Annotated in this window: 106 protein-coding genes, 1 tRNA gene and 2 pseudogenes (2 of these 109 cut by a window edge); 54 read left to right on the forward strand and 55 right to left on the reverse strand. The window is 63.1% G+C overall.

The annotated features are described in order from the left end of the window. From BLR35_RS08240 to BLR35_RS08270, 6 genes are all read right to left on the reverse strand, one after another. Positions 1–1164 carry the 5' portion of a tripartite tricarboxylate transporter permease gene (locus BLR35_RS08240; protein ID WP_090380262.1) on the reverse strand. The gene continues 78 nt to the left of window position 1, outside the view, so 1164 of the gene's 1242 nt are visible here — the first part of the coding sequence; it begins with the start codon at positions 1162–1164; its stop codon lies beyond the left edge, outside the window. 48 nt (positions 1165–1212) lie between these two features. Further along, the gene (locus BLR35_RS08245; protein WP_090382866.1) at positions 1213–2232 is read right to left on the reverse strand and encodes a Brp/Blh family beta-carotene 15,15'-dioxygenase; all 1020 of its coding nucleotides are present in this window, start codon (positions 2230–2232) and stop codon (positions 1213–1215) included. Positions 2233–2265: 33 nt separating this feature from the next. Continuing rightward, complete coding sequence (locus BLR35_RS08250; RefSeq protein WP_090380265.1) at positions 2266–3027, reverse strand: lycopene cyclase domain-containing protein; 762 nt, start codon at positions 3025–3027, stop codon at positions 2266–2268. A gap of 233 nt (positions 3028–3260) precedes the next feature. Then, a complete protein-coding gene (rpl12p, locus tag BLR35_RS08260; protein WP_090380271.1) occupies positions 3261–3605 on the reverse strand; it encodes a 50S ribosomal protein P1 in 345 nt (114 codons plus the stop codon). Positions 3606–3623: 18 nt separating this feature from the next. Continuing rightward, a complete protein-coding gene (locus tag BLR35_RS08265) occupies positions 3624–4664 on the reverse strand; it encodes a 50S ribosomal protein L10 (RefSeq protein ID WP_090380274.1) in 1041 nt (346 codons plus the stop codon). Position 4665: 1 nt separating this feature from the next. Further along, positions 4666–5298, reverse strand: coding sequence for a 50S ribosomal protein L1 (locus tag BLR35_RS08270; RefSeq protein WP_090380277.1), 633 nt, complete (start codon positions 5296–5298; stop codon positions 4666–4668). Between the two features lie 271 nt (positions 5299–5569). Between BLR35_RS08270 and BLR35_RS08275 the strand changes: the two genes are divergently transcribed. From BLR35_RS08275 to BLR35_RS08295, 6 genes are all read left to right on the forward strand, one after another. Continuing rightward, the gene (locus BLR35_RS08275; protein WP_090380280.1) at positions 5570–6175 is read left to right on the forward strand and encodes a hypothetical protein; all 606 of its coding nucleotides are present in this window, start codon (positions 5570–5572) and stop codon (positions 6173–6175) included. Between the two features lie 64 nt (positions 6176–6239). Then, complete coding sequence (locus BLR35_RS08280; protein ID WP_090380283.1) at positions 6240–6626, forward strand: DUF7475 family protein; 387 nt, start codon at positions 6240–6242, stop codon at positions 6624–6626. Between the two features lie 3 nt (positions 6627–6629). Continuing rightward, a complete protein-coding gene (locus tag BLR35_RS08285; protein ID WP_090380285.1) occupies positions 6630–7403 on the forward strand; it encodes a CDP-alcohol phosphatidyltransferase family protein in 774 nt (257 codons plus the stop codon). 85 nt (positions 7404–7488) lie between these two features. After that, the gene (locus tag BLR35_RS08290; RefSeq protein ID WP_090380288.1) at positions 7489–8499 is read left to right on the forward strand and encodes a zinc-dependent alcohol dehydrogenase; all 1011 of its coding nucleotides are present in this window, start codon (positions 7489–7491) and stop codon (positions 8497–8499) included. A 79-nt stretch (positions 8500–8578) separates the two neighbouring features. Beyond that, positions 8579–8755, forward strand: coding sequence for a hypothetical protein (locus BLR35_RS20630; protein WP_170830995.1), 177 nt, complete (start codon positions 8579–8581; stop codon positions 8753–8755). A gap of 86 nt (positions 8756–8841) precedes the next feature. After that, a complete protein-coding gene (locus BLR35_RS08295; RefSeq protein ID WP_090380291.1) occupies positions 8842–9255 on the forward strand; it encodes a hypothetical protein in 414 nt (137 codons plus the stop codon). Positions 9256–9379: 124 nt separating this feature from the next. Here BLR35_RS08295 and BLR35_RS08300 read toward each other — a convergent pair whose 3' ends face one another. Together BLR35_RS08300 and cutA are read right to left on the reverse strand one after the other, a co-directional pair. Beyond that, on the reverse strand, positions 9380–9859 hold the full coding sequence (locus tag BLR35_RS08300) for a 50S ribosomal protein L11 (RefSeq protein WP_090380294.1): 480 nt from the start codon (positions 9857–9859) through the stop codon (positions 9380–9382). Positions 9860–9941: 82 nt separating this feature from the next. Beyond that, positions 9942–10250 (reverse strand): divalent-cation tolerance protein CutA, encoded by a 309-nt coding sequence (cutA, locus tag BLR35_RS08305; RefSeq protein ID WP_090380297.1) that lies wholly within the window; start codon positions 10248–10250, stop codon positions 9942–9944. 221 nt (positions 10251–10471) lie between these two features. On the opposite strand from cutA, the gene BLR35_RS08310 reads away from it, so the two are divergent. Continuing rightward, positions 10472–10819, forward strand: a complete 348-nt coding sequence (locus BLR35_RS08310; RefSeq protein WP_090380300.1) for a hypothetical protein — start codon at positions 10472–10474, stop codon at positions 10817–10819. A gap of 12 nt (positions 10820–10831) precedes the next feature. Here the strand turns inward: BLR35_RS08310 and BLR35_RS08315 are convergent, their stop codons facing one another. Continuing rightward, entirely contained in the window at positions 10832–11020 is a 189-nt protein-coding gene (locus tag BLR35_RS08315) for an HEWD family protein (RefSeq protein WP_090380303.1), read from the reverse strand. Positions 11021–11364: 344 nt separating this feature from the next. After that, on the reverse strand, positions 11365–12882 hold the full coding sequence (locus BLR35_RS08320) for a phosphoenolpyruvate carboxykinase (ATP) (protein WP_090380305.1): 1518 nt from the start codon (positions 12880–12882) through the stop codon (positions 11365–11367). Between the two features lie 347 nt (positions 12883–13229). Between BLR35_RS08320 and BLR35_RS08325 the strand changes: the two genes are divergently transcribed. Then, positions 13230–16127 (forward strand): disk-shape morphogenesis protein volactin, encoded by a 2898-nt coding sequence (locus BLR35_RS08325; protein ID WP_090380308.1) that lies wholly within the window; start codon positions 13230–13232, stop codon positions 16125–16127. An 82-nt stretch (positions 16128–16209) separates the two neighbouring features. Next, positions 16210–16599 carry a nuclear transport factor 2 family protein gene (locus BLR35_RS08330; protein WP_090380311.1) on the forward strand — a complete coding sequence of 130 codons (390 nt, stop codon included), beginning with the start codon at positions 16210–16212 and terminating at the stop codon, positions 16597–16599. Between the two features lie 345 nt (positions 16600–16944). Here the strand turns inward: BLR35_RS08330 and BLR35_RS08335 are convergent, their stop codons facing one another. The 4 genes from BLR35_RS08335 to BLR35_RS08350 form a co-directional block, all read right to left on the reverse strand. Further along, complete coding sequence (locus tag BLR35_RS08335) at positions 16945–17451, reverse strand: OsmC family protein (RefSeq protein WP_090380314.1); 507 nt, start codon at positions 17449–17451, stop codon at positions 16945–16947. An 83-nt stretch (positions 17452–17534) separates the two neighbouring features. Then, positions 17535–18062 carry a hypothetical protein gene (locus BLR35_RS08340; RefSeq protein WP_090380317.1) on the reverse strand — a complete coding sequence of 176 codons (528 nt, stop codon included), beginning with the start codon at positions 18060–18062 and terminating at the stop codon, positions 17535–17537. Positions 18063–18311: 249 nt separating this feature from the next. Beyond that, positions 18312–18395: transfer RNA gene (locus tag BLR35_RS08345), tRNA-Ser, on the reverse strand. 41 nt (positions 18396–18436) lie between these two features. Beyond that, positions 18437–19195, reverse strand: coding sequence for a DUF2064 domain-containing protein (locus tag BLR35_RS08350; protein ID WP_090380320.1), 759 nt, complete (start codon positions 19193–19195; stop codon positions 18437–18439). Positions 19196–19300: 105 nt separating this feature from the next. On the opposite strand from BLR35_RS08350, the gene BLR35_RS08355 reads away from it, so the two are divergent. Further along, positions 19301–19525 carry a hypothetical protein gene (locus BLR35_RS08355; RefSeq protein WP_090380323.1) on the forward strand — a complete coding sequence of 75 codons (225 nt, stop codon included), beginning with the start codon at positions 19301–19303 and terminating at the stop codon, positions 19523–19525. A gap of 235 nt (positions 19526–19760) precedes the next feature. Here BLR35_RS08355 and BLR35_RS08360 read toward each other — a convergent pair whose 3' ends face one another. From BLR35_RS08360 to BLR35_RS08380, 5 genes are all read right to left on the reverse strand, one after another. Then, entirely contained in the window at positions 19761–20363 is a 603-nt protein-coding gene (locus BLR35_RS08360; protein WP_090380326.1) for a uracil-DNA glycosylase, read from the reverse strand. Between the two features lie 84 nt (positions 20364–20447). After that, positions 20448–20711, reverse strand: coding sequence for a DUF7976 family protein (locus tag BLR35_RS08365; RefSeq protein ID WP_090380329.1), 264 nt, complete (start codon positions 20709–20711; stop codon positions 20448–20450). A gap of 2 nt (positions 20712–20713) precedes the next feature. Then, positions 20714–21787: an Mrp/NBP35 family ATP-binding protein gene (locus BLR35_RS08370; RefSeq protein ID WP_090380332.1), complete on the reverse strand. Its 1074-nt coding sequence runs from the start codon at positions 21785–21787 to the stop codon at positions 20714–20716. A 72-nt stretch (positions 21788–21859) separates the two neighbouring features. Beyond that, a complete protein-coding gene (locus BLR35_RS08375) occupies positions 21860–22591 on the reverse strand; it encodes a DUF7117 family protein (protein WP_090380335.1) in 732 nt (243 codons plus the stop codon). A gap of 66 nt (positions 22592–22657) precedes the next feature. Beyond that, complete coding sequence (locus BLR35_RS08380) at positions 22658–23674, reverse strand: lysylphosphatidylglycerol synthase transmembrane domain-containing protein (RefSeq protein ID WP_090380338.1); 1017 nt, start codon at positions 23672–23674, stop codon at positions 22658–22660. Between the two features lie 213 nt (positions 23675–23887). On the opposite strand from BLR35_RS08380, the gene BLR35_RS08385 reads away from it, so the two are divergent. The 7 genes from BLR35_RS08385 to BLR35_RS08410 all read left to right on the forward strand — a co-directional run bounded on the left by BLR35_RS08385 (position 23888) and on the right by BLR35_RS08410 (position 30854). Beyond that, entirely contained in the window at positions 23888–24595 is a 708-nt protein-coding gene (locus BLR35_RS08385; RefSeq protein WP_090380341.1) for a hypothetical protein, read from the forward strand. 119 nt (positions 24596–24714) lie between these two features. After that, positions 24715–24861, forward strand: coding sequence for a hypothetical protein (locus BLR35_RS20635; RefSeq protein ID WP_170830996.1), 147 nt, complete (start codon positions 24715–24717; stop codon positions 24859–24861). A gap of 455 nt (positions 24862–25316) precedes the next feature. Further along, the gene (locus tag BLR35_RS08390; RefSeq protein ID WP_090380343.1) at positions 25317–25592 is read left to right on the forward strand and encodes a PadR family transcriptional regulator; all 276 of its coding nucleotides are present in this window, start codon (positions 25317–25319) and stop codon (positions 25590–25592) included. A 298-nt stretch (positions 25593–25890) separates the two neighbouring features. After that, positions 25891–27186, forward strand: coding sequence for an MgtC/SapB family protein (locus BLR35_RS08395; RefSeq protein WP_090380347.1), 1296 nt, complete (start codon positions 25891–25893; stop codon positions 27184–27186). A 47-nt stretch (positions 27187–27233) separates the two neighbouring features. Continuing rightward, entirely contained in the window at positions 27234–28577 is a 1344-nt protein-coding gene (locus BLR35_RS08400) for an aminotransferase class III-fold pyridoxal phosphate-dependent enzyme (RefSeq protein WP_090380350.1), read from the forward strand. A 354-nt stretch (positions 28578–28931) separates the two neighbouring features. Continuing rightward, positions 28932–30452, forward strand: a complete 1521-nt coding sequence (locus BLR35_RS08405) for a globin-coupled sensor protein (RefSeq protein ID WP_090380353.1) — start codon at positions 28932–28934, stop codon at positions 30450–30452. A gap of 60 nt (positions 30453–30512) precedes the next feature. Beyond that, positions 30513–30854 carry a hypothetical protein gene (locus BLR35_RS08410; RefSeq protein ID WP_090380356.1) on the forward strand — a complete coding sequence of 114 codons (342 nt, stop codon included), beginning with the start codon at positions 30513–30515 and terminating at the stop codon, positions 30852–30854. Here the strand turns inward: BLR35_RS08410 and purD are convergent, their stop codons facing one another. Continuing rightward, entirely contained in the window at positions 30855–32147 is a 1293-nt protein-coding gene (gene purD / locus BLR35_RS08415; RefSeq protein WP_090380359.1) for a phosphoribosylamine--glycine ligase, read from the reverse strand. It lies immediately after the preceding gene. Positions 32148–32278: 131 nt separating this feature from the next. Between purD and BLR35_RS08420 the strand changes: the two genes are divergently transcribed. From BLR35_RS08420 to acnA, 5 genes are all read left to right on the forward strand, one after another. Continuing rightward, complete coding sequence (locus tag BLR35_RS08420) at positions 32279–33103, forward strand: hypothetical protein (RefSeq protein WP_090380363.1); 825 nt, start codon at positions 32279–32281, stop codon at positions 33101–33103. Between the two features lie 76 nt (positions 33104–33179). Further along, complete coding sequence (locus tag BLR35_RS08425; RefSeq protein ID WP_090380367.1) at positions 33180–35213, forward strand: prolyl oligopeptidase family serine peptidase; 2034 nt, start codon at positions 33180–33182, stop codon at positions 35211–35213. Positions 35214–35259: 46 nt separating this feature from the next. Next, positions 35260–36288, forward strand: coding sequence for a thymidylate synthase (thyA, locus tag BLR35_RS08430; protein WP_090382869.1), 1029 nt, complete (start codon positions 35260–35262; stop codon positions 36286–36288). After that, positions 36285–36812: a dihydrofolate reductase gene (locus BLR35_RS08435; RefSeq protein ID WP_090380370.1), complete on the forward strand. Its 528-nt coding sequence runs from the start codon at positions 36285–36287 to the stop codon at positions 36810–36812. Before thyA ends, BLR35_RS08435 begins: the two co-directional genes overlap by 4 nt. A gap of 259 nt (positions 36813–37071) precedes the next feature. After that, positions 37072–39837, forward strand: coding sequence for an aconitate hydratase AcnA (gene acnA, locus BLR35_RS08440; protein WP_090380373.1), 2766 nt, complete (start codon positions 37072–37074; stop codon positions 39835–39837). Positions 39838–39846: 9 nt separating this feature from the next. Here the strand turns inward: acnA and BLR35_RS08445 are convergent, their stop codons facing one another. Further along, positions 39847–41613: a sensor histidine kinase gene (locus BLR35_RS08445; RefSeq protein WP_090382873.1), complete on the reverse strand. Its 1767-nt coding sequence runs from the start codon at positions 41611–41613 to the stop codon at positions 39847–39849. Between the two features lie 426 nt (positions 41614–42039). On the opposite strand from BLR35_RS08445, the gene BLR35_RS08450 reads away from it, so the two are divergent. Continuing rightward, a complete protein-coding gene (locus BLR35_RS08450) occupies positions 42040–42537 on the forward strand; it encodes a small multi-drug export protein (protein ID WP_090380377.1) in 498 nt (165 codons plus the stop codon). Between the two features lie 62 nt (positions 42538–42599). Continuing rightward, on the forward strand, positions 42600–44819 hold the full coding sequence (locus BLR35_RS08455) for a thioredoxin domain-containing protein (protein ID WP_090380381.1): 2220 nt from the start codon (positions 42600–42602) through the stop codon (positions 44817–44819). A gap of 1 nt (position 44820) precedes the next feature. Here BLR35_RS08455 and BLR35_RS08460 read toward each other — a convergent pair whose 3' ends face one another. Beyond that, on the reverse strand, positions 44821–45192 hold the full coding sequence (locus BLR35_RS08460; protein ID WP_090380384.1) for a TlpA family protein disulfide reductase: 372 nt from the start codon (positions 45190–45192) through the stop codon (positions 44821–44823). A 210-nt stretch (positions 45193–45402) separates the two neighbouring features. Beyond that, positions 45403–45732: a glyoxalase gene (locus BLR35_RS08465; RefSeq protein WP_090380389.1), complete on the reverse strand. Its 330-nt coding sequence runs from the start codon at positions 45730–45732 to the stop codon at positions 45403–45405. A gap of 128 nt (positions 45733–45860) precedes the next feature. Between BLR35_RS08465 and BLR35_RS08470 the strand changes: the two genes are divergently transcribed. From BLR35_RS08470 to BLR35_RS08480, 3 genes are all read left to right on the forward strand, one after another. Further along, positions 45861–46922, forward strand: coding sequence for a Leu/Phe/Val dehydrogenase (locus tag BLR35_RS08470; protein ID WP_090380392.1), 1062 nt, complete (start codon positions 45861–45863; stop codon positions 46920–46922). A gap of 71 nt (positions 46923–46993) precedes the next feature. Continuing rightward, entirely contained in the window at positions 46994–47974 is a 981-nt protein-coding gene (locus BLR35_RS08475) for a PLP-dependent cysteine synthase family protein (protein WP_090380394.1), read from the forward strand. A gap of 165 nt (positions 47975–48139) precedes the next feature. After that, complete coding sequence (locus tag BLR35_RS08480) at positions 48140–48808, forward strand: hypothetical protein (protein ID WP_090380397.1); 669 nt, start codon at positions 48140–48142, stop codon at positions 48806–48808. A 91-nt stretch (positions 48809–48899) separates the two neighbouring features. Here BLR35_RS08480 and BLR35_RS08485 read toward each other — a convergent pair whose 3' ends face one another. Further along, complete coding sequence (locus BLR35_RS08485; protein ID WP_090380400.1) at positions 48900–49436, reverse strand: DUF5804 family protein; 537 nt, start codon at positions 49434–49436, stop codon at positions 48900–48902. A 181-nt stretch (positions 49437–49617) separates the two neighbouring features. On the opposite strand from BLR35_RS08485, the gene BLR35_RS08490 reads away from it, so the two are divergent. Beyond that, positions 49618–49953 carry a hypothetical protein gene (locus BLR35_RS08490; RefSeq protein WP_394328358.1) on the forward strand — a complete coding sequence of 112 codons (336 nt, stop codon included), beginning with the start codon at positions 49618–49620 and terminating at the stop codon, positions 49951–49953. Between the two features lie 100 nt (positions 49954–50053). Here BLR35_RS08490 and BLR35_RS08495 read toward each other — a convergent pair whose 3' ends face one another. From BLR35_RS08495 to BLR35_RS20640, 4 genes are all read right to left on the reverse strand, one after another. Further along, positions 50054–50407, reverse strand: a complete 354-nt coding sequence (locus BLR35_RS08495; protein ID WP_090380403.1) for a winged helix-turn-helix domain-containing protein — start codon at positions 50405–50407, stop codon at positions 50054–50056. Positions 50408–50646: 239 nt separating this feature from the next. Next, entirely contained in the window at positions 50647–51537 is an 891-nt protein-coding gene (gene otsB, locus BLR35_RS08500; protein ID WP_090380406.1) for a trehalose-phosphatase, read from the reverse strand. 1 nt (position 51538) lies between these two features. Next, the gene (locus BLR35_RS08505) at positions 51539–53158 is read right to left on the reverse strand and encodes an alpha,alpha-trehalose-phosphate synthase (UDP-forming) (protein WP_090380408.1); all 1620 of its coding nucleotides are present in this window, start codon (positions 53156–53158) and stop codon (positions 51539–51541) included. Positions 53159–53335: 177 nt separating this feature from the next. After that, on the reverse strand, positions 53336–53509 hold the full coding sequence (locus BLR35_RS20640) for a hypothetical protein (RefSeq protein ID WP_170830988.1): 174 nt from the start codon (positions 53507–53509) through the stop codon (positions 53336–53338). Between the two features lie 208 nt (positions 53510–53717). Between BLR35_RS20640 and BLR35_RS08510 the strand changes: the two genes are divergently transcribed. From BLR35_RS08510 to BLR35_RS08535, 6 genes are all read left to right on the forward strand, one after another. Beyond that, positions 53718–54527, forward strand: a complete 810-nt coding sequence (locus tag BLR35_RS08510) for an SCO family protein (protein WP_090380411.1) — start codon at positions 53718–53720, stop codon at positions 54525–54527. A gap of 2 nt (positions 54528–54529) precedes the next feature. Further along, positions 54530–55087, forward strand: a complete 558-nt coding sequence (locus BLR35_RS08515; RefSeq protein ID WP_090380414.1) for a TlpA family protein disulfide reductase — start codon at positions 54530–54532, stop codon at positions 55085–55087. Continuing rightward, positions 55087–55761 (forward strand): cytochrome c biogenesis protein CcdA, encoded by a 675-nt coding sequence (locus BLR35_RS08520; protein ID WP_090380417.1) that lies wholly within the window; start codon positions 55087–55089, stop codon positions 55759–55761. Before BLR35_RS08515 ends, BLR35_RS08520 begins: the two co-directional genes overlap by 1 nt. Before the next feature lie 81 nt (positions 55762–55842). Beyond that, positions 55843–56265 carry a universal stress protein gene (locus tag BLR35_RS08525; RefSeq protein ID WP_090380418.1) on the forward strand — a complete coding sequence of 141 codons (423 nt, stop codon included), beginning with the start codon at positions 55843–55845 and terminating at the stop codon, positions 56263–56265. Positions 56266–56398: 133 nt separating this feature from the next. Next, the gene (locus BLR35_RS08530) at positions 56399–59557 is read left to right on the forward strand and encodes a bacterio-opsin activator domain-containing protein (RefSeq protein WP_090380422.1); all 3159 of its coding nucleotides are present in this window, start codon (positions 56399–56401) and stop codon (positions 59555–59557) included. A 238-nt stretch (positions 59558–59795) separates the two neighbouring features. Further along, complete coding sequence (locus BLR35_RS08535) at positions 59796–60548, forward strand: helix-turn-helix domain-containing protein (RefSeq protein WP_090380425.1); 753 nt, start codon at positions 59796–59798, stop codon at positions 60546–60548. Positions 60549–60585: 37 nt separating this feature from the next. Here the strand turns inward: BLR35_RS08535 and BLR35_RS08540 are convergent, their stop codons facing one another. Both BLR35_RS08540 and BLR35_RS08545 read right to left on the reverse strand, forming a co-directional pair. After that, positions 60586–60774 (reverse strand): DUF5786 family protein, encoded by a 189-nt coding sequence (locus tag BLR35_RS08540; protein ID WP_090380428.1) that lies wholly within the window; start codon positions 60772–60774, stop codon positions 60586–60588. A gap of 75 nt (positions 60775–60849) precedes the next feature. Further along, positions 60850–62910, reverse strand: a complete 2061-nt coding sequence (locus tag BLR35_RS08545; RefSeq protein WP_090380431.1) for a cation:proton antiporter — start codon at positions 62908–62910, stop codon at positions 60850–60852. Positions 62911–63389: 479 nt separating this feature from the next. Between BLR35_RS08545 and BLR35_RS21105 the strand changes: the two genes are divergently transcribed. Together BLR35_RS21105 and glmS are read left to right on the forward strand one after the other, a co-directional pair. After that, positions 63390–63515, forward strand: coding sequence for a hypothetical protein (locus BLR35_RS21105; protein ID WP_280139360.1), 126 nt, complete (start codon positions 63390–63392; stop codon positions 63513–63515). A gap of 5 nt (positions 63516–63520) precedes the next feature. Then, the gene (gene glmS, locus BLR35_RS08550) at positions 63521–65335 is read left to right on the forward strand and encodes a glutamine--fructose-6-phosphate transaminase (isomerizing) (protein WP_090380434.1); all 1815 of its coding nucleotides are present in this window, start codon (positions 63521–63523) and stop codon (positions 65333–65335) included. 267 nt (positions 65336–65602) lie between these two features. On the opposite strand, the gene glmU is transcribed toward glmS, so the two are convergent. Continuing rightward, positions 65603–66784, reverse strand: a complete 1182-nt coding sequence (gene glmU / locus BLR35_RS08555) for a bifunctional sugar-1-phosphate nucleotidylyltransferase/acetyltransferase (RefSeq protein ID WP_090380439.1) — start codon at positions 66782–66784, stop codon at positions 65603–65605. 360 nt (positions 66785–67144) lie between these two features. On the opposite strand from glmU, the gene BLR35_RS20955 reads away from it, so the two are divergent. Beyond that, complete coding sequence (locus BLR35_RS20955; protein WP_090380442.1) at positions 67145–67354, forward strand: DUF7563 family protein; 210 nt, start codon at positions 67145–67147, stop codon at positions 67352–67354. A 47-nt stretch (positions 67355–67401) separates the two neighbouring features. Here BLR35_RS20955 and glmM read toward each other — a convergent pair whose 3' ends face one another. Then, entirely contained in the window at positions 67402–68748 is a 1347-nt protein-coding gene (gene glmM / locus BLR35_RS08565) for a phosphoglucosamine mutase (RefSeq protein WP_090380444.1), read from the reverse strand. Positions 68749–68967: 219 nt separating this feature from the next. On the opposite strand from glmM, the gene BLR35_RS08570 reads away from it, so the two are divergent. Then, positions 68968–69249: a MarR family transcriptional regulator gene (locus tag BLR35_RS08570; protein WP_090380447.1), complete on the forward strand. Its 282-nt coding sequence runs from the start codon at positions 68968–68970 to the stop codon at positions 69247–69249. Positions 69250–69253: 4 nt separating this feature from the next. Here BLR35_RS08570 and BLR35_RS08575 read toward each other — a convergent pair whose 3' ends face one another. The 3 genes from BLR35_RS08575 to BLR35_RS08585 all read right to left on the reverse strand — a co-directional run bounded on the left by BLR35_RS08575 (position 69254) and on the right by BLR35_RS08585 (position 73744). Continuing rightward, positions 69254–70264: a lipid II:glycine glycyltransferase FemX gene (locus BLR35_RS08575; protein WP_090380450.1), complete on the reverse strand. Its 1011-nt coding sequence runs from the start codon at positions 70262–70264 to the stop codon at positions 69254–69256. After that, positions 70261–71889 carry an alkaline phosphatase family protein gene (locus BLR35_RS08580; protein WP_090380451.1) on the reverse strand — a complete coding sequence of 543 codons (1629 nt, stop codon included), beginning with the start codon at positions 71887–71889 and terminating at the stop codon, positions 70261–70263. Before BLR35_RS08580 ends, BLR35_RS08575 begins: the two co-directional genes overlap by 4 nt. A gap of 172 nt (positions 71890–72061) precedes the next feature. After that, positions 72062–73744, reverse strand: coding sequence for an ATP-binding protein (locus tag BLR35_RS08585; RefSeq protein WP_090380454.1), 1683 nt, complete (start codon positions 73742–73744; stop codon positions 72062–72064). Between the two features lie 185 nt (positions 73745–73929). On the opposite strand from BLR35_RS08585, the gene BLR35_RS08590 reads away from it, so the two are divergent. After that, positions 73930–74463: a GNAT family N-acetyltransferase gene (locus tag BLR35_RS08590; RefSeq protein WP_090380457.1), complete on the forward strand. Its 534-nt coding sequence runs from the start codon at positions 73930–73932 to the stop codon at positions 74461–74463. Positions 74464–74561: 98 nt separating this feature from the next. Then, on the forward strand, positions 74562–75956 hold the full coding sequence (locus BLR35_RS08595; RefSeq protein WP_090380460.1) for an ATP-binding protein: 1395 nt from the start codon (positions 74562–74564) through the stop codon (positions 75954–75956). 42 nt (positions 75957–75998) lie between these two features. Here the strand turns inward: BLR35_RS08595 and BLR35_RS08600 are convergent, their stop codons facing one another. Then, complete coding sequence (locus tag BLR35_RS08600) at positions 75999–77948, reverse strand: DEAD/DEAH box helicase (protein WP_090380463.1); 1950 nt, start codon at positions 77946–77948, stop codon at positions 75999–76001. 192 nt (positions 77949–78140) lie between these two features. On the opposite strand from BLR35_RS08600, the gene BLR35_RS08605 reads away from it, so the two are divergent. Next, positions 78141–79871 carry a methyl-accepting chemotaxis protein gene (locus tag BLR35_RS08605; RefSeq protein WP_090380467.1) on the forward strand — a complete coding sequence of 577 codons (1731 nt, stop codon included), beginning with the start codon at positions 78141–78143 and terminating at the stop codon, positions 79869–79871. Between the two features lie 78 nt (positions 79872–79949). After that, positions 79950–80126: a hypothetical protein gene (locus BLR35_RS20645; protein ID WP_170830997.1), complete on the forward strand. Its 177-nt coding sequence runs from the start codon at positions 79950–79952 to the stop codon at positions 80124–80126. Here the strand turns inward: BLR35_RS20645 and BLR35_RS08610 are convergent. Continuing rightward, positions 80119–81090 (reverse strand): transcription initiation factor IIB, encoded by a 972-nt coding sequence (locus BLR35_RS08610; RefSeq protein WP_090380469.1) that lies wholly within the window; start codon positions 81088–81090, stop codon positions 80119–80121. The genes BLR35_RS20645 and BLR35_RS08610 overlap by 8 nt on opposite strands. A gap of 725 nt (positions 81091–81815) precedes the next feature. Here BLR35_RS08610 and BLR35_RS08615 point away from each other — a divergent pair. Further along, the gene (locus tag BLR35_RS08615; protein ID WP_090380472.1) at positions 81816–82415 is read left to right on the forward strand and encodes a DUF7344 domain-containing protein; all 600 of its coding nucleotides are present in this window, start codon (positions 81816–81818) and stop codon (positions 82413–82415) included. 241 nt (positions 82416–82656) lie between these two features. On the opposite strand, the gene BLR35_RS08620 is transcribed toward BLR35_RS08615, so the two are convergent. From BLR35_RS08620 to BLR35_RS08635, 5 genes are all read right to left on the reverse strand, one after another. Continuing rightward, entirely contained in the window at positions 82657–84432 is a 1776-nt protein-coding gene (locus tag BLR35_RS08620) for a hypothetical protein (protein ID WP_090380475.1), read from the reverse strand. Between the two features lie 542 nt (positions 84433–84974). Further along, positions 84975–85919, reverse strand: a complete 945-nt coding sequence (locus tag BLR35_RS08625; RefSeq protein ID WP_090380478.1) for a hypothetical protein — start codon at positions 85917–85919, stop codon at positions 84975–84977. 339 nt (positions 85920–86258) lie between these two features. Continuing rightward, positions 86259–88052, reverse strand: coding sequence for a hypothetical protein (locus tag BLR35_RS08630; protein ID WP_090380480.1), 1794 nt, complete (start codon positions 88050–88052; stop codon positions 86259–86261). 276 nt (positions 88053–88328) lie between these two features. Next, positions 88329–88478: a hypothetical protein gene (locus BLR35_RS20960; protein WP_244510208.1), complete on the reverse strand. Its 150-nt coding sequence runs from the start codon at positions 88476–88478 to the stop codon at positions 88329–88331. A gap of 48 nt (positions 88479–88526) precedes the next feature. After that, entirely contained in the window at positions 88527–88880 is a 354-nt protein-coding gene (locus BLR35_RS08635) for a transposase (protein WP_244510209.1), read from the reverse strand. A gap of 542 nt (positions 88881–89422) precedes the next feature. On the opposite strand from BLR35_RS08635, the gene BLR35_RS20965 reads away from it, so the two are divergent. Further along, positions 89423–89626, forward strand: coding sequence for a helix-turn-helix domain-containing protein (locus tag BLR35_RS20965; RefSeq protein WP_244510244.1), 204 nt, complete (start codon positions 89423–89425; stop codon positions 89624–89626). Further along, the gene (locus BLR35_RS08640; RefSeq protein WP_244510210.1) at positions 89580–90176 is read left to right on the forward strand and encodes a transcriptional regulator FilR1 domain-containing protein; all 597 of its coding nucleotides are present in this window, start codon (positions 89580–89582) and stop codon (positions 90174–90176) included. The genes BLR35_RS20965 and BLR35_RS08640 overlap by 47 nt, the downstream gene beginning before the upstream one ends. Positions 90177–90326: 150 nt before the next feature. Here the strand turns inward: BLR35_RS08640 and BLR35_RS08645 are convergent. From BLR35_RS08645 to BLR35_RS20255, 3 genes and pseudogenes are all read right to left on the reverse strand, one after another. After that, positions 90327–90643 (reverse strand): annotated as a pseudogene (locus BLR35_RS08645) (IS5/IS1182 family transposase); the annotation flags it as partial. Between the two features lie 163 nt (positions 90644–90806). Continuing rightward, a pseudogene (locus BLR35_RS08650) lies at positions 90807–91423 on the reverse strand (IS5/IS1182 family transposase); the annotation flags it as partial. 150 nt (positions 91424–91573) lie between these two features. Further along, on the reverse strand, positions 91574–92170 hold the full coding sequence (locus BLR35_RS20255; RefSeq protein WP_139169261.1) for a hypothetical protein: 597 nt from the start codon (positions 92168–92170) through the stop codon (positions 91574–91576). Between the two features lie 218 nt (positions 92171–92388). On the opposite strand from BLR35_RS20255, the gene BLR35_RS20260 reads away from it, so the two are divergent. Both BLR35_RS20260 and BLR35_RS08660 read left to right on the forward strand, forming a co-directional pair. Then, the gene (locus tag BLR35_RS20260; RefSeq protein ID WP_139169262.1) at positions 92389–93606 is read left to right on the forward strand and encodes a chymotrypsin family serine protease; all 1218 of its coding nucleotides are present in this window, start codon (positions 92389–92391) and stop codon (positions 93604–93606) included. Positions 93607–94460: 854 nt separating this feature from the next. Next, complete coding sequence (locus BLR35_RS08660; RefSeq protein ID WP_090380484.1) at positions 94461–95765, forward strand: hypothetical protein; 1305 nt, start codon at positions 94461–94463, stop codon at positions 95763–95765. 3 nt (positions 95766–95768) lie between these two features. On the opposite strand, the gene BLR35_RS08665 is transcribed toward BLR35_RS08660, so the two are convergent. Then, complete coding sequence (locus tag BLR35_RS08665) at positions 95769–96152, reverse strand: hypothetical protein (protein ID WP_090380487.1); 384 nt, start codon at positions 96150–96152, stop codon at positions 95769–95771. A gap of 221 nt (positions 96153–96373) precedes the next feature. On the opposite strand from BLR35_RS08665, the gene BLR35_RS08670 reads away from it, so the two are divergent. Then, positions 96374–97342: a CPBP family intramembrane glutamic endopeptidase gene (locus BLR35_RS08670; protein ID WP_090380490.1), complete on the forward strand. Its 969-nt coding sequence runs from the start codon at positions 96374–96376 to the stop codon at positions 97340–97342. 3 nt (positions 97343–97345) lie between these two features. On the opposite strand, the gene BLR35_RS08675 is transcribed toward BLR35_RS08670, so the two are convergent. After that, positions 97346–98938, reverse strand: a complete 1593-nt coding sequence (locus tag BLR35_RS08675) for an alkaline phosphatase family protein (RefSeq protein ID WP_090380493.1) — start codon at positions 98936–98938, stop codon at positions 97346–97348. Positions 98939–99322: 384 nt separating this feature from the next. Here BLR35_RS08675 and BLR35_RS08680 point away from each other — a divergent pair, with 384 nt between their 5' ends. The 5 genes from BLR35_RS08680 to BLR35_RS08700 all read left to right on the forward strand — a co-directional run bounded on the left by BLR35_RS08680 (position 99323) and on the right by BLR35_RS08700 (position 104663). Next, the gene (locus BLR35_RS08680; protein WP_170830998.1) at positions 99323–100261 is read left to right on the forward strand and encodes a polysaccharide deacetylase family protein; all 939 of its coding nucleotides are present in this window, start codon (positions 99323–99325) and stop codon (positions 100259–100261) included. Positions 100262–100478: 217 nt separating this feature from the next. Continuing rightward, the gene (locus BLR35_RS08685; protein ID WP_090380499.1) at positions 100479–101579 is read left to right on the forward strand and encodes a Gfo/Idh/MocA family protein; all 1101 of its coding nucleotides are present in this window, start codon (positions 100479–100481) and stop codon (positions 101577–101579) included. After that, a complete protein-coding gene (locus BLR35_RS08690) occupies positions 101576–102514 on the forward strand; it encodes a DUF362 domain-containing protein (RefSeq protein WP_090380502.1) in 939 nt (312 codons plus the stop codon). Before BLR35_RS08685 ends, BLR35_RS08690 begins: the two co-directional genes overlap by 4 nt. After that, on the forward strand, positions 102514–103494 hold the full coding sequence (locus BLR35_RS08695; RefSeq protein WP_090380505.1) for an NAD-dependent epimerase/dehydratase family protein: 981 nt from the start codon (positions 102514–102516) through the stop codon (positions 103492–103494). The genes BLR35_RS08690 and BLR35_RS08695 overlap by 1 nt, the downstream gene beginning before the upstream one ends. Positions 103495–103568: 74 nt before the next feature. Continuing rightward, positions 103569–104663: a DUF354 domain-containing protein gene (locus BLR35_RS08700; RefSeq protein WP_090380508.1), complete on the forward strand. Its 1095-nt coding sequence runs from the start codon at positions 103569–103571 to the stop codon at positions 104661–104663. A 92-nt stretch (positions 104664–104755) separates the two neighbouring features. Here the strand turns inward: BLR35_RS08700 and BLR35_RS08705 are convergent, their stop codons facing one another. From BLR35_RS08705 to BLR35_RS08725, 5 genes are read right to left on the reverse strand one after another with little or no spacing between them, the layout of a single operon-like run. Beyond that, a complete protein-coding gene (locus BLR35_RS08705) occupies positions 104756–105847 on the reverse strand; it encodes a glycosyltransferase family 2 protein (RefSeq protein ID WP_090380511.1) in 1092 nt (363 codons plus the stop codon). Further along, on the reverse strand, positions 105834–107318 hold the full coding sequence (locus BLR35_RS08710; RefSeq protein ID WP_090380514.1) for a nucleotide sugar dehydrogenase: 1485 nt from the start codon (positions 107316–107318) through the stop codon (positions 105834–105836). The genes BLR35_RS08705 and BLR35_RS08710 overlap by 14 nt, the downstream gene beginning before the upstream one ends. After that, complete coding sequence (locus BLR35_RS08715; protein ID WP_090380517.1) at positions 107318–108331, reverse strand: Gfo/Idh/MocA family protein; 1014 nt, start codon at positions 108329–108331, stop codon at positions 107318–107320. Before BLR35_RS08715 ends, BLR35_RS08710 begins: the two co-directional genes overlap by 1 nt. Next, complete coding sequence (locus BLR35_RS08720; protein WP_090380520.1) at positions 108328–109491, reverse strand: DegT/DnrJ/EryC1/StrS family aminotransferase; 1164 nt, start codon at positions 109489–109491, stop codon at positions 108328–108330. The genes BLR35_RS08715 and BLR35_RS08720 overlap by 4 nt, the downstream gene beginning before the upstream one ends. Next, positions 109488–110075, reverse strand: coding sequence for an acyltransferase (locus BLR35_RS08725; protein WP_090380524.1), 588 nt, complete (start codon positions 110073–110075; stop codon positions 109488–109490). The genes BLR35_RS08720 and BLR35_RS08725 overlap by 4 nt, the downstream gene beginning before the upstream one ends. A gap of 453 nt (positions 110076–110528) precedes the next feature. On the opposite strand from BLR35_RS08725, the gene BLR35_RS08730 reads away from it, so the two are divergent. Next, complete coding sequence (locus tag BLR35_RS08730) at positions 110529–111059, forward strand: DUF7344 domain-containing protein (protein WP_090380529.1); 531 nt, start codon at positions 110529–110531, stop codon at positions 111057–111059. A gap of 99 nt (positions 111060–111158) precedes the next feature. On the opposite strand, the gene BLR35_RS08735 is transcribed toward BLR35_RS08730, so the two are convergent. From BLR35_RS08735 to BLR35_RS08745, 3 genes are all read right to left on the reverse strand, one after another. After that, complete coding sequence (locus BLR35_RS08735) at positions 111159–112157, reverse strand: DUF1616 domain-containing protein (RefSeq protein ID WP_090380532.1); 999 nt, start codon at positions 112155–112157, stop codon at positions 111159–111161. Positions 112158–112287: 130 nt separating this feature from the next. Continuing rightward, the gene (locus BLR35_RS08740; RefSeq protein ID WP_090380535.1) at positions 112288–112563 is read right to left on the reverse strand and encodes a PadR family transcriptional regulator; all 276 of its coding nucleotides are present in this window, start codon (positions 112561–112563) and stop codon (positions 112288–112290) included. A 229-nt stretch (positions 112564–112792) separates the two neighbouring features. Then, positions 112793–113038, reverse strand: partial view of a winged helix-turn-helix domain-containing protein gene (locus tag BLR35_RS08745; protein WP_090380538.1) — the 3' portion only. The gene runs 87 nt beyond the window's last position; the window shows 246 of its 333 coding nt (coding positions 88–333); its start codon lies off the right edge, out of view; its stop codon occupies positions 112793–112795.

The following is a 113038-nucleotide window of genomic DNA, read 5'->3' on the forward strand; positions in this document are numbered from 1 at the left end:
CCCGATCGCCGCCGCAACGACGAAGATCGCGATTCCGAGAACGCCCGTGAACAGAAAGGAGAGGGCCAGCAGGAGCGCGAGGACGGCCGCCGATATCTTCCAGTAGGTCGTTCGCCCGACGAACTCGAGGTAGGCGTCTCCGAGGACGATCACGAGAACGAACCCGATCAGGCCGGCGACGACGACGCCCGCGACCAGGATCGGTAACTCGAGTGGTGCATCTGTGCTCTCGAAGGCGACCATCACGCCGGTCCGAGGCTGGCCGATCGCGACGAGTGCAAACAGCGCGAAGATGGTATTCGCCGTGTCGACGCCGCTGGTCGCGACGATGTACCCCCGGTCGCCGGCACCGCCGGGAACGAGCACCAGCACTGCGACGGCGGCGATCGCGGCCGAGATGCCCGGAATATAGCCGACGACGGCACCCGCGAGCGCGCCCGCCACTGCCGTCGCCCCGAGTAGCGGACGCGACAGTGCGATCGCGTCGTCGTCCTGTGGCGGAATTCCGCTCCCGAAGATCGCGTCGATCAACACCGGCGCACCGAACAGTCCGGCGAAAAGCGGTGCGAGAGTGCCGCCGGCCTCGAGGGGCGCGTCCGGGGAGAGATCGAGCGTCAGCGCGCCGAGTCCGGCGGCGAGCGCGAACGAGAGCAACCCAGCGCCGCGGCCGCGCCACGTGCGTTCGGAGGCGACGAGCGCGACGACGACCATCGCGAGCACGAGTGGGAGGTTCGCCATGAGAGTCGGATAGATGGCTGTGACGGCCTGCGTGACGGGAACGGCGAGTGGTACTGCGGCGAGTACCGCGAGAACGCTCCCCAGCGCGGAGAGTCGGATGGCCTCGTACCCCCTGCCCTCGAGGACCATCCGGTGGCCCGGCAGCGAGGTGACGGCCATCTCTGCGTCGGGAACGCCGAGGGCCATCGCGGGGACGGCGTTGAGGAAGGTGTGAACGACGCCGGCCGAAAGCATCGCACAGCCGACGAAAAGCGGCGGTCCGGGAACCGACGGTGCGAAGCCAGCGAGCAGGAGGGCGAAGTTGTTCGCGTGCAGTCCGGGAACGAGACCGCTGAGCGTGCCGAGAGCGGCCCCGGCGAGCAGCCACGCGAGCAACTGGATCGTCAGGGCGGGATCGACGACGACCTCGACCGGACCAACAACCATCGCCGCACCTGGCCGCTCGTTCGTACTTAAACCCGCGTCGAGCAGCGATTACGGCTGCGACCAGACGCCCTGCTCGAGGTCGAGCAGCGTGACCACGACGACGTGTGGAACAGTCAGTACGGCGATACAGACGAGATACAGCGCCACGGCGTCGGGGACGGTCGCGGGCGTCTGGGGAACGAGAAGCGCCAGTCCGCCCAGAATCACGAGCGCGCCGGCCGTCAGGGGTGTGGCGTCGCGAGCGAACCGCGCCGTCGCGGTTCCGTAGGCTCCGTCAGCGAGCGCCTCGAGTGCGCCGTCGTCGACGAGTAGCGTCCGGAGAATGTGCCGGACCGAGTGCCACAGTGCGAAGTAGAGCCCGATCGCGAGTATCGGCGGGACGAGCGCGAAGAAGGCGACGAGTCCGAGCGTTTCGCCCGCATCGATCAGCCACGGCTCGAGCGCGTCCGCCCTGTGGTAGCCGAATGCGAGCGACAGAGCGATCAGCGCACCGAAGCCGGTGCCGACAGTCATCCGGACCGCCGGTTCGAACGCTGGCTCGAGCGCGGCCGCCGCGTTCGGATCGAACAGTCCCACCAGTGACTCCGCGACGAACGCGTACTGGTCGGGAAAGGCGACCAGCGGGACGAGCATCGGGAGTCCGCCACGAACGACGAGAGCGAGTATGCGAGCGGTTCGCGTCTCGAGGTGCGACGCGTCCACGAACTCGAGCAGGGCGTAGACGTCGCCCTGTCCCCAGTGCAGTAGCGTCACGAGGATGAAGAGAGCGAACGCGGTCGCGGGAGTGACGAACCAGACGACGGCGTAGCTCGCACCGACGACGAGGTAGAGCAGTCCGACGAACGCCATCGACCGAGGCGTAACAGGATCGCGCCGTGCACGCGGAAGCACGAGGTGGTCGACGGCACCGTGTGGAAGTCCGAAGAGGAGGACGGTCGCCACGAGCGGGAGGTACTGGTAGACGAGTGGCAGGGAGTCGACGGCGGCGACGGTTGCGAGCCCGGAGACGACTGTGAGGACGCCGAACCCGAGACTGAGACGTCTCGCTCGCCGCTTCGGGTCGGTCATCGACTCGAACGCGGCGTCAGCTCCCACGGTCAGTCACCTCCGAACCTGGTGGAGTCGCTCGAGTGACGGCAGTTCGTGGGCGCGGTCGATCAGCCAGACGTAGAGCACGATCCCCTGGACGACGAAGACGTTCGTCAGGAGGAAAAAGAGCGCCTCCTCGATCGGAAGCCCCGCGAGCGCGTAGCCGGTGGTGTGGGTCTCGGAGATAACCCAAATCCCCCACTCGATGGCGATTCGGTCGGCGAGCCACAGGTACAGCGTCGGGAGGGAAACGGCGAGCGCGACGGGGCGGCGAACGTGCCACAGGTACGTGAGTCCGAACGCCCACTGGATCGCGAGGATCGGTCCTGCCCAGAACAGCAGCGATCCGAGGTAGTACGTCGTCCCCTCGAGCAGCGTCCAGCCGGCGGCACAGATAACGAACCCTCCGAGGGCGCCGACGAGTCGATGGCTCGCGGGAATCCGGAGCGAGAGATCAGTCTTCGTGGGAAACTGAAAGAGGACGAGCGCAGTCAGGATCGGCTGCAGGACGAAAAAGAGGTACTCCTCGATAGGTGTATGCCAGAGTCGACCCAGCACTACGTCCTCGCCGTACCACCAGACACCGACTGGGATCATGTGGTTAGTCCAGGGCGTCGTGTACGTCACTGCGAGAACGAGAATGATCGCGAGCCCCGTAACACCCTCGCGGGTCAGCCACGCATCGGATCGCCGGGCGGCGAGCCACCCGAGGACGAGAATCGGCGGGAGAACGAACACGGCGTGAAAGCCGAGATACGAGAGCGGTGGCGTCATCGGCTCGTCACTCGAGTGGACGTCTCGGTCGACCGGAAAGCGACGGCCGGAGCAGGCTCGATTCTCATTCGTCTACCGAACGGTCCCGTCCGAGCCCACGTAAAGAAACGGGCCACACTGTTCGGTTCGTCGGGTAGTCTCGGGGAGAAGGCACGAACTCACGAGAGCGTTACCACTGGTCGGCGAAGCGTCGCGCAAAAAATATCGATCGTTTCCAGGTCGTCGAAAACGACTTAGCCGAAGAGTTCGCCGAGACCTTCGCCGTCGGCCTCCTCGTCTTCGTCGTCGTCCTCGTCCGTCGTGTCCGGAACGTCGGATTCCTCTTCTTCTCCACCTTCGTCGCCACCGTCGTCGGCGGCAGCGCCACCAGCAGCGGCACCACCGGCGGCTGCGGCGGGTGCAGCGGCGGCTTCCTCGACGGCCTCGTCGATGTCGACGTCCTCGAGCGCGGCGACGAGCGCCTTGACGCGGGACTCTTCGACGTCGACGCCAGCGGCGTCGAGCACGTCGGTGAGGTTGTCTTCGTTGATCTCTTCGCCCGATTCGTTCAGGATGAGTGCAGCGTAAACGTATTCCATTGTTAGATCCTCCGTTGATTATCCGAACATCTCGCCGAGACCTTCTGCACCGTCACCGTCGTCTTCGTCGTCATCGTCGGTGTCGGCGTCGTCGGCCTCGGTCTCGTCTTGGTCGTCTGCCGATTCGTCTTCCTCGCCCTCGTCAGCGGCCGCCGGCGCTGCAGGCGCTTCGACGTCCTGCAGTTCGTCCGGCAGCGCTTCCTCGTCGTCGATCTGGGCAGCCAGCGCACGCAGCTGTGCGTCGGCCTTGGAGACGAGGTCGGGCATGAGTTCTTCGTCCTCGATGGCGGCCTGCAGGCCGAGGCTCTTGGCCTCGCCCGTGGCCTTGGCGACGAGCGTCGGGACCGTCGACGCGGTCGGGTACTCCGCATTGACTGCGAGGTTCCGTGCGCGAGCGGCGGCCGTTGCCACGTCGCTCTCGTAGGCCTCGACGTCGATGTCGAGGTCTTCGGGGTCGAAGAGCACGCCTTCGGCGACCACGGCACGCAGGTCGAGCCCGACTTCCTTGGGCTCGATGCCGAGTTCGTTGAGGACGTTCGCCAGGTCCGCAGAGACTTCCCCGCCGGCCTCGAGGACCGTCGAGTCCTCCATGACCTGAATCGAACCGTCCTCGATGCGTGCGTTCGCGCCGATGCCCTGGAGTTCGCCGACGAACGGCCCCGGGTCGACGCCCGTGTCCCCTTCGGGGATCACGATGTCGTTCGGGGCGACCTCGCCCTCGTTGATCGGAGCGGGCGTCTTCGACGCCTCGAGCTCCTTGTAGAGGGTGAAGGGGTTGTCGTTGGTCGCGACGAGACCAACGTGGCCCTCGACGTGTTCGACGAGATCTTCGTAACCTGCATCCTCGAGCGCGCGGACCTGCAGAGTGTTACGGCTAACCCGCACTTCCGCGGTGCCGTACAGGTCGCGGCGCATGTCCTGAAGCTGCTTCGAGGGGATGCCGGTGAGACCGACGATTCCGACGCTCTCGTAGTCCTCGAGGAGATCCGCGAGCTCCTCGACTTCTTCTTTCTTCCACTGGGGAAGGTTCTCGGTTTTGCGTTCAGCTTCAGCGCTCATGTTAGGCCACCTCCACGGATGGGCCCATGGTCGTCTTCACGTAGACGCCATCGATGTTCTGGGGGCCCTTCTCGAGGTCGGCGTGCAGACGTCGCAGGACGACGTCGATGTTGTCGGCGACGTCTTCGGCGTCCATATCTTCGGACCCGACGAGCGTGTGGAACGTTCGTCGGTCGCCGGAGCGAAGCTGCACGGTGTTCTTGAGCCGGTTGACGGTCTCGACGACGTCGTCGTCGGGCGCGAGCGGATCCGGCATCTTCCCCCGGGGACCGAGAATGGTACCCAGGTGCCGGGCGATGTCTTGCATCATCGCTTCTTCGGCGATGAAGAAGTCCGTCTCGTCGGCCATATCCTTGGCTTCGTCGTCGTCAAGGTCGGCCACGTCGTCCTCCGAGAGGACCTCGTCCGCGACCTCTTCGGCGCGGACTGCGGTCTCGCCCTCGGCAATGACGGCGATTCGTGTCTCCTGTCCGGTTCCGGACGGGAGCACGATGGACTCGTCAACACGGTTCGACGGTTCGTTCAGGTCAAGGTCGCGCAAATTGATCGCGAGGTCTACCGTCTCGGTGAAGTTCCGATCGGGCGACTCCTCGAGTGCGCGAGCCACTGCGGTTTCAATATCCGAATCTGCCATCGTTCACCTCCGTAGTACGCAGGGTGTGCTCCTACGGGTCAGTGAAACAGGCAATGCCTGTCTCTGTTGAAGGGAGTGTCATGGAAAACTTAAACCCGTCGAACTGGAGCGGGGAATCGACCGCTTGGGCAGGGGCACGGCCCGCGTGAACGGAACTCACGGACGATCGTCCCCGAGCCGTCTTCCGATCGGCTATCTTCCCGCTCTCGTCGCTCGTACCCGTGATTTCGGACCAAAAGGGTTATCTGGAGAGACCATCTATCATTCGGTTATGTGGCCAGTAAATTTATATTCTGTTGGTGGTGCGTCCGAAACCACTACAGCCGGGGAGGTTGCCGTCGGCGGGATACTCGAGGTGTTCACGGCAGCCGACCCGCTCGTCCGTGCGGGCGCGGGGGTCCTCGGCACGGTGGTCGTCGCGATGATCGTTCTCGGACTTCTGCAGGGGTACGGTCCCCGATCCGTAGCGAAGGCACGCCGGAGTCCGGTTATTTCGGGCTGTATCGGTCTGCCCGGCGCGCTCGTGATCGGCGGCCTCGCGTCGACCGGGCTGTTGATCGCCGATACGAGCCTCGGTATCTTCTTCGGCATCCCGCTCGTCGCGTTCGGCGCACTGGTCCTCCCGGTCCTGACGACGCTCGGATTCGTCGCGATCGGAACGTCGATCGCGGCACGGTTCGGACAGGACCGACTCGGTCCTGGCGTCCTCGTGGGGGGTCTCGTCGCTGGCCTCGCCTCCCTCTCGGTCGTCTCCGCCATCCTGCTGGTCGGTCTCGCCGCCTCTCTCGGCGTCGGAGCCGGATTCCGCGTCCTGATCGACGCTCGAGGCACGACACGGCCCGACGAGCGCACCGTTCCACCCGCGAACAAGATCTGATTCAGCCACCTCGAATCCTGTCGGCGCCACAAGTAGTTTTTTGCTCGCCGTCGACTCCGTATGCATGGCCGGAGACGTCCAGGTCGATCCGTCGCTATCGTCACTTCACTGGCTCGGGATCGGCCTGGCCGTCGTCACCGCAGTCGTCCACCTGGTGCTCGGACTCGGCTTTCTCCCACACTGGATGGGGATCGCCTTCCTCGTCGCGACCGCCGGGTTCCTCTTCGGGATCACCCTGGTGGTGGTCGGCTACCGTCGTCGACTGGTCTATCTCGTCGGCATCCCGTTTACCGCCGGACAGGTCGTGCTCTGGTACGTCGTCAACGAGCCGACGGCCCTCGGCGACATCTCGAGCGTGGAGGCCGTCGACAAGGTTGCACAGCTACTGTTGATCGCCGTGCTCGTCGTCCTCTATCTCCGTGACGCCGATATCACTGCGGCCACGAGGTGACGGATGAGCGACGGCCTCCGCTACCGACCCGACGTCGCGACGCTCTCCCAGTGGGGTCGTGGAACGGCCGGACTCGTCTTCCTCGTCGCAGCCACGCTGTTCGTCCTCGAGTTCCTGTGGATCGACGGTCCACCCGTCGCCTTCCTTTTCGCGGTCGGTGTCGCCGTCGGTTTCGAGGGCGTCGTCTTTCTCCAGACCGTCGCTCGAGCCAGACGTACTGCCGGAAAACAACCGTTTACACTCGCGACGTGGGTGACCGTAACACGGGGCGTTCCGGTCGCGATACTCGCCGGATTCGTTCTCGTACCGCCGCCGTCGACTGGTGGAGCGATCGCCTGGCTGCCAGTGGCGCTGTTCGCTCTCGCGGCGGGGCTAGACGCGGTCGACGGACTGGTCGCACGCGCAACGGGCGCGGTGACGGAACTTGGGTCTCGACTCGACGTCGAGATGGACGGTCTGGTCGTTCTCGTCGGGACGCTGGTCGGACTCAGTAGCGGGTCGCTGCCGCTTGCCTTCCTCGCCGTCGCTCTCGCACGCTACCTGTTCGTCGCCGGAATCTGGTGGCGAAAGCGACGAGGGCGGCGCGTGCTCGAACTCCCGCCGAATCGGTTTCGACGTCCGCTCGGCGCACTGGCCATGCTCACGGTCGCGATTGCACTGCTTCCGGTCGTCGATCCGTGGCTCTCCCGGATCGTCGCGCTCGTCGTTGTCCTGCCGTTCGTACTCAACTTCTGGTGGGACTGGCTCGCCGTAACCGGCCGCGTGAGTTCGCAGTAACCGGCCGGTATCAGAATCGGTAGTTCGGACAAACGACCAAGTGTTCGCTCGCCGAACGTACTCACATCGTGACCGCTCTCCTGCTATGACCGCACGGACGCTATACTTCACCGCGCCGCGAACTGTCGAGGTTCGGGAACGCGAGAGCCCCGACCCCGATTCCGACGAACTGCGCGTCCGAACGATCACGTCCGCGATCAGCGCCGGTACCGAGTGTCTGATCTACCGCGGCGACGCGCCGACGGACCTCCCAGCGGACGAGGAACTCGAGGCGCTCGACGGCGACCTCTCCTTTCCGCTCTCCTACGGCTACGCGGCCGTCGGCGAGGTGACAGCCGTCGGCTCGAGCGTCGATGACGACTGGCTCGGCCGGCAGGTGTTCGCGTACAACCAGCACGAGAGTCAGTTCCTCGCCCGACCCGACGACGTTCTGCCGGTACCCAACGACGTCTCTCCCCGCGAGGCCGCGCTGTTCGCGAACCTCGAGACGGCCGTCACCTTCCTGCTCGACGGCGAACCGTTGCTCGGCGAGCGAGTCGCCGTCCTCGGTCAGGGTGTCGTCGGGTTACTGACGACCGCGTTGCTCGCACAGACGCCGCTCGAGTCCCTGATCACGTTCGATTCCTACGAACGACGCCGCGAGCGATCGGAAGCGTTCGGTGCCGATCGATCGCTCGATCCGAGCCGGGCGGTTCCGGACGCGTTCCGAGACGTCGCTGGTGACCGTGCCGACCTCACGTACGAACTCTCCGGCGACCCCGACGCGCTCGACGACGCGATCGCGACCACCGGGTTCGACGGCCGCGTGATCGTCGGCTCGTGGTACGGCACTCGACCCGCCACCGTCGAACTCGGCGGGCGATTCCACCGCGACCGACTCGAGATACGAAGCAGTCAGGTGAGCACGATCGATCCCCGCCTCTCCGGACGCTGGTCGCGAGAGCGTCGCCACGACCTCACCTGGAAATGGCTACAGCGACTCGACGTCGCGTCGCTTCTCACCCACGAGTTCCCGCTCACAGAAGCCGACGACGCGTACGAACTACTCGAGGATCGCCCGTCGGAAGCGATCCAGGTACTGTTTACCTATGAGTGACTGGCGGCTCGAGTGCCGTCGCTGGCAACGACTGGTTGTTCCCCTGACTATTTTCTCACTGGAGCGCAATGCTGTCCGTATGCTCCGCTCTGTTATCAGTCGCCTCCGGCAGTGGTGGTCCGTCGAGGACCCAGAAGAGCGCATCGAGGGCTCCGGCGAACCGATCGTCTCCCCGAAACATCGACGCGGACCCGAAGCACGGCAAGCGCTCGATCCCGAATCCCACCAGCGAAACGAGGACGATCCGGAGCCGTAACTCGCGGGCGAACGACAGCGTTCTGCAAACCGGTTCGGCCGACGACAAACGCGAACAATTTTGTAAATTAAACAACATCATCGGGTATGCGTCGCTCGCTTCGGTACGCACTCGCAACGATCGTCGCCGGTAGCATCACGTTCGGCGTCAGTCTCGTCCACGACTCGCCTCTCCTCCTCGTCGGAACGTTCGTTACCTACGCGATGACCGCCACACTCTGGCTCCGGTATCCAGCCCTCCTGCAACTGCGACCGGACCGACGTGACGGGTTCGACGCTGTCGGGGCAGTCATTGCAGGTGGAACGACGTTCGGGATCATGTCGTTCGCACAGAGCCTCGCCGACCCCATCCATCTGGGCGCTGCCGTCATGGGACTAGGCCTCGTCTTTCTGGGCACGGGGTACGGTATCTTGCTCGTCGAAGCCGGCGACGTACCACTCGAGTCACTGGATGTACCTGCCTCGAACACGGACGGGAACGCCACTCGACGCAGCGAGTAACCCGCTCGACCCATCCACTCGGACGTCTTCGACCGAGTTCTGCTCGAATGAATATCGAAGGAGACGACGACTCGCCGTGTAGCTGTCGCTCTCGAGGAAAAATACGAAGAAACGAGACCAGCGATTACGCTTCGACGAGAACGTCGTCGAACTCGCCGTCGTCGACTTTCGCCTTGAACTCGCGGGCGTCCTCGCCTTCGATGGTGACGCCCATCGAGGCGCAGGTGCCGACGACTTCCTTCGCGGCGTTTTTCGTGTCGTAAGCCAGCAGGTCGGGCTTTTTCTGCTCGGCGATCTGCTGGACCTGTTCGATCGAGAGGTCAGCGACGAAGTCCTCCTGGGGTTCGCCGCTGCCGGTGTCGAAGCCGGCCTCGTCTTTGATCAGTTCGGCCGTCGGCGGGACGCCGACTTCGATCTCGAAGGAGCCGTCGTCCTCGTACTCGACGGTGACGGGGACTTCGGTTCCGTCGAAGGCCTCGGTCTGATCGTTGATGTCCTGTACGACTGCCTGCACGTCGACGGGCGTCGGTCCGAGCTCGGGACCGAGCGGCGGGCCAGGGTTGGCCTGCCCACCCGGAACGAGCACTTCGATGGTTCCAGCCATATCCGTCACAACCCGTGCGCGAGTTTTAAGGGTTGCTTTTTCGGGCAGTCACCGTCTGTGACCGACTGACGCACTCGCGGGTTCACTCCGGCGAGACGCTCTCCGTTCGCCACTCCGCGAACGACCCGAGGATTCCCGCCTCGTCGAACCGCTCGATACACGGAACGTCGTAGGGGTGGATCTCCTCGAGGCGCTCGACGAGGTCGTCGTAGGCGTCGTCGGTGGTCTTTGCCAGCAGTGCGATCTCCTCGTCGTGGTGTACCTCGCCGTCCCAGCGGTACGTCGACGTAATCGGGAACCGGTTGACACAGGCGGCGAGTCGCTCCTCGACCAGTCGTTCGGCGATCGCATCGGCCTCGTCGGTCGGGGCCGTGATGTAGACGGTCGGCATCGCCGTGGAGTAGTGCCGGCGGAGACAAAAAGTTCCGGACACGCGATCGATGCCGCCGAATTCGCGGACAGAAAACATTTGCAGGAATAGCGCCGACCGAGACCATGAACCGCCGGGACGTACTCCGAGTGGCCGCCATCCCCGCCATCGTCGCAGTATCCGGGTGCAGTGAATACGTTCATCGAGCGAGAGGTGTCGATACGCCTGTCTCCCTGATCGTCGTGAATACCATCGACGAGCCGGTACGCGTCACAGTTCGGGTCGAACGCGACGGGACGACCGTGTTCGATGGAACGACAGAATTCGACGACGACGGGACTGTAGAACGGATCGAGGGCGACGATTTCAGAGCCGCCGAATTTTCCGAGGCTGGAACGTATACGCTTGCCGTCGAAGCGAACGGAGCGCAAGAACAGTCGTCGACCGACGTTTCCTGGCGCTATCTGACCGATTGCAATTACAACACGCTGGAGGTCCTCGTCCGCGAGGACGGAATCGACGCTGGTCTCATCCGGACGGACGCAGGCTGCTCGTTCCCCGATACCCTCGGCAAAGAGCGACGTCAGTAGAAAACCGACGGATCAGGCGTCGTCGACGACCGGATTGAACGAGCCGTTGATGTCCCACTCGTGGAGGCAGTGGGGATTTCCGACCTGCCTCTCGCCGTCCTTGCGCTCGAGTTGCCACGCCTCGAGGTTCTCGTCCCATTGTTCGGCCCGATCGCAGCGTTCGCAGACGCGTGCGGTCGGCGTTCGTACCTGTGCAGTCATTGCCGGATGTGTGCACTGGATCCATATAACGATACCTCCTCCCGAAATTCGTGATTTTCGCTGGTATAGGTGCTCGAAGCCGAATTTCGTTATGGGACGAGACTCCAGCTTGGGGCGAACAGCGACGACTGTACAGTCGTCGTCGATATCGTTCGAAAAACCGGAGGTGAGCCGTCAGATCTGTCACCCGGACCGGGATTGGAAATCGCGACGTAACCGCGACCTGTCCCGCGATTGTACCCAGATCGTCCGGTCGACCGTTTCATACGGTTTACTGTAGTCCCTTACCGCCGATCGCCGACCCCGTCCTGGCGATCGGCGGTAAATAGTTACAGCAATCCGTATCAGTAGACCGCGTCTTTGATCTCCTCGCGGAGGTCGTCGAACTCCTCGAGGTAGTCGCGACGCTCCGCGCGCAGTTCCGCGAGGGCTTCGTCGTAGTCGTCGACGTGGTCCGGGACGTAGTAATCGCCGATCTCGAGGCCGGGGACGGTTTTGGGGATCGTTAGCCCGGTCCGGTCGTCGTCGGTCCACTCGATGCGGCCGCGGGCGGTTTCGGTGAGGATCGTCACCGACTCCTCGACGCCGACGTCGACGGCCTTCTCGCCGAGATAGCCCGTGTTGATCACGTAACAGTCGGCATCGAGCGACGAGACGAGGTCGTGGAAGACGTTCCCTTCTTCGCCCTCGGAGCCGACGATGAAGGGGTTGGTGCCGACGACGCGGATCGATTCGCCCGCGCGCGATGGATCTCCGGCGCTGGTCTCGATCGACTCACCGAGCATGAACGCGACAGCGGCCTGCTCGTCGGTGAGTTTCGCGACCGGCGGCATCAGCGGGTTGCGCGTGATGAAAAAGACCTGGTCCATCCGCTCTAAGTCGATATCCTCGCCCGCGCTCTCGAGTTGTTCGCGCTGGATGATCGCCCGCGAGTTCGCGGTGTAGTGGTCGTCGTCGAAGTCGACGGTGCCGTCGTCGTCGACGGTGACGTTCTCCAGGATTGCAGACTCGTGGGTCGCGGCCTCGTAGAGTTCTGGCTGCTCGTCGGCGTCGAGGCCGATGGTCTTGATGAACAGTCCCTCACCCTCGCTGCCGGCGACGGAGCCGTCGGGGAGGAGGCCACAGACGTCGTCCTGCAACATCGTGGCGTCTTCGGGGTCCTCGAGCCAGCAGCCGTGGGAGGTAAGCGTCGACTTCCCGGTGGCGGACAGTCCCATGAACACCTGCCCGACCGTGCGCAGGTCGCCGTCGTCGTCACGGACGCGGACGCGCTTGCTGCCCGCGTGAAGGCCGAGGCCACCCTGTTCTTTGATTCGGTACATGAACAGCCGGAGGAACGACTTCTTGGCCTCGCCGGTGTAGTCGCTTCCGAGGACGGCGGTGAACCCTTCGTCGGGGAGGACGCGAATCTCGGTCTCGTCGTGGTCGGGCAACTGGACGGTGTAGAGATCCGGTTTGCGACCGTCCGTGGGCTCGAACAGGTTCGCCCAGGCGAGCGCGATCCGGGCGTGTTCCGCCGGGACGAACAGTCGGCAACAGAAGGTCGCGTCGGAATGACGGCCCATCAACCGGTCGACACAGACCAGTTCACGGTCGTCGTCGCCCGCTGCCGAGATTGCCTCGTCGACCAGGTCGTGATCGCGGGTATTGAACTCGTGATCGACGGCGTTTTTCGTCCGATCGGCGCTCCGCGACCGGAACTCGCTGACGTAGGAGGGTGAACCGAACTCGGTGGTCGTCTCTTCGTGTTCGGCGAGTTCGCGAAGTTCCTCGAGCGACGGGTTGTACCGGACGTGTGACGCAGTATCTGGGTCGGGAAGATCCCGGACGAGTGGACGTGGCTCCGTCCCGGTTTCGGACATACACGTAAACACCCATCTTCCTGATGTATAAAGCCGGAGGATTTTGATCGGTGTATGTCACAACCTACCCCACGACTTACTCGCATATGGATTGTAATGCTTGTTTTAGGCCTCTAGTAGTCGTTTCTTTCTCTCGAATATAATGATCAGATCCAATATGCTTGTGGTCTTGTACTCATATAAGAATAATTTTTCTCGTGGCCGTCGCCACCCCCTTCGAACGCGTTCGAAGGGGCCGGCCGTCGTAATTACTCATCGAACTCGACCGATGACCTCGAGTGGGGCCGATTTTCAGTTCTGGTATTCGGAGCCAAACTACCAATAGGGGGGACTGTCTCTTCGAGCGCATGGTATACGGCCTCGATATTTCGCCGAGTGCGGTACGGTCAGCGGTCGACCGGTCCGGCATGCCGACGGTCGAGTCGGAACTTCCCGCGATCGTTCCGCTCGAGGAGTCGGCTGCGGACCTGCTTACTGCCGACCGAACGGACGGGACGTACGTGATCGGATCGGACGCACGGACCGTCGACGACGACCCACGGGTCCCCTTCGAGCGCGGCGTCTTCGACGACACCGACGCGGCCGAGACCGTCCTCGAGACCGTCGTCGACCGGCTGCTCGAGGGAGGCGATTCCGACCGGGTCCGGTACGCGACGCCCGAACCGCTGGTCGCCGAGAACACCACGAGCGTCGACCACCGCGAGACCGTCGAGTCGGTCCTCACCGGAAAAGGGTACGAGCCGACCCCGATCGGCAAGGGTTTTGCCGTCGTCTACGACCAGCTCGAGGAGAACAACTACACCGGCGTCGGGATCTGTCTCGAGCGCCAGAGTACGAGCCTCTCGCTTGCCTACTACGGTGTGCCCTCTCTTTCGTTTTCGATCGCACGCGGGAGCGCGTGGATCGTCGACCGCGTCGCGACCGAGACTGGTCGCTCTCCGCCGGAGGTGCGCGAGGTCCTCGAGACGTTCGAACTCGATCCCGAGACGACGGGCGAACTCGAGGGAGCGATCGCGGACGCCTACGACGCACTCGTCGGCGAACTCGTCGACGTGCTCGAGCAGTACGCCGACGACGGCTCGCTCCAGGACGGTGTCGCCGTCCCGATCGCGATCGGGGGCGACGGCGTGATCGAGGGTCTCGAGTATCTCGTCGGTGGCCGAATCGACGCTGCGGGACTCCCGCTGTCTATCCGTGGCGTTCGACTGGCCGACGAGCCGGGCGAAAGCGCCGTTCGCGGTGCGCTCGCGGCATCTCGAGACGACATCGACGCCGGCAGTAGCGCCTGGCCCGCCGAGACCGACGTCGACGCCGCCAGCCGGCCCGTCGAGACGAGCGGCTCCGCCGAGAGCGAGACGGAACGGGCCGTCAACGGGAACGGCGGTTCCGACGGTGAGACGGTTTCGTTCGACGACGCGACCGTGGTCAACGGCGGCAGTTCCGGCGGCCGAAACCGGGCCAACGACGCGCTCGACTCGCTGCTCGACCAGCTCTCGACTCACGAGCAGCGACTCGAGGAAGTCGACGAGGACGCCGACGCGATCCGTGACGACCTCGAGGAACTGGCGGACCGGACGGCCTCGAGCGAGCGGGTGGCGGAAGTCGACGAACGGCTGGTGTCGGTCGTCGACGACCTCGCCGCACTCGAGGAGGAGACGATCGCGGACGTGACCGCAGAGATCGAATCGCTGGAGGGCGATATCGAGTCGTTAGAGGGTGACTTCGACGGGCTGTCGGAGACCGTTTCGGATCTCGAGTCACTGGAGGGCGACGTCGAGTCGCTCGATACCGACCTCGAGGGGCTGTCGGAACGACTCGCGGAGGTCGCCGACGACGCGGAGACGCTTGAAGACGTCACCGAGGAACTCGAGGAATCCGTTTCCGAACACGGGGAACGGTTCGAGGACCACGACGAGCGGATCGACGAGGTATCCGAAGGACTCTCCGGCCTCTCGGAAACGCTCGAGGACGTCTCCGGCCGACTCGAGGGGGTCGTCTCGGACGCGGAGGCGCTCGAGAGTGACGTCGCGGATCTCGAGGAGTCGCTTTCCGAGCACGACGAGCGACTCACACAGCAGGACGACCAGGTCGAGACGCTGTCTGACCAGCAGGCAGACTTCTCGGAGACCGTCGACGACGTCTCGGAGCAACTCGAATCGGTCGTCGACGACACTGACTCCCTCGAAAGCGACGTCACGGGCCTCGAACAGCAGTTCTCCGACCTCGACGAACGAGTTGCGGAGCAGGACGGGTCGATCGACGACGTCTCGGATCGACTGGCAGACCTCGGGGAAACCGTCGACGAACTGGCCTCGCTCGAGGAGACTGTCGACGAACTCGCATCACTCGAAGCGACCGTCGACGAGGTATCGGAATCGATCGCCGACCTCGAGGCACTCGAAGGCACCGTCGAGTCGCACGAGGACGACCTCGCGGAACTATCGGAATCGATCTCGGAACTCGAATCGCTCGAGACCGATCTCGGGGACCTTTCGGAGACCGTCGACAAACTGGAAGGGGTCTCGGAGACCGTCGCTGAATTAACGGCACTCGAGGACGACCTCGAGGATCTCTCGGCGTCGGTCACCGACCTCGAGTCGTCGCTGACCGCCGACGTCGACGAGGTAACGGATCGACTCGAGTCGGTGGACGACGAGGTGGCGTCGCTCGGCGACGAGGTCGGAGACCTCGAGACGCAGGTCGCCGCGTTTGACGAGCGATTCGAGAGCCAGAGCACGAAGATCGACGGCGTCTCGGGTCGACTCTCGGAACTGTCGGAACGAACGGACGCCCTCGAGTCGTCGCTGGCGGCCGATATTGACGACGTCTCGGAGCGCCTCGCGACGCTCGCAGACGAGACGGGAGCGGTAGAGAACGACGTCGAGGGACTCGAGGCACGCGTCTCGGAGTTCGACGGGCGATTCGAGGATCAGGACGACCGGATCGAGGAACTGACGGATCGACTCGCGGATCTCTCGGCGGAGAGCGACGACGCTGATTCGCTCGAGACCGACCTCGAAGAACTATCGGAGACCGTCGCTGCACTCGAGGCTGGCGACGACGATACGACGGCCAGTGACGACTCGAGTTCGAGTGGTGTCGCGGTCCCGACGCTCGCCGGCGGTGGCGGTGCGGGAGTCGTCTCGGGTGGCGCTGTCGCGCTCACCAGCGATCCGACGATCGGGGCGGGTGCGGCCGCTCTCGGCGTCGCACTCGTTCTCGTGGCAGTCTTCCTCGGCCGATAGACACGTGATCTCCGTTCGGTTTTGTGGGTGTCACGACACAGTCGGGCGAGATTGTTTGGGGTTCGATCACGTAGGAGGCAGTATGACCGACTCCGATAGCGGTCGCGATCCCGAAACGATAGTCCGGGAGTACTACGATCTCGTCGATGCAGACGAGTACGGAGACCTCGTCGACCTGTTCACCGACGACGTCCGATACGAACGCCCCGGCCAGGGAACGATCGAAAGTCGGGGGGCACTGCGGACGTTTTACGAGGAGGAACGCCCGCTCGAGGAGGGGAGCCACGAGGTTCACGACGTCGTCGTCGACGAGGACAGCGAGGGACGCGTTACGGTCGCCGTTCGCGGTTCCTTCTCGGGCCGCCAGAACGAGGAACCGGTCGAACTCGGCTTCGCTGACTTCCACGAACTGAACGACGCCGGAGACGCGATCGCTCGCCGCTACACGTTCACGGATCGCGACAAACTATGACCTGATTGAACGGGCTGGACGCTCGAGAACTTGCACTGTGTATAGAATCGTGTCAGGTTCACGTCCCTCTGTCTCGGTTTCCGCTGAGAGACGACTCGTATCGAGACACCCGGTAACACTCACTGAGAGTTCCCACCAGCGGCGGCGAGCACCGTTCGGCGGTTCCGAACGTGAGACAGTACTCGGTACCAGCCTTTTCCCCTTCTTGAACGACGACATGGCTGCCTGCTCGAGTGCACGTCTCGATAGCTCGATTCTGCAGCCACTCGTCTGGACGGCCCACCGACGAAATACGGCCATTGAACAGGGTCTTGGCCGTACAGAATGTCGAATATACGACAGCCGCTACTCGAACGACCAGTCGGTCTCGACACCCGGCGGATTCTCGAGCGTCTGGTAGACGACGCAGTAGCGTTCGGTGTACGTTTGGATTGCTGCCCGCGTCTCCTCGTCGATATCGCCGTCGATGTTGAACTCGAGGCGGACGTCCTCGAACCCGACTGGAACGTCATCGTCGACGCCCATCGTCCCACGCAGGTCGAGGTCGCCGCTGGCTTCGACGGAGACCTCGACGTCGCTGCCGAAGTTCTCCGCGACGGCCTGTGCGGTCAACTGCGAACAGGCCGCGAGCGCACCGAGCAGGAGGTCGCCGGAACACGCGCCGCTTCCGGGACCGCCGGCGCCCTCGTGGAGTTCGGCCTCGTAGATCGCACGGCCGATGTCGACGTTACACGAACGGGCGTCGTCCTGCTCTTCTCCCGTCGCGGTGAGCGTTATCTGTGCGGCCTCGGGATTCGATTCGTACTCGTCTTTGAGCGGCTTCTGCTCTTCGCGCAAGTCAGTGTCTCCCATGGTGTCTGGGACGTGTCGCCTCGAGAAAAGAACCTCGGGTAGTGGCAGGTACCGAACGTATCTATGACGGAGCCGGCTTCCCGTCAACGCGGCTTTTCGACGGACAGTTCGATACTCGCAACCGACCGTTCGCCCGATCGTAGTTCGATCCGAACCTCGTCCTGATCCGGATAGATCCAGCTTCGCAGCAGCTCTATCGTCGCCGCCGATCCCGACTCGAGTGTGGTCGCCGAGATCGGTACGTTCACATCCGGCTCTTCGTCGTCGAACTGGAGTGTCGCCCGATCGATCGTCAGCTCCTCGGAGACGCGGCTTTCGACCGTCACCTCGAACTGTTCGACGGCGAACTTGGTTCCCTCGGCCTCGAGTTCGAGCGCCACGTCGGTAATTTCGGCCCGATCGGTGACGTTCGCGGTGGTTTGCACGGTGGTGCCCTGTTTTCCGTCGTCGGATGACGTACCCCGATTGCGTTCGATTACTCTATCGGGAACCTCCTCGAGGGAGAGTTCGACCCAGCGCATGTCGACGGTGTCGTACTGCCTGACCATGCCCGCTGGGGCGTTTTCTTCGTCCCAGCCGGAGTACCGTCGCTCGTGGTGGCGGTTCCCCATGCGTGAACCGTTCGACCAACCGACCAGTAAGTGTTGGGCTCGAATCGGATTCTCGAGGTAATCGGGCGCGATATGTTCCGGTAGGTCCCGGCAAGAACTGGTGGGGATGGGATTTGAACTACGCGAAGACGGTCCTGCTCGCTCACTTCGTTCGCTCCGCGGGCTGCGACTTCCCTAGTTCAAATCCCACCGTTTCGTTTTCCGCTCGAGAGACTCCTCACTCCGTTCGTCGTATTCTCTCGCGGAAAACGGTGGGGATGGGATTTGAACCCATGAGGCTTGACAGCCACCTGCTCTCAAGGCAGGCGCGTTAGGCCGCTCTGCCACCCCACCTCACTTCCACGTACCCCGTCCGCTCAAAAATGGTTATCGGTCTATCGCCGCTCGAGGTCGCCACCGTCTCCCACACACAACCCGATATCGTCGACGACTGCCGCGGTTGCAGTCGCTCCCAGGCGTCCGGCGACTCGTTGTGCCTCGAGCGTCGCTATCGTCGACGTGAGACCGGACGGCGTCGCAACGGTCGGAACGGCCGGCGCGAATCCGAGGCCGAGTCCCGCGTCCCCGACTCGAGTGGCGAGCGTCGCGAGTTCGGGCGGTGTGTACGCGGCTTCGAAATCGATCGGTTCGGTGAACGCGGCCAGATACGTCCGCCCGTCCGAGGAGGGGCCGAGCACGACGTCGTGTCGCCGGAGCGCCATTGCCGCGCCGTCGACGTCCGACCGACCGACCGTCGGAGCCGTCGGCTCGAGGACGCCCACACTGTCGGGTCCCTCGCGCTCCAGCAGGTGCGTCACCGTGTTCCCGACCCGTGCAGACTTGCTCGAGCCGACCTGTCGTTCGAATCGGACGTCGTCGATAGCGGTGTCCGTTCCCTCGAGAGCATCGGCGACGAGGGAGCGAACCTCCGATTCGGCGTCACCGCCCTCGTCGGCGGCTTTCTCGGGCAGTGTCTCCTCGTCCCGATAGTTGACCAGCAGGTTGCCGCCGCTGTCGACGGCCGTCCGGACGACGTCGATGACGGCAGCCTCGTACAATCGGACTGCCTCTGTCTCCGAAAGCAGCGTCGATTCGACGAGTTCCGACAGAACGAGTCCTTCCCGTGGTGGGTCGACCGGAACGACGACGATCATACGACTACTCCGCTACGACGATCCTTGAACGCGGCGTTTCCGTCGTTCGATAACTCGACCCAATATACCACATAAATTATAACTGCGGACCTCGTTGTCTCGGGTATGAACGACCGGACCGTCACCATCACCGGATTGCTCGGAACACTGGTCATTGCCGCTCTCGCCGTACTGGGCGTCTACGGCTTCGTCACGGGCTATCTGCTCGAGAGCCCCGGCGACCTCCTCGCCCCCTCACTCGGCGTGCTCGCAGTTACGATCGTCTTCGTCGGTGCGTTGATCGTCCTCGGCGCCCGATCGCGCCGGTGGAGACAGAACCCGTACTGGTAGGAACGATCGCGGTTTCGACCGGTGAACGGCGACCGAAAACGATCACCGATCTGCCGGGCCGCCGTCGCGATCGTTCTCTCGGAAACAGTCGGTGAAAAGCAGACTAATTCTATCGTGGTATCGAACGTCACCGTCCGTCTACGTTACAGTCAGCGCCCTGGCTTCCCGACGCTCGCTCGGTTCGACTCGAGTGAACCGGGACGGTAGACGGGATCAACCGCGACGTTCGCGTTCGTTACCGCTCGCGTCGCCCTTTCGTCTGGCGGTAATCCGACGCCATCAGTTGGGCGAAGTGCTCGAGCCACGCCTGGGTCTGATCGTCGGTCTGCTCTCGAGGCTCGACCATGGGGACGAGCGCGAACCCGCGGCCCCGAATCGTCGTCGCGTGGGCCTCGGGGAGCGTGAGTTCGTCGACGGGCGTCGTCGTGTACTCGGTGCCGAGTTCCGCGAGCGCTCGCTCACCGACCGGAACGAGTACCTCGGGGTTTATCGACCTGATATCGGCGTTGAGATACGGTTCGCAGTTGCCGATCTCCTCGTCGGTCGGCCGCCGGTCGGGGTCGCGACACCGCGTGAGGTTCGTAAGATAGGCGTTCTCGAGTGCCGGACGGTCGTCCGGCGAGGTCGAATCACAGAGTGCGAGTCGCTCAAGGATGCGCCGGAGGCTCGTCCCGGAGTCGTCGTCTTCGTCGGTCAGGAACGGGACGCCGACCTCGTCGGCCTTCGCGGTCGGTCGCTCGCCGACGAACAGGAAGTCGGCGCCGACGTCGCCATAGCCGTGGACGACCTGGGTTCGCGTCTCACAGAGTGCCGGACAGTTCCGGCACTCCTCGTCCATTCCGTACGGGTTCGATCGGGTGCGCTGATTTGCGTCCACGTTGTGTCGACTCTCGCGTTCGGCGTTCAAAAGGGGTGTGGCTGCTTATCGACCGAGGCCGCCGCGTTCGTTGACTTCGAGGATGAACTTGACGTTGCGGACGATCTCCTCGGGCGTCGTCTCCTCGTCCTCGTCGTAGAGGTCGCTGGTCCGGTAGAGAACGTTCGCGAGCTGTTTGCTCTCGCTGGTCTCGCCGCGGATCTCGTCGGCGGTCTCCCGGAGCAGTTCGACGCGTTCGGGATCCGGTTCGAACTCGGCCGATCCGTCGACTCCGTTCTCGGCGTCCGTCTCTGTGGATTCACTCGTCATGGTTATCGATCGAGCGACGCGGCTTCGCCCGCGCGCGTCTGTGAGATCCCTCGCCGGTGGACGATCCCGACGTTGTTCGCGACGTTTTCCGTGAGAGTCCGGAAGGCGTCGGCCACTTCGCCATCGGCGAGAACGGTCGGCTCCCCGCCGTCACCGCCCTCGCGAACCGCCGGATCGAGCGGAATCGATCCCAGGAACGGCATCTCGTGTTGGTCGGCGAACTCCTCGCCGCCACCGGAGTCGAAGATGTCGTGTTCGCTCCCGCAGTCGGGACAGGCGAACGTCGACATGTTCTCGGCGATTCCCAGGACGATCGTCTCGTGTTTGGCGAACATCTCGAGGCCCTTGCGGGCGTCGTCCAGGGCGACGTCCTGTGGCGTCGTGACGATTACCGCGCCCGTGACGGGCATCGTCTGGAGCATCGTCAACTGGGTGTCGCCGGTGCCCGGCGGGAGGTCGACGACGAGGTAGTCGAGGTGACCCCACTCGACGTCCTCCGTAAGCTGGGTGATCACCTTGTGGACCATCGGACCGCGCCAGATGACGGGGTCGTCCTCACCGGTGAGGAAGGCCATGCTCATCAGCTTCACACCGTACTTCTCGGGCGGGACGAGCGTCTCGTCCTCGGTCGCCATCGGCGGCTCGTCGGCGTCGACCATCCGCGGGACGTTCGGGCCGTAGACGTCGGCGTCGAACAGGCCGACGCGGGCACCCAGTTGCGAGAGGCCGGCCGCGAGGTTGACCGCGACGGTCGACTTGCCGACGCCACCTTTCCCGGAGGCGACGGCGATGACGTTCTTGACGTTCGGGAGCACCTGTTCGTCGCCACCGACGTCGTCGCGATCCGGAATGCTCGCAGAGAGATCGGGCTCGAGTCCCTCCTCAATTAGCAATTCCCGGATCTCGGCGGCGATGTCGGACTCCGCCGGCGAGTACGGTGCGCCGAGTGCGAGATCGATTTCGACCTCGTCGCCGTCGACAGTGACGTCGTTGACGAGTCCGAGCGAAACGATGTCGTCCTCGAGTTTCGGATCGTCGACCGTCCGCAGACGGTCGAGAACCGCGTCTTCGTCCATATCGGAAGGTACGCCCGACGGTCGAAAAGGGTTGTGTTCGCCGGGGTTCGGCGGGACAGCCGCGTGTGCGTTCTACTCCGCAAACTCGAGGTTGTCGAGGCCGTCCTGTGCGCGGGTAAACGCCACTTCGTCGCCACGGAGTCCGTTTACCAGTTCGCGTGTCGTCTCGACTAACCGTTCTGCCGTCCGCGGATCGACGTCGCCGTCGAGCATCCGGATTCGTTTGACGTGCTCGCCGAGCGTCTCGAGTGCGCCGCGTTCGCTCGTCGTGAGGGCGGCGTCGCGTTCCTCGGCCCAGGTACGAACGTCTCGACGGTACTCCTGGACGGCGTTCGCGTAGGCGAGTCCGCGGGCGGACTCCAGCGTCGGCGGCACCTCCTCGGTCGGCGGCCGCTCGCCGACGTCCGCGTCACGGAGCAGCGAGAGGAAGTACAGTTCCTGCCGGTCCTCGAGTTCGAGGTCGATCGCGCGGGCGACGACGTCGGCGACGTGGAGCAGTTCCGTGGCGGCGAGATAGGTGTCGTCGAGGTCGCGGAGGTCGCCGGCGTTGACGAACCCGCGACGGCGGACGTACTCGCGACAGCGGTCCCGCGCTCGCTCCGCGAGTTCGCCGGTCGAGACCTCGTCGATGTCGTTGCGGACGGGCGTGAGGTCGAACGACACCTGCAGGTCGGTGTGTTCGGTCCGTTCGTCGACGCCGACGCTGCGGAGGCTGCCACAGCCCGGACAGTCGATACTCGCGGTCTCGTAGTACGACCAGCGGGTCCTACACTCCTTGCACTCGCGTTCGCCCCGGATCTTCATAGACGAGGGTACGGGAACCAGCGCAAAAGACTCCACGGAACGACCGTCGACGTTGCGAGTACGACTTCACGTCGTCGGCTCACTCGCGAACAGGCCGGCAGCGGAGAGCCCACCGATTCCGATCGTGAGCCAGTAGGTACAGGCCCGGTAGATGAGCGCGATCGTCAACGCGGCAGCCGGTTCGATTCCGGCGAGCGCCGTGAGTCCGGCGGTAACGATCGCCTCGACGCCACCGGTGCCGCCGGGTGCGGGGACCACGGAGCCGAGTTTCCCGAGTGCAACCACGAGCACGACGACTGGAATCGCGAGCTGGTAGCCAAGCGCCATCCCGCCGATATACACCGGTAACATTAGAAAGACCATCCCGAGGTGGGCCGAGACGACTGCGACGATCAGCACCGATTTGTCGGCGGCGATCGTCTCGATCGTCGTGTAGAATCCCTCGAGACGGGAGTGGACGGTGTCCGGAGCGAGCGGGTCGTCGAACCGATCCGTGAATCGACCGACGAAACCGCGGATCGTGCCGGTCACGGTGAGGACGACGCTGTAGACGATCCCAGGCCGGCGAACGACGACGAAGACGACCGACACGAGCACCAGGAAAAGGCCGGCGAACGCCACGAGCTGGTTGAACATTCCGCTCCCGAGCGTCCCGCCAGCTGCGATCATCCCGACCGCCAGGAAGCCGAACGTGTAATAGGGAACGTAGTTCAGCAGATCGGCCGAGAGGATGCTCGCGAGCCCGTCCTCGAACGCCATCTCGCCACCCTGCGAGACGAGATAGGCGACGAACGGCTCGCTTGCGAGCTGGCCGTACGGCGTAACGTACTTGACGAACATCGCCGTCAGGAAGACGGTCGCGATTCGCTGACGTGGCATCACGTCGTCGATCAACGAGATGAACTGCTGCCACACCACGCCTCGAAACGTCAGCGAGAGAACCCCGGAGAGTACACCGAGAGCGAGGACCTGTCTGTCGATCGTGGACACGGCCTCGAGAAACTGCCGGCCACCGACGACGTGAACGAGGATGGCGAGCAAAGCGACGGCGACCGCGAATCCGAAGGCGATTCGTCCTTTCACGTACTGACAGTCGAACTGACCCTACAATTATCTTGCCGACTTTCACTATCGACCGATCAACTTTCCTGCAGCATCAGTATCGCTGGTAGTCCTTCGAACCGAACGGTTAGTCGGAATTGACGGTCACAGCACCCAGAACGCCGTTCAATAGGTCATTAACGTACGGCAGTTGCAGGCCACACCGAAACCAAGAGAAACGTTCTATCGAGGAATATGTCCCATCAAAGACTCAACCGTCGAAAGTTCGTCGCTGCCGCAGGTACCGCGAGTGCACTTGTTCTGGCTGGCTGTGCTGACGAGGATCCCGAAGACGACCCCGTGGACGACGAGGAAGATCCGGTCGACGACGAGGAAGATCCGGCGGACGACGAGGAAGATCCAGCGGATGACGAGGAAGAAGAGGAAGAAGAGGAAGAAGAGGAAGACGAGGACGAAACCTACACCCTGACCGTTACCGTCGAAGACGGAGAGGGTGAACCTGCCGAAGGTGCTGCAGTCGGCATCCAGCCGGCCGACGAAGACGAGGACGACCCTGCAGCCGATGAAGACGACGAGATGGACGAAGACGAGGACGAGGACGAGGATGACCCCGGGGCGGACGAAGACGACGAGATGGACGAAGACGAAGACGAGGATGAAGACGACCCCGCAGCCGACGAAGACGAACCGGACTTCCCGATGGAAGACGAGACGGACGAAGACGGAGAGGTCGAGTTCGAGGACCTCCCAGACGACGATTACACGGTCCGAGCCGAACACGAGGGCGAAGAGGCCGAGGACGAAGTCACGATCGACGGCGCCGACGAAGAGCTCACGCTCACGCTCGGCGAGGAACCCGAAGACGACGAAGAAGACGACGAGATGGACGACGAAGACAACGGAATGGACGACGAGGACGAAGAGGACGACGACGGGGCCTAATCCGCCCACCTCCGTTTCGTAGTCACGAGCGATTGACACACCCTTTTTCGAGTCGACCGTCGACGACGTAGCTGTCGGCGTGTGACCACATTTTTGCCGCTTGCCACCTAGCTACGAGTATGCGTGACGAAGAAGAAATCCGCGAGCAGTACGAGTTCCTCGAGGAACAACTCGAGAGCGACGAGATGAATCACGACGGCGTCGAACGAATGTTCACCTACTACAAGCGCGCGATCGGCTGGGTGCTCGAGGAAGAACATATCTGAATCCGGAACCGACACGGATCGAGACCAGTCCCGTTACATTTAAGTAGACCCAGCGAAATCTTTCAGGTGACGCTTCGCTTGGAGGGCCGAAGCGTCAGCGGGGACCAATTCAGGGCGGCAAGCAATCGCGTGACATTTTTGGTCACGCGATCTGCTTTCCTGTTTCCTACGAAACCGATCACACGTAGCGTTGCCTGAATCGACGTCGACTCGATCAATCGTCAAATCGCTCTACTGCGTCGACCCGATTCCGGAATATAAATATACAGAAACGTATCTCGCGTACCCTAAACATGAACACCTCGTTATGTGTGTGGCCACTACGATCCGTCATGGCCGTTATCATTCCGATGGATCCAGTACGGCCCGCTGTTGATGGCGATATTCGGCCTCCAGTAGAGCTGTCCCGATAGCCTTATTAAAATTCGACAGTAAGTACGAGTGGTACTTTCCCAATGTACGACCTGACAGGATTCCAGCGTGACCTCCTCTACGTCATCGCTGGCGAGGAGGAACCCCATGGACTGGCGATCAAAGAAGAGCTAGAGGAGTACTACGAGAAGGAGATTCACCACGGCCGTCTGTACCCGAACCTCGATACCCTCGTCGACAAAGGACTCGTCGAGAAGGGACGCCGCGACCGACGAACGAACTTCTACACCCTCACTCGACGTGGCCAGCGCGAACTCGAGGCACGTCGCGAGTGGGAGTCGCAGTACGTCGAACTGTAGTGTCACCCTGACGTAATCGTCGGGTTTCACACGTCGAACCGGTGTGGTTTGCGGTCACCCCTTTCTCTCGGCGTGTCTGGCTCCTGCGGTATCGACCGGAGGCCGTTTGACGTCGTGTCGACCGTTCCTGTATCCTCGCTCGTGTTCGTAGTGTCGGTCGTCACAGTCGTCCGACCGACCGCGTCCTGCCGTCGCCACGACTGCGGCGACAGACACCAAACTCGGGCCGTGAACTGTCCGTTCTCCGTGTGTCGAATCCAGCACGGCGCTTATGTGCGATCACGGTGAATAGTCGGCAGTGAACGAGGTCGCGCTGCAGATCGTCGACGCCCCCCTCGAGGAGACGGTCGTCCGGATCGCACTCGCGGGCGCGCTCGGGATGTTTCTCGGCCTCGAGCGCGAGTGGTCCCAGAAGTCCGCCGGGATCCGAACCTTTTCGCTCATCAGTCTGCTCGCAGCAGTTTTCACGATCCTCGTCCTCGAGACGGCGGTCGGCGAGAGTCTGTTGATACTGGGTGGATTGCTCGTAATCGTCCAGGGTGTGTTACTGGCCGTCCAGGGACTGCTGAGCGACGACGAGTCGACCGGCCTCTCGTTGACGACGTCGGTCTCGATGCTCGTCGCTTACGGCGTCGGCGCGCTCGTCGCGGCGGGATTCATCATCGAGGGCGTGACCGTCGCCGTCCTCTCGTCACTGTTGCTCGTCCTCAAGCGTGAACTCCACGAGTTCGCGTGGGGGCTCTCCCGCCAGGAGATGCGTTCGACGACCGAGTTCGCCATCCTCGCGTTCGTCGTCTATCCCCTGTTGCCACCCAACTACGACCTCGAGATCGGGACGGTCACGCTCGAACTCGAGCCACAGGTCATCTGGCTCATGGTCGTCGCCGTCGCCGGGATCGGGATCGTCAACTACGCGATCGTCTCGACCTACGGCGGCCGAGGGATCGCTGTCACTGGATTTTTCGGTGGTCTCGCGTCCTCGACGGCCGTCGTCGGTACGATGCTCGACCACGTCAACCAGCGCCCGGAGGCATCGTCGTACGCTGTCGCAGCGATCTTGCTCGCGAACGCTGCGATGGCCGCCCGGAACCTCGCGATCGCCGTCGGGTTCACTATCGGCGGTGGTACGGCGCTTCTCGTCGAGGCGATCATCCCGCTCGGAGCAGTCATCCTGCTCGCGTTCGCCATCGCAGGGGTCACCGCCGACTGGAGCGAATCCGGCCCGATGGAACTCGAGAGTCCGTTCTCGATGAAAAACGCGTTAGCGTTCGGTGCGGTCTTCCTGGTCGTACTCGTGTTCGGATCTCTTTCCGAGGAGTGGTTCGGGGCGCTCGGCTTCTACGCGACCGCCGTCGCGAGCGGCTTCGTCTCGAGTGCGGGCGCGACTACGTCCGCGGTCGTCCTCTACCGAGGCGGCCAACTGGGGGCGGCCGAGGCGACGCTTGGCATCCTGCTGGCGACGGTCTCGAGTATCGTCGTCAAGGCGTTGCTGACGACGGCATCGACGAATCACGTCTTCCGGAACCAGGTTGCGGCCTACAGTGCTGCATTGTTACTCGGTGGTGCAATAGCATCTGTGATTCTGGTTATCTAACCGAACTAATCTCGAATTCTTTTAATCCCCCGAGGTGAAGTGTGCGTATGGACAGAGAGACGATCGAGCCGACCGTCGAGACGGTACCGGACGAGCGAGCGAAACAGTGGGCCGAGTATCACCACCAGTTCGCCGCACCGAGTACGTACGTCTACGAGTTCGTCTGGGACACGAGCGCCGAGGCAGTCGGCCCGTTCTGTACCGACGTCGATGGAAACGTCCTGCTGGATTTCACCAGTCACGTCGCCGCCGCCCCGCTGGGATACAACAACCCTGCTCTCCGCAAGAAACTCGAGGAGTTCGACCTGGTCGATCCGCTCAAGATCGCCGGTCAGGACTTCTACGTTAGCGCCGGCGGGTCACCTTCCGATCCCGACCTCCCGGGGCCGAGTCAGTTGATGGAGCGACTGGTCGACGCGACCGACCACTACGACATGGATCGCGTCTTCCTCTCGAACTCCGGTGCCGAGGCCGTCGAGAACGCGATCAAGATCTGTTACGCCTCGGGCGGACACCGCGGATTCACTACCGAAGGCGCGTTCCACGGGCGCACGCTCGGTGCGCTCTCACTCAACCGGTCGAAGAGCGTCCACCGGAAAGGGTTCCCGGAAGTTCCCGGCATCGTCAGCGTTCCCTACCCCTCGACCCAGGAGGCCTACGAACGCCGCTGGCTGACCGACGGCCCCGGCGGGAACGTCGTCGCCGACAAACTCCACCCCGATCAGGGTGTGATCGACCCCGAGGAAGTCGCGTACCTGATCTTAGAGCCGATCCAGGGCGAGGGTGGCTACCGACCTGCCCACCCCGAGTTCGCACGCGACCTCGAGGAACTGCGCGCGGAGTACGACCTGCACGTGATCGCCGACGAGATCCAGTCCGGACTCGGCCGGACCGGTGAGATGTGGGCGGTCGACCATCTCGATCTCACGCCGGACGTCATCTCCGCAGGAAAAGGCCTTCGCGTGGGCGCGACGATTTCCCGGTCGGACGTCTTCCCCGAGGAAAAAGGCCGGCTCTCCTCGACGTGGGGCGCAGGCGACCTCATCGCCTCGATGCAGGGTGCGCTTACGGTCGACGTCATCCACGAGCAGAACCTGCTCGAAAACGCCCGTACTCGAGGTGAACAACTGCGCAGCCGGCTCGAGGACGCCGTCGAGGACCGGTCGGAACTCGTCGACGTTCGCGGCCGCGGACTCATGCTCGCCGTCGAGTTCGACACCAAAGATCGGCGCGAGGCGGTCGTCGAAGCCGCGTTCGAGCGCGGACTGCTCACGCTGGGCTGTGGGCACAAGACGCTGCGCCTGCTGCCACCGCTCGACGTCACCGAACGCGAGATCGATCTCGCGCTCGAAGTGCTGCTCGAGGCGATCGACGACGTGACGTCGGCGTAGTCGCGACCGACTACGAGGGATTGCGGTCGCCTGCGCGAAAACTGCTGTTTTTCGAGACGGATTGGGAACGCACTCCTGTGGCACATCGAGCAGATGTGTGAACGGTTATCCTCCATTTGATGGGCCAGTAAAATGAAATAGCGTGCATTAGATACTGGTTCCATGGTCTCCGGCGTGGCGTTGCCCGCCTTCGTTTCCGACGCAGGTACCCGTCGATCCGATTCGCCAGTTCCCGATCCGGCAGTCGGGACGGAAGTCGGCCTGAGAACCAGGCGAAGGGGAATCGCCACGGCTAATCGCGACGTGCGACTCCGGTATTCTATCTGAGTCGTCTCCCGGAGCAATCACACAATCATGACGAAATCGAATACGACCTTCCTGACGGACGAGAAGCGACGAGAAATCGACGGCAGCGAGCTCCTCGACGACCTCGAGATCGACGACGACGAGATCGGGTTCCGGAAACGACTCGCCCAGTTCGACGAAGCGGATGCGAACCGGCTGGCCGAGATGGAACCGATCTTCGACGACCTCGAGGACGACGCGGTCGAGTCGTTCTACGACCACCTGCAGTCTCATCCGGAGACGAACGCTATCTTCGATCGCTCCTCGCGGTCGATAGACGAACTCGAGGGACTCCAGGCACAGTACCTGCGTGGACTGGGGCGTGGAACGTACGATCGATCGTACTTCGAGAGTCGAGCCCGGATCGGGAAAGTCCACGAGTTGATCGACCTCGAGCCGAAGATCTACCTCGGATCGTACGCGCTGTACTACGAACACATCCTGGACGGGATCGCGTCGTCGGCCGTCGAACGCGCTCTCGATCGACACGACGGTGAGGACACCGAAGATACCGAAGTCAGCCGGGAGACGCTCGAGACCGAACTCGAGGCGGTTTCGGCCGAGATCGAAGAACGAACGCTCTCGGTGCTGAAACTGCTACTACTGGATCAGCAGGTCGCGATCGACACCTACATTCGATCCTACAGCGAGATCGAGGAGGAGATCGAACGTCAGCAACGCGTCGCCGACGAGGTCGAGCAGTCGGTCGAGCAGCTAGAGTCGAACAGCTCTGCCGTCGAGGAGAGCACCGAGGAGATAACCGACATCACGAACGAGCAGGTCGATGCCATCGAGGAAGTGGCACGGGAGGTGTCGGATCTCTCGGCGACGGTCGAAGAGATCGCGGCGAGTGCCGAAGAGGTCAACGCGACCAGCGAGGAAGCCGAAGAAATTTCGGAGACGGCCGCCGAAGCCGCCGAAGACGCGATCGAAGAGATCGAAGACGTCGAGGCGGCGACGACCGAGGTCTCGGACGACATCGACCAGTTGCGAGACAGCGTCGACGAAATCGACGAACTCGTCGCGGTCATCGACGACATCGCCACGCAGACGAACCTGCTGGCGTTGAACGCTGCCATCGAAGCCGCCAACGCCGGGAGTTCGGGCGACGGGTTCGCGGTCGTCGCGAACGAGGTCAAGTCGCTGGCCGAAGACTCCCAGGAACAGGCGGAGTCGATCAAGAAGACGATCGATCGCATCCAGGAGAACACGACGGAAACCACCGAGAGCATCGAAGTCGCCAACGATCGAGTCTCGCGGGCCGTCGACGAGGTCCACCGGACGGTCGACGGACTCGGGCGAATCACCGACGCCGTCGGCGAAGTCTCGAGCGGAATCGAGACCGTCGCGGACGCGACAGACGATCAGGCGGCGAGTACGGAGGAGGTTGCGAGTATGATCGACCGGATCGCCGACGACGCCCGTGATATCGCCGACGAGATGGAAGACGTCGCGAGCGCGATCAGCGAGCAGAGCGACCGAACCGAAGAGATCGAGTCGTCGGTCGCTCGCCTGACCGACGACAAGTAACGGACGGTCGTCGTACGAAAGCCCGGTTCTCTTTTCGCTGGTCGACCAACTCGAGCCACGATGATCGGAGCCTACACCGTCGGCAAGAAAGCGGTCACGTTCGGCTACAAGCGCTACGGCATTCCGGGAGCGGTCGCCTCGGGCGGCGTCGCACTGGCGGGATACGTCGCCGTCCGACGGGCGCTGCGTTCGCGGACCGACGCGGACGACGCTACGCTCGAGTCGGCGATCGATGCTGATTCGATCACGTCGGCGGTTCGAAACGAGGGGCTCGAGGCGGTGACGAACACGGAGACGCTCGGCGATGCGATCGACGAGGACGAACTGGGGTCGGCGGTCGACGTCGAAGACCTCGGTTCGTCGATCGAAGACGCGGACGAGTTGTCGGAGTCCGAGGAGTAGCTACTCGCCGCGAAGGTCGTTCACGTGGTCGATTCGCTGCTGGACGAGGTCGGGTTTCCCGATGTCGTGGCGGACGTGCAGCCCCTCGTCGCCGGCGACTGCGAGCGCGTCCTCGGCAATTTCCTCGGCGTCGGTGATCGAGTCTGCGACGCCGACAACGGCGAACGCACGCGAGGTCGTCGTGTAGATGCCGTCGTCGCGTTCGTCCACACTGGCGTAGTAGAGCAGTGCATCCCCTGCACTCTCCTCGTCGACTTTCACTTTCGCGCCCGCGTCGGGATCCGTCGGATACCCCTCGGGGACGGCGTACTTGCAGACCGTCGCCTGGTCTGCGAACTCGAGTTCCGGGATTGGTTCGCCGTCTCGAGCGGCGGTGAGCACGTCGAGAAAGTCCGTCTCGAGGACGGGCAGGGTGTTCATCGCCTCGGGATCGCCAAAGCGGGCGTTGAACTCGACGACTTTCGGACCGTCGGCGGTGAGCATGAACTGGCCGTAGAGGATTCCTCGATAGTCCTCGAGGGCGTCGACGGTCGCCTCGATGATCGAGACGGCCTCCTCGTAGTCGTCTTCGGTCATGAATGGAAGCGCGGTCGTCGCGTCGGAGTAGCTCCCCATCCCGCCGGTGTTCGGTCCCTCGTCGCCCTCGTAGGCGCGCTTGTGGTCCTGGACCGCGGGTGCGGTCTCGAAGGTGTCGTTGGCGACGAACGCCTGAATCGTGAACTCCTCGCCGATCAGCCGTTCCTCGAGGACGATCCGGTCGTAGTCGGACTCGCGGATGTACTCTTTGCCCTCCTCGGCGGTGACCTGGTCGCCGATGACCTTGACGCCCTTGCCGCCCGTGAGTCCGGCGGGCTTGATCGCCAGGTCGCCGTCGTACTCGTCGATGAACTCACACGCGGCGTCCATGTCGTCGAACGTCTCGAAGTCGGGACAGCCCGGCACGTCGTTCTTCTCCATGAACCGCCGCTGGAAGGCCTTGTCCGTCTCGATGCGGGCGTCTTCCTCCTTCGGGCCGAAGGCGTAGACGCCGGCGTCTTCGAGTTCGTCGGCGACGCCCGCCTCGAGCGGCGCTTCGGGGCCGATGACGGCGATGTCGGCGCTGATCTCTTCAGCGTACTCGAGGACTGCCTTGGGGTTGGTCGTCTCGAGCGTCTCGAACCCTTCGGCGATCCGGGCGATGCCGGGGTTGCGGTTGCCAGCGCAGGCGTAGAGGTCGGCGTCACTGTCCTCCAGTGCGCGTGCGATGGCGTGTTCGCGGCCACCGCCACCGATCAGGAGCACCGTCTCTGTCATGGTCGATAGCGGGACGCACGTTGGTGTAAAGGTTATCCTTTATCGAGAGTGTGTTGTACACGAACGTGGCTAAGTTCTGTGGGGTCGAGTCAACGAAACGACTATACAAAACGCGGGTAACTGTTGTCGATATGAACCGCCGCCCGTTCCTCCAGACGATCGCAACCGGCGGAGCCCTCCTTTCTGCTGGCTGCGTCGAATCGATCCCGTTCACGACGACGCGACTCGAGTCGGAGGACGTGTTCGAGGAGTACTGGTACGAGGAGACGGAACTGGTCGTCCAGTTCCGCGAAGACGTCGACGTCGAACGCGCAGTCCTGACCGACCTGGGGACCGACGAGGAGTACGAGACGACCGAACAGCCCGGCCCGACCGTTCGATTTCCGGTCGTGTTCCCGGAACGGCGGGAGACGTACCTCTCACAATCGTTGCGGGTCACAGCCGAAACGCCCGACGGAGAGGGTCGACTGGGGGTTGGAGGACCAGTCCACGCGTATGTAGACACGCTCGAACCCCTTCCGGACGGTCGGGCCCGCCTCGAGATCGAGAGTCAAACCGACGCGCCGTTGCTCGTCGGGTTCGTCGGTGTCTACGGCGACGTGCCGAACCCGACGGCCGACCCACAGAGTGATTCGTTCGATCCGTCGACGTTCGAGGCAGAGCCGGGGGTCGTCGGCGTCGGAGCGAACCGACCGCTGTCACCGTCCCGGACCGATCTCGTCGTTCCGCCGGGAGAGACGCGGGCCTTCGAGACGACCTACGCACCCTTCGCGTTCTCGGATAGCACGGCCTCGAGCGCCTGTGACGGCGAGGAACGTCGGGGGAAGGTCGCGGTCGTCCACGGCTCCGGCGGGAGCGCGGCATACGACTTCACGTACCGCCTCGAGGGGGAATCGGCGGCGCTCGAGGACGGACTCGAGGCCAGCGTGTGCGACGAAATCCAAGGCGGGCGGTGATCGGACTGCGATCGCGGGTCTCCCACGACTCGCTTGACCGGTCGTTTCAAGGGACCTGCGTCTGTACCGGATCGGTATGTCCCCTGACACCCCTCCACAGACGAGGCGCGAGAACACCAGCTACGAGCGACACGGCGATATCGTGGAGGATCCGTACCGCTGGCTCGAGAAGGGCGGCGAGGACGTCGACGAGTTCGTCGACCGACAGAACGAGTACGCCGACGCCTACCTCGAGTCGCTCGAGGTTCGAGAACGGCTCCACCCGCAGTTCGAATCGCTCGCCCGAACGACCGATTACGGCTCGATCACGCCCGCGCTGACCGGCTACTTCCAGGAGGTCGAAACCGCCGACGACGACCAGCACGTCCTCTCCTTCCGCGAATCGCTCGAGGACGACCGCGAGGCGCTCGTCGATCCCAACGAGTTCAGCGAGGACGCCACGAAGTCGATGGGCTGGTGGACCGTCTCACCGGAGGGCGAGCGACTCGCCTACGGCGTCGACGAGGGCGGCGACGAACTGTACGACGTGACCGTCGTCGAAGTTCCGTCGGGCGACGTCCTCGAGGAGCTACCCGCCCTCGGCCGCGCGAACGCCGGGATGTTCGCGTGGACACCGGACGGCTTCTACTACGGCCGTACCGGTCTCGAGGGCGAGGCCCAACTCGAGACGGAGATTTGCTATCACGAGCACGGTGACGACATCAACGAGGACGCGCTGGTGTACGAAGTCGACGATCCGGCGACGTGGCCGATGCTCACGACAGACCGTGACGGCAAGCACCTGCTGGTCGCGCTCGTGGCGGGCTGGGAGCGAAGCGACCTCTACTACGCCGATGTCGGCGAGACCGAACTGACGCCGGTGATCGCCGACGCCGAACACTTCTACATGCCGCTGATCCACGGCGACACGGCGTACGTCCGAACCGATCTCGATGCCCCATACTATCGCTTCCTCGAGATCGACCTCTCCGGAGACGTCGGCGAAGTCGAACCTGCCGACCTGCCCGAGGTCGTCCCGGAACGCGAGGGGATCGTGAAGGGGGCGACGATCGCCGACGATCGTCTGCTCGTCCAGTACGAACGCGCGGCCGTCTCCGAACTCGAAGTGTTCGACCTCGACGGCGATCACCTGCGATCGATCGAGTTACCGGGAATGGGAACGGTAACCGGATTGAACGGCAACCCTGACACGCCCGAGGCCTTCTTCGGGTACCAGTCGTTCGACCACCCGCCGGCGGTGTTTCGATACGATCTCGAGTCGGACGCCTCCGAAGAACTGGATCGTCCCGATATCTCCCTCGGGTTCGATCTAACTGTCGACCAAGTCCGCTACGAGTCGGCCGACGGCACCGAGATTCCGATGTTCGTCGTCCACCGTGCCGACCTCGAGCGCGACGGCGACAACCCCGCGTTGCTGTACGGCTACGGTGGCTTCGAGAACAGCGAGACGCCGGAATTCCAGAAATTCGGTCGCGAGTTCCTCCGCTCGGGGGGCGTCTACGCGAAGGCGAACCTCCGTGGCGGTGGCGAGTTCGGCAAAGAGTGGCACGAGGCTGCCCGCGGTCCGGACAAACAGAACACGTTCGACGATATGATCGCCGCCGCGGAGTACCTGATCGACGAGGGGTACACCTCGAGTGAACGGCTGGCGATCTGGGGTCGCTCGAACGGCGGGCTAACGGTCGGCGCGGTGATGACGCAACGACCCGACCTGCTGGCTGCGGTCTGCTGTCACGTCCCGCTGCTCGACATGCTCCGGTTCCACACGTTCCTTCTCGGGGCGTCCTGGACGAGTGAGTACGGCTCCCCCGACGATCTCGAGGCCTACGAGTGGATTCGAGAGTATTCGCCATACCACAACGTCTCGGAGCGCGAGTATCCCGCCGTCTTCTTCGAGACCGCCGAGGACGACACGCGGGTCCACCCGGTTCACGCCTGGAAGATGGCCGCCCGCATGCAGGCGGTCGCCGACGGTGGTCCGTTCCTCTGCAAGACGAATCGCGACACCGGCCACGGCACCGGCAAACCGACGTGGATGATCGTCGAGGAGCAACTCGACACCTGGTCGTTCCTCTTCGACCAGCTCGCGGTCGAGTACGTCCGACCGTAGTTCGTTCCGGAACTGCTAAAGAACGAGCCGACGAATGGGCGTGACGATGCGACAGTACCTCGAGTTAGTCGACAGCGCACTCTCCGGGGGCACCTACAAGCCCAACCGGACCGGCGTCGATACGATCTCGTCGTTCAGCGAACACTACGAGGTAGACCTCCAGGAGGGGTATCCGCTCCTGACGACGAAGCAGATGGACGGCTACCGCTGGAACTCCATGCTCCACGAGGTCTGCTGGTATCTCTCGGGCGAGGAGCACATCCGGGACCTCCGCGAGGAGACGAAGATCTGGGACGCGTGGGCCGACGAGGAGGGGCGTCTCGACACCGCCTACGGCCGGTTCTGGCGACGATACCCCGTTCCCGATCAGGAAGCGCAACTCGAGGGCGAGTCCTGGCCGGACGACGCCCACCGGTGGGTCACCGTCGAGGAGGGCAACGACGGTGGGACGCGACGCACGTTCGACCAGCTACAATACGTGGTCGACACGCTCTCGGATTCGCCGAACTCGCGACGACTGGTCGTCAACGCCTGGCATCCCGCGAACGCCGCGGTGTCGACGCTGCCGCCCTGTCACTACAGCTTCGTCTTCAACGTTCAGGGCGACCGGCTGAACTGCCACCTCACGCAGCGGTCGGGTGACATCGCCCTCGGGGTGCCGTTCAATATCGCTGCGTACGCGCTCCTGACGAAGGTCGTCGCCCAGCAGACCGGCTTCGAACCGGGCACGTTCGCCCACACGGTCGTCGACGCCCACGTCTACTGCGGCCGCGGCGACCGCGGCGAGTGGTACGCCGACAACCTCGAGGCCCTGCAGTCTCGACTGGCCGACGTCGAGGACCGCGGGGAGTACCTCTCGATCAAGGAGTGGCTCGAGTCCGAAGCCCCCGCCGAGGCCGAGGGCGACGAACGGCTGGACCACGTTCCCGGCCTGCTCGAGCAGCTCTCGCGGGAACCGCTCGAGCGCCCGACGCTCGAGGTCGCCGACGCCTCGATCGACGACCTGACCTACGAGGACGTCTCGTTGCAGCAGTACGAGTCCCACGACGGGATTCAGTTCTCGGTGGCCGAATGACTGCGGCGTCGCTCGAGACCGACCTCGAACTCGTCGGGATCGCAGCGGTCGCCGACAACGGCGTCATCGGTGTCGACGGCGAGATGCCCTGGCACCTCCCCGAGGACCTGCAGCACTTCAAGGAGACGACGATGGATCATCCCGTCATCATGGGGCGAGTGACCTACGAGGGAATTCTCGAGGCGCTCGGCGAACCCCTTCCCGGTCGGACGACGATCGTGTTGACGAGCCAAGACCTCGAGACGCCGGAAAACGCCGTCGTCGCGAACGATCTCGGGGAGACCCTCGAGAAAGCCGAAACTGCTGCAGTCGAACGACACGGCACGAATCGCGCGTTCGTCGCGGGCGGCGGAACGGTCTACGAGGCGTTTCTCCCGACGCTCGATCGACTGATTCTCACCGAAGTCCACGACGAACCGGACGGGGACACCACCTTCCCCGAGTGGGATCGAGACGCGTTCCAGGAAGTCGACCGCGACGAGCGCGACGGGTTCGCGTTCGTCGAGTACGTTCGCCGCGACTGATCGAAACCGACTCGGTCGCCGCCAATACGGACCGCTGTAAGTCATCGCCGGAGCGACCGAGAGGGGGTCGTACCGGGAACGGTACAGTACTCCGTCTGCTTTTCCTTCACACGGTTCGTTCTCGAGCCCTGACCGGGCCTCTCTCGCTCTCCTCCACCCCTCATATAAAACCGTGTATTTCCCGCCAAATATTGGGTTGTTATAGTCTCTACTAACGATTCTCGAGGGTTTGAAATACCTTGCCTACCCAGAACGGGGTATGGCAACTGATGAGTTCTCGGAGGCGATCCGGGAGTTCGAACACGACGGCGAGACGTACAAGATGGCCGACCTCACGGTTCTCGAGGAGGAAGGGCTCTGTGACCTCGAGAAACTGCCCGTGAGCATCCGGGTTCTGCTCGAGTCGGTGCTCCGAAACGCGGCGACAGAGGGCGAGACTGTCGACGCGGACGCGGTCCGCGCTGCGGCGTCCTGGGAACCGGACGTTCCGGACGCCGAAGTACCGTTTACGGTGTCGCGGGTCGTCCTGCAGGACCTGACCGGCGTCCCTGCGGTCGTCGACCTCGCGGCGCTTCGCTCCGCGGCCGACCGCAAGGGCGTCGACCCGACGGTCGTCGAACCCGAAGTCCCCTGTGACCTCGTGATCGACCACAGCGTGCAGGTCGACCACTTCGGCAGCGCGGACGCCTACGAGAAGAACGTCGAGATCGAGTACGAACGCAACGAAGAGCGATACCGCGCGATCAAGTGGGCACAGCAGGCGTTCGACGAGTTCAACGTCGTCCCACCGGGAACGGGAATCGTCCACCAGGTCAACCTGGAACACCTCGGACGGGTCGTCCACGAACGCGAGGAGGGCGGCGACCAGTGGCTCTACCCCGACACGCTCGTCGGCACGGACAGCCACACTCCGATGATCGGCGGCATCGGCGTCGTCGGCTGGGGTGTCGGTGGTATCGAGGCCGAGGCCGCGTTGCTCGGCCAGCCGATCAACATGTCGCTGCCGGAAGTCGTCGGCGTCCGTCTGACGGGCGAACTCCCCGAGGGGGCGACAGCGACGGACCTCGTGCTCCACATCACTGAGAAACTCCGCGAAGTCGGCGTCGTCGACAAGTTCGTCGAGTTCTTCGGCCCCGGCGTCTCCCAGCTTTCGGTTGCGGACCGTGCGACCATCTCGAACATGGCCCCCGAACAGGGGTCGACGATCAGCATGTTCCCCGTCGACGAGAAGACCCTCGAGTACCTCGAGTTGACGGGTCGCGACGAGGACCACGTCGAACTCGTCCGCGAGTATCTCGAGGCACAGGGGCTGTTCGGCGAGCAGGACCCCGAGTTCACCGAGGTCGTCGAGTTCGACCTCGGCGACGTCGAGCCGAGCCTCGCCGGTCACAAGAAGCCTCACTCGCGCATCCCGATGGGCGACCTGGACGAACACTTCCCCGCGTTGCTCCAGGAGGAGGGCGTCCTCGGTGCCGGCGGTGAGCCCGCAATCGGTGACGGCGGTGCCGCAGCCGACGACTCGAGCGCCGCCGGACCCGGGCTCGCTCTCGACGAGAAAGTTCCCGTCGAACTCGAGGACGGTACGGAGATCGAAATCGGTCACGGCGACGTCCTCGTCAGTGCGATCACGTCCTGTACGAACACCTCGAATCCGTCCGTGATGGTCGCCGCCGGCCTGCTCGCACGCAACGCTGCCGAGGCCGGCCTCGAGGTGCCCGACTACGTCAAGACCAGCCTCGCACCCGGAAGCCGGGTCGTCACGGAGTACTTAGAGCGTGCGGACCTGCTCGAGGATCTGGAGGAACTGGGCTATCACGTCGTCGGCTACGGCTGTACGACCTGTATCGGGAACGCCGGCCCGCTACCGGACCCGGTCGAGGAAGCCATCGACGAACACGACCTCTGGACGACGAGCGTCCTCTCCGGAAACCGTAACTTCGAGGCGCGTATCCACCCGAAGATCAAGGCCAACTACCTCGCCAGCCCGCCGCTGGTCGTCGCCTACGGTCTCGCCGGCAAGATGGACATCGACCTCGAAGAGGAGCCGATCGGTACGAACGCCGAGGGCGAGGAGGTCTACCTCGAGGACGTCTGGCCCGATCCGGAGGAAGTCCGCGAGACGATCCACGACAGCGTCTCGCCCGATATGTTCGAGGAGAAGTACGCCTCGGTCTACGAGGGTGACGACCGCTGGGAAGCCCTCGACGCGCCCGAAGGCGAAGTCTACGACTGGGATCCCGAGTCGACCTACATCCGCGAGCCGCCGTTCTTCCAGGACTTCCCGCTCGAGGAGCCCGGCGTCGACAACGTCTCCGACGCCCGTAGCCTGCTCATGCTCGGCGACACCGTCACGACCGACCACATCAGTCCCGCTGGACCGTTCGGCGAGGATCTGCCCGCCGGCCAGTGGCTCAAAGAGCGCGGCGTCGAACCCTACGAGTTCAACACCTACGGCTCGCGACGCGGGAACCACGAGGTCATGATGCGGGGTACCTTCGCCAACGTCCGTATCGAGAACCAGCTACTCGACGGGAAGGAAGGTGGGTACACTATCCACCACCCGACCGACGAGGAGACGACCGTCTTCGAGGCCTCCGAACGCTACCGCGACGAGGACACGCCGCTGGTCGTCATGGCCGGCGAGGAACTGGGCACCGGCTCGAGCCGCGACTGGGCTGCGAAAGGAACCGACCTGCTCGGTATCCGCGCGACCATCGGCAAGAGCTACGAGCGCATCTACCGCGACAACCTCATCGGTATGGGCGTCCTGCCCCTGCAGTTCGAAGACGGCGAGGGCTGGGAGGAACTCGGCCTCGACGGATCCGAGTACTTCCAGATCGACGGACTCGAGGACGGCCTCGAACCAAACGCCGAACTCGAGGTCACTGCCGAATCCGACGACGGCGAAGTGACCGAGTTTACGGTGACGGCACAGGTCGATACGCCGATGGCCGTCGAGTACGTCGAAAACGGCGGCGTGCTTCACCTCGTGCTCCGGCGCCTGCTCGAGGAAGAACTGAACTGAACAGACCGCTCACGGTACGGGGAGACTGAACGACACCGCCGTTCCCTCGTCGAGTTCGGACTCGAGCCAGATGTCCCCGCCGTGGCGCTCGACGATCCGTTCACAGAGTGCGAGTCCGATCCCGGTCCCGGTACCCGCGTCGCGGTCGTGGGCGCGCTCGAACACCTCGAACACGCTGTCCTGGTATTCGGGATCGATGCCGATCCCGTCGTCTTCGACGGTGACGATCCAGTCGGATCCGTTCCGTCGCGCGGAGACGCGGACGGTCGGTGGTTCGTCACCGCTGTAGGCGATCGCGTTCTCGAGCAAATTCTGGAACACCTGCCGTAACTGCCGGTCGTCGCCCTGGACTCGCGGAAGCGGTTCGGCCGTGATTGTCGCGTCGTTCGCCGCAATCGTCAGCTGGAGGTCCTCCCGGGCGTCCTCGAAGACTGTCTCGAGGTCGACCGCCTCGAGCGGATCGGCGTTCGTCTCGACTCGAGAGTATTTGAGCAGGCCGTCGATCATCGATCGCATTCGGTCGGCACCGTCGACGGCGAACTCGAGGAACTCCAGCCCCTCCTCGTCGAGGTCGTCGGCGTGGCGACGTTCGACGAGCTGGAGATACGACGAGACCATCCGAAGGGGCTCCTGGAGGTCGTGGGAGGCTGCGTAGGCGAACTGCTCGAGGCGTTCGTTGGACTCCTCGAGGTCGGCGACCAGTCCCTCGAGTTCGGACCGGTACTGCTGGCGCTCGATGGCTTCCGCGAGGACGTTGGCGACGCTCTGGACGAACGAGACGTCCTCCTCGCTTATCTCTCGGCGCTCGGTATCGTGGGTTCCCAGGATACCCCACGGCTCGTCGAACGGGCCGATGACGGTACTGATGCCGCTTCGAACGTCGTGACTCGTCAGGAGTTCCGGACCGCCGAATCGCGTCTCCGTCCCGAGGTCTTCGACGACGATCGGGTGATCGTGCTCCAGGGTGTACGCGGCCTGAGAGTCGTCTTCGAGCGCGGACACCCTCGCTTCACCGACGATGCCGTCTCTCCAGCCGACGCCCTGTCGCAAGAGCAGTTCGTCGTCCGCCTCCAGCAGGTCGAGCACTTTGCAGTACTCGTAGTCGAGCACGTCGGCCACCTCCCTGGTTGCTTCCTCCATGAGTTCGTCGACGTCATCGGTCTCGAGCGCGAGCTGTCCGAGATCGGCGACGGCTTCCTGCTGACGTGCCCGCTTCGCCAGTTCCTGCTCGCGCAGCTTTCGCTCGGTGACGTCCTGGGACATCGCCAGGATGGAGGAGACGTCACCGTCGTCGTCGGTCAGCGGATGGACGTGAAACTCGAACGTTCGACCCTGGACCGTCAGTTCGAACGAGGTCGGTTCGCCCTCGAGCGTCGCTCGGTAGTTCGACTCGATCCTCTCCAGGACCTCTCCGGAGTAGACGTCCTGAATCCGTTCGCCGCGGAGGTCGTCGGCACTGAACTCGACCTTTTCGAACCCTCGTCCCGCGACGAGCGTGTGTCGAAGCTCCTCGTCCAGGAGCGCAACTGCCCCGTTCGGGAAGTTCTCCGCGAGGGTTCGGTACCGTCGCTCCGACTCCTCGAGTTCCCGCTTCGTCCGGTGTAGCTCCCGGTTCCGTTCTTCGACTGCCAGCGTTCGCGTCTTGGCTCGAGCGTCGTGGATTCCCACGGCGAACCCGCCGACGCTGCTGATTGCCGTGAGTATCGGCGGTGACGTTCCTGGACTGGAAATACCGCCTTCCGGCTGGAGGTGGTAGGTGACGAGCAAGGCCGCCATGGCTCCGAATCCGGCGAGCGTCCAGCCGGCGACGTCGGGGTAGAAGTTCGAATCGACGTCAGAACGGGACAGTCGATAGCTGCCGTAGAGGAGTGTGGCTCCGGGTACCACGATCATGCTCGTGATCAGCGTGACGTTGAGCAGCGAGTAGCCGGCCTCGAGCCAGATCCAGCCTCGAATTATAGCGAGACCGATGTACAACCCACCGAGTGTTCCGATGACTCGCGTCGGTCCGAGTTGTGAAAGAAATCGTCTCCAGTACTCCACTATCTGATCTATGGAGGGACCGTGGTTTATGGATATTTCGCTGGCTGCTGCCCCGGTTCGGTAACGGCACGTATTTGACGGGAGGAAAGCCTACGAACCACTACGATCTGCCGTACCTGGACGCGTTCTCCACCGTCCGTGGCTCGGAGCGAACACTCTATGTCACTCGTTCCCCTGCTCGTCGACGTCAGCTCGACTATAGAGGAGGCCACTGGCTTCCTCCAGTACCTGCTGGTGTTCGTCTTCGCGGCGATTCCGGTGATCGAGATTCTCGTCGTGATTCCGATCGCGATTGGGCTGGGACTCGACCCCGTCCTCACGGGTGCCGTCGCGTTCGCGGGCAACGTCCTCTCGGTGTACGCGCTCGTCGTCTTCTATCGGCGGGTCGCGAACTGGCTCCAGCGTCGACGGGACGACGAGTCGGAGCCGAGCGATCGGTACGCTCGAGCGCGCCGGCTCTGGGATCGGTACGGGTTGCCGGGACTCGCGCTCGGCGGGCCAGTGCTGGCCGGCGTCCACGTCGCCGCGCTGGTCGCGTTGCTCGCGGGAAGCCGGAGCCGTACTGTGGCTGCCTGGATGACGACGGGTATCTTCGTGTGGACGATCGTCCTGGTTGCCGCGTCCGCGTACGGCGTCTCCGTTCTCGGGATCGCATAACGGCGATTCGCCGACTTAGTAACTTACAACGACTTTTTATTATCGCCGGCCGTAGTCGGCGCATGGAACAGCCGACCCAGCGCAACCGCCTCGACGAAGAGGAGAGCCCCTACCTACGCCAGCACGCGGACAACCCCGTCAACTGGCAGCCCTGGGACGAGCAGGCCCTCGAGACGGCCCGCGAACGCGACGTCCCGATCTTCCTCTCGATCGGCTACTCGGCGTGTCACTGGTGTCACGTCATGGAAGCGGAGAGTTTCGCCGACGAGGAGGTCGCCGAGGTCCTGAACGAGCAGTTCGTTCCGATCAAGGTCGACCGCGAGGAGCGCCCCGACGTCGACAGCATCTACATGACTGTCTGTAACCTCGTCACCGGACGCGGCGGCTGGCCGCTTTCGGCGTGGCTCACCCCCGAGGGGAAGCCGTTCTACGTCGGGACGTACTTCCCGAAGGAGGCGAAGCGAGGACAGCCGGGTTTCCTCGACGTCCTCGAGAACATCACGAACTCGTGGGAGAACGACCGCGAGGAGGTCGAGAACCGCGCCGACCAGTGGACCGAGGCGGCCAGAGACCAGCTCGAGGAGACCCCCGGCGCATCCTCGCCGGAAGCGGCCGATCCGCCCTCGAGCGACCTGCTCGAGCGAACTGCGGACGCCGTCCTCCGGAGCGCGGACCGTCAGTACGGCGGCTTTGGCTCCGACGGGCCGAAGTTTCCCCAGCCCTCGCGACTTCAGGTGCTCGCTCGCGCGTACGACCGGACGGGCCACGAGGAGTACCGCCAGGTGCTCGAGGAGACGCTGGACGCGATGGCCGCGGGCGGGCTCTACGACCACGTCGGCGGCGGCTTCCACCGCTACTGCGTCGACCGGGACTGGACGGTGCCCCACTTCGAGAAGATGCTGTACGACAACGCCGAAATTCCGCGGGCGTTCCTGACGGGTTACCAGCTAACCGGCGAGGATCGGTACGCGGAAGTCGTCCACGAGACGCTCGCGTTCGTCGACCGAGAACTCACCCACGAGGATGGCGGCTTCTTCAGCACGCTCGACGCCCAGAGCGAAGACCCCGACACCGGTGAGCGCGAGGAGGGCGCGTTCTACGTCTGGACGCCCGCGGAGGTCCGCGACGTCCTCGAGGACGAGACTGACGCTGACCTCTTCTGTGCCCGCTACGATATCACGGAGTCGGGCAACTTCGAGGGGACGAACCAGCCAAATCGTGTGCGATCGATCTCCGACCTCGCGGGGGAGTTCGACCGCTCGGAGAGCGAAATCCAGCAGCGACTCGAGGACGCCCGAAAGCAGTTGTTCGAGGCCCGTGAGGAACGGCCTCGCCCCCGCCGCGACGAGAAGGTGCTCGCGGGCTGGAACGGACTGATGATCACAACCTGTGCCGAGGCTGCGCTGACCCTCGGCGAGGACGAGTACGCGGACATGGCCGTCGACGCCCTCGAATTCGTCCGCGAACGGCTCTGGGACGACGAGGAAGGACGGCTCTCGCGGCGGTACAAAGACCAGGATGTCGCCATCGAAGGCTACCTCGAGGACTACGCCTTCCTCGCTCGCGGCGCGCTGGGCTGTTACGAGGCGACCGGCGAGGTCGACCACCTCGCGTTCGCGCTCGATCTCGTTCGCACCATCGAGGAGGAGTTTTGGGACGCCGGCCGCGGGACGCTGTACTTCACGCCCGAGAGCGGCGAATCGCTCGTGACCCGACCGCAGGAACTGGGCGACCAGTCGACGCCCTCGTCGGCGGGCGTCGCCGTCGAGGTGTTGCTCGCGCTCGAGGAGTTTGCGGACAGCGAGGGCTCGAAGAGCCCTCGTGGAGACGGCGAAGCCGTCGACTACGAGGAAATCGCCGCAACAGTTCTTTCGACCCACGCCAACCGACTCGAGGCGAACACGCTCCAGCACGCGACGCTGTGTCTCGCCGCCGACCGCCTCGAGTCCGGCGCACTCGAGGTAACGGTCGCCGCGGACGAACTCCCAGACGAGTGGCGCGAGGCGTTCGCGTCGCGGTACTTCCCGGACCGACTGTTCGCGCGTCGACCGCCGACGGAAGCGGGACTTGAGACGTGGCTCGATCGGCTCGAACTCGAGGATGCACCGCCGATCTGGGCCAGCCGCAAGGCTAGAGACGGCGAGGCGACGCTGTACGTCTGTCGCGACCGGACGTGTTCGCCGCCGACCCACGACGTCGACGACGCCCTCGAGTGGCTCGAGGGGAACGGAACGATCGAACGGGAGCGGGAGGAAAGCGACGGTTCCGAGAGTCCGTTCTGAGTTACAGTTCCTCGTCGATCCGTTCGGCCAGCCAGATCGCCGGCGGCAGATCCTCTTCCTCGACGAATCGCGTCACTTCCTCGCCGTCGTCGGTCTCGACGACGACGGTCGGGATGTACTCGATGCCGTACTCGTCGACGCCGGGGCCCTGTTTGTCCTGGTCGACCGCGATTTCCTCGATCCGATCGTCGGGGACCTCGGCCGCCTCGAGTGCCGCGCCCAGGTCGGGGAGTAGCTTTCGGCAGTCCTTGCACCAGTCGCCACCCCAGACGGTGTAGACGAGGTCGTCGTTGTGCGCTTCGAGGACGTCGACGGCGTCCTCGTAGGAGGCGGCATCCCACGTCGGGTTCGGGTTCAGCGTCTCGAGACTCATACGGATCGGTTATGGGCCCGACGGCTTAACGACGGTGTTTCTGGCAGGAATCTCGCCGATCTCGGACCGTCGTGGTCGCTCCTGTGGATATCGGTACTCTGGTGAAAAGATTAATGCATTTACGAAAACTAGTAACAACTTGCCCTCTGTGTCAGAGGCGCGTAGTATTCGCCGGTGGGGTGGCGTTCGACTTTTTCGGGTTACGACGGGCTACTCGAACGTCTGGAACTCGACGGTCCGTCCTTCGGGATCTGACGCGAAGAACTGATAGATATCGTACGTTTCGTTGAACCGTGGCTCCTCGTCGGCCAGTTCCGACAGTTCCGCGTACGCCTCGTCGACGCCGTCCCTGTCGTCGAAGACGAACGTCACGATTCCCTCGGTATCGGCGGGTTCGCGTTCACAGAACCCGAACCGGAACGAACCCGTCTCGAGAATGGTACAGTCGGGTTGCTCGAGCCAGACGCTAGCGCCGAGTTCTCGGTAGAAATCGACGACCTCGTCGTGTCGTTCGGTCCCGAAAAAGACGATTCCGTCCATGTGTACCGATAAGCGGATATGGTGAAATAGTTACCGTTCTGCCACGAGGTGCTTCCATGTGTGCAACCAGAGTGGCACTCTTCGTCCGAAGCCGGTAGAATTTTTGCGGTAAACGAAAACTCTATAGTATGGTATTCGGCCCGATGGTCGACGGCGGTCACGAACAGGTAACGTACGTCTCGGATCCTGAGACGGGACTCCGCGCAATCGTCGCGATCCACGACACGACGCTCGGCCCGAGTCTCGGCGGGACACGATTCCTGGACTACGATACCGAAGCGGACGCTCTCGAGGACGTGACTCGGCTCTCGAAGGCGATGACGTACAAGGCTGCTGCGGCCGACCTCCCGCTGGGTGGTGGGAAGGCAGTTATCCTGGGCAACCCCGACGACCTCAAGACCGACGCCTTGCTCGAGGCGTACGGACGAGCGGTCGACAACCTGGGTGGGCGCTACATCACCTCGGTCGACGTCAACACTGGCGTCGAAGACATAGAAGTCGTCAAACAGGAAACAGAGTACGCGGTCGGGACGGGCGACGGACTCGGTGATCCGTCACCGATCACGGCCCACGGCGTCTTCCACGGCATTCAGACGAGCGCCGAACACGTCTACGGAACGGACTCGGTGGAGGGTCTCGAGGTCGTGATTCAGGGACTGGGCAAGGTCGGCCAGGCACTCGCGGAGGAACTGTCCTCGGCCGGGGCCGACGTCACCGTCTCGGACATCGACGAAGCGCACGTCGCGGCGTTCGCCGACGAACACGACGTCGACACCGTCGCTCCCGGGGACGTCTACGAGCAGTCCTGTGACGTCTTCGCACCGTGTGCGGTCGGCGGCGTCGTCAACGACGACACGATCCCGCAACTCGAGTGTGACATCGTCGCGGGTGCGGCGAACAACATCCTCGCCGAGCGACGACACGCCGAGGTGCTTCGCGAGCAGGGAATTCTCTATGCACCGGACTACGTCATCAACGCCGGCGGGCTGATCACGGTCGCCAAGGAGTACCTGGGTGGCACCCGCGAGGAAGCCTACGAGGAGGCCGCCGCGATCGGCGATCGACTCGGCGAGATGATCGAGAACGCCGAACGACAGGAGACGACGGTCCTCACCGCGGCGGAGGAGTACGCCGAGAACCGCATCGAACGGGCGGACTCGGGCCAGGAGCCGGCGGTTCCGGCGGAGTAACCCCCTTCGTCACCGGCACGTACTGCCGACGTCCAGCACGGGTTTAGGGCTCGACTCCTTACGCGGTAGCAATGAAGGGAAGCATCCTGGACACGATCGGGTCGCCGCTGGTCCAGGTCGACTCGCCCGAGGGTGCGACGGTCGCTGCGAAGATCGAATCGTTCAACCCCGGCGGATCGGCGAAGGACAGGCCCGCACTCGAGATGATCCGAACGGCGGAACGGGAGGGGGCAATCGAGCCTGGCGACTGGCTCGTCGAACCGACCAGTGGCAATACGGGTATCGGACTCGCGCTCGTCTGTGCCGCACGCGACTACGACCTGACGCTCGTCATGCCGGCCGACAAGTCCGCGGAGCGCCAGCAGGTGATGGCGGCCTACGGTGCCGATCTCGAACTCGTCGACGGCAACATGGAGACCGCCCGCGCGAGAGCCGACGAACTCGTCGAGGAGGGTGCGACCCAGCTCGGCCAGTTCGAGAACCCGGCGAATCCGAGGTCTCATTATCGGACGACCGGCGAGGAGATTATCGAACAGGTCGGCGACCGCGAGATCGACGCCTTCGTCGCTGGCGTCGGCACCGGCGGCACGATCTCCGGGACCGGCCAGCGACTCCGCGAGGAGTTTCCCGACCTCGAGATCGTTGCGGTCGAACCCGCTCGCAACGCCGTCCTCTCGACGGGCGAACCCGGTGACGACGGCTTCCAGGGGATGGGGCCCGGCTTCGTCAGCGACAACCTCGACCGCGAACTCGTCGACCGCGTCGAGACCGCCAGACTCGAGGACGCCGAAGACGAGTGTCGTCGGCTCGCGCGTGAAGAGGGAATACTGGTCGGCCAGTCCAGCGGCGCGACGAGTCTCGTCGCACAGCGGATCGCACGCGAGATTGCCGAACCCGATATCGAGTGTCCCGAGGTTCCGGACGCGTTCGACGCGACACAGCCGGCATCACCCGAGACGGACGGCGGACAGGCGGTCGAGGACTGTCCGCTCGTCGTTACCCTCTTCCCGGACAGCGGCGAACGCTATCTCTCGACCGGTTTGTTCGACTGATTCGGTCTTCTGTACCGATTTCCGGTACACGGCAGGTCGCGGTTGCTCTGTCGATGACTTGCAGTAGTCTACACGAAGCGATACCGGCGACCTGTCATCCCGCCCGGAAAAAGGCTGTTTCAGCTAGGGCAACGACCTTTATCCTCTCCGGCGTATGATCGAGTAATGACACGGCGATTCGGATCGACGCGGTCCAGGCGGACGTTTCTGGCTGGCAGCACCGGCTTTCTCGCGCTCTGTGCTGGCTGTCTCGACGACGGGTTCGACGACGCGTCCGACCCGGGAACGGGCGGAAACGACAGCGACGACCAGAACGGAGACAGTGAAACTGACGGCGGCGACGGCGAAACCGACGCTTCCGGGGACGCCGACGAACTCGTCGACGACACGTATCCGTACCAGCATCCCGACGTTCCGGACAGCCCCGGAGCGACGCTGTTGCTCGAGGCAGACGACGCCGACGAGTGGCTCGAGGACAGGTGGGAACACGGAGAGCCCGGCGACGAGGTCACCGCGTTCGTCGACGAGACGTCGTTCGAGGACTCGCTACTCGTCGCACTCGAGGGCGAGGGCTCGAGTCTCTGTTACGAAATGCACCTCGAGGACGCCGATCTGGACGGCGAGACGCTCGCTCTCGAGGCTTCGGTGAGAGACGAATCGGCCGACGACGAGTCGTGTGCGATGCAGATGACGGCGGTCGGCCTGCTCGTTCGAGCGACGTTCGACTCGGACGCGGAGCGGCCGACCGAACTCTCGGTCGAAATCGTCGACGACGATGGTGATAGACACGAGATGCGGATCGGCGTCGACTCAGCGACGGATACCGACGAGTAACGGAGCAACTCATACGGTCTGCTGTAGTCAATTACCGCTGATCGCCAGAACGGGATCGACGATCGGTGGTAAATAGTTACAGCAAACCGTATCAGGGTGAGTACTCGGCTTCCGTGAGCCGAACGACGAGCGTCCGTTCGACGTCCCTGAGATCGTAGGCCGGAAGTTCACCGTCCGTTCGGCGCACGTACAGCGGTTCGACGAGTCGCTCGGTCGTCTCGGGAGACCGATCGTCGTCTTCGGCGTCGGAGTCGTCCTCACTCGAGGACTTCGCTATCGCCGATCCCCGTTCGACGCTCTCGAGGCCGTACACTTTGCAGAACTCGCCGGTGTCCTCGGGTTCGACGTCTCCGTTCCGGAGTGCGGTCGCGAGCGATCGTGAGAGCCACTCCTCGTCGCTGATGCTTGGCTCCTGGACGAACGCCGCGTCGACGAACCGGGTCAGGTACCACTGGAGGTCGTTCAGCAGGGCGACGGCGGCGCCGATGCTGACTGTTCGGACGGCAATCGAGTTGTCGAACGGCCGCCGAAGGTCGTACGTCGCGAGTGCCTCACGCGAGGTTTCCCGGGAGAGGAGTTCGTACGAGAGGTCGACGTCGTCGTTCCCGATGAGACAGACGCGAGTCACTATCTTGTGGTCGGTGCGTGTCTGTAATGTGGGTTTCGTCTCGGTGCTGGCCCGCGTCGACGTCGATCGGTCGAGTCGTCGACTCCGTTCACGTAAACGAGACTGTCACGATAGCATAAAAATTCCCTATGTGAACCCGATCGGCGATAGTGTCGGCAGGTCTTCGTTCGATCGTGAGGATGTGCGCGAACGCGAGTGCGGAGCAAACCCGTACCGGTGGGACGGGGTGTCCGGAGTGATCGCGGACGCACCCGTAGACACTGTCCTGGCAGGGTCGGACGGCCGCTACTATACCGGCTGGCAAGTAAACCGACGGTTTCGAACCGGCGACTGGACGCACTGCCTGCGACAGCGAAACCCGGACCGACGACTGGTCGAAACGGCGACCGGAGCGTTGTTGCTGTTACAGCCGGTCGACCCGGACCGGCTTCCAGGCTGGGTCGAGATCCGAGTACTCGGCGAGACGGCTCGCGTCGTCGACACTCGTCGAACTGCGTCGGTTTCGACGCGACGCTGAGGAGTCCGGACGCGAGGCTGGCTCAACCACCGAGATGAGACAGTACGACCGGCGTCTGTTCCGGCCTCGAGCGAAAAGGGAGACGAATCCTCGACCGGAGTTACTCGTCGTCGGACTCGTCGTCTTCACCGCGGGCGAAACTGGCCTGTCCAGCCGCCTCGTTGTCGATCTCGGCCGCGTTTGGCCCTTCGATGAGTTCCTCGAAGTCGTCGACTTCGTCGTACTGATCGCGGTACACCAGGGCTGCTTTCCCTCTCGAGGTGATCTCGTAGAGCCCGGACCGTTCGGCCGGTCCGATCTTGTCGACGAGACCGTAGTCCTCGAGGACTGGCAGTCTGGTGTTGATGTTCTTTCGACTCTTGCCCGTGTGGGCTGCGAGGTTCGTTGCGACGTTTCGTCCCTTGTCCTCGAGCGCCTCGAGGATCAAGAAGTCAGTTGGTTGACGTAGCTTCACTCTCGTTCACTCTCGTATGAGGGTATATTTCCAGTGGTAACTAATACTTTCGGCCTATCTGCAGTAATTCGGAAAGGAAATCTCCGTAGGAAATAATAAGTAGCTTCGTATGGTGGTTTCCAATGGGTATGGCCGGGAGGAGCGTTCGGAGGTCCCCCGTCTCCTACGCCATCCTCGTCCGGTCCATACCCGGTGGCGATCCCCCAATCCCCTTCCGCCCCACCCACCCGTTTTTCCGACTATCGTCTCGAGGGTCCGACAGTGATCGATTCGACCGCCGGTTCCGTCTCCGATCGGACCAGTTCGACGCCGGTCGTCCCGAGCCACTCCAGGAACGTCGCGACCTCGTCCGGCGAACTGACCCGGCACGAACCCGCCGACGGCTCGTCGCCGCCGACGCGGATGCCGATTCCCTCGGGTTCGACGGCTCGAAACGCGGACTCGTCGGTGACGTCGTCGCCGATATAGAACGGCAGCGTCCCCGGCGGTAGCTCCGCGGCGATCAACTCGACCGCGTTGCCCTTCCCCCAGGGGATCGACGGCTCGATTTCGAGGATGCGCTTTCCCGTCGACACCTCGAGTGCGTCACCAGCGAGGCGGTCGACGACGGCTCGCGTCCGGGCGGCGACGACGGAACGAGCGGCGGCCGGGACGGACCTGACGTGGACCGTTCCGGTCAGCCGTTTGTTCTCGATTCGATAGTTCGGGATCGGTTCGAGAACGGTCTCGAGCGTTTCACAGACGGTATCGATCCGTCGTGCGCGTTTTCGGGCGACCGGATGGACGCCGATCGATCCCTCGCGGGCCAGCTCGAGTCCGTGGTTGCCGGCGTAAATCGACGGGCCGTCGATCCGTTCGCGGACGTCCCCGAGTGCCCTGCCGCTGACGATTGCCGTCGTGACGCCGGTCTCGTCTGCGAGCGTCGCGACGGCGGCTTCGGTTTCGGGAGTCGGCACCGCTTCGTCCGGCGTCTCGACGATCGGCGCGAGCGTTCCGTCGAAGTCCAGACAGACCAGAAGCTCCCTGGCACGGCCGAGGGCGTTCCGGATCTCGGGCAACCGTTCGTCGATCGGTGGCGGAACCGACTCGGTCTCGGACACGTCGGCAGCTGACTCGTTTCCGGTCGACATCTTACACTGGTGGTGTCCGTTCGGAGGGGTCGAAGTCCGTCCGCTGTGATTCCGAGCCGGTGTGAATACGTCGAATCCAGTCGAACTGGGTCGTCATCCATCGATCCAGGTCGGCGTCGAAGACGCGGTCCCGAAGCACGTCCATCCGGTGTCGCCGCTCGTGAGCGGGCATCGCGAGCGCGTGGCCGATCCGTTCGGCGAAGTCGTCCACGTCGGTCGGATCGATCGTCACCGCGTGCGAACCCAGCAGTTCGTGGGCACCGACCCGGTCGCTCAACAACAGGGTATCTCCCGTGTCGTCGACGCTGGCGGCCACGTACTCCTGTGTCACGAGATTCATGCCGTCGACCAGCGGGCTCACGATCATCAGATCGGCGTGGCGATAGAGACTACAGAGCTCGGCTTCCTCGAGGTAGTCCTCGGTGTAGACGATCGGTTGCCAGTCGTCGGTTCCGAACCGGCGGTTGATCCGTTCGACCTCGCTGCGGACCAGTTCGCCGTGGTGCTGGTAGGCCGGAATCTCGGTCCGCGAGGGGGTCGCCTTCTGGACGAACGTAAAGTCGCCGCGCCAGTCGGGGTACCGTTCGAAGAACCGCTCGAGTGCAGTCAGCCGCTCCGGAATCCCCTTCGTGTAATCGAGTCGATCGACGCCGAGACCGATCGTCCCGTCGTCGGGGATGCCGTACTCCGAACACAGGTTCGCGAACGTCTCGGCGTCGGTCGAACGAGCGGTCCGGGCGTGGCTCTCGGCGTCGACGCCCATCGGGGTCGCGACGACCCGGGTCGTTTCGCCACCGTACCGGACGATTCGTCGGTTCCTGTCGACGGTGGCGGCCGGTAGATATCGGGCGACGCAGTCGAGAAACCGGTCGACGTACCGATCGACGTGGAACCCGAGCAAGTCGTTTCCGAGCAGCCCCTCGAGGATTCGTCCCCCTACAGGGCAGTGCTGGAACGTCGAGACCGTCGGCCAGGGGATATGCCAGAACTGTGCGACGGTCGCCCCCGTGGGGATCGACTCCCGGATCATCCGTGGGGCGAGTGCGAAGTGATAGTCCTGCAGCCAGACGACGGTGTCGTCGTTCGCGTGATCGGCGACCGCCTTCGCGAACCGTTCGTTGACCGTCCGATACCACTCGAAGTCGTTCGTTCGATCCTCGATCAGGTCCGGAAAGCCGTGACAGAGCGGCCAGAGAACCCGGTTGCTGAACCCGTAGTAGTAGGAATCGACGGCTTCCTCACTGAGGTCGATCCGCCGGAGGGTGTATGCCTCCTCGTCCGGCGGAACGTCGACGCAGTTGTCCTCGTCTACGACGTCGAAATCGGCGTCACCGTCGCCCCAGGCGATCCAGGTGCCGTCGGTTTGCTGGACGACGGGATCGAGTCCGGCCGTCAGCCCACCGGCCGGTTCGTCGACGGTGATCGACCGATCCGACGCGTTTTCGGCCGCATTCGTTCCGCCTCCGTCCTCGTACTCGTGACGGTACGGCTGCCGATTCGAGACGACGATCAGTGGGCCGGGACAGCTCGGATCGTCCTCGGTTTGCTTCCTTCGATTGTGCTCGTCCGCACGTACTGACTCCCGATCTGTCGACGACGACTGCTCGTCGTGGAATGGCATTCGCTGGAATATCACAGCGCCGCCACGGGTTGATTCGTGGCCTGCACCAGCAGGGGGCCCAATACTCCTCCCATATCGTCCGAATACTCCGAAGTGTTCGGATAATTGTCGGGTGGAGGGTGGGGGATCGAGGAAAACAGTGGAGTGACAGTCGTCAGTACGAGACGAAAAACCCCGTCAGTAGTAGTACAGTTCGAGTTCGTGGCCGCAGTTCCGGCAGTTCGCTTGCTTTCCCTGGAGTCGATTCGAGTCGTCACCACCGATTCCGGGGCCCGGCGGGACGGTGGCGTCGACGGTTGCACCACAGTTCGGACAGCCGACGTGCATCGCCGAGCGATTCGAACGAGACATGCGTTCGAGGTAGACGACACCCGCCGATAGTTATACCAGCCGTAATAGCTCGGTTTCGGCCCGTTTCCGATCGTTCGGAGACGTACGGAGTAATTTCTCCGCGGAACACCCCTGATAGCGTTCCGGTCGAACCGGTAACAGCGACGTACTATTCGCGTTCGGGAAGTATACCAACGAACCTTTGATCGCTCCGTTCTAGAGGTCGCGTATGGAACGACGGACGTATCTTCGGTCGCTCGGCGCGGCGAGCGTGGCGGGGGTCACCGGGCTCGCCGGCTGTCTCGACGATTCCCTGGGGGCCGTCGGACTCGGGGACGACGGCGAACGGGAACTACCGGAGAGTGACTGGGGAGACGGGGAGACGGTGCTCGACCCACCGGAACAGACCCGCGGTTCCCCCTCACATCCGATCCACGGCGAGGAATTCCCGCCGTTTTCGGTCCCGGACCCGATCGCCGGCGAACTCGTCTCGCGCGACGATTTCGTCGGTGAACGCACGTTTCTGATGACGTATCTCTTCACCCACTGTCCGGACGGTGCCTGTCCCGCCCTGATGACGATCTTCCAGCGGATCCAGGCCGACGCCGCCGAACAGGGGTACGACGACGATCTCGCCCTGCTCGCGCTGACGTTCGACCCCGAACGCGACACCGCCGAGGTTCTCGAGGAGTACGCCGGCCAGCAGGGAGTCGACCACGAGGCCGACAACTGGCACTTCCTGCGGCCCGAAAGCTACGAGGAAGGGAAGGACCTGCTCCACGACGAGTTCGGCATGCGAATCAACCGAATCGAGGAAGAGGACCTCGAGGAACACGAGGATCACGGCGACCACGATCACGACGGCTACAGCTTCAGCCACATCAACCTCATGTTGCTCGCCAACGAGGACGGCGTCGTCGAACGCTCGTATCCGCAGGCGCTCAACCCGGAACTCGGTGGGGGCGCCGAGGCGATCCTCGAGGACACCAGAGCGGTCGTAGCAGGGCAGAACGACCACCTCGACATCGATAACGAATAACTATGCGCCGCAGAGATGTCCTGGCTGGCGTGGGTAGTGCAGGTGTACTCGCCGGAGCCGGTGCCGTCGCAGTGTACGGACTCTCGACCGACGATAACTGCGTCGACGACGGCGAACAGTACGATCCCGTCGAACTCGAGACCGTCGACGTGCAGGGTAGCGACGCCGGGGAGGTGACCGTGCCGGCAGCCGATCGCCCGACGTTCATCGATTTCTTCGGGACGTGGTGTCCGCCCTGCAAGGAACAGATGCCGGAACTCGCCGAGGCTCACGACCGGATCGGCGACGAAGTCATGTTCATCTCGGTTACCAGCGAATCCGTCGGCGAGAACGGAGCGATCACGGAGGAAGAACTTGCCGACTGGTGGGACGAACACGGCGGCAACTGGACCGTCGGTCTGGATCCGACGGCCGAACTGAGCTACCGCGTCAGTCGTTATCCGACCGCCGTGGCGCTCGACGACTCGGGCGTGGTCCAGTGGTCCGACAGCGGCACCAAAACAGCCGACGAAATCGTCGCCGGCATCGAGTGTGCTCTCGAGAGTAGCGGAGGAGAGTAATGTTCGACGCAGCGATCTTCTCGACGCTCGGACTTGCACTGCTTGCCGGCATCGGGACGTTCTTTTCCCCGTGTGCGTACCCGCTGTTGCCGGGATACGTCGGCTTCTACGTGAGCCAGACCGAGAACGAGGAGGCATCGCTCGGTGGTGCTCTCAGCCGCGGGCTGGTCGCTGGCGTCGGCGTCTTCGTGACGCTTGCCGTCGTCCTCGGTGTGGCCTATCAGGTCAGCTACGACACGCTGTCGAACATCGTCTATTTCGAGCTGATCGTCGGCGGGATTTTGCTGCTTTTCGGTGTCCTGATCCTCGTCGATCGCGCGCCGTCGCTGTCGATCGCTCTCCCACAGCGTCGTTCGAGCGTCCTCGGATTCGGGATCTTCGGCGCGGGCTACGCGCTTGCGGCGGCCGGCTGTGCCCTGGCGTTTCTCACGCCGGTCGTCGCCAGCGCGCTCGCACTGCCGCCGCTCGAGGCGATGCTCGTCCTCGGTACGTACGTCGGTACCGTCGTCGTGTTGATGGTCGCGTTGACGGTCGCTACGGGAATGGGACTGATCGCGAGTGCCGGCCGGCTCGCGGGCTACAGCGAGCGGATCAGGCAGGTCGCGGGCGCAGTCATGATCGTCGCCGGACTCGGCCAGCTCTATCTCGCCATCTTCATTCTGGACGTGATCTGACCCCGCCGATTTCCTGGCTGAAGTACCCCCGGCAAGGGCAGGTCCGGAGCGTATTCCGTCGACCGTCGAAGGGGAGACGAGATGTATCAGGACCTGCTGCTCGCGACGGACGGGAGCGACGGGGCTCGTCGGGCGACCAGACACGCGATCGAACTCGCGGCCGACCTCGATGCGACCCTCCACGTGGTTTCGGTCGCCGAAGAGGGCCCCCACAGCACCGACCGGCGGGACGAGATGCGTGCCGACAGGGACAGTGAGGCCGCCGAAGCCGTCGAGGAAGCCCAGAAAGCGGCGTCCGAGTCTGGTCTCGAGACGACGACGACCGTCCGCCACGGCGTTCCACAGGAGGAGATCATCGCCGTCGCCGAGCAAGAGGGGATGGATGCCATCGTCGTCGGAACGGCTGGCCAGTCGGGGATCGACAAACTGCTCCTCGGTAGCGTCGCGGAGGAGATCGTTCGGAACGCTCCCATCCCCGTCGTGACGGTCCGCGAACGGGACTGAGCACGTCCTCGTAATTCGATCGTACTCGAGATAGGCGTGTGATAGTTAACCGGACCGATCGGCTACCACCGACTATCGTGGCAGTTCGTCCGAGTTATTTCGTCGAAAACCGCGACGGGGAAGGAGGCCACCAATGAGCAACGGGATCGTGACGACCGTCGGCGACGTGGTTCGAGTGCTCGTCGTCGGGGAGTCCACGCGAATGGAGTCTGCCGCCGACGCGCTCGCGGCCGGCCTCGAGTCCGCCTCGTTGCTCCGTGCACGAACTGCCGCAGATGCGGGCCAGCGACTGGCCAACGAAGACATCCACTGCGTTCTCTGTGAGTTCCGGCCGGAGGAGGACCGATCCCCGCTCGAGACGCTCGCCGCCACCGTCGACGACCGCCCGATTCTCGCCGTCACCGACGACGAAACCGCGGCACGTGCGCTCGAGGCCGGCGCGACCGACGTCGTCGCACCCGGAACGAACGAGACAGTCCTCGTGACCCGCGTCAGGAACGCGGCCGACTGCTACCGGCGTACCGAACGGACGGACGACCACCGACACCGCGCGCTCGTAGAGAGTATCGACGCACCGATCTGGCTCCTCGAGGCCGACGGAACGATCGCGGACGCGAGTCCAGCCGTCGAATCGCGGCTGGGGTACACGTCGGGGGAACTCGAGCGAACGAAGTTCGAGCGGCTCGTCCACCCGGACGATCGGCCGGCCGTTCGCGAGACGCTGCGAACGGTCGCGACGCAGTCGTTCGGCGCGACCGAGGGGACAACCGTCCGTCTCGGCGACGCCGACGAGAGGTGGCAGGTCGTCGAACTGACCTGCGTCAACCGGCTCGAGGAGCCGCCGCTCGAGGGAATCGTCGCGACGGCGACTGCACTCGCACCGGCGACGGCAGCCGCGGAGAACCTGCAGGCGGCGATCGATCGCCTCGAGCGACCGCTGTTCACGGTGGGGCCGGACTGGGAACTCCAGTGGTCGAACGCGGCAGCGGACCGGCTGTTCGTGGACGCACCAGCGACTGGAACTGTCGTCTGGACTCTCCTTCCGGAACGCGTCCGAGAGACGTTCCTCGAGCACCTGCGTGAGGCGAGGGCGACGGGGGAGGTCGTCCGGTTCGAGATAGCTGGAGACGTCGCGAACCGCGAGGGAACGCCGCTCGCGCTGGCGGCCTATCCCGACGGTGACGGCGTTACAGTGCTCGCCCGAGAGCGCGACGCGATGCCGTCGAGCGAGGAGCGCGACCGTCTCGACCTGCTCGAGTCGACGGTCGACGCACTCGAGGACGGAATCGCCATCGTCGACGACTCCTCGATCGAGTTCGCCAACGCGACACTCGTCAGGATGGCCGGCCGGAACGCGCTCGTCGGTCGCGAGGTCGACGACCTGTTCGACGACGACCTCGCGACGACGGTTCTCGAGCGAGCCGAGTCGTCGATCGTCCGCTGGATGGAACCGGTCCAGGGACGGTTCGTCGCGGGAGACGCGTCGATCGACGTCGACGTCTACGTGAGCCCGCTGCGAAACGAACCCGATCGGACGCTCTGTCTCGTCAGGGACCGACGCCGGTCGGCCGCCGGCGCGCTGTCGACGGTCCACCGGACGGTCGCTGCCCTCCAGCGTGCCGAAGCTGCCGCCGACGTCCGCCGGGCCGTCGTCGACGCCGTTCACGCCCGGACCGACGCCGACCTCGCCGTCTGGTACCTCGTCGACGACGACCGCTTGCGACCCGCTGCGGTCGCGACCGACGACGCGAGCCCGACACTCGAGCCGCCACCGGTCGAACGCGACTCCAGCCAGATCCCGCTCGAGGACGGGATCGCGGTCGCCGACGGGTCGACGCTCGAGCCGTTTCTCGAACGGGCCGGGATCACTGCCGAACGCGTTCTCACCACACCGGTCGGTTCGGACGGGATCGTGCTGGCGACGAGTACGGAGCCGATGGCTTTCGAATCGCTCGAGCGCGACCGCGACCGCGAGTCGCTGACGACGATCGTCGACGCGGCGTCGATCGCGCTCGAGCGAATCGCCGGTCGGACACGCGTCCGGCGCTGTGAACAGGAACGGTCGCGACTCGAGACGGCACTGGACGACGCCAAAAGCGTCCGGGCGGTCGAACGCCGACTGCTCGAGGCGGAGACGCGCGAGGACGTCGAACGGCGGCTGTGTGAGGGAATCGTCTCCCTGGCAGAGACCATCGAACTGGCCTGGGTCGGTCGGGTCGACGCCGAGTCGGTCACACCGAGGACGTGGGCCGGACGGGACGATGACGTTCTCGAGGGACTCTCCGTCCCCGTCGATCCGGATGCCGACGAGCCGACGGGGAAAGCGGCGGCACGTCGTGAGCCGATCCGCGTCGACGACCTGGAACGGAGCCGGGCCGCTGTCGACGACTCGAGGGCGGACGAACGCCGAGTCGCCGAGGCAGGGTTTCGCTCGCTCCTGAGCGTACCGATCGAACGCGACCGCAACGGGATCCGATACGGGACGCTCACGGCGTACGCGGATCGTCCGTCGGCGTTCGACGAGCACCGTCAGGCTCTCTTCGAACACCTCGCGGCGGTCGCCGCCCACGCAATCGGCGCACTCGAGCGCAAGCGGGCGTTGCTTTCCGACGGCGTCGTCGAACTCGAGGTCGTCCTCCGGGACGAGTCGGAGCCGCTCTCGGCCTTCGTCCGGCAACTGGGCCAGCAGGTCGAAGTCCGGGCAGTCGTTCCGCGTTCGTCGGGCGGATCGACGCTGTACTGTACCCGCTCCGAGAGCGACGGCGAGCCGACCGCGATGCAGACGGTCGCCGAATCGGTCGCCGGGATCGAATCGATCCGATCGGCCGACGACGGCGTCGACGACTCGCCGATCGAACTCGTGTTTTCGGCGTCGACTGTCGCGGAAACCGTCGCAACCCACGGCGGAGTAGTCCGATCGATGACGCCCGACGACGACCGCGTCCGGCTCGTGATCGACCTCTCGAGTACCGTCGACGTGCGCGCGTTCGTCGAGACGCTCGAGCGCGCGTACTCGGGAGTCGAACTCGTCGCCCGCCGGGAACGACGCCGGACCGCCCGCCCCGCCCGGCCGTTCGACGCCGAACTCCGCGACAGACTTTCCGAACGGCAGCTCCGAACGCTCGAGAGCGCCTACTACGGCGGCTTCTTCGAGTGGCCTCGAGAGAGCACGGGCGAAGAGGTCGCCGATTCGCTCGGCGTCTCCCAGCCGACGTTCAGCCGTCACCTCCGGCTGGCCCAGGGGAAACTGTTCGAACTGTTGTTCGAGGACCGGTCCGCCACCCTCGAGTAACGAGTTGGCTAGTCGAAACTTACTGCGAGGGGTTGCCGTCGAATCGGCGATTTCGATCAGGTAACAGCCTCTTTCTTGTGCTGACAAACTGGTTCGATAATACGACGATGAATAGATATTGATGTCGAATATTCTATTAGTTCCGTGTATAGCGTCTACGACCATACGTCCGGCGTCGAATCGTCTATTCAATGAGCGCGTTCCCGGTAACGAGCGATTACAGCTGTCGTCCAGACGGATGGCGGATGATCTCGTGAGTATCGATATCGCCGACGTCGAGACCGATGCCGGTGCGGAGGGCACACCGGAGCACGAACGCGAACGGACTCCCGTCCGCTCCCGCGCCGACGGTGGTGTCGTCGCCCAGCTTCGTCTCGACCACCCGGATCTCTTCTTGCGATCGACGATCCGCCGAGCGCCCGACGTCTCCATCGAACCCGAACACTGGACCGCCGTCGACGATCGAACCCTCGTCTTCCTCACGGTCCACGGCGACGCGTTCGACGAATTCGAGACGGCCCTCGAGATCGATCCGACCGTCGCCGACCCCGTGTTGCTCGATCGATACCCCGACCGACGGGTCTATCGCGTCGAACGCGCGGCCGAAACGATCACGTTTACCGACCGACTCGCCTCGATCGGCGCACACGTCCTCGAGTTCTCGAGCTGTCCGAACGGCGACGGCTGGCAGATCCAGTTGCGGTTTCCGAGCCGGGACGACCTGATCGAGTTCAACGCCTACTGTGACGAGCGTGGGGTGTCGGTGACTGTCGACCACCTGCGCGTCTCCGACGACGGCGACGACGGCGTCGTCGCGCTGACCGAAAAACAGCAGGACCTGCTCACGACCGCCTACGAGGAGGGATACTTCGACGTGCCACGCGGCATCTCCCAGGACGAACTGGCGACGCGACTCGGCATCTCGAAGTCAGCCGTCTCCCAGCGGCTCCGGCGGGCGGTCGGAGAACTGTGCGGAGCAACGCTGTCCTGAAACAGTAGTAAACGTCGAAAAACGCAGTAAAGCGCCGTTACTCTTCGTCTTCGTCGTCGTCTTTCATCGTCCCGAGTTGCGAGACGAGTTCGTCGGTCGAGACGTCCGACTCGAAAGACATCTCGCCATCGTGGTCGTTCTCGTGGACGTTGACGGCCTCGACGTTCTCGTCGTCGTCGGCCGACTGCTGCTGTTGTTCGGATTCGTCGTAGCTACCAAAACCCATACGCCTACGACGGGAAGGCCGTTCAAAGGTGTGGCGGTTCGGTACTGCTCCGTCTCCCGTTCTCACGATCCCGAATCACTTGAATCGAAGATACTGTCGATCGTATTCCGGTTCGCCCTGACGCGGGTGGACCGTGATGAACGACGCCGGCGGGAGTTCGGCCAGCCGGCCGGGTAACTCGTCGAGTTCGGGATGCCAGCCGACGTCGCCCCGGCGAGGGGAGATCGTCACGATGAGGTCGTCGTCGCTCGCTTCCGACTCGAGTGCCGGCAGGAGCCGTCCCCAGTCGTCGACGGCTTCGAACTCGGCCGTCGCGTCCTCCTCGACGCGTCCGAACGCTGCCTCGAACCGATCGGGATCGTCCGCGACGACGAGGACGGTCAGTTCTGCGCCCAGGCTCGCCGCGAGCCGTTTGACGAGGTGAACTCCCTCGTAGAACCCCTCGTGGGAGTCCGCACCGACGGGAACCACGACGAAGATCCGGCGAGTCGTGTTGATCGGATGCCCCAGCCGGGAGACGAGCACGGGCAACTGGCTGCGCTGGAGTACCTGATCGATGATGCTCCCGAAGACGCGGTGCCGGAAACTCGCCGTCGCATCCCACCCCAGCAGGATCAGATTCGCCTGGACCTCGACGCTTCCCCGAACGATTCCCGAGGCGACGTTGTGATTGACCCGCGTCTCGGTCTCGATCGGGACCTCGGCGGCGCTTCCCGTCGCTGCCAGCTCCTCGAGGTCGGCTCTGGCCTCGGCGATCCGCCGGTCGGTGGCTCCCTCCTCGGGCTGGACGACTCGCATCACGTTGACCGGCTCCGACCCCCCTTCGCCCTTGATGACGAACGCCAGTTCGAGCAGCCGCTGTTGAAGATCGGCGTACCGCGACAGCGGCAACAGGATAGTCGGATCCCCGACGCTGCGACCTTCTTCCCCGGGGCTGCGCTCGAGCGCAAGCCGGTTCGCGCCGCGTTCGGTGAGCCAGGGACTCACCAGTGCGGTCACCAGCAACATCACGACGACGGCGTTGAGCACATCGAGACCGAACAGGCCGGCGTCGAAGCCGACGAGCGTGATCGCCAGCGCAGCGGCGGCCTGGCCGATCGAGAGCCCGAAGATGACGTCGCGTTCGTTGCGCGTGTAGTTCTGGAACTCGGCGACGAGCCAGGCGGCGACGGCTTTCGTGACGAGCATCGTGGCGATAACGAAGCCGGCGACCTGCAGCGTTCGGGGGCCGTCGAAGATCACGCTCGGGTCGACGAGCATCCCGACGTGCAACAGGAAGAAGGGGATGAAGAAGGCGTTGCCGACGAACTCGATGCGGTTCATCAGCGTTCCGCCCTCGGAGATCAGCCTGTTCACCGCGATTCCGGCGATGAACGCGCCGAGGATCGGCGAGAGTTCGAGCAGTTCGGCGAGACTCGCAGTCGCGAAGATGGCGACCATCACGAACAGGAACTCGAAGTAACTCTCCTCGCTGAACGTCTGGAAGAACCACCGCGAGATCGGCGGGACGACGAACCATGCCGTCGCAAAGAGGACGACGAGCGCGAGCGCGATTTCGGCGAACAGCCAGATCGACAGCCCCGTTCCGACGGCACCGATGACGACCGCGAGCACGACCAGCGCGCTCGTATCGGTAAAGAGGATGCCCCCGAAGACGGCTGTGACGGCGGGATTTTTCGTCACGCCGTACTGGTTGACGACGGGATACGCGAGCAAGGTGTGAGAGGCAAACACCGCCGCGAGCAGGAGTGACGCCCAGACGTCCAGTCCCAGCACCACGTAGGTCCCTATCGTGCCGACGATAAACGGGAGGTAGAAACTCGTCAGCCCGAATATCGCCGCGTCCTCCGGTGCCTCCCTGAACCCCTGGAGATCGAGCTCGAGGCCGACGGTAAACAGCAGGTAGATCAGCCCGACTTCCCCGAGCAGAACGATCGCATCCGAGTGGTCGACGAGCTCGAGCGCGCCGGGGCCGATCACCGCGCCGAAGACGACGATGCCGACGATCCCCGGTTGTCCGAGTCGTTTGGCGAGCAGGGGACCGACGAGAAAGACGGCCATCGCGACCGCAAAGACCAGCACCGGCTGCTCGAGCGGCACCGCGGGCGCGTCGACGAAGAGTGGCACTGGGATCATCGCTCGTGCTCTCGCTCACCGCCACGAAAATCGTCCCGTCCGCACATCGAGAACGCCGTGGTCGTTGTTCTACCGTCGTAACCCGACACCGAATAATAATGCGTGGCCTTTGGACAGTTGTCACGTCGAGACGCTCGAGTACGTTGTTGTTATCGTGTGCGTCATCGACAGCGATCGGCCGGCAACCGTCCGTCCGAGCGGTTACGGCGTGGAGATGCCGGCTTCCGTCCGTTCAGTGGCTGTACTCTCCGATTGAACTCCTGTTCGCTTGACATAACGCCCCGATCCGACGGGTGAACGTCAAACTGTGCCGGATTCCTGGAAATAGTCGAACATTCGTGTAACAGATTGCCAATATTCCGTACGTGTTACCTACTGTACTCGGTGTAGTCGCGAACTATCTCGAACGAATTACCCCGACGCTACCGCTCCCGGTAGCCTATCTATAGTAATGGGTTCGGCTGGCCACTGATCCGATCATGTCCAGGTACTGCTTTGCCGCTCGAGGAGCCCTCGCGGGCGGGAACTCCTTCGGGGAACAGTCGACGATCGACAGCGCCGACTCGCGTGAGAGGGACGGACCGACTGCCGTCGGAGGTGGGTGATTCGAATGTGTGGCATCATCGGACACGTCGGCGACGGTGACGCACTCGAGACGCTACTGACTGGCCTCGAGAACCTCGAGTACAGGGGGTACGACTCGGCCGGCGTTGCTGTCCAGAACGGCTCGGGAATCGCCGTTCAGAAGCGCTCGGGCAAGGTCGAGGAACTCAAAGACGCCGTGACGGAGACGAGTCTCGAGGGCGATGTCGGGATCGGTCACACGCGCTGGAGCACCCACGGGCCGCCGACCGACGAGAACGCTCACCCCCACACCGACGGGACGAAAGACGTCGCCGTCGTCCACAACGGGATCATCGAAAACTACGCCGAACTCAAGTCCTGGCTTCGCGAACGGGGCCACGAGTTCACCAGCGACACCGACACCGAGGTCATCCCCCACCTGATCCAGTACTACCTCGACGAGGGGATGGAAAACGAAGCCGCGTTCCGCCGGGCGATCGACGAACTCGAGGGGAGTTACGCCGTCGCAGCGATGCTCTCGGGCGAACACGTCCTCTACGCCGCCCGGAAGGGGTCGCCGCTCGTCGTCGGCATCGAAGACGACGAGTTCTTCCTCGCAAGCGACGTCCCTGCCTTCCTCGAGTACACCGACAGCGTCGTCTACCTCGAGGACGGCGACGTGGTCGTCGTCGACGAGGAGGGAATCGAGTTCACCGACCTCGCGGGCGAGCCGATCAGCCGCGAACCGGAGACCGTCGACTGGGATCCCGAACAGGCCGGCAAGGGCGAGTACGAGCACTTCATGCTCAAAGAGATCTACGAGCAGCCGACCTCGCTGGCCCAGGCGATCGAGGGACGGGTCGATCCCAATGCGGGCCAGGTGAGTCTCGAGGACTTCGAGCCGGGAACGTTCGAGGACGTCGACAGCGTCCAGCTGGTCGCCTGTGGGACGTCGTACCATGCGGCGCTGTACGGCTCGCTCGCGCTGAACCAGGCTGGCGTTCAGGCGACGGCGCTGCTGGCGAACGAGTACAGCGTGACGGCACCCCCGGTCACGGAGGATACGCTCGTCATTGCGGTCTCCCAGAGCGGCGAGACGGCGGACACGCTGAACGCGCTCCGGCAGGCTGCCGACGAAGGTGCGGAGACGCTCACCGTGACGAACGTCGTCGGCTCGACGGCGGCTCGCGTCGCCGACGACGCACTCTTCATCCGTGCCGGGCCCGAGATCGGTGTCGCCGCGACCAAGACCTTCTCCTCACAGGCGGTCATGCTGACGCTTTTGGCCCAGCGGATCGCCGACGACGTGCGCGGCGAGCCACCCGCCGATCTCGAGTCACTGTTGCCCGCGCTGGCCGACATGCCCGAGGAAATCGACACACTCCTCGAAGAATCGGCGGCCGACGCGATCGCTCGGGAGTACATCGACAGCCAGTCGTTTTTCTTCATCGGCCGCGGTCTCGGCTTCCCGGTCGCGCTCGAGGGTGCCCTGAAGTTCAAGGAGATCACCTACGAGCACGCCGAAGGGTTCGCATCGGGCGAACTCAAACACGGCCCGCTCGCGCTCGTGACGCCCGAGACGCCGGTGTTCGCGATCTTTACCGGCGAGGAAGACGAGAAGACGCTGAAAAACGCTGAAGAGGCCCAGACTCGAGGCGCGCCGGTGATCGCAGTCTGTCCCGACGGTCACCGGGCGGTCGAGGTCGCCGACGACCACCTCGCGATTCCGGACACCGACTCGGACCTGGCTGGACTCCACGCGAACGTGCAACTCCAGCTGGTCTCGTACTACGCCGCGGATCTGCTCGGGCGGCCGATCGACAAGCCACGGAACCTCGCCAAGAGCGTCACGGTGGAGTAACTCGTCGACACCGTCGCCGGAGATACGTATCGAAAGACAGGAAGTCAGAGGCACCGAGTGCGAGTCCTCGAAGCCGAGGGACGCGACACCACCCCCGTAGCCCACGTCCGCACAGCCTCGATCGAACATCGCTCACACTCGGCAACGCTGGAATCGACGCTGGAGGAGTGCGGTGATCGTGAAACGGTGTGGTACCGATCGTCACTCCTCCGCGTGAAGTAACTACACCATTACTTATTAATTATACACTTGATGAATCCGGGACGGCTATCGATCTCGTTCGACGACTTCCCCAGGGGCCGTCGTCGCCTCCGTTCCGAGTTTCAAACCGGGCGTCAGACTCGAGTTGATCCCCGTTTTGACCCTGTCACCGACGACGACGCCGAACTTGCGTCGCCCGGTCGAAATCCGCTCACCTTTCACCGTGAATTTCACGTCCCCGTCGTCGTGTCGGAGGTTCGCCACCGTCGTTCCCGCCCCGAAGTTGACGTCCTGTCCGAGAACGCTGTCGCCGACGTACGAGAGGTGATTGACCGACGTTCCAGCCGAGAGGACGCTGTTTTTGATCTCGACTCCGTTGCCGACCGAGACGTCTTCACCGATCAGCGTCGCACCCCTGACGTAGGCGTTCGGCCCGACGGTCGCACCCGAACGGATTAGGACCGGTCCCTCGATCACGACGCCCGGCTTCACCGTCGCACCCGGTTCGACGACGACGTCACCCTCGAGGTGGGCCGAATCGCTCACGTCGCCCTCGATTCGCCGGTCGAGGTCGCCGAGTTTCCACTCGTTTGCCTCGAGCAACTCCCAGGGCCGGCCGACGTCCATCCACCGATCGAGCGTCACCGGCGTCACGGCGAACTCTTCGATGACGCGTGCGAGAACGTCCGTGATCTCGTGTTCGCCACGCTCGCTCGCGGGCACCTCGAGCCAGTCGGCTGCCTTCTCGGGGAAGGCGTACGCACCGGCGTTGGCGAGGTTGGTCGGTGGATTCGCGGGTTTCTCGACGATACCCGATACCGTCCCGTCGTCGGTGCTGAGCACGCCGTAGTTGCTCGGTTCGTCGACCTCGACGGCACAGACGGCCGGCCGTCGTTCGAAGAGCCGTTCGATAGCGTCCGGATCATACAGGTTGTCGCCGTTGAGGACGGCGAAGGGACCCTCGAGGTGTTCTCGAGCCGCGTTGACCGCGTCGGCAGTGCCGTTCTGTTCGGTCTGGACGGCGTAGGAGACGGGGACGCCGCGCCGTTCGGAGCCGAAGAAGCTCTCGACTTCGTCGGCCTCGTAGCCGACGACCAGGACGATTTCGTCCGCGCCCGCGTCTATCGCCGCGTCGACGGCATGAGCGGCGAGCGGCCGATCCGCAACCGGTAGCATCGGTTTCGGAACTGCGTCGGAGAGCGGTCGAATACGTGTCCCTTTGCCCGCCGCGAGAACGACTGCTTTCATGCTGCGGGCTACAGCCAGTTCGGGGATAATTATACAGCAGCTACTTGTTTCTCCGTTCGTTCGTCCCGACGTCGTCTCGTTTTCATCCGTTGCGATACGTCACCGTCGACCCCGTTTTCCGCTCCCTGCTTCCCACCAGCTCGTCCGTCGCTCTCGAGTCGCCAGTTTCAGGGGTGAATCCGGCCCGTAAAGAAGTTATTACTGGTTGGAAATAAGGAATTTCTGACTCGAGAGCCGGTCAGGAGGCCGATATCTGAACTGGTCGAATCGGTCACTAACACCGGAGAAATCCGAGACTAACGAGATCGAATCGAGTTATGCACTCTATAGTAAATACCCTTCTGTGGCAACGGGTTGGTGATGTCGACGGAACCATCCGATGCGAAGTGGACGCCGATGACGACTCGAGAGCACACGAGCGCCCCCCGATGTGTCAACTGTGGGAACCAGGTCACCCCTCAGTTCGCCAAGGTGTTCGGTGACAACCGCGACGTCGTTCACGCGTGTCCGGACTGTGCGACGTATCGAGAGATGAAAACGTCCGATTTCATACCGAAAGAAGCCAGATAACCGACGAGCGCTCGTACAGTACGGCGGGCCGTTCGCTCGACCGAGTTTCACGTCGGGGCCGAGGTCTCTTCGATCGCGCGGTCGACGGTCTCGTTTGCTTCCTCGAATATCCGGTCTGCATCCCCCTCGGACCGGGCCTCTGCCGTAATCCGGACGAGCGGTTCGGTCCCGCTCGCACGGATCAGGAACCACCCCGCTTCCGTTTCGACGCGAACGCCGTCCAGCGTGTCGACCTCGTCGTATCGCTCTTGCACTCGCGTTCGAACGGCGGCGACGGCACCCCGTTTGTCTGCGACCTCGAGTGACGTTCGCCGGATCGGATACCGATCGATTTCCGCGACGAGTTCCGAGAGCGGACCGCGGTTCGCGACCAGTTCGACGAGTTTGGCGGCGGCGAGCGGTCCGTCGGGACACCGGCTCTCTGCGGGCCAGATCCAGGCACCGCTTGGCTCGCCGCCGAAGACGACGTCGTCCTCGGTCGTTCGTTCCGCGACGTAGACGTCGCCGACACGGGTCCGGGTCACCGACGCACCTGCCTCCGTGAGCGCGTCGTCGACGGCGAGGCTCGTGTCGACGGGCGCGGCGACTCGAGGCTCTGGTTCGTCGCATCCTTCGACCGCGGCTCGAGCGAACAGGGCGAGCAGCGCGTCTTTCGGGACGAACGTCCCGGTCTCGTCGACGGCCATCGTCCGGTCGGCGTCGCCGTCGTGAGCGATTCCCAGTTCGGCGTCGGTGTTCGCGACGAACGTCGCGAGCGTCTCGAGGGTGTCCGCGTTGGGTTCGCTCGGTCGGCCGGGGAACGAGCCGTCCGGCTGGCCGTTGAGTGTTCGAACGTGACAGCCCAGTTCATCCAGGACGTCGGGCGTAATTCCGCCGGCACCGTTCCCGAGGTCGACGACGACGGAAGGCGTCCGATCGAGCGAGACAGCCTCGACGATCTGTTCGGCGTGAGCCTCCCTGACGTCGTTCCGTCGGCGTCGCGTCCCGAGTTCGTCCCATCGGACGGTGTCGTACTCCGCCTCGCGAATCCGACGCTCGATTGCCTCGCGCCGGTCGGGGCCGAAGGCCTTCCCCGACGGTGTCCAGAGTTTGATCCCGTTGTCCGTCGCCGGGTTGTGCGAGGCCGTAACCACGATTCCCGCGTCGGCCTCGAGGGGAGCGATCGACTGGGCGATCGTCGGCGTCGACTCGAGGCCGACGTCGATGACGTCGGTACCACACTCCCGGAGCCCCGCGGCGACGGCGTCGACGAGCATCGTGCCGCTCTCCCGAACGTCGCGCCCGAGGACGACGGTGTCGAACCCCTCGGAGGCGACCGCACGCCCGACCTCGAGTGCGAGTTCCGCCGTCACGTCCTCGCCGACAGTTCCGCGAATACCGCTCGTTCCGAACATACCAGTCGGTGATGACACCAGTCGCCTTACTATGCGGTGACTACCGACTGAACTATCGGAACCGTCCGTTCCTGGCCGCCGAAGCAAGCAAACACGGGCGATCACGCCTACCACTAGCGACGACGATGCAGCCAGTTCACTGGACGTTAGTTCGACCCTATATTTCTGAACTGTCTGTGCCGTATATACGAGTCGCCGGCGTACGACCGATAGCTCCCCATGAGTGCCACCGACTCCGACGTCGACGTCGAGGAAGGAAACCACGAACGACCGTCTCACGCCTCTCACGACTCCATTTCCGAACTGCCGCCCAGTGCGAAACTCGTCTACAAAGTCCTCGAGTACGAGGATCCACTGACTCAGGAGCAGATCGCCGCCGAATCACGGCTCTGTTCTCGCACCGTCCGCTACGCGCTCGACAAACTCGAGGGGGCAGAACTGGTCGATAGCCGGGTCTGTCTCGAGGACGCCCGCCAGTCGAAGTACTGGATTCCCGAGTGAGATTTTATCGTAGTTTTCGGTACCGGTCGACGAGGACGTCGAGGCCAAACGCACCCGACGTGATCGTGTAGTTAGTCTCGAGTCGCGGGTTGAACTTCGCCTTGTAGCGGTTGATGCTCGGCACGCCCGCGCCGACGAGGTCGTATCGCTCGAGTCCGTCCTCGAGTCCGTCCCGCATCACGTGCCAGTCGAGCAGGTCGTTGATCGCCAGATCGACGTCCGTGTCCGGTTTGACGCCACCCTGCCACCGGTATCTGGTAGTATCGGACTCGACGACCAGGATGCCGCCGACGAACTCGCCGTCGACGCGACAGACGTACGGCCGGATCGACCCGTCTGGTAGCGTCGCGTGGGCCGCCTGCGCGAAGTCGGGACTCAGGTGAAACGGCTGGCCCTGGCTCTCGTAGCGGCGTGCGACCTGCTCGACGATCCGAGCGACGTCGTCGTTACCGCCTTCCTCGACGACGTACTCGTCCTCGTCGGCGTTGCGGATGTTGTTCCGTGCATCGCTGCTGAACCGCTTTGCCAGTTCCTCCTTGGACCCCTCGAGATCGACGACGTACGTGTAGCCCGGTTCGACGGCATACCCGTTCCAGACGAACGGCCTGACGTCCTCGAATTCGGCGGCCACGATCTTGGTGTAGTGGGGCGAGATTTCGCGTTCGATCCACTCGATCGATCCCTCGAGGAATCGTTTGATCCGGCGGTCCGCCTTGCGTTGTTTGAGTTTGTCGACGTTCAGCGTCGCGGGCCCGAGGTAACACGACCACGACCGTGGCGCTGGAGAGAACGCACCGCTGATCGGCCCCCGCTCGTAGGAGAAAATCGGAAAGAGGCCGACGGCTTCCTGGCCCTTGAACCCCGCTATCAGGTGTGGCGTCGTTCCCGTGTCCTCGGCCTGTAGCCGCAACGCTTCCGCCCGGAAGAACGGGTTCGTTCCGTCCGATCGCTCGACGTAGCGGTTCCACTCGTCGGCGTCGGTCCAGGGGTCGAGCGTCGTGACTTCGATACTCATAGGTATCCGAGGTCGGAGAGTCGGTCCTCGACCATCGCCTCTTCCGTCGCCGTGGGTGCCTCGGGCTCGTAGGCCGGATACTCGGCTTCCGTACCTGCCTCGACGATCGGTAACGGCTCCCCGTCCATCGCGGCGTCGATCGGGACGTCGAACAGCGCACAGATCGTTGGTGCGACGTCGAAGATAGTCGGGTTCGCATCCTCGAGTGCGTTCTCTTCGAACGCAGGCCCCGACGCCGCCACGATCCCGGTCCGCTTGTGGTTCCACGGTTCCATCGGCTCGCCGAACTGCTCTTTGCCGAGGTCGGCGACGACGGCGTTGTCGAACGCAGCCGGCACCGTTACGACGTCGGGTGCCTTCTCGACGTGTGGCCCCTCGAAGTACGTCTCGCGCGGTTCGACCGCCTCGAACATCGGCTCGCCGTCGGGCGTCCGAACGCGTTCCAGTTTCTCGATCACCTCCTCGCGGACCACCTCGTACTCGGACTCGGGTACCTGGCCGTTCGGCTCGCGCCCCTCGAGGTTGATCCGGACGCCGAGTTCGCTCTTCGAGCGCATGTAGACCCGTGATTCGGGGAAGTCGACCTGTTCGCTCGCCGCTCGGATCAGGTCGTTCGGGACGCGACTGCCGATCGGTTCCTTGAGGCCGACGCGATCGAGTGCGGTCGCAACGCGCTGTGTCGTGACGCCGAACCGCGCCGCGACGTTCATCGCCTTCTCCGCGATACTTTCCTCGTGGTCGCCGGCGTCCTCTCCCTCGAGGAGGTCGTTCTCCCAACTCTTCGACCAGGTGGGCATGCCGCCACCGTTCTTGTGACTCGTCAGGTAGCCGCCCTCGCGAAGGAACTCGTTGATCCGGAACTCGTGACCGGATACTTTCCCCATCCCGTGATCGCTGACGATCAGGACGTTGTCGGGGTCCGTTTCTTCGAGCGTCTTCTCGAGTTGCTGATCGACAGCGGAGTAGACGGCCTCGATCGCCTCCCTGTCGCCGGGGCGTTCGTGGAAGACGGAGTCGGTCACCTGGAACTGCAGGAAGCCGAACTCGGGTTCCATCCGTCGACAGAGATACCGAAACGCCTTCCCACGGCATTCGACGGTTCGTTCGTACCCTTCGATCGACTGATCGGGTTCGGGACCGCTCTGGGGATAGACGCGGTAGCCGCCAGCAGCCATCTCGACGTCCTCGAGGATTCCTTCGGGGTGGCAGTCGGGATCCTCGGGTGCGGTCATCCCCGGGATCAACGCGCCGTCGAACTCCCGTGCCGGATGCGTGACCGGCAGGTTGACGACGACGCTCGTAAAGCCGTGTTCGCTCAGAAGCTCCCAGACCGGCCGTTCCCGAACGTGCGTCGAGTTCACGACGTCCCAGTCGTAGCCGTCGAACGAGAGGAAATCGTAGACACCGTGTTTGCCGGGATTCTTCCCCGTGTAGAGCGACGGCCAGGCACTCGCCGTCCACGGCGGGATCTGGGACTCGAGCGGTCCGTTCACCCCCGTTTCGAACAGCCGCTGAATCGTCGGCACCGTCCCCGACTCGAAGAGTGGCTCGAGGACGGGCCGGCAGCCGGCGTCGAGCCCGACGACGAGCAACTCGAGATCGGTTTCGGCGGTCGTATCCGTCATAGACCACCGGTTCGTGCGTTCGTGCTTTGTTATGCGAGCGTTTTGGAACTGTAGGCCGGGTCTTCCGTGGACGATCCGCGATGCCCGAATCTGTAGCCGGTCAGCGCCGGTGTCAGTAAGCGTTGGCTGTCGTTCGTTCGATGCCCGTACAGGGCATAAAAGAGCCGGGAAGTCACTCCTCGGCGGTCGAGAGCAGGTCCGATCGCACCTCGTCCGCGAGTGCGTAGGACCGTTCACCCTGCCGGTCGAGAACCGATTCGGTACGCAGCTCCGAGAGTAGCCCCTGGACCGCGACGGTCGACCGGTCGACGCGACTCGCGATCGACTCCGCGTCGAGGGGTTCGTCGCGCGCGAGAACAGCGAGGACCCGTCTGGCCGTCTCGACCGTACACTGTGACTGCTCGCTCGCTCGCTCGAGTCGATCACCGAGCGGACTCGACGCCATCGCTTTCACGTGTGATTCGTCGATGGTCGAGCGGTCCCGTTCCGCCTCTACCACTTCGTCGTCCTCGTCGGACTCCTCGTTCGGCCACGTGTAGCCGAACTCCAGAGAGTCGCCGCCGACCTCGATGATGGTCTCCTCGTCGTCTTCGCCGTCCTCGAGGTCGCGGACACGTTCGCGCAACCGCTCGTTTTCCTCGCGGAGCCGATCGATCGTCTCCGATCGGGACTCGAGTTTGTCCTCGAGTCTGGCGGCGTACTCCTCGTACTCTTCGAGTTCCGCCTCGAGTTCGTCCCGTTCTTCCTCGAGATCGACGATCTCCTCGTGTAGCTGACGGACGTCCTCACCACCGGGGCCACCCTCGGGGAGTTGCGTCTGGATCGTCTCCGGGCGGGTCAACGCGTCTGCCATCTGTTTGGCCGCACTCGAGACGTCCCGTGCTGACTCGAGTTCGTCCTCCAGGGTCTCGATACGTTTCTCTTTCTTCTCGAGTTCGTTCTCGAGTTCGAGCACTCGGTCCTGTTCGCGTTCCTTGCGTTCGGAGATCTTCTCGAGGTCGCCGACCAGGGAGTCCGAGACGGACTTGAGGTCGGGCCGCTCGAAGTCGTCGAGTCCGGGTGTCGCGCCGGCGTCGAAGGTGCGCTTGCGGCGAAACTGGACCTTCCGGACGTCGGCCTCGTCCCAGTCGGTCTGGACGAACGCCTGGCCGTCGTCCAGATCCGAGACGAGTTCCGAGTACTCGGTATCGATGATCCGGCCGACGACTTTCGTGTCGTTGTTCCAGGTCAGGCGGTGCCAGACGAGCCAGTTCGCTTGCGTGATGAAGTCCTTCTTGACGTCTGCTGGCCGCTGGCTGATTCCGAGGATGCCAAGTCCGTGCTTGCGGCCGCGTTTCCCGATCTTGATCAGCAGTTTGCCGGTTTCGCCGACGCCGCCGCCCTCGGGGATGTACTCGTGGACCTCCTCGACCACCAGCAGGAACGGCTTCTTCAGCTTCTTCTCCTTGACGAACAGCTGGCGGGCGACCTTCCGGAGCAGTTCGTCCGCGACCTCCTCGTCGAGATAGCCCGAAACGTCGAGAATGATCGGGACGTTCTCCTCCAGGGCGAGTTCGGCCATCTGTTCTGCGTGCTCGGGACCGATCTGGATGTCACACTCCTCGTCGGCTCCCGCGTGGAGCATCTCGTACTCCTCTTTGAGCCCGTAGTACTCGCCGTCGGTGTCGACGATCAACAGCGGGAAGCCAGCCTCGAGCAACTCTTCGGCGATGACGGAAGCCGTATTCGACTTGCCCGACCCGGACTTGCCGGTCACGAATCCGCGACCGGTCAGCAGTTCGACGACCGGCAGCCACAGGTCGTCTCCAGCGTCCGTCTCCCCGACGAGAATCTCCCGCTGGGTGTCGTCGCTCACCGGTCGGTCACCTCGAGCGCGAGTTCGGTCGCGACCGCGTCGTTCATACTATCTGTACAGTTCGGATACGATACCTTGAATATTGGCCTCGACCGCTCGGGTGGTCGTCGCTCGAGACCGTGGCGGCGACCGCGATATGACCGTCGGGAATAGAGTTAATGTTCTGGAGTATTTATTTTCCTAACATGACTGGCGCAGTCTTTCTCGAGGAAGAAACAGTCACCCTCCGAACCATCGAAACCGAAGACGGGGAGTTCGTCCAGCAGACGTTCAACGATCCGAGAGTGCGCCGTTGTCTCTCCATGTACTCGCCGATATCCGGCCACGAGGAACGGGAGTGGATCGAATCGATCGGTGACGACGACGGCGTCCATCTGCTCGTCTGCGTCGACGGCGACCCCGTCGGAACCGCCTCGCTCGACTCGCCGAACGAAGCCTGGGGATCAACCGAGATCGCGTACATGATCACCCCCGAGGAGTGGGGCAACGGGTACGCCACGGACGCGGTCAGGTGTCTCTGCCGGTACGCGTTCGACGAACGACGACTCAACAAGGTCTACGCACGCGTCTACGAGACGAACGTCGGATCACAGCGGGTCCTCGAGAAGGTCGGCTTCGAGAAAGAGGGGACGCTCCGAAAGGAAGCGTTCGTCGAGGGCGAGTATATCGACCTCTACCGGTACGGGCTTCTGGCAGAGGACTCGAGTTTCGATTCGTGATCGGTTCTGGGAGAGGAGTACAGGAGTAAAATCCAAATTAGTAAAATATCGATTTAGATAATCCATATTATTATCTTGGCGCAGTCCAAATAGCCAGTATGACTCATCCGCGTTTCGTCAACCGAGAGGACGAACTCGAGTTCCTCAAGTCACGATTCGAGAGTGAGCGAGCTGAACTCATCGTCGTCTACGGCCGGCGTCGACTCGGGAAGAGCGCACTCGTCCGGGAAGCGATTCGAACGCGCGGCGACGCCGTGTACTGGCAGGCAACCGAAGAAACGGCAGCCGTCCAGCTCGAGGATTTCGCGGACACAGCAGCCGAGACGTTCCCGGTGGTCGAAGACGTCAAACGCGACTGGGAAGCACTGTTACGAACACTTGGACGTCAGGACGGGATCGTCGTTCTCGACGAATTTCCGTACCTGATCGAATCCGACGACGCGCTCCCGTCGAAAATTCAACGCGTCTGGGACACGCACCTCGAGGACACTTCGGCGACAGTCGTGCTCGTCGGATCGTCGATCAGCGTCATGGAGGAGAAGGTGTTGGGCGGTGGGAGTCCGCTGTACGGTCGTCGAACGGGCTCGATCGATCTGCCACCGCTGTCCCTATCGGATGCGAGACGGTTCTATCCGGAATCAGGGCCAGATTCGGTCATTCGAGCCTGGGGCGTGTTCGGCGGGACGCCGTACTACTTGCAGGCGCTTACACCGTCTGTATCGCTCGAGGAGAACGTCCAGCGCCACGTCCTGTCGGAACACGGCGTTCTCCACAACGAACCCGAGTTCCTGCTTCGAACGGAGTTCGGCATTCAGAATCCACAGACGTACTACACGATCCTTCGCGCGATTGCCAGAGGCAGGCGCGAAGCGAACGAGATTGCCGGCTTCGCCGGTATCGATTCGAACTCGCTCGGCGCGTATCTCTCGAAACTGCGCCGGCTTCGACTCGTCGAGCGCGACATTCCGGTTACGGCCGATCCGAAGACGACCAGAAAGAGCCGATATCGTCTGAAAGAGCCGTTGTTTCGGTTCTGGTTCCAGTACGTCTACGGCCAGCAGGAGAAACTCGTTCAACTCGGTGACGACGCGTACGAACAGCTGGTCGAACCGACGTTTTCCGAGTATACGAGTGAGATGTTCGAACGCGTGTGTCAGCGAGCCCTCCCGGAACTCGTTCCGAAAACGTACCACGGCATCGGTTACTGGTGGCACGACCACCACGAACTCGACGTGGTTGGCCTGGGCGGGGACGGGACGCTCGTCGCCGGGGAGTGTAAATACACGTCCAGACCGATGGACGAAGGCGATCTCGCCGATCTCGAGCGAAGCGCTGCACAGGTTCGATGGACGCCGCCGGACGGCGGTGATCCGGCGTATCACTACTGCTGTTTCTGTCGCTCCGGGTTCTCGGACGGACTGCGTCGAACTGCCGAAAGCCGGGAGGACGTTTCTCTGTTCACGCCGGCGGAGATCGTAGATGCGTGCCAGTAGGCCTAGTACCGTTCCAAAGTCGACTGATGGGTCGAACCGCCACTACACTGTCTCGCTCGAGTCGTCGCTAGTCTGTTCTCGCTCTACGGTCTGCTCGCGAACGGTCATTCCCTTCCGGCCGAGATGCTGTAACTGCCGTCGTGCGAACTCCTCCTCTCGAGTACCACGCGTCGCGAGCACGTAGACGAGCGCGCCGCCTGCGGGTCGCATCGTTCGGCCGGCCCGCTGGGTGCCCTGCCGTCTCGAGCCGCCCAACCCCGAGGCGACGATGGCCAGATCCGCGGTGGGGAGGTCGATCCCCTCGTCGCCGACGCGCGAAACGATCAGCAGGTCGCGTTCGTCGCGGCGGAACTCCTCGAGCAGCCGTCGTCGTTCGTGATGAGGCGTCTCGCCGCTGAGGAAGGGGACGTCGAGTGCGTCGGCGAGTTCCCGTCCCTGGTCGAGGTAGTCGACGAAGACGAGCGCCTTCGCGTCGTGGTGCTCTCGCAACAGGAATCGTACTTCGTCGATCTTCCCGCGGTTCTCCGCGGCGATCCGGTACCGTTCCCGGCCGTCGGCCGACGAGTAGGCGTTTCGCTGTTCGTCGTCGCCCCACGGCACGTACCGGATCTCGAGTTCGGGTTCGGCGACGAAGCCGGCCTCGAAGAGGGCCTGCCAGTCGGTGCCGATCGGCGGGCCGACGAGCGTGAAGATCTCGGTCTGCCGGTCGTCCTCGCGGATCGGGCTCGCGGAAAGTCCCAGGCGGTGCTGGGACTGCAGGTGCGTGCTGCGGCGGTAGACGTCCGATGGAACGTGCTGGCACTCGTCGAAGACGACGAGTCCCCACTCGCGGTCGTCGAACAGCGAGCGGTGGCGATCCATGCCGGCGATCTGGTAGGTCGCGATCGTCACCGGCCGGACGTTCTTCTGGCCGCCGTGGTACTGGCCGATCTGGTGTGGTCCGAGGCTGGTGTACTCCTCGATCGTCTCGGCCCACTGGCGTGCGAGGTCGCGACTCGGCACCAGGACGAGCGTCTCGCCGCCGACCTCTGCCATCGCGCCCATTGCGGCGACGGTCTTGCCGCTGCCCGGCGGCCCGACGAAGACGCCCTCCCCAGCCTCGGCGAAGCGATCGACCCAGGTTTGCTGGTAGTCACGCAGAGAGACCTCGAGGTCGACGTCGAGCGCCTCGCCCGAATCCAGATCGCGATGGTCCTGGACGGGGTAGCCCGCCTCGTAGAGGATTCGCTTGATCGCAGCCTCGGCCCCCTCGCGAACCCAGTCCTCGGTGTCGGAGATCGGCGCGTGGACGTGTTCCTCGTCGAGTTTCTGCCGGGCGACGTTACCCATCACTTCGGGCGTCTGAGCCTCGAGGACGGTGTAGCCGTCCTCGTGGGTGTAGAGCCGGAACTGGCGGGCGCGATCCCACTGGCTGCGGACCCACTCCTCGAGTCGCTCGGATCGCTGGCCCAACGCCTGACGCATCGTGCGTTCGAGGTCGTCGAAATCCTCGTGCGGGGCCTGCCAGACGTCCTCCGGTCGCACGACGTAGCGATACCCCTTCTCGCCGTTGCCGTCCGCGAGGTGGGCGAACTGAGACAGTTGCGCGCGCGTGAACTGGGTCGGCCGGTCGAGGACGATCTCGCGACGTTTCGGGAAGACGACGACGCGCTCTTTTTCGGTCAGGTCCTCGAGCTCCGAGGGGTACCAGACCACTGGGTCGTTCGAGACGGAGAGACGCTGGACTGCGCCACGGTCGGCGAGTTCCTCGAGTTCCCCGCTGACGTCCTCCTGGGGGCGATCGAGGGCGCGGGCGACGCCGTCGGCGGTCAGCACCGGTCGGCCTGCCTGCTGGCAGGCGTCGTGGAATCGGTCGATAGACAGCCGATCGGACTCCCCGTCTGCCGTACTGTCGGGCGACGACTCGTTGCCTCGAGCAGGTGGCGTCTCGTCGTCCGTGTGGTTCGTTTCTCGACCACCGTTCCCGGCGTTCGAGGATCGTTCGTCGGTCACTGGCGGGCCGTAACGTCGGTGCAGGTAAACCGATTTCGCTCGCGGGAGCCGTGGCCGGCGAACCGCTTTCGCCCGGACTACTGCCACACTTCCGACGAACGAACACGTTCGGAGATGGGTTCAAGTATCACTCGTTCCAACCGACTGGAAATAGCCAGCGTGTTTATATATCGATCGTCGGATTGCTTTCGTATGGCAACTGCTTCGAGCGACCGGGCCGACGTCGCCGACGCCGGGTTCGGTCCGATCCGCAACCGGTACGAATCGGTCCTGTGGGGGACGATGGACCGGCTGGGAGTTACCGAGAGTATCGAACGGAAGATGTTCGCAGCGGTCGTTCTCCAGTTTCTCTCGACGATCGCCGTGTTCGCGCTGCCACTCGTCTTTCTCGGCCCGCGCGAAGCGTTCGCGGTGTTCCCGACCGCACAGATCGTCCTCACCGCCGTCGTCTTCCTCCTCGCCGTCGTCGCGTTCGTCAACACGCTGTTGATCGCCCGGAGAGACCTCATCGAACCGCTGCTGGAGATCAACACGGTCGCAAACGACATCGCTGACGGGCAACTCGAGATGCAGCCGGTACAGCGACGACAGCGCGACGAAGTCGGCGAACTCCAGCACTCCGTCGCCGAGATGCACACTTCGCTGACGACTGTCGCGAGCCAGGCCGACGCGCTCGCACGCGAAGAGTTCGACGCCGACGTCCTCGAGGAGACGGTCCCTGGGGAGTTCGGCGAGTCCCTGGAGGAGATGCAAACCGGACTCGAGAACCGCATCGAGGAACTCGAGGAGAGTCGCGAACGAATCGAGCGCCAGCGTGAGGAAGTCGAACGGCGGAACGCGGAACTCGAGGCCGACGCCGAACGCTGTCGAGCGGTGTTACGGCAGTGTGCGGACGGCGATTTCACACACCGGGTCGAGGTCGAAAGCGACCACGAGGCGATGGTCGAGATCGCCGACGGACTGAACGCGATGCTCGACGACGTCGCGGATACCCTCCACAGCATCCAGGCGCTCGCCGACGAGGTCGACGAGGTCGGAACGGAGGTTTCGACGAGCGTCGCCGAGATGGAGACGGCAAGCGCAGAGGTGAGCGAGTCGTCCGAGGAGATTTCTATCGCGACCGACGAACAGAACGACCGATTCGAGGAAGTACTCGGCGAGATGAGCGACCTCTCGGCGACGATCGAGGAGATCGCGTCGACGGCCGATGGCGTCGCCGACGTCTCGAGTCGGGCCGCGGATAACGCCCTGGACGGCCGGGAAACCGCGAGCGACGCGCTCGAGGAACTCGATCGGCTCCAGCGACGATCTAGCGCAGTCGTCGACCAGATCGAAGCGCTCGACGAGGAACTGACCGAAGTGACCGAAATCGTCACGCTGATCGACGAGATCGCCGAGGAGACGAACCTGCTCGCTGTCAACGCCTCGATCGAGGCTGCTCGTGCGACCGGGGACGGCAGCCGGTTCGCCGTCGTCGCGAGCGAGATCAAGTCGCTGGCCGAGGAAACCGGCGACGCGACCGACGACATCGATTCGATGGTCACCGACGTCCAGACGTCGGCCCAGGACGCCGTCGAGGAGATCAGCGCCATGCAACAGGACGTCGTCGACGGAACCGAGACGATCGAAGAGAGCCTCGAGGTCCTAGAAGAGATCGCCGACGACGTCCAGGAGGCAAACGAGGGCGTCCAGTCGATCAACGAGGCGACCGACGAACAGGCTCACTCGAGTCAGCAAGTCGTGACGATGGTCGACGAGGCGACCGAACAGAGCGAACAGACGCTCCAGGAGACCAGCAGCGTCGCCGCGGCCGCCGAGGAACAGACCGCCACGATCTCGGAAATTTCCCACGCAGCCAGGTCGCTATCGGAGACGGCCGCCGAACTGAACGGCCAGCTCGAGGAGTTCACCGTCGAAGACTGATCCGAGTCGACGCTCGACCGGACGACGTTTTGGCGATCTGGCGAACAGTATATCCGAACGGCTAGCATACGCTGCGATATGTTCCGTGCCATCCTGCCCGAGGGACAGATCCTGTGTGATCGATACGAGCACGTCGAGAACGGTCTCGAACTATACGACGAGGAGGATACGCTCGTTGCGTTCGTTCCCTACGCCAACCTTCACGCGCTGGTCGACGAGGAAGTCTACGGCGAAGACGATCGGTCGATCATGTAGCCGGCGTCTGGTCGATCGCGTCCAGCTGTTCCCGGTATCTGTTTCTGACGGTGACGACGGTCGTCTGTGCGGTTTCGGCGACCGCGCGTTGCGGGATCGTCTCGTCACAGAGCAACCCAGCCGCGTAGATCGCCGCCGCCGCGAATCCGGTCGGTGACTTCCCGGAGTGAAGCCCCTGCTCGGTCGTCTCGTCGATGATCTCGATCGCTTTCGTCTCGACGTCTTTGTCGATATCCAGTTCCGAGCAAAACCGGGGCACGAACTGGCGCGGGTTCGTCGGCTCGAGATTGATGCCGAGTTCGTCCGCGATGTACCGGTACGTTCGGCCGATTTCGCGCTGGTCGACACGGGAGACGGCAGTTACTTCCTCGAGGCTGCGCGGAATGTCTTCTTTGCGACAGGCAGTGTAGAGGGCGCTGGTCGCGACGCCTTCGATCGACCGGCCACGGATGAGATCCTGCTGGAGCGCACGGCGATAGATGACACTCGCGGTTTCTTTGACCGGGTTCGGGACGCCGAGTGCGCTGACCATCCGGTCGATCTCCGAGAGCGCGTACTTGAGATTGCGTTCGCCGGCGTTTTTCGTCCGGATTCGCTCCTGCCAGACCCGGAGCCGGTGGATCTGGCCGTGTTTGTCGGCCGACATCGACCGGCCGTTGGCGTCCTTGTTCCGCCAGTCGATCGTCGTCGTCAGCCCACGGTCGTGCATCGACTGGGTCAGGGGCGCACCGACTCGAGAGAGTTCGTCGTGTTCCTGTGCGTTGAACGCACGCCACTCGGGGCCGTAATCGATAGGATCTTCTGTTAAGACGAGCCCACACTCGTCACAGACTCGCTCGCCGCGGTCGGGGTCGTGGACGATCGTGTCGGTTTCACAGTCGGGACACAGCTCCGTTCCTCGTTCCCGTTCCTGTTCTCGTTCGCTGGACTCACTTCTGGCATGATCGATGATGGGCTGTGTCATCCGTAGCGGAGACAATTCTGCGGTCACTGTAAGGGGCTCACATGGTTTCATAGGAAACCCCGACTTACTATTGCAGGTCGAAAGGAGAGTTCGACGCAGGCCTGACCCGTCTCCCGGGTCGTCGGGCCCGCGCCGACGACGTGTCCCATCGGTCGTCTCCGGGTGAAGCGACCGCGAGTGATCGCTCCGACCCATCAATTTCTATGGGAACGCGACACATGAATCGTGACGATTGTTACGCCCTTCCCCGGGTGTAAATCATCAGTTCATCGCGTAAATTCTCCTTTCGATACCAAACTGTCGCTCGAATTTATGTCGCTGGAGTCGAAGGTCGGACTAGTGACGAGTTGCCGATCCGTTCATCGACGTTCACCGGCGTATCGCTGGATTCGTCCCGATCCCGAAGTACGATACAAATACGCGGCCCAAATCGGACGATACCAGCGATCTACGAACGCCACCCTCGACCACCAGCGATCGCGCCATCGGCCGCTATCGAGAGCTACTGGACGAAGCCGTCCCGTACTCACTTTGCAGCCGATGCGAAACGTGGCCGTGCTTAAGAGTGTCTCTGTTGGTGTACAACTTGGTGTGTCAATCGTGACTGCGAATCGCCGTCTGGAAGTACAGCGGTCGCTGCCGGGGTCTCTGTCCGGTAGCGTTCTCGACCGCAAATGCTGGCGGAGTCGGGTTCGAACTGCCCTATCCGCCGGAGGGACACGATAATGTCCTCGATCGATACCTCACTCCCCGACGAAATCGCATCGTCGGTCGGCGAGTCCGAGGACGACGAACGCCTCTCGAAGGACGTCATTTTCGAACTCCTCAAGAACCGCCGACGTCGAGAAGTCCTCGCTTACTTGCTCGAAGCCGAGGAAACGGTCACGCTCGGTGAACTCGCCGAGCAGATCGCTGCCTGGGAGAACGACACGGACGTAAACGCCCTGAGTTCCGACCAGCGAAAACGGGTATACGTCGCCCTCTACCAGACTCATCTTCCCAAGATGGACGACGCCGGCATCGTCGAATACGATCAGGACCGGGGCTTGATCTCGCTGTCGGACAACGCCGACCTCCTGATGATGTATCTCGATACCGACTCGCATCAACAGGACCGATGGGACCGCTGGTACGGCGTACTGAGCGCGGTCGGCATCGTCCTCGTCGGCGGGGCGTTCGTTGGCGTTCCGCTGCTGGCTGCGATTCCGACGTTCGGAATCGCCGCCGCCGTCCTCGTCGCACTCTTTGGACTCTCGGTCGCTCACGCCGTGACGAACCGAAAGCAAGAACGCAACGTCAACGGCAAACTGTCTCGGATCGAGTAACCGACGACACCCTCGAGTCGGACCCGTTCTCGCGTTACGTAGCTTTGGTCTCTCTCAGGTCAGTTCAGGAAGGACTTTTATTCACCCCTACCGTACAGTCATCTGGCTCCCGGCGACCGTCATCCAGTACCGGAGCAGTTCGCGTGCCAGCTTGCTGTTCCAGGCGCGGGAGCCACCTTTACTCTCGGCGATACGACGGAGCCGCTGCTTTCTCCGATCGAAACAGTCGCTGACGGGTCGACTACTGATCGCGCGCGTTATACTGGACGTCGACCGTCGCGTCCCCGAGTAACCTGAAGTCCTCGAAGCCGCCGTCGAACCAGTAGGCATCCCGTTCGTCGCCGACGACGCCGCGGACGACGCCGTCCTCGTAGACGTGTTCGTCGTCGATCGTGAGGTCGGCGAACGTCGCCTCGACTGCGTGACCCGAGACCGTAAAGGAGTACGACGTCGGTTCGTCCGTTCCGGTGCCGTCGATGAGGATCGCGTGAGGCAACAACTCGTTGTCGCCGTACTCGTCGGGGTCGATCTCCTCGCCATCGACGGAGACGACCGCGTCCCCTTCGAGGATCGTCACGTCGGTTACGGCACCCGAGAACCGGAACGTCAGCGTCTCGTCGGTGACGGAGCTCTGGACCGTCGATCCCGAGATGGTCGTCGTCTCGTCGTCTTCCTCGCCGTCGAGTTCGATCGTCCCCTCGACCGAAATCTCGAAGCTCGTCGGTTCACCCTGGCCCTCGACCTCGAGGGCGTGGGGCAGCTCTTCACCGTACTCGTCGGGGTCGACCTCCTCGCCGTCGAGGTACGCCGTCGCCGGCCCGTCGACGGTCAGCGTCTCGAGGTCGCCGTCGAACCGGAAGGCGTCCTTCCAGTCGGCGACGACGCCGTGAACGGTACCGTCATCGATCTCGGTTTCGTCGTCGACGGTCGCGCCGTCGTGCGTCGAGGGTTCGACGTCGCCGTCGACGACGAACTCGTAGCGGGAGACGCCCGAGTCGTCGCCCTCGAACAACAGGAGGTGTGGGAGTTCTTCGTCGTCGGTTCCTTCGTCGGGACTCGAGTCGTCACTGGATTCACCGGTCGCGGCTTCCCGGGCCGACGTCGGGACGCCGCCGGGAATCGATCGGTCGGCCGAACTCGAGACGCCCGACCGCTGGAGGCCGCCGCCCTGGACCTGTCCCTGGATCGCGCCGCCGGTCATGCGGGCGGAGCCGCTGCCGCGCATGACTGCAGCGTAGGGGTAGGAACCTGCTGCGAACTCCGAGTTCTCTATCGAGACCGTTCCGCCCGGCCAGACCCAGAGCGGGCGGCCGGAATCTTCGACGTAACCGCCCCATCCGGGGCCGTAGTCGGTGTTGTCGTTGTACGCGACGCAGTCGACGATGGCGTCGTTGCCGCCGGCGACGCGGAACGTGGAGACGCCGTTGTTCTTTCCGTAACAGCTCTCGAAGCGAGCCGAGCCACCGTAGGCGGTGTTGGAACAGTAAAAGCCGTTGTTGGGGTATCCCTGGACGTTACAGTGACGGAACGTAACGTCGCAGTTGGCGTTGCGGTGCATGAAAACGGCGCCCGGTCCGTGGGTGTGGCTTCCGCCCTCTTTGGTCGATCCGTCGCCGAGATAGACGTTCTCGACGAGGACGTTTCCGCTGGGTGCGGTGATCGAGATCATGAAGCCGCTCCCGCGGTGGAGTCCCTCGAACCCGACGTTGCGGATGACGGAGTTGCCGCCTTCGACGAGTAACGTGACGGTGTTGCCGGTCGTGAGGTCGATCAGTTTGTTCTCGAACGTCTCGCCCTGACTGATCGTGATAACTTGCCCCCGTGCGGTGATCGCTTCGTACTCCTCGTCGGCGCTTGCAGCGCCTGGCAGTGTCGCTGCAGCCGCCGCAGTCGTCACGCCGGCCAGTTTCACGTACGATCGACGATTGAGTAATCCGTCATTACTGCCATCGTCCGTCGAATCTGTCCCATCGTCGCCGATCGCTTCGTCGTCCGATACCGAAGGTTCGCGTGCCATGTATCCGGTAATACGAAACTACCAGCATAAACTTTCCCCTACAGTATGCATAAAATTTACAGATTGAAACAACGTACATACAATTCGTTCATAGAACTTTTTACGTTCGTCATCGATGAAAAGGAGCGAAAACGGCGGACGGGACTGGAGTAACACTATATTACTGAAACCGATCCCCCATTTCGGCAGCGTTCGATCCGATAATCCGAGGGGTAATCCGGTACTACCAGGGACGTGGTGTCGAACGGTAGCTCACTCACGTCCTGGAGTGCTGAATAGACGTCCAGGTGGCCAAACGATACGGAATCGAAACGGGACGGAGTACGGAATCGAATCCTCGAGAATCAAACGCGGAAAAGTGGAAGGCGTCAACGGGAACCGGGGGCGGCGTTGCGTCGACGGCCACCGAGACGGACTACAGCAATCCCACCACGGAGAGCTGCGTCAGCGGGGGAGGTTTCATACGGACTGCTGTAAGTCATTGACGGCACAACCGCGATCGTTCCTGCGGTTGCGCCGGTAAATCGTTACAGCAGACCGTATCAGTTACCGGAGGCGGCTTCTTCGGGACTTCGCGGGACGCCGTCGGGAATGAACGCGTCGGGGTCCGTCCCGACGTCGTCCTCGAGTTCGACGGTCGAACCGGCGTTTTCGCCGATACCCGCGACTTCGTCGTAGTCGGTGTCGCTGACGAGGACCTCGGTCGGGTTTCCGTTCGCGCCGGCGTCGATGGCGACGTTGTGCCCGTTCATCTCGATCTGGCAACCCTCGACTTCGACCGTGCCAGGTGCCCAGGCCCAGATACCGCGGCCCTGGTAGCCCGAGTCGTCGACGTAGACGCTCGAGTTCGTCACCTTGCTCCCCTCCGTCGCGAGACGGAAGTGGGAAACGTAACAGTTCGCGGCGAAGCTGCTATCGATGTGGATCGTGCCGCCGCCGGCGTTCCCGGGCGCGGACGCGTAGATCGCGTTGTCCGCGAAGCCCTGGATGTTGACGTTCTCGAAGTCGATGTGACCGGCGTGGTCGGGGTCGACCCAGAAGGCGGTCTGTCCGTGACCGCTCGAGCTTCCGTTGCGGCTGTCGGTGCCGTCGCCGAGATAGACGTTCTCGACGGTGCTCGAGCCGCTCGGGTCGGAGTCGGAGATACCGAACGTGGCAGATCCGGTGCCGGACGTGTTTTCCCCCTTGAATCCGACGTTCCGGATCGTCCAGTCGGTGCCGTGGGCGTTGACGATGATGTCCTGCCCAGTGGTCATGTCGATCAGCTTGTTCTCCCAGGTCTCTCCCGAGTCGATACTGATCGTCTGACCCTCGGCTTCGATGACCTCGTAGTCATCGTCGGCGGCTGCGGTGCCGGCTGCGCCGAGCGAAGTTGCTGCGGTCGCGACCGCTGCGAGCGATCGCACGTAGTTGCGGCGGGTTAATCCGTTGTTACGGCCAGTAGTCGGAGTAGTTTCCGTCTCGGACGTACGGGGATGCTGCGCCATACACTTGCGTAACACCGGCTTACACTCATAAACTTTTCCTTGGGAGAATCGATTAAATTTACGGATATAGTTTGTAACACTATTGTATTGGTCAGAATCTACCGGAGATCGTTCTCGAAGATAAGAACGAACCAGTCGCGAAAACGGTCCCGACAAGCGGGTATTGTCGGCATAAAAGCTTCATTACTGCCGTGATAGCTGCTGTGCATCCAGTTTTCTCCAGCCGCCCGAGAACCGATCGCGGTCCGAAAACGGTTGCTCGAACGAACAGTCCAACAGGCAGTACCTCGTTACTACTCGAGGTCGCGTGTCCAGTTTGGGATTACTACCCCGAACGACTCAGTCCTCGTCACCCTCGACGGCGTACATCTCGAACTCGTCGTTCGAGATCACCTTGTCCGCCTCCGGACTCCGCTCGAGTTCCGCGAGTCCCTCCTCGCTATAGTAGAGTTCCTGATAGACGCCAATCTCGCGCGTGAGGTCGTACTCGGTGACGATGAGGTAGTGGTCGACGCCGTGGTACGCGCCGCTGTAGTTGCCGGCTTCGAACTGTTCGTGGTCGACTTCACCTGTCGCAATCGTCGCACCGCTCAGGGCGTCCTCTCGCTCGAGGCCGTGGATCGCGTGATCGTACCGGAAGGGGTCGTACCCGAGTCCGGCGTGAGGTCGATCCTCGGCTGCGTGTTCGAAGCCGGACTCGTAGCCGCTGAACTTCTGGTCGGTGACGTGCTGGCTCGGGCTGTAGATCAGCGGCGACGCGTAGATAGTTAGCAATCCGAGTACGAGACAGACGCCGAGCACGAGCGCGACGACGGCGTCCGATCCCGGTCTCGTGACGAACCCGGAGAGCCCGCCGGCGAGGTGTGCGACGGCGATCCCCGCGACGATCGTCAGGACGACGTAGATGAACCCGATCTGTCGAAACGCCATCGTCGGCGTTCCGACGAAATACACCAGCAGGATCCCACCGAGTGGGATCAGTGCCAGGCCGAGGTACGTGACGAACGCGGCCGTCTCCCGGTCGGTGTTCGTCCATCCCAGCCACATCACCAGGACGAAGAGACCGACGACGAGGCCGATTATCGCCGCATCGAGGAACATCCTGACGAACAGTTCGCCGAGACTGCCACCGATCTCGGCGAGGGAGGCTCCACGCTGGTCGACCTCGGCACCGGCGCCGACGTCGGCGGTCACCAGCCCGTAGACGAGTCCGGCGACCGCGTTCCTGAACCGTTCGTTCGAGACCGCCCAGACGGTAAAGATCACCCCGAGGACGGCCGTGTGCGCGTAGGCGGTAGGGTGTTCGAGGATCGGATGCTCGTCTACTCGAGAGCGAGCGAGGTACTGGACGCCGGCGATAGCCCCGACGAGGACGACGACGTTGATCATCTGCTGGGGGTGAATCAGCAACAGGGCGATCGCGCTCAGGTACAGCAGGACGCTAAACGGCGACAGCCCGAACGGGAGGCGTTCGATCGTCGCCCGCCGCCGGAGGTACGCGACGATGGCGAAGACGACGACGGGGACGAAAAACAGTGCGACGGAGTTCGTATGCACGCCCATGTGCGTCGCGACGTTGTTCACGGGCAACACCATCCAGGAGACGATCGCGCCGAAGCCGACCGCTCGTGGGTCGCCACTGACGTTCCGGACGATGAGCGGAACGAAGATCAGGAACGGAACGAAGAGGACGACCATCGTCACGAGCAGCGCCCGCTCGATCGAGAACCCGCCGACCTGGTGTAACAGGGCACCGATCGAGTGGACGGCCGGGTAAAACAGTTCGTGGGGCGCGAGCCCGCCGTCGGCGACGTCTCGCGTCCAGCCCATGTGGGTCATCGCGTCACCCATCCCCGAGAATCGATAGTTGCGGATCAGCGGGAGACTGACGATTGCGGTGACGGTCGTTCCGCCGAGGCCGATGCCAAGCGCCTGGTACCGGCCGCGACAGGCGATCGTGGCTCCGACGCCGATCGCCAACGCGACGACGAACGCGATCCACGTCGCCGTGGGCGACCCCGCGTAGACCGATGACTCGTAGCCGGTCGCCGGGTTCGCTCGAGCGACGAGCACGCCGGCAGCGAGCGCGAGAAAGCCGACCGCGAGCACTCCCTCGAGTGCCGACCGTTTCATCGTGACTCCGTACCACTGTCGGTCGATTTCTCGTCGATACGCATCTCTTGGCGGATGCTCGTCACTGGCAGGGTTTGTTATATGGATCCTATCGTTCGCGACTGACGCGGTCGTTTTCAGGGACGATCGATCGACGCTCCGGCTACTCCCGGGCGCGCGTTCGTTCGATCAGAGTACGATCTGCGTACACTCCGACTGCCGACGTCGATATAGCTCAGTTCGCGTTCAGCTTCGCCCGCTCGTGGTACCAGCCCCCGAAAGCACCGATTGGCAGAATTAGCCAGCCCGCGATCCCCAGCGCGATGACCGCCGCTGGAAGTTGATCTTCGGACAGACGTGGCGCATCAACTCATTCACAAGCCGTTGGATCTGCTGTTTCATGAGACCGTCCGGGTCGAGTTTCTCCTCGGACTCGCCTGGATTCATGTTGCCATTCTTGCTCCACAGATAGTGCATCTCGACGAGGTGGGTGTGTCAGCGGCAGTAGGCTTCGATCTCGTCGGCGACGTCCATGATGAACTTCTCCGTTCGAGCGAGGAATCGACGATTCGCACACCGGGTGATCGTCGTCTGGTGAGGTGTCTCCGGCGTGTGGTACACCTGGAGGGCAAGATACTCGTTTTCGTCACCGAGGTCCGGTTCGAAGCCCAGTGTGAAGGCAATCGCGGGGTTGCGCTCGAGGAAGTCCGCGAGGTCTTGATGGTAGCGTATTCCACGCAGTTCGGCGTAGATGAACGACCGGAGCATTACCTCGAATTCGTAGATTTCTGGGCGGTCATCCCAGTAGGGATCGGTGAATTTCTCGAGTCGGATATTCGCGTTCGTCACGGCATTGGCCACGTCGATATCGTCGTTGAGATCGTCGATAATTTCGTGGGAGGTGATGAGAGCAGCTTGATGGGTAGAGTGTTTTGGATCAGCTGGATCAGCAGAGTAGAAACAATCATATGGATTTTCCCCAGGCTTTCGAGAGACGTTTTCGATCTCAATCGAGACGAGAAGATTGCGGTTCCGTTCCTCCCATGAATCAGTATCATTAGAGATTGATTCAGTAGAAAGAGAGGCGTTTTGTTCCGGGAACCCGTTTGTCATCACCCATACTTTCCTGGACTCGGATAAAATCATACACTACCAGGACGAAATTATGGCTTGTTACCGTTGATCGGGGTATTCAACAACACGTGGCTCCTCTTCCGGCTCTTTACCCTGTTGAATATAGGCACAGGGCGCGAATATCGTACGTTATCTGGCTTGACTATGCCATATCGAACACCATTATGTTAGACATCACCTATCAATACATCCATTAGATATAAATTGGTTTCACAGTACATAGAATCATGGATGCGGAGAAAGCGCACGCCGCCTACATGGTCCTCCACAAACGATTGTCGATATTCAAACGCCTCATTGATGGCCCGGCTTATCAAAATTACCTGGCCGACGAGGTAGACGCCTCACAGTCGACGATTTACCGTGGACTCAAACAACTCGAAGATCACAATCTAGTGAAAAAAACAGGATGGTATGTATGCGCCGACAACGTTCGGCAAAATAATCTATACACAGTATGAGCGAACTGACGAAATCGTCCGGACGTTTGCAGAATCAGAGCGGTTACTCGAAACAAGACAGGAAATTGGAACGGTTCTTGACCCATCCGTCGCTCGTGATGCAACGACACTTGTAATCGGGGAGACGAGACCAGATCTTGTGTACGAATATCTTGAAGAAGAAGTCTCTGAGGCGGCCAAGATTAGCGGTGTCGTGCCGACTATTTTCTCGCCTATGGTAGAGACGTATTTGACTCAGACCACAGCGAACCGACTGGATGCTGAGTTTGTCTTCGGAAGAAAGGCGACTGAACACGTGCAAACAAAACTCAGTGACGAATTCAAAACGCTCATCAACACCGGGAATTTCGACGCTTATTCGTACTCTGGTGAAATCCCCATGGGGGTCGTCGTGATCACAGAACCCGTCGAACATGTTCTTGTCGTTATTCACGACGATATTGGTGTAGTTCGTGGCGTCATTGATTCTAAGGATAGGGCCGCAGTTACGTGGGCGATAGACTGGTATTCAAAACATGAAGCCGAGAGTACGCCGCTAACGCTCCTTTGAATACCTCCTAAAGAGCAAAATGTCGCGAGAAATCTGAGTCATATACTCTTCCGTTTCCACTTCTTTGATTTGACAAACTGTTCCACCATCGTTTAGTGATTCAACACGTCCAAGTTAAGCAAACGAATTAAAACCAAATGAGAATCGCCCTCATAGCATCTTACACCCCGGATCGATTCCTCGCTCGTAGTTGGTAATGGTAACGACGAACCGTAGGCAGAGCGCAACGACACTTCTGCTCGTGCGTGAGCGTACCGAGGCCGTAGCCCTTGATCGCGTCATTGGTTCGTTCAATTCCTGTCCGGTGGTTGTACGTCTCGTCCAGGATAGATTGTTTCAGCTGAACATCCCCTGCTGTGTTGTTCAATACGGTCTTTGACCTTGTATTCAAGGTCCAGTGGGTTATCAGTGTTTTGCGGGTTGTACGGAGCGACTGGCACGTCCCCTGCGGACAGCAGGTGGTCGTGAGCTTGTCATAGAAAGCGTCTCATGCCCTCTACCAGGCAATTATACCGTTCCATTTCGTGTGTATGCTGGTGATTTTCGACTGAAGTCGAAATGGCCTTTTTGTTCACGCACCAAACGTGAAGAATGTCTGTTGGGAACTATTGTATGACACACTCGGTCGTGCCAGTCGAGAATGTCGTTCGTGCGGTCTCCAGGCATCCCGATCGGTGTATCGACGGCGATGCGCGTCACTCACGACACGCTCGCCGTCGCCTGATCCGCTTGTTTGGCTTGTGTGAGCTCCGCTGCTATCTGGATTTGACCTAGCGAGACAATCGTACAGCTGAAACCGTAGTAGTACTCCTCAACTACTGGATCGTAGTTCCACGACGCAGCGTCGTTGTATTGGACCGCTTCGATGTGGGTCGAATCGATAGCGTAGGTGGAGTCGAGCAGGCCGCGGACAGAGGCCTGCTCGACGAGCCTATCGAAGACATCGTCAATAACGTGTTCGAGATCGGTGAGAAACCGGCTAACAGTGTTTATAGGTGGCGGTTTGCGAGTCCGTAGTAGCATCAGACGAAGCTGTGCTGGCGTTCTCGCGTGACTGGACGTGCACCGTAAATGTTCTCGTAGTAGGAGTGCAGAAAGCCGCAAAAGAATCTGGTGGCTGGTGAATACGTGTTTGCCCCTCGAAACGGGGGCGAACACGTCGTATTCCAACAGGAAGTCAAATTCAAGGTTTCGAACAGCGGTACTGTCTCGGTAGCCGCCGCATTCAAGAAGTTGAATCCGAACAGCTCTTTGGATCAACCAACCTAATTATCCACATAGTTTCGTGAATCCCTTGGAGTCAAGTCTCAAGGCACTCGGTCTAGCCGCTTGCAGATGGTGTTGCGGATGTATCAGACTAAGCCACGAGAAGCCACGGGCCATCGCGCCCGTGCAGTTCATCTAAAGATATTGTGAACAATATAACCAGCAGCCCCTACGACGGCACCAATGAGTGTAGCAAATATTATTCCACTTCCGATAGCTGTTGCTATCGATGGTGGGTCAGTACTTGGTGGTACTGCTGGGAAACCGGCTGCAAATAATGGGAAGATGAATCCAAGAGCGGCCATCATTGCGACGTAGCAGCTAGCGAGAAGACCTTGATCAAGATAGCCGATAATTGCTGGGAAAGCTATGAGAGCTAAGGGTACAAATGCAACTATTGCTATCGATTCATATCCGACACCAGCAAGAATGGTGATCACCGTGAATCCTGAGATGAATCCTATTCCATAGCCGCATCCGATTAGAACCCCTTCTACAACCTGTGAATAGTTATGGGCTTTTTTGAGGCCGATATATATCATTAATCCACTAATCACTATGCCGATACCCCCTGTTAGCAATAAATTTGAACTCGGTAGCCCAGAGAGGGGGGAAAGAAGCACGCCTGCGATTATGATGAAGGCAAGGGTACCTGCCAAGAAAGAATTTAGTTGCATTGGTTTATCAGACCCAATTAAGGTTTCTTGAACCGTTTCTTTTGTGATCATGTTACTATAATTCCTGTCGCCACACTTATTTTTATCTCCCGGAAGAGGTCGCAGAGTCTGAAAACATCTTCAAGAGGTGGCTGATTTGTCACTTTCTTAGAAGAATATCAAATATTGGCTTGAATAGAGTTTATTGGAAATCATCAGTCAGTAAAGTGAATACAAAATAACCTAAACTCTGGATTGCATGACAGTCAGGTCATGCAACTAAAGCAACCATGAAAGACAGATTGCCATCATCGATTCACGAGGAAAAGAATATCGAAGGAATGAGCCGAAGGCGGTTCACTTCGACATTGTTGGCGACAGGTTTCTCACTTGGAACTGCCACTGCGGTCAGTTCGAAGAGTGTTGCTGGTGCTAAACGTGATGAGGTTCCGGTTGTTGTCGCCCACCGGATGAGCGATGATCCAGATAAAGTAACTGAACCAGTGGAAAAGAATGTGCCTGCAAGGTGGTATGATAATCTTACAAAAGCACGGAGAGAATACCAGAAGTTCCTCGAGGGGAAGGAGATCGCGAATTATACCATTTCAGATGACGATGTGTTCTCTGCGTGGGTTTCGGCTGGAACTCTTGACGAGCAGGAGCCATATATTGAAATAGAAGTGATTGATGCGGAGGTTCTCCCTCTGGGGTATACTGAATCCGAAGGGGTTCCAGTTCGGATTGAGTCAGTAGATGCACCAGAGATTCGGGAGGATGAGAAGGAAAACTATGAAGAAGAGAACGTTGTTGAACCGGAGAGTATTGGCCGCCAAGGAGGTCTTAGTGTTGAGGATAGTGATGGTGCAAGTGGGACACTAGGCACTCCGGTCCATGACGGAGATGATGTTTACTTCTTCACTTGTGAGCACATTGGAGCAAATATGAGGGGACCTATTAATGATCCGATCAGGACAGGAGGAGGCTTCTCGGAAGGAGATACCGCCTATACTGGTTTCGGTACCGAGATTGGTGAAGTAGTTGAGACTAGCTGTTCTGATGATATAGCCGTGATAGAACCCAACAATGATTACACTCCTGAATTCTCCATCTTTGGAGAAACAGATCCGATCACAGGACGTGTCTATGAAGATGGTCTCGCAGATATGGAAAGCAGTGACGAAGAAGTCCAAAAATACGGTCAGACTACTGGACACACTAGTGGGGTGGTTAAGAATCACAGTGGGACTGTAGTCCCGTATGCTGGAGTCTGTGGTACTCTCCGAACCAACCAGTTGCAATGGGGTGAGGAAGACGATAGTGATGATGGAGATAGTGGTTCTCCTGTCTATACTGATGAATACACAGATGATGACGAAATTCTAATCGCAGGGGGAGTTGATGGGGCGTGGCCAGATTTCTATATCCCAGGTGATTATGTGTTTGGCACTGCTGCCTATGAGATCCATAACGAGTATGATTACTACTACGGAAATCCGGACGAAAGCTAATTTACAGTAGTTCTGATTTTTGCTGCGTTATTTAGGTATCGTGATGAGTTCGCTGACGACTGGCGACATCTCGCTGCAGACGGCCTCGAGCAACCAAATACAGACGCGAACCTACCGACCGACGTTGACATAGCCGACCTCACCAAGTCAGTCGACGTTGACCGACGCGATCTCGAGTGAAACGGTGACGTTTGGGTGCTAGCCGATTCCTCGCTGCTCGACCAGGACACGAACGATATGTTTCGTCGACCCCTTCGCGTCGTCACTGATCGGTTGACCGAAGGTGACATTCACTACCCGTATGATTGTCTTGAGAACGGCGTCAGCGTGCCGAGTGGATCGAACGCTGCCTCAAGTCTGGAGAGATCGTCGACCCAAAGTCGGTTCGTGGTGGAGAACAGAAAGGCGTCACGGACGACCAACGAAGCCTCGATTCTTTCTAGAATCTGGCACCCATCATTGTCAGATATCGGATGATATGGCCTAAATAGCTGGTTTGGTTGCTCTATTGCTGGAACAAAGCCGTGTTTGGCATAGAGGTACCTCCATTAGCTCATACCGCCCCCGATATCGCAACGCGATGCGTACGGCAGCCGCCCGGGGCCGAACCGTCGACAGACCGATCCAGTCATACACCAAACTACTATTCGGTGACAGTTAAAACTGGGTTCGAGATCGGGAATCTGTCCAGTCCGTCGCGTCCTGTACTACCGTCTTACCAACCTGTACGACACACCTGTTCTCGCGAGCGCGAGACTACGGATTCCCTTCGAAACGACCGAACGGTCAACGATACCGACCGTTTTTGACGCGGGTCGTGATGGCTCGAGACGGTGGCCAGCGCCGGTTATACCATGTCAGCTATCGTCATCGACGAGGTTTCTGCCGACGGACAGGTTCTCGAGTGCGATCTCCGCCCGCGTGGGGACGTGAAACGGTTCTTCACCGGGAAACCGTTCGAGGTCGACTACGATCGGTCCATCGAGGGCGTACCGGAGGGCGTACTCGCGATTCCCGCCCTCGCACACGTCTGTCCCGTCGCGTGGGCGAACGGGGCCGACGTCTACGCCGACGAGGTCGACGCGACCTTCGCCCGGGCGCTCGCGGACGTTCGGGACGTTCTCGACTCGATGTACGACTTCATCGAGGGTGGGGAGCTGTACGCCCGACGCACGATCGATCCCGAACCCGACGCCCGCGGCGAGAGCGCCCTGCTCTTTACCGGCGGCGTCGACTCGACCTATTCGTACGTTCGCCACCGCGACGAGGAACCGATCCTCACGAGCATTCGCGGCTGGACGATCACGCCCGATCCGGCGGACGACGGCGACTGGGCAGACCTCACGGAGCGCGTCTCGGCGTTCGCCGACGAACGCGGGCTGGAGACGGCCTTCCTCGAGACGAACGCGCTCTCGGCGCTCGATCACGCGATGTTGCTGGCCCACTACAGACACCGCGTCGACGGCTCCTGGTACAGCTCCGTCGGGCACGGCCTCGGGCTGCTCGGACTCTGTGCGCCGATGGCGTACGCTCGCGGCGTCGAGGACATGTACGTCGCCGCGACCCACTGGGAGGGGATCGACCTCGAGTGGGGGTCCTGTCCCGAGATCGACGACCGCGTCCGGTGGTCCGGCACCCGCTGTCATCACGACGGCTACGAACTGACTCGCCAGGAGCGAATCGACGCGATCGCCGACTACGTCGACAGCGAGGCGCCGACGCTCGAACTCCAGACCTGTAACCGTCGGATGGACGGTAACTGCGGCGAGTGCGAGAAGTGTTACCGGACGGCCGTCGGCCTCCGGCTGTCGGGGCTCGATCCGACGGCGCGAGGGTATCCGTTCTCCCACGAGGAGTACGACGAGATCCGCCGCTCGCTCGAGAGCGGTGCGTGGGAACTCGGCGAGGACGAACGGTACATGTGGGCGGACATCCGCGACCGCGCCCGCGAGACGGAGCCGACGTCTGCGGCCGAACGACAGTTCTTCGAGTGGCTGTCGACGGCAGACCTCGAGGCGCTCGTCTCCGAATCGGCGTCGCCGCTATCCCATCGACTCCTTCGGGCGGGCGCGCGGAACGCACCCGCGAGCGTCTACGACGTCGCCTACCCGACCTGGCGAACCGCCAAGTCGACGCTCGAGCGGGTTCGCTCGCGGTAACTCCTACTCGTCCGGCCGATCACGACCCTCGTCGATGTCGATCTCGAGCGGACTCGAGTTCGTTTCGGTGCGTTCACTGCTGCTGCCGCCGACCGGGAGTTTGGTTCGGAGTTCGGAGGCAAAGGACTGGACCTGATCGACCAGCGTCGCGACTTCCTCTTCGAACTGTTCGACGGAGCGTTCGACGTAGTGGACGCGCTTCGACGGAATCCGGCGAACGATGTCGTTGCCCTGGTCGTCCTCGTCGGTCTTGAGTATCCAGTGATCCTGGAAGTACGCGATGTGCTCGTTCGGTACTGTCTTCCTGACGGTCCCCTCGTCGGGTTCCTCGTAGACGATCGTCGCCTCTCCCAGATCTCGTTCTAGCTCGAGGTCCTCGTCGACCATACGGTTGCGACGGCCTCGATCGGTGTAGAACTCGTGCTTGCGAACCGACGATGTGGGTAACTCCACTTGAACGGCGCCACCCTCCGGACCGTCCGATCGGGAGCGGCCGGCGGGTAATCCACGTCTTCGAGCCTCGCGCCGCGATATGAATGTTCGGGTCGGCCTGTCGGTGTGACACCCGGTAACCGCTTTACAGGACTGTCGATAGCGTGTCCTCGAGTATGCCACGAGAGCGCGATAGCTGGCTGTCACTCGAGACACTGGATCGAACGACCGTCGCGAATCACCTCCTCGAGGACTCCGGACGATTTCGGGCGGGCGTCCGCGCGGTCCTTCCCGCAGCGATCACTGTTCCCGGTATTCTTCTTGCACTCGCGGTTCTCTCTCCCGTGACGGATCGACTCGCCGGGGACGGCGCAGTCGGCGTGGGAGCGTCGCTCGTCGCGAACTGGCTCGCGTACCTGCTTCCGATCGCCATCGCACTGTGGATCGCGGTCCGACTCGATCGCGGGAGTCTCGCCCGGTTCGGACTCGACGTCGATCGGCAGTGGGCGGGTAACTTCGGTGCCGGAGCCGTCATCAGTCTCTCGGCGATCGCCATCTCGATCGGATACGGCGCCGCTCGAGGCTACTATACGGTGTCACCAGAGCTGCTTCCCGAACTCCTCGCACCGGGTATCGTCTTCGGTGTCGTCGTCGGCCTCGCTGCGTTCTTCCTCCTGCAAAACGTCTACGAGGAACTCGTCTTCCGGGGCGTGATGTTACAGAATTTCGCCGAGGGACTCTTCGCTCGAGGCATGTCTCCCGTCTGGGCAGTTGGCGGGGCGACGGGAGCGAGCCTGTTGCTGTTTGGGCTCTTTCATCTCCCGCTTCGCGGCGGGTTCGTCGCGGCCTACTCGGTCCTCGTCGGAATCCCGTTCGCGCTGGCGTATCTCGTCACCGGTCGACTGGGGCTGGCGATCGGCGTCCACTTCGGCCGATTTCCCATCGAACTGCTGATGGGCGGCGCGTTTGGCCCCGTCGAACTCCCCACGGTCGTCGAGATGACGGGGAGCGGTGCAGGGATGCTCGAGACCACGGCGGTGCAACTGGGTGGCACCTGTCTCCTCGTCCTGCTCTGGGCCCTTCTCGTCGACGGCGAGATCGGACTCGCCGAGCGAGTGTATCTCCCGTCGTCGGATCGAGCGTAACGCTCACTCCATGTAGCCGAGTCCCTTCAGGCGATCCTCGACGTCCTCGAAGTCGTCGTCGACCTCGCCGTCGGTTTCCGTCCTCGTGACGTCGGATCGACGAACCTTCGTCGTCGACGGTCTGGCCTCTTCGTCGAAGGCGTCGAACAGGACCCGTCCGTCGGCGTTCTTCGGCACCGGTTCGTCGATCCCGTGTAACAGGGTCGGTGCGACGTCGACGACTCGAGCGCCGCGCAACGTCGCGCCCGCATCGATGGAGGGGCCACGACAGAGGATGATCCCCTCGCTTCGGTGGCTCGCCGCATAGGTCCCGGTGTCGCCGAACGGTTCGTCGGCGATCGCGTTCCGGGATTCGTAGCCGTCGACGCCGTTGACGATCAGGTCGGGCGACTCCTCGTCGGTGGGGAACAGTTCGTCGCCGTCGTAGACCCGAAGGAGCTGCGTTCCGTCCTCGTCGGTGACCGATTCGAACACTTCCGCGATCTCCTCTTTGAGCGTCGGTATCTCGCTCGGCGAGACGATGCCGTTCTCGAACCGGTCGGTGTCGTTGATATAGCAGTTGCCGGCGTCGTGAACGAACGCGACGGTTCGCTCGTAGTCGACGTCGTAGAGCGCGTGATCGCCCGGAATCTGTTCGGCGACCGAGTCCAGCAGCGGCCGAGGGAGCTTCGAGACGAGCATTTCCTCGGAGATGCCGACGCGCTCGAGTGCGTCCGTAATTCTATCGCGCGAGATACCGAGACTCGCGAGCGCGCCACGGGTTCCCTCGTCCTCGCGTCTGAAGAGGTAGCCCTCGCGCTCGAGGACGTGGTTGACGTGGATCAGTTCGTGGATCGGCCCGAAGCCGTGGTCCGAGACGACGTAGAGGTCGGCGTCGTAGCGGTCGGTGTAGTCGATCACCTCGCCGAGCAGGTCGTCGAGGTGTTTGTAGTGTGCGAGCAGTCGATCCATATCCCAGATGAGGTGCTGGAATCGGTCGGGGGCCGTATAGACGAAAAAGAACAGCCGCCAGTCGTCGCCGGCACGTTCCATCTGGAGGTTCATCAGTTTCCGTCGGTTCGCGAGCATCTCCTCGACGGCAATCTCGAAGTCGTCGAGCCGATCCGCATACTCCGGGTAGTCGATACTGATCTCGTAGTCCGGAATCCGGCCCTCGATCTCGTCTTTGAACGCCGGCGGATGAGTAAACTCCCGCTCGGTCGAGGGAGTCATCATTCCCGTCACCATCGTGCCGTCGAGTTCTCGCGCGGGATAGGTCATCGGGACGTTGCCGACGTGGGCCGGCGAGACCTGCTCCCACAGCGGCGGTTGCTGCACGTCGTGGCTCGTGTACATCTCGTGGGAGTACTCCGAGGAGAGGTTCTGGAACCCGTAGATACCGTGTTTGTCCGGCCAGACGCCGGTCGCAATCGAGGGCCACGCCAGCGGCGTCGTCGGCGGGCGAGTGCTCTCGAGGGGCCCCGAGGCCCCTTCTTCGCGCAACCGGGCGAAGTTGGGCAGTTCGCCCTCGTCGCTCCACTGCTCGATCAGACGCCACGGTACACCGTCGAGGCCGAGTACGAACGCTCGCTCCGACGTGGTGGGAGATCCGCTCATAGTTGCGAGAAACCTGCTGTCGTGGAGGTGACCCGACGAACGCTTTGTTATGGGGAGTGTTCAGCACGTTCAACGAACTGATCCGTCCGCATTCGGTACCCTTACCCCAACCCCAGATCGACGAACGGGCTGTTCGGTCCCGTTACCGTCGGCCGAGGCGAAAATAACCGAAATCGGAGTGACTGGCACTCGAACCAGTCACGGCGAACGACCGTCGAGACGCGTACTCGCCCGTCCCGCCCTGCACCCGGACCATACGATCCGAAACGGCGGACGCCGGGACGATCGACGACGACGTTCGGTGCCGCCTTGCTATCGAAAGGCGATCAATAACAAAACCGTTCGCACGAATTCCTCCACGTATGATCGCTGGTGGTGGATGCCGTGGGTAGCGTCGTCCTCTCACTCGATGCCGAACTCGGCTGGGGGTTTCACGACTTCGAGAGGCCGCCAACGGATCGCGTCGAGGCCGGTCGCCGCGGCTGGGAGACGATGCTCGAACTCTGTGCGGAGTACGACGTGCCGGCAACCTGGGCGGTCGTCGGTCATCTCATGCTCGACTCCTGTGACGGCGTCCACGAGGATCATCCCGCTCCCGAGGGCTGGTTCGCCCGAGAACGCGACGTGTGGGCCGACCGCGAAGACCTCCGTTTCGCTCCCGACCTCGTCGAAGCACTCCTCGAGGCCGACGTCGATCACGAGTTCGCCAGCCACTCGTTTTCCCACGTTCTCTTCGGCCGGCCGGAAACCGACAGGGAACTCGCGACGGCCGAGGTCCGACGCAGTCTCGAGATAGCCGACGAGTGGGGGCAGACGGTCGACTCGTTCGTCTACCCGCGAAACGACGTCGGGCATCGAGAGGTACTGGCCGACAACGGGATCAGTGCCTATCGCGGCCGGTCGCCGACCTACGACGGGGTTCGCGGGCTCGTCGACTCGACGGTCAGATCCCGCTCGATGCTCGTCGAACCCGTCGTCGACGAGTACGGACTGGTCAACGTTCCGGCGTCGCTGTTCCTGTTCGGATTCGAGGGGCCGGTACGGACGGTCGCCGAATCGATCTGGGAGGACCCGATGGTCGTCCAGGCCCACCGCGGAATCGACCAGGCGGTCCAGTCAGACGGTCTGTTTCACATGTGGCTCCATCCGAACAATCTCACGCACGAGCGCGACGACCGACGGATGCAGGCGATTCTCTCCTATCTCGACCGCCGGCGAACGGAGACCGACCTCACCGTCGAGACGATCGGCGACGTCGCTCGGCGACTCGAGACCGCTCGCGGGGTCGACGGCGAGGCGATCGTGGTCGACGGCGACGATTGAGACGGATTGCTGGAACGATTTACCGGCACGACCGCTGTCCAGGTCGCGGTTGCGACGAAAACGACTTACAGTAAACCGTATGAGTTCCGACAGTCCGTACGAAACTGAGTGAAGGCGGTAGGGTATCCGATCAATTCGTCCACGGGATCGACTACTCGAGCCCGCTCGTCTGTACGACGCCGATAACAAAGCCTGCACGCCGTTCCGTCTCTTGCAGATGCTCTCACTACCGTTCAGCCGGCGGACCGACTCGAGTACGCTGACGCTCGGCGTACTCGGCGTCGGGAATATCGGCATGGTTCATCTGAAGTCGGCTCGCGCGATGGCGGACGTGGAGGTCGTCGCGGCCGCCGACGCGGTGCCGGACAATCGACGGCGCGCCGAACGTGCCGGCGTCGCACGGACCTACGACGACTACGCGACGTTGCTCGACGCCGAAAATCTCGACGCGGCAGTCGTCGCCCTGCCGCCCATGCTCCACCTCGAGGCGGTCGAACGAGCCGCCGAAGCCGGCGTCGACGTCTTCGTCGAGAAACCGCTGGCCCGGTCGACCGAGGAGGCCGAACGGCTCCTCGAGACTGCCGCGAACGCGGGGATCGCCGTCGGTGTCGACCACACGCTCCGATACCAGCCCGACATCGTCGGCGTCCGAGAGGAGTACGAAGACGGTGCCGTCGGGCACGTTCCCTACGCTTCGATGACTCGACTCAACGACGGCCCGCTCGGGCGACCACCGGTCGAGTCCGCGCCGGCTTCCTGGCCACTCGATCCCGATGCGGCCGGCGGCGGCTCCCTCCTCGAACTTGGCATCCACTGTTTCGACGTTCTCAGGCACCTGTTCGGCGACCTCGAGGTACAGAGCGCGGCCGTCGGTAACACGCTCGAGTTGCCGGTCGAGGACGCGGCGACGGTCCTATTGCGGGCACCGGAGACAGAGACGACGATCACGCTCCACTGTGGCTCCTACCAGTGGGAGGAACTGCCGGAAGTGAACACCCGCCTGCGACTCGAGGGCGTGACGGGAACGATCAGCAACGAGAACCACCTCCCCGACAACTTCTACGCGGACGCGGCGAAAGAGGCGCTGACGAACGTCGCGAGCCGGGTCACCGACGACGAGCCGACGGTGTTCGGGCCGACGTTCTATCTGCAGGCCCACTATCGGGCGCTCGAGGACTTCTGCGAGGCGATTCGTGACGGCGAGCGGCCACCGGTCGACGGCGAGGCCGGCAAGCGGACGCTCGAACTCGCCGAAGACGCCTACGAGTTAGCCGCCGAGACGGACGACGAACTCGAGAAACTGGAGGTGACACGATGACCGGCCCCGTCGTTCGCCTGACGACCGCCCGCGACGATCGGACGCGAGGCGGCTGGCTCCCGGATCTCGACCGACGGCTGGCGGCGCTCGAGCGGCCGGTCGCCAGCCTGCTCGAGGACGAACGGGAGACGCTCGCCGACGCCGACCGGGTCACGATCGTTCCCGACGCTCACTACCCGTTCCATCCCTCGACGGGAATGGTGACCGATCCGGCCGTCGTCGGCGCGCTCCTCTCGAGGCTCGAGCGCCCGGGAACGGACGTCGCCGTCGCGGGTGCGAGCGACGAGTACCTCTCCTTCGAGCGGACCGTGGAGTACCTCGGCTATCGGAACCTGCTCGAGCGGTTCGACGCCGACCTCGTCGACCTCGCGGACGGACCGACAGTCACGGACGAGATCACGATCGACGAGCGTTCGGTTCGCGTCCGGACACCCGAACGGCTCCGCGACGGCGCAGTCGTCATCGTTCCGACGCTGCGACCGGACGAGACTGGACGAGTCGCTGGCGGCCTGCGAACGCTCTCCCGCGTCGTCGACTGTGAGGGAACGACCGACGATACCGCATCCGTCGTCGGCCCGACTCGAGCGGTCTCCCCCGATCTCTCGGTTCTCGACGCGACGACGGCCTACGCCGGCCGTCCCCACGCGGCCGACGCGTTGCTCGCGGGGCCGGCAACTGCGGTCGACGCTATCGCGACGACCTTGCTCGAGCGCGACCTCTCGGACGACGAGGCGCTCGCGACGGCGTTTGCCGGCGAGTCGATTCGAATCGATCGAATCGGCGACGCCCCGGAACTCGAGACGCTCCGGGACGAACTTCCCGACGGCGAGCTACCGCCGTCGGACGCGACGCACCCGGCTGTCTCGGCCGCCTATCGCCTCTACGCGACCGTCGGCGGCGACGCCGTGCCGCCACAACTCGAGGTGAGAGAGTAATGGGGAAGACCGCCGCCGTCACCGGTGCGACCGGCTTTCTCGGCACACACCTCTGTGAACGGCTGCTCGCGGACGGCTGGAACGTTCGCGGGTTGAGACGACCGAGTTCCGACTGGGGCCGGCTCGCCGACTCGGACGTCGAGTGGTACGTCGGTGACCTCTTCGACGAACCGACGCTTCGCTCGCTCGTCGACGGCGCCGACGCAGTCTTCCACCTCGCGGGCGTCGGCCTCTGGAGTGCCGACCCCGCAACCGTCGAACGGGTCAACCGCGACGGGACGGCGAACGTCTGCTCGGCCTGCCAGGGAGCCGACGTCGGTCGGCTCGTGTTCACGAGCACGGCCGGAACCAGGCGCCCGCAGGGAGACGCGGAGGTCGCCGACGAGACCGACGTCGCGGAACCGATCGGCGCCTACCAGCGCGGGAAAGCGGCCGCGGAAGAACTCGTCGACCGATACGCGGCAAACGGCGGTGACGCCGTCACCGTCCACCCCACGTCGGTCTTCGGCCCCGGCGACGACTCCTTTACGCCGCAGTTACTGGCGATGGGGCTCGAGCCGACGATGCCCGCTCACCTCCCGGGCGGACTCAGCATCGTCGGCGTCGACGACGTCGTCGACGGCCTCCTGCTAGCCTACGAGGAGGGTGAGTCGGGCGAACACTACATCCTCGGCGGGGAGAACCTCACCTACGAGGAAGCAGTCGACCGGATCGCCGAGCACGCAACCGGTACCGCGATACCGGCACGAATCCGCGTGCCAGCGACCGCGATACACGCTGCCGGCCCCGTCGCCGAGACGGTCGGTGCGGTCACGAACCGACACGTCTTCCCCTTTAGTCGCGGGATGGCTCGATTGGCGACCAGCCAGCTGTTTTACTCCTCGCGGAAGGCCCACGAGGAACTCGGCTACGAGTACCAGCCGCTGGAAGCCCACCTGCCGGACGCCCTCGAGTGGTACCGCGAGGAGGTTCGCGCGTAATCGGTCGAAACAGGTCAACTGCGCTGCCTGTACGTTTCCTATTACAAAGCCCGGAGCGACCCTCTACGGACGTGATGCGGATTCTCGTCTTCGCGAACACACCTGCTCACGTCCACCTGTATCGTCACGCCGTCGACCGACTCGAGGAGGCGGGCCACGACGTGCTCGTCCTGACCCGCGAGTACGCCTGTACGACCGACCTACTCGAGTTCTTCGGCCTCCCCTACCGGCGGTACGGCGAGCACGACGTGACCTCGTCTTCGAAATCCACGCTCGCGCGTGAACTCGGCGGGCAGATCGGGAGCATAGTCCGAGAAACGATTCGCTTTCGCCCGGACGTCGTCTTCGGCCGTGGCCCATACGCCGCCGTCGCCGGGACGGTCGCTCGTGCACCGGTCGTCCTCGTTCTCGACGACGAACCGGGCGACTTCAACCATACAGTCTCCCGGCCGTTCGCCGACTGTATCCTCTCGCCGCGGGTCACGCGCCGGGACCTCGGCGACGACCACTACACGTTCGACGGCTTCAAAGAGTGTGCGTACCTCCATCCCGAGGTCTTCGAACCCGACCGCGCCGTCCGCGAGTACCTCGGCGTCGGTCCCGACGAGCCCTACGCGCTCGTCCGGTTCAACGCGCTCGATGCCCTCCACGACGCCGGCCTCGAGGGCTTTACCAGGAACCAGCGCCACGATCTGATCGAGCGGCTGAGCGAGCACGCGACCGTCTTCGTCTCCGACGAGGGTGGCGAGATGGATCTCCGTGACCTGCCGGCGCGACCGTACGACCTCCACCCCGCGTTGATCCACGACGCGATGGCCGAGGCGTCGCTGTTGATCGCCGACACCGGAACGATGGTCACCGAGGCCGGCCTGCTCGGAACGCCGGCGCTGCGCTATCGCGGCACCGACGACCACGAGTACGGCGAGTTCCAGGAACTCGAGCGCGTCGGCCTCGTCGAACAGTTCGACGCCTACGACGGGGTTCGCGATCGAGGGCTCGAGTTGCTCGCCGACGACGACGCGACCGGGCGCTGGGAGCGACGACGCCGCGAGTACGTCGGTGACCTCGCGAACCTGACCGACCTGCTGGTCGACGTCGCAGAGACGCAGGGACGGCTCGGCGAACTCGATCGATCGTCGTGGGCGGCGTTACAGCCATCCTCGCGGTGAAAGAGCGGGCCGTCGTCTTCACGGTAAAAGCGCACGCCATCGTCTTCACGACAAAAGAACGAACCGCCGTTTTCACGGTAAAAAACGGGCGACTACTCGAGCGGCTGATGTTGCTCCGGTTCCGGTTCCGGTTCGACCTCCGTGCCGTCGGCCGTTACCGTCCCCGGTTCCGGGTCGTCGTACTCGTAGTACGTCACCTCGAGTTCTTCGCTTTCTTCGGCGTCCATCCGGATCGCGGCACCGAGCGAGACGACCCCGAGTAGCAGGGTGGCGAACGAGGCGACCGTCTCGGCGAACGCGTCCTCGCCCCGAACGGAGCGCTCGAGCGACCCTGCCAGTCCCGTCACACCGCCAGCGATCCCGGCCACCCCGGTGCCGTAGAAGACGACAGCCGGCTGGAACCCTTCGACCACGTAGCGGCGTTTGAGCCGCCACAGGAAACTCTTCAGCAGGAGCAGGGAGACGAACCGGACGAACGACGTGTATCGGATGCTACTCTCTTCCTCGCCGTAGACGGCCGACATTGCCACGTCCGCGACGCGGAACCCGTTGACGTTCAGGTGCGTGAGAATGTGATTGAGGAAGCCGTACCGGTCCGTGATCGCCTCGAGGTCGAGTTCTTCGATGGCTTCCCTCGAGATGGCGGTGTAGCCGTTCTGCGGATCGCCGATCGTCCAGTAGCCCGAGGCGAACTTCGAGAGCCCGGTGAGCATGGCGTTGCCGACGAATCGGAACGTCGACATCCCCTCGCGGTCCTCGGGGTAGAGCAGTCGGTTCCCCTTCGCGTAGTCGGCCTCGCCGGAGACGACGGGGTCGACGATTCGGTCCAGGATCTCGGGATCCATCTGACCGTCGCCGTTCATCACCGCGACGACGTCGATGTCGTCTTCCGCTGCCCGTCGGTAGCCGGTCTTGACGGCCGCACCGTAGCCGTGGTTCTCGTCGTGGCGGATGGGGACGACGCGTCGCCCGTCGCCGCCGTCGGCGACCGCCAGGTCGGGCTCGGTGGACTCGTTGATCCGGTCGGCGACCCGGGTGATCACCTCCCAGCTATCGTCCGGCGAGGCGTCGTCGACGGCGTAGATCCGGTCGACGAACTCCGGCACCGTCTCGATGACCTGTCCGACGAACGACGCTTCCTCGTAGGCCGTCACGACGACGGCGATGGATTTACCCTTGTACATCGTTTCCTCCGTCGGTTCTGCCGAGTTCGCTCGGTTCCGCTTGCGTTGCCCCTGTGTCCCGCAGGCCGTCGTTACCGTCGCCAGCACCTGCCTGCTCACGCGGTCCGCGGCCCGACTCCGAACCCGCCAGCGTGTACTCGCGGTGGTCTGTTCCAGAGAGGTCGACGGCGTCCCGGCCGTCGACGACGACCATCGACTCGAGGTCGCCCCACTCGATGCGGTCGAACTCCTCGTGTGGCGTGACGACGACTGCGGCGTCGAACGACTCCGAGGCGAGTTCGTCGATTTCGACCGGCCGAGTGCAGTAATCGGCTGGATCGACGAGCGGATCGACGCCGGCCACGTCCGCACGTCTGGCCAGCAGTTCGTCGATCACGCCGAGGGCAGGCGAGGCACGCATCTCCTCGACTCCCGGACGGTAGGTGAGTCCGAGCACGACGACCGACGCATTCTCGAGGTCGGTCCCGGTTTCGGCGAGTTCGCGCTCGAGACGATCCACGACGACGGTCGGCATCGCGTCGTTGAGCTCCCGTGCCGTCCGGACGACGTCCATCGGTTCCTCGGCCTGCGATAGCAGGAAGTGCGGATAGTACGGGATGCAGTGACCGCCGACGCCCGGACCGGGGTCGTGCAACTGGCACATCGGCAGGTCGTTGGCCGTCTCGATCGCCTCGCGGACCGAGATCTCGAGTTCGTCGGCGAGCCGTCCGAGTTCGTTCGCCAGGGCGATGTTGACGTCGCGGTAGACACCCTCGAAGACCTTGACTGCCTCCGCGGTGGTCGCATCGGAGACGGGATGGACCTCGTTGTCCGTGATCTCGTCGTAGAGCAGGCTCGCCGCTCGCGTGCTTTCCTCGTCGACGCCGCCGACGACCTTCGGGTACTGGCCACGGATGTCCCGCAGGGCCGTGCCCGTCGAGGTTCGTTCGGGACAGAACGCGATCCCGAACTCGTCGGGCGAGAGGCCGCTCTCGCTCGCCAGGTGTGGCACTAAGACGTCCCGGCAGGTTCCCGGCGGCAGCGTCGACTCGGCAATCACCAGGTCGCCCGGTGAGAGCCCCGCGGCGATGTCTCCCGCGACGGATTCGACGGTCGCGAGATTCGGCTGATCGTCGTCGTCTATCAGCGTCGGGACGATGATCACGTGAACGCGAGCGCGCTCGGCCGCGTCGGGGCCGTCCGTCGTCGCCTCGAGTCGCCCCTCCGCGACCTGCTCTGCGACGAGGTCGTCCAGTCCGGGTTCGCCGACGACGTGACTCTCGCCGACGTTTACCGTCTCGACGACCTCGGGATCGACGTCGACGCCGGTGGCGTTGCCCGTCGTCTCGGCGTAGACGGCTGCAAGTGGCAGCCCCATCTTGCCGAGGCCGTAGATCGCGACCGGAACCGACCCCTCGAGGAGGTACTCGCGCTGTCGCTCCTCGGGGAGCGACGAGTCGTAGAGGCAGCTGTCGTCCGTCTCTCCAGCCATCAGATCTCCACCTCCCGTTCCTGCTCTCGCTCCGCATCATTGTCGCGGTCGCCGTCGACCAGCGAATCGATCGTCAGCACCGTCTCGAGCGCCTCGATCCCGTCTTCGGGGCTCACCTCGGGTTCGCCTCCGGTCCGGACCGACTCGACGAACGACTCGAGTTCGTGACGCAGCGGCTCGCCGTTGTCGATCCGCGGGCGTTCGACGACGCTTTCGTGGCGATACCGGTTCTGCCCCTCGTCGTTGACGTACTCGGGGTAGGAGTCCCGATGGATCAGCACGGACTGCTCGAGGAAGTCCACCTCGACGAAACACTCCCGGGCAGTAACGGAGAGCTTCCGCACTTTCTTCTGGGTGACGCGACTCGCCGTCAGGCTGGCGACGACGTCGCCGTACTCCATCGTCGCGGTCGCGTACCGGCCGTCGCCCGTCCCCATCGCCCCGACCGAATCCGGCGACGTTCCGAGCAGCGAGCCGACGATGTCGACGTCGTGGACCATCAGATCGAAGACGACGTTGCCGGGCGCAGTGCGATCGATCGGCGGCCCGAGTCGCTCGGCCTCGAGGCTGATCACCTCGAGGTCGTCGATCAGGTCGGCCATCGTCCGCACGGCCGGGTTGAACCGCTCGATGTGGCCGACCTGGAGGACCAGCCCGCGTTCGCTGGCCTGCCGAGCCAGGTCACGGCCCTCCTCGACCGTCTGGGCGATCGGTTTCTCGACCAGCACGTGGACGTCCGCCTCGAGACACCGCGAGACAACGTCGTGGTGGGCAGGCGTCGGTACCGCGACCGTGACGACGTCACAGCGATCGAGCAGTTCCTCGAGCGCAACCGATTCGGTGCCGTACTCGTCGGCGACCCGGCCTGCGACCTCGACGTCGTGATCCGTCACACCGGCGAGCGTGACGCCGGGGAGTTCGCTGTAGACGCGTGCGTGGTTTTCGCCCATCGCGCCGACGCCGACGACGCCGGCCCGTATCGTTCGTGACCGCGTGAGAGCTCGTTCCGTCATGTGTAGTGATCGTGGATGGCTTCGACGACCGTTCGCCTGTCACCCGCCGAGAGCGCCGGATGCACCGGCAGCGAGAGCACGGTCTCGGCCGCTCGTTCCGCTTCCGGAAATCTCGGTGCTGCCGTGCTGACGCCCTCGTAGGCTGGCTGGCGGTGGATCGGCGTCTCGTAGTAGACCGCGGTGTCGATCCCCCTGTCCTCGAGCGTCGCCGCGAGTGCGTCCCGGTCGTCCGCCCTGATCGTGTACTGATGGTAGACGTGGCGGTAGCCGGCTGGCTCAGTCGGGGTTTCGACCGGCAGTTCCGCGAGATGCTCGTCGTAGTACGCCGCGTTCTCTCGCCGGGCGTCGTTGAACTCGGGCAACCGCTCGAGTTGATGGCGACCGATCGCCGCGGCAGGGCTGGTCAGTCGGTAGTTGTGCCCGAGCGAGACGTGATCGTAGCCACCCGTTCCCGTCTCGCCCCGGCCGTGGTTGACGTACTGTTCGATCCGGTCGGCAACGTCGTCTCGGTCGGTCGTGATCGCACCCCCCTCGCCGGTCGTCATGTTCTTCGTCGGATAGAAGGAGAAGCAGGCGGCGTCGCCGAAGCTTCCGACGCGATCGCCCTCGATCTCGGCACCGTGAGCCTGGCATGCGTCCTCGAGGACGAACAGGTCGTGGTCGTCGGCGAGGTCACACAGCGTCGGCATCTCGGCGGGGAGTCCGTAGAGGTGGACCGGAAGAATGCCGACGACGTCCTCGCGTTCCTGCAGGACGGCCTCGACCGCCCCGGGATCGAGCGCGTACGTCTCGGGATCGACGTCGGCGAAGACGGGTTTGCCGCCCGCGAGCCTGATCGCGTTCGCGCTCGCGACGAAGGAGAACGGAGAGGTGACGACCGCATCGCCGTCCTCGACGCCGAGCGCCTCGAGTGCGGCGTGCAAGGCCGTCGTTCCGTTCGACGTCGCGACGGCACGATCGGTGTCACAGTAGGCGGCGAACTCCTCCTCGAAGGTCCTGACTACGGGACCGTCCGCGAGCGTTCCATCCTCGAGCAGCGTCCCTACCCGATCGATGGCGTCGTCGCCGATCGCCGGGTTCGCGATCGAGACGCCACCGTCGTGGTCCGGTTCGGCGTCGATTTCGGCCTCCGTATCGGTGTCGTAACTCGTGTCAGTCATGCGATCTGGTTCGGTCCCTCGAGTGGTTCGGGAAGTTCCTCGATCGTCGCCGGTGCCCCGACTGCGAGACTGTCGGCCGGCACGTCGTCCGTGACGACGGCTCCAGCCGCGACGAACGCGTTCTCGCCGATCGTCACGCCCGGCAGAATCGTCGCGTTCGCCCCGACCGATGCACCCGACTCGAGGGTCGGCCCCTCGAGGTCGGCCTCGGTCCGGATCGGATACTCGTCGTTGGTCAGAACTGCACCGGGGCCGACGAAGACGTTGCTCTCGATGGTCGTCTCGGTCGGGACGTAGACGTTCGTCTGGAGGCTGACGTGGGAGCCGATCGTCGTCTGGCCGTCGATGACTGTCTTCGTGCCGACGAGGACGTCGTCACCGATCTCCGTCCCTTCCCGTACCAGGACGTCGTGGCCCGTCGTGAACTCGTCGCCGATCGTTACGTCGCCGTAGATGATAGAACCGTCTCTGATCGTCGCTCCGTCGCCGATTCGCGTCGGTTCGTCGAACTCGCCGTGGCCGACCGTCGCGTCGTCGGCGATCGTACACTTCGTTCCCCGGACGACGGGTTGCTGGCTACTCATCCGCGTTCACCTCCGTTCGTCCGCGACTGGACTGTCGATCGACGCGCGCGAGGGGACGACGGGACATCCGTCGTCCGTCCCTGAACTCGTAATCGTCGTCGTAGTTGGCGCTGTGTCATCGGTTACTCGATACCCGCGTGGGAATCGTCCTGATACAGCCGGTAACGAGGTTTTGTTATCCTCGTCCTGAGGAATGCGTAGCCGCGAACTACAGGGACCGCGATCGATTGGCGCCAATTTCCACAGGAGGTGACGTCACTGGCCCAGTTGGGCCGCTCGATCGTTCCCAGAACCCGAAACGTCGATAGAGACGTCATTCACGGCCGCTAACCGGTATAATTCGATTTCGACCGGGTAGCCGAGCGATAGTAAAGGGAGAGTGTCTGGCACTCGGTGGTGTGAGGTATTCGAACACCCCCGATCGGCGTTCGATTCGGGATCGCGAGGGCACTCATGTCTGAACACGAACTCACTCAGGCCGAACTGTTCGACGTGTTCAGTAACGCTCGCAGGCGACGGACGGTCCAGTACCTGAAACGACGTGGCGGTAGCTGCGATCTCGCACCGCTCGTCGAACAGGTCGCCGCCTGGGAGAACGATACCGATCCGGACGACGTCACGCGAACGCAACGACGTCGCGTCTACATCTCCCTGTACCAGACCCACCTGCCGATGCTCGAGGACCACGGGATCGTCGACTGGGATCCCGACGGCCACCACATCGACCTCCTCCCGAACGAGGAGGTATTCGAGCCGTACCTCGACCGGCAACTCGGTGGGGACAGGGCATGGCACCGGGCGTACCTGACCGTCACGGCACTCGGCGCGGCGGCGTTCGCCGCTGCCTGGCTCACGCTAGGCTCGGCGAGCGTCACACCGCTCGCCGTCGTCGCGCTCTGTGCCGTCGTCCTCGCGATCGCAGTCGTACAGTACGTCTCGCGACAACCAGGGCTGGAGCTACCGTTCGGCATCGCGAGTCGATAACAGTACAGCCGCGTCGAATCTGCCCTCCGTACCGTCCTCGAGCCCGTTCGCTCGAACTCGTTTTCGCCGACTCGAGAACCGAAACCCGCGTTCGAGCCGTCAGTCTTCGGCAGCGTCCTCGGTTACGGTCAGCCAGAAGTAGGTGTCTTCCTCGGCGTTCTCGTTCGTCGGCTCGAGTGGCGGGTCGTCGTCGTACAGCAAGAGGCTGACTCTGACCGTGTCACCGTCGTCCGCGGTCGGCGTGACGTCGTACTCGCCGGTTCCGGTTCCGCCGGCCGAGACGCTGCCGTCGACTTCCCCGAGTTCGGTTCGGTCGACGATCTCGCCGTTCTCTACGTGTTGTTGCTGGACGACGACCGTGTACTCGGCCGGTTCGCGTTCGTGGTTCTCGATCGCAATGGTGACCGGCACCGACTCGCCGGGTTCGACCTCGTCGGGCAGTTCGCCCGCGACGAGGTCGCCGTCGTCGGTCTCGGAGTAGAGCCCGAGTTCGGTGAATCCGCCGGTCGCAGCCGGCGCGATAACCCCGACGAGAAGCGCACCGCAGGCAACTGCGACCGCGAGGACGAGAATCGTCGACGACGCCGAAACCGTGCTGGGAGCACGTCGAACGCGTCCGATCCAGGACGAAACCGACACTACGAACCGGTCGGCTTCCGGCGTCCGAAGCCGTCGAACGGCACCGAGCTGTGCCGAGACGACGGTAATGAGAGCCAGCGCCCCGGCTCCCGACTCTGCCCCGATCCCAAACTCGGTGACTGCAAGCACGATCGCAACGAGCGGCACGAACGCGATCGATAACGCGAGCGAGAGCCCGAGCCGTTCGACGGCATCGATCCCTCGAGGGTGGGTTTCGGCAGTCGTCGCTGCCGTCTCGCGGGCGTTTCGCTCGGCTGCCGGGAACAACACCGACACGAAGGCATAGCCTGGGAGGAACAACGCGAGTACGAACGTCGCGGTCAGTCGGAGGCCGCTTCCAGCCTCGAGCGACGTCACGACGACGTAGGCGACGAGCGCTGCGAGCGAGACGACCGCGATATCGGACGGATACTTGCGGACGGACGCGAGTCGCGTCCGCGTGGCTGTTGCAAAACTCATCGATGATACACCGGCGGGTTCCAGACGGCTCCGTTCCACCAGGAAATCTCTACCATTCCGGTTGACCAGCTAGCGTTTCGGCTGTTTTGTTATGGCCGTGCTATACAGCCTGCTTCACAGTAAGACGGAGTCAGAAATCGACGTACTGTTCCTCCCACTCGCGTCGCTCGTCGATCCGCTGGCGGCCGGCTTCCGTAATCGCGTAGTAGTTCGTCCGCCTGTCGAGTTGCCCCTTCTCGACCAGCTCCTTGTTGACGAGCGTGTCGAGATTCGGGTACAGACGCCCGTGATTGATCTCCGAACTGTAGTACTTCTCGACTTCGTCTTTGACGGTCTGTCCCGACGGCCGATCCGCCCCTGCGATCACGTACAGTAAATCTCGCTGGAAGCCGGTCAGATCGTGCATTGCTCAATCACAGTGACCGTTCCATTGAGTGGATGTTTGTTATCCGTATCGTACATCCTCGTTAGGTATTCTTTCATAATTTCGGCCAGAAACTAAATCATCTGTTCTCGTGATAATCACGAAGGGCGAACTATCGATCCGGCCGAAAACGTACTCCCGCCCAAACCGAATCGAGACAATAGACGAGTATACGGCCCACTCGACCGCAGCAGGTCTCCGCAGTCGCCGGCTACTCGTCAGTACTTCTGGGCGTAACCTCGATCCCGTCCGCTCCGATTTCGATCTCGAGTCGGTCGACCATCGCTTCGTAGGCCGTCGTGTGTGAGCCGTCGTCCTCGAACCGGACACACTCCGCCAGGAAGCCACTCTCGAGGAGATTGTTGATCCGTCGATAGACAGTCGCCGACGAACTATCCGTTCGGTCCGTTAACTCTTTTGCCGTCTTGGGGCCTTCGCTGGTTGCGACGACGATCGT

The sequence above is a fragment of the Natronobacterium texcoconense genome (assembly GCF_900104065.1).
Classification (GTDB): Archaea; Halobacteriota; Halobacteria; order Halobacteriales; family Natrialbaceae; genus Natronobacterium; species Natronobacterium texcoconense.

What these genes read in the sequence shown, in the direction of transcription:
- BLR35_RS08295 (WP_090380291.1), top strand. Translation starts at nt 8,842, where the DNA reads ATGCGTCGCTCGCTTCGGTACGCACTCGCAACGATCGTCGCCGGTAGC.
- BLR35_RS08460 (WP_090380384.1), bottom strand. Translation starts at nt 45,192, where the DNA reads ATGAGTCTCGAGACGCTGAACCCGAACCCGACGTGGGATGCCGCCTCC.
- BLR35_RS20255 (WP_139169261.1), bottom strand. Translation starts at nt 92,170, where the DNA reads ATGATCACAAAAGAAACGGTTCAAGAAACCTTAATTGGGTCTGATAAA.
- BLR35_RS08685 (WP_090380499.1), top strand. Translation starts at nt 100,479, where the DNA reads ATGCTCTCACTACCGTTCAGCCGGCGGACCGACTCGAGTACGCTGACG.
- cutA (WP_090380297.1), bottom strand. Translation starts at nt 10,250, where the DNA reads ATGCCGACCGTCTACATCACGGCCCCGACCGACGAGGCCGATGCGATC.
- BLR35_RS08705 (WP_090380511.1), bottom strand. Translation starts at nt 105,847, where the DNA reads ATGTACAAGGGTAAATCCATCGCCGTCGTCGTGACGGCCTACGAGGAA.
- BLR35_RS08340 (WP_090380317.1), bottom strand. Translation starts at nt 18,062, where the DNA reads ATGGGGAACCGCCACCACGAGCGACGGTACTCCGGCTGGGACGAAGAA.
- BLR35_RS08465 (WP_090380389.1), bottom strand. Translation starts at nt 45,732, where the DNA reads ATGGACGGAATCGTCTTTTTCGGGACCGAACGACACGACGAGGTCGTC.
- BLR35_RS08535 (WP_090380425.1), top strand. Translation starts at nt 59,796, where the DNA reads ATGGCGGATGATCTCGTGAGTATCGATATCGCCGACGTCGAGACCGAT.
- BLR35_RS08245 (WP_090382866.1), bottom strand. Translation starts at nt 2,232, where the DNA reads ATGACCGACCCGAAGCGGCGAGCGAGACGTCTCAGTCTCGGGTTCGGC.
- BLR35_RS08630 (WP_090380480.1), bottom strand. Translation starts at nt 88,052, where the DNA reads ATGAAACGGTCGGCACTCGAGGGAGTGCTCGCGGTCGGCTTTCTCGCG.
- BLR35_RS08700 (WP_090380508.1), top strand. Translation starts at nt 103,569, where the DNA reads ATGCGGATTCTCGTCTTCGCGAACACACCTGCTCACGTCCACCTGTAT.
- BLR35_RS08270 (WP_090380277.1), bottom strand. Translation starts at nt 5,298, where the DNA reads ATGGCAGATTCGGATATTGAAACCGCAGTGGCTCGCGCACTCGAGGAG.
- BLR35_RS08400 (WP_090380350.1), top strand. Translation starts at nt 27,234, where the DNA reads ATGGACAGAGAGACGATCGAGCCGACCGTCGAGACGGTACCGGACGAG.
- BLR35_RS08505 (WP_090380408.1), bottom strand. Translation starts at nt 53,158, where the DNA reads ATGCCATTCCACGACGAGCAGTCGTCGTCGACAGATCGGGAGTCAGTA.
- BLR35_RS08320 (WP_090380305.1), bottom strand. Translation starts at nt 12,882, where the DNA reads ATGTCCGAAACCGGGACGGAGCCACGTCCACTCGTCCGGGATCTTCCC.
- BLR35_RS08355 (WP_090380323.1), top strand. Translation starts at nt 19,301, where the DNA reads ATGAACGACCGGACCGTCACCATCACCGGATTGCTCGGAACACTGGTC.
- BLR35_RS08350 (WP_090380320.1), bottom strand. Translation starts at nt 19,195, where the DNA reads ATGATCGTCGTCGTTCCGGTCGACCCACCACGGGAAGGACTCGTTCTG.
- BLR35_RS21105 (WP_280139360.1), top strand. Translation starts at nt 63,390, where the DNA reads ATGTCCAGGTACTGCTTTGCCGCTCGAGGAGCCCTCGCGGGCGGGAAC.
- BLR35_RS08660 (WP_090380484.1), top strand. Translation starts at nt 94,461, where the DNA reads ATGTCAGCTATCGTCATCGACGAGGTTTCTGCCGACGGACAGGTTCTC.
- BLR35_RS08385 (WP_090380341.1), top strand. Translation starts at nt 23,888, where the DNA reads ATGTCCCATCAAAGACTCAACCGTCGAAAGTTCGTCGCTGCCGCAGGT.
- BLR35_RS08285 (WP_090380285.1), top strand. Translation starts at nt 6,630, where the DNA reads ATGAGCGACGGCCTCCGCTACCGACCCGACGTCGCGACGCTCTCCCAG.
- BLR35_RS20635 (WP_170830996.1), top strand. Translation starts at nt 24,715, where the DNA reads ATGCGTGACGAAGAAGAAATCCGCGAGCAGTACGAGTTCCTCGAGGAA.
- BLR35_RS08625 (WP_090380478.1), bottom strand. Translation starts at nt 85,919, where the DNA reads ATGGCGCAGCATCCCCGTACGTCCGAGACGGAAACTACTCCGACTACT.
- BLR35_RS08670 (WP_090380490.1), top strand. Translation starts at nt 96,374, where the DNA reads ATGCCACGAGAGCGCGATAGCTGGCTGTCACTCGAGACACTGGATCGA.
- BLR35_RS20960 (WP_244510208.1), bottom strand. Translation starts at nt 88,478, where the DNA reads ATGAATCCAGGCGAGTCCGAGGAGAAACTCGACCCGGACGGTCTCATG.
- BLR35_RS08725 (WP_090380524.1), bottom strand. Translation starts at nt 110,075, where the DNA reads ATGAGTAGCCAGCAACCCGTCGTCCGGGGAACGAAGTGTACGATCGCC.
- BLR35_RS08425 (WP_090380367.1), top strand. Translation starts at nt 33,180, where the DNA reads ATGTCCCCTGACACCCCTCCACAGACGAGGCGCGAGAACACCAGCTAC.
- BLR35_RS08265 (WP_090380274.1), bottom strand. Translation starts at nt 4,664, where the DNA reads ATGAGCGCTGAAGCTGAACGCAAAACCGAGAACCTTCCCCAGTGGAAG.
- BLR35_RS08515 (WP_090380414.1), top strand. Translation starts at nt 54,530, where the DNA reads ATGCGCCGCAGAGATGTCCTGGCTGGCGTGGGTAGTGCAGGTGTACTC.
- BLR35_RS08575 (WP_090380450.1), bottom strand. Translation starts at nt 70,264, where the DNA reads ATGAGTATCGAAGTCACGACGCTCGACCCCTGGACCGACGCCGACGAG.
- glmU (WP_090380439.1), bottom strand. Translation starts at nt 66,784, where the DNA reads ATGAAAGCAGTCGTTCTCGCGGCGGGCAAAGGGACACGTATTCGACCG.
- BLR35_RS08300 (WP_090380294.1), bottom strand. Translation starts at nt 9,859, where the DNA reads ATGGCTGGAACCATCGAAGTGCTCGTTCCGGGTGGGCAGGCCAACCCT.
- BLR35_RS08470 (WP_090380392.1), top strand. Translation starts at nt 45,861, where the DNA reads ATGGTATTCGGCCCGATGGTCGACGGCGGTCACGAACAGGTAACGTAC.
- BLR35_RS08325 (WP_090380308.1), top strand. Translation starts at nt 13,230, where the DNA reads ATGGTATACGGCCTCGATATTTCGCCGAGTGCGGTACGGTCAGCGGTC.
- BLR35_RS08405 (WP_090380353.1), top strand. Translation starts at nt 28,932, where the DNA reads ATGACGAAATCGAATACGACCTTCCTGACGGACGAGAAGCGACGAGAA.
- glmM (WP_090380444.1), bottom strand. Translation starts at nt 68,748, where the DNA reads ATGTTCGGAACGAGCGGTATTCGCGGAACTGTCGGCGAGGACGTGACG.
- BLR35_RS08510 (WP_090380411.1), top strand. Translation starts at nt 53,718, where the DNA reads ATGGAACGACGGACGTATCTTCGGTCGCTCGGCGCGGCGAGCGTGGCG.
- BLR35_RS08590 (WP_090380457.1), top strand. Translation starts at nt 73,930, where the DNA reads ATGACTGGCGCAGTCTTTCTCGAGGAAGAAACAGTCACCCTCCGAACC.
- rpl12p (WP_090380271.1), bottom strand. Translation starts at nt 3,605, where the DNA reads ATGGAATACGTTTACGCTGCACTCATCCTGAACGAATCGGGCGAAGAG.
- BLR35_RS08335 (WP_090380314.1), bottom strand. Translation starts at nt 17,451, where the DNA reads ATGGGAGACACTGACTTGCGCGAAGAGCAGAAGCCGCTCAAAGACGAG.
- BLR35_RS08695 (WP_090380505.1), top strand. Translation starts at nt 102,514, where the DNA reads ATGGGGAAGACCGCCGCCGTCACCGGTGCGACCGGCTTTCTCGGCACA.
- BLR35_RS08570 (WP_090380447.1), top strand. Translation starts at nt 68,968, where the DNA reads ATGAGTGCCACCGACTCCGACGTCGACGTCGAGGAAGGAAACCACGAA.
- BLR35_RS08610 (WP_090380469.1), bottom strand. Translation starts at nt 81,090, where the DNA reads ATGACACAGCCCATCATCGATCATGCCAGAAGTGAGTCCAGCGAACGA.
- BLR35_RS08275 (WP_090380280.1), top strand. Translation starts at nt 5,570, where the DNA reads ATGTGGCCAGTAAATTTATATTCTGTTGGTGGTGCGTCCGAAACCACT.
- thyA (WP_090382869.1), top strand. Translation starts at nt 35,260, where the DNA reads ATGCGACAGTACCTCGAGTTAGTCGACAGCGCACTCTCCGGGGGCACC.
- BLR35_RS08710 (WP_090380514.1), bottom strand. Translation starts at nt 107,318, where the DNA reads ATGGCTGGAGAGACGGACGACAGCTGCCTCTACGACTCGTCGCTCCCC.
- BLR35_RS08445 (WP_090382873.1), bottom strand. Translation starts at nt 41,613, where the DNA reads ATGGCGGCCTTGCTCGTCACCTACCACCTCCAGCCGGAAGGCGGTATT.
- BLR35_RS08375 (WP_090380335.1), bottom strand. Translation starts at nt 22,591, where the DNA reads ATGAAGATCCGGGGCGAACGCGAGTGCAAGGAGTGTAGGACCCGCTGG.
- BLR35_RS08715 (WP_090380517.1), bottom strand. Translation starts at nt 108,331, where the DNA reads ATGACGGAACGAGCTCTCACGCGGTCACGAACGATACGGGCCGGCGTC.
- BLR35_RS08595 (WP_090380460.1), top strand. Translation starts at nt 74,562, where the DNA reads ATGACTCATCCGCGTTTCGTCAACCGAGAGGACGAACTCGAGTTCCTC.
- BLR35_RS08370 (WP_090380332.1), bottom strand. Translation starts at nt 21,787, where the DNA reads ATGGACGAAGACGCGGTTCTCGACCGTCTGCGGACGGTCGACGATCCG.
- BLR35_RS20260 (WP_139169262.1), top strand. Translation starts at nt 92,389, where the DNA reads ATGAAAGACAGATTGCCATCATCGATTCACGAGGAAAAGAATATCGAA.
- BLR35_RS08455 (WP_090380381.1), top strand. Translation starts at nt 42,600, where the DNA reads ATGGAACAGCCGACCCAGCGCAACCGCCTCGACGAAGAGGAGAGCCCC.
- BLR35_RS08740 (WP_090380535.1), bottom strand. Translation starts at nt 112,563, where the DNA reads ATGCACGATCTGACCGGCTTCCAGCGAGATTTACTGTACGTGATCGCA.
- BLR35_RS08545 (WP_090380431.1), bottom strand. Translation starts at nt 62,910, where the DNA reads ATGATCCCAGTGCCACTCTTCGTCGACGCGCCCGCGGTGCCGCTCGAG.
- BLR35_RS08365 (WP_090380329.1), bottom strand. Translation starts at nt 20,711, where the DNA reads ATGACGAGTGAATCCACAGAGACGGACGCCGAGAACGGAGTCGACGGA.
- glmS (WP_090380434.1), top strand. Translation starts at nt 63,521, where the DNA reads ATGTGTGGCATCATCGGACACGTCGGCGACGGTGACGCACTCGAGACG.
- BLR35_RS08360 (WP_090380326.1), bottom strand. Translation starts at nt 20,363, where the DNA reads ATGGACGAGGAGTGCCGGAACTGTCCGGCACTCTGTGAGACGCGAACC.
- BLR35_RS08420 (WP_090380363.1), top strand. Translation starts at nt 32,279, where the DNA reads ATGAACCGCCGCCCGTTCCTCCAGACGATCGCAACCGGCGGAGCCCTC.
- BLR35_RS08730 (WP_090380529.1), top strand. Translation starts at nt 110,529, where the DNA reads ATGTCTGAACACGAACTCACTCAGGCCGAACTGTTCGACGTGTTCAGT.
- BLR35_RS08665 (WP_090380487.1), bottom strand. Translation starts at nt 96,152, where the DNA reads ATGGTCGACGAGGACCTCGAGCTAGAACGAGATCTGGGAGAGGCGACG.
- BLR35_RS08675 (WP_090380493.1), bottom strand. Translation starts at nt 98,938, where the DNA reads ATGAGCGGATCTCCCACCACGTCGGAGCGAGCGTTCGTACTCGGCCTC.
- BLR35_RS08720 (WP_090380520.1), bottom strand. Translation starts at nt 109,491, where the DNA reads ATGACTGACACGAGTTACGACACCGATACGGAGGCCGAAATCGACGCC.
- BLR35_RS08530 (WP_090380422.1), top strand. Translation starts at nt 56,399, where the DNA reads ATGAGCAACGGGATCGTGACGACCGTCGGCGACGTGGTTCGAGTGCTC.
- BLR35_RS20645 (WP_170830997.1), top strand. Translation starts at nt 79,950, where the DNA reads ATGTTCCGTGCCATCCTGCCCGAGGGACAGATCCTGTGTGATCGATAC.
- BLR35_RS08330 (WP_090380311.1), top strand. Translation starts at nt 16,210, where the DNA reads ATGACCGACTCCGATAGCGGTCGCGATCCCGAAACGATAGTCCGGGAG.
- BLR35_RS08620 (WP_090380475.1), bottom strand. Translation starts at nt 84,432, where the DNA reads ATGGCACGCGAACCTTCGGTATCGGACGACGAAGCGATCGGCGACGAT.
- BLR35_RS08520 (WP_090380417.1), top strand. Translation starts at nt 55,087, where the DNA reads ATGTTCGACGCAGCGATCTTCTCGACGCTCGGACTTGCACTGCTTGCC.
- BLR35_RS08450 (WP_090380377.1), top strand. Translation starts at nt 42,040, where the DNA reads ATGTCACTCGTTCCCCTGCTCGTCGACGTCAGCTCGACTATAGAGGAG.
- acnA (WP_090380373.1), top strand. Translation starts at nt 37,072, where the DNA reads ATGGCAACTGATGAGTTCTCGGAGGCGATCCGGGAGTTCGAACACGAC.
- BLR35_RS08615 (WP_090380472.1), top strand. Translation starts at nt 81,816, where the DNA reads ATGTCCTCGATCGATACCTCACTCCCCGACGAAATCGCATCGTCGGTC.
- BLR35_RS08290 (WP_090380288.1), top strand. Translation starts at nt 7,489, where the DNA reads ATGACCGCACGGACGCTATACTTCACCGCGCCGCGAACTGTCGAGGTT.
- BLR35_RS08690 (WP_090380502.1), top strand. Translation starts at nt 101,576, where the DNA reads ATGACCGGCCCCGTCGTTCGCCTGACGACCGCCCGCGACGATCGGACG.
- BLR35_RS08475 (WP_090380394.1), top strand. Translation starts at nt 46,994, where the DNA reads ATGAAGGGAAGCATCCTGGACACGATCGGGTCGCCGCTGGTCCAGGTC.
- BLR35_RS08390 (WP_090380343.1), top strand. Translation starts at nt 25,317, where the DNA reads ATGTACGACCTGACAGGATTCCAGCGTGACCTCCTCTACGTCATCGCT.
- BLR35_RS08605 (WP_090380467.1), top strand. Translation starts at nt 78,141, where the DNA reads ATGGCAACTGCTTCGAGCGACCGGGCCGACGTCGCCGACGCCGGGTTC.
- BLR35_RS08735 (WP_090380532.1), bottom strand. Translation starts at nt 112,157, where the DNA reads ATGAGTTTTGCAACAGCCACGCGGACGCGACTCGCGTCCGTCCGCAAG.
- BLR35_RS08280 (WP_090380283.1), top strand. Translation starts at nt 6,240, where the DNA reads ATGGCCGGAGACGTCCAGGTCGATCCGTCGCTATCGTCACTTCACTGG.
- BLR35_RS08250 (WP_090380265.1), bottom strand. Translation starts at nt 3,027, where the DNA reads ATGACGCCACCGCTCTCGTATCTCGGCTTTCACGCCGTGTTCGTTCTC.
- BLR35_RS08315 (WP_090380303.1), bottom strand. Translation starts at nt 11,020, where the DNA reads ATGACTGCACAGGTACGAACGCCGACCGCACGCGTCTGCGAACGCTGC.
- BLR35_RS20630 (WP_170830995.1), top strand. Translation starts at nt 8,579, where the DNA reads ATGCTCCGCTCTGTTATCAGTCGCCTCCGGCAGTGGTGGTCCGTCGAG.
- BLR35_RS08435 (WP_090380370.1), top strand. Translation starts at nt 36,285, where the DNA reads ATGACTGCGGCGTCGCTCGAGACCGACCTCGAACTCGTCGGGATCGCA.
- BLR35_RS08540 (WP_090380428.1), bottom strand. Translation starts at nt 60,774, where the DNA reads ATGGGTTTTGGTAGCTACGACGAATCCGAACAACAGCAGCAGTCGGCC.
- BLR35_RS20965 (WP_244510244.1), top strand. Translation starts at nt 89,423, where the DNA reads ATGGTCCTCCACAAACGATTGTCGATATTCAAACGCCTCATTGATGGC.
- BLR35_RS08525 (WP_090380418.1), top strand. Translation starts at nt 55,843, where the DNA reads ATGTATCAGGACCTGCTGCTCGCGACGGACGGGAGCGACGGGGCTCGT.
- BLR35_RS08480 (WP_090380397.1), top strand. Translation starts at nt 48,140, where the DNA reads ATGACACGGCGATTCGGATCGACGCGGTCCAGGCGGACGTTTCTGGCT.
- BLR35_RS20955 (WP_090380442.1), top strand. Translation starts at nt 67,145, where the DNA reads ATGTCGACGGAACCATCCGATGCGAAGTGGACGCCGATGACGACTCGA.
- BLR35_RS08580 (WP_090380451.1), bottom strand. Translation starts at nt 71,889, where the DNA reads ATGACGGATACGACCGCCGAAACCGATCTCGAGTTGCTCGTCGTCGGG.
- otsB (WP_090380406.1), bottom strand. Translation starts at nt 51,537, where the DNA reads ATGTCGACCGGAAACGAGTCAGCTGCCGACGTGTCCGAGACCGAGTCG.
- purD (WP_090380359.1), bottom strand. Translation starts at nt 32,147, where the DNA reads ATGACAGAGACGGTGCTCCTGATCGGTGGCGGTGGCCGCGAACACGCC.
- BLR35_RS08640 (WP_244510210.1), top strand. Translation starts at nt 89,580, where the DNA reads ATGTATGCGCCGACAACGTTCGGCAAAATAATCTATACACAGTATGAG.
- BLR35_RS20640 (WP_170830988.1), bottom strand. Translation starts at nt 53,509, where the DNA reads ATGTCTCGTTCGAATCGCTCGGCGATGCACGTCGGCTGTCCGAACTGT.
- BLR35_RS08410 (WP_090380356.1), top strand. Translation starts at nt 30,513, where the DNA reads ATGATCGGAGCCTACACCGTCGGCAAGAAAGCGGTCACGTTCGGCTAC.